This is a genomic window from Mesorhizobium sp. RCAM 06353 (assembly GCF_059683585.1).
The window spans coordinates 3,878,189-3,992,199 of record NZ_CM185031.1 but is presented as its reverse complement, the minus strand read 5'-3'; the positions used below and the strand labels follow the sequence as shown (position 1 = coordinate 3,992,199).

General features: G+C 63.3%; 105 protein-coding genes, 1 other RNA gene and 5 pseudogenes (1 of these 111 cut by a window edge). 38 read left to right on the top strand and 73 right to left on the bottom strand.

What is annotated here, in order from left to right; translation table 11 throughout:
• Positions 1-61: 61 nt before the first annotated feature.
• Positions 62-466: a SpoIIAA family protein gene (locus AC56QX_RS19250; protein ID WP_497117809.1), complete on the top strand. Its 405-nt coding sequence runs from the start codon at positions 62-64 to the stop codon at positions 464-466.
• 19 nt (positions 467-485) lie between these two features.
• On the opposite strand, the gene AC56QX_RS19245 is transcribed toward AC56QX_RS19250, so the two are convergent.
• The 11 genes and pseudogenes from AC56QX_RS19245 to AC56QX_RS19195 all read right to left on the bottom strand — a co-directional run bounded on the left by AC56QX_RS19245 (position 486) and on the right by AC56QX_RS19195 (position 12,899).
• Positions 486-1,613, bottom strand: coding sequence for an ATP-dependent DNA helicase (locus AC56QX_RS19245; protein ID WP_477439550.1), 1,128 nt, complete (start codon positions 1,611-1,613; stop codon positions 486-488).
• Positions 1,614-1,765: 152 nt separating this feature from the next.
• Positions 1,766-2,695: an EamA family transporter gene (locus AC56QX_RS19240; protein WP_497110034.1), complete on the bottom strand. Its 930-nt coding sequence runs from the start codon at positions 2,693-2,695 to the stop codon at positions 1,766-1,768.
• Between the two features lie 100 nt (positions 2,696-2,795).
• Positions 2,796-3,158 carry a nitrile hydratase accessory protein gene (locus AC56QX_RS19235; RefSeq protein WP_497110033.1) on the bottom strand — a complete coding sequence of 121 codons (363 nt, stop codon included), beginning with the start codon at positions 3,156-3,158 and terminating at the stop codon, positions 2,796-2,798.
• Entirely contained in the window at positions 3,145-3,804 is a 660-nt protein-coding gene (gene nthB / locus AC56QX_RS19230; RefSeq protein ID WP_497110032.1) for a nitrile hydratase subunit beta, read from the bottom strand. The genes AC56QX_RS19235 and nthB overlap by 14 nt, the downstream gene beginning before the upstream one ends.
• Positions 3,801-4,424: a nitrile hydratase subunit alpha gene (gene nthA, locus AC56QX_RS19225; RefSeq protein WP_497110031.1), complete on the bottom strand. Its 624-nt coding sequence runs from the start codon at positions 4,422-4,424 to the stop codon at positions 3,801-3,803. The genes nthB and nthA overlap by 4 nt, the downstream gene beginning before the upstream one ends.
• A 79-nt stretch (positions 4,425-4,503) precedes the next feature.
• Positions 4,504-7,669, bottom strand: a pseudogene (locus tag AC56QX_RS19220) (efflux RND transporter permease subunit).
• Complete coding sequence (locus tag AC56QX_RS19215) at positions 7,666-8,937, bottom strand: efflux RND transporter periplasmic adaptor subunit (protein ID WP_497110030.1); 1,272 nt, start codon at positions 8,935-8,937, stop codon at positions 7,666-7,668. Before AC56QX_RS19215 ends, AC56QX_RS19220 begins: the two are co-directional and overlap by 4 nt.
• Before the next feature lie 218 nt (positions 8,938-9,155).
• Positions 9,156-9,626: a nucleoside deaminase gene (locus tag AC56QX_RS19210; RefSeq protein ID WP_497117807.1), complete on the bottom strand. Its 471-nt coding sequence runs from the start codon at positions 9,624-9,626 to the stop codon at positions 9,156-9,158.
• 119 nt (positions 9,627-9,745) lie between these two features.
• Positions 9,746-10,342, bottom strand: a complete 597-nt coding sequence (locus AC56QX_RS19205; RefSeq protein WP_497110028.1) for a LysE family translocator — start codon at positions 10,340-10,342, stop codon at positions 9,746-9,748.
• Positions 10,343-10,461: 119 nt separating this feature from the next.
• Positions 10,462-11,034 (bottom strand): acetolactate synthase small subunit, encoded by a 573-nt coding sequence (ilvN, locus tag AC56QX_RS19200; RefSeq protein WP_224663182.1) that lies wholly within the window; start codon positions 11,032-11,034, stop codon positions 10,462-10,464.
• An 83-nt stretch (positions 11,035-11,117) separates the two neighbouring features.
• A complete protein-coding gene (locus AC56QX_RS19195; protein WP_497110027.1) occupies positions 11,118-12,899 on the bottom strand; it encodes an acetolactate synthase 3 large subunit in 1,782 nt (593 codons plus the stop codon).
• A 510-nt stretch (positions 12,900-13,409) separates the two neighbouring features.
• Here AC56QX_RS19195 and AC56QX_RS19190 point away from each other — a divergent pair.
• Positions 13,410-15,212, top strand: coding sequence for an NAD(P)-binding domain-containing protein (locus AC56QX_RS19190; protein WP_497110026.1), 1,803 nt, complete (start codon positions 13,410-13,412; stop codon positions 15,210-15,212).
• A 277-nt stretch (positions 15,213-15,489) separates the two neighbouring features.
• On the opposite strand, the gene tmpB is transcribed toward AC56QX_RS19190, so the two are convergent.
• Positions 15,490-16,074 carry a (R)-1-hydroxy-2-trimethylaminoethylphosphonate oxygenase gene (gene tmpB / locus AC56QX_RS19185; protein ID WP_497110025.1) on the bottom strand — a complete coding sequence of 195 codons (585 nt, stop codon included), beginning with the start codon at positions 16,072-16,074 and terminating at the stop codon, positions 15,490-15,492.
• Positions 16,071-17,222 (bottom strand): 2-trimethylaminoethylphosphonate dioxygenase, encoded by a 1,152-nt coding sequence (gene tmpA / locus AC56QX_RS19180; protein WP_497110024.1) that lies wholly within the window; start codon positions 17,220-17,222, stop codon positions 16,071-16,073. The genes tmpB and tmpA overlap by 4 nt, the downstream gene beginning before the upstream one ends.
• Before the next feature lie 121 nt (positions 17,223-17,343).
• On the opposite strand from tmpA, the gene AC56QX_RS19175 reads away from it, so the two are divergent.
• On the top strand, positions 17,344-18,231 hold the full coding sequence (locus tag AC56QX_RS19175; protein WP_497110022.1) for a LysR substrate-binding domain-containing protein: 888 nt from the start codon (positions 17,344-17,346) through the stop codon (positions 18,229-18,231).
• Between the two features lie 10 nt (positions 18,232-18,241).
• Here the strand turns inward: AC56QX_RS19175 and AC56QX_RS19170 are convergent, their stop codons facing one another.
• The 3 genes from AC56QX_RS19170 to AC56QX_RS19160 are packed head-to-tail and all read right to left on the bottom strand — an operon-like array spanning position 18,242 to position 19,690.
• Positions 18,242-18,772, bottom strand: coding sequence for a GNAT family N-acetyltransferase (locus AC56QX_RS19170; protein WP_497110021.1), 531 nt, complete (start codon positions 18,770-18,772; stop codon positions 18,242-18,244).
• A gap of 41 nt (positions 18,773-18,813) precedes the next feature.
• Positions 18,814-19,122 carry a hypothetical protein gene (locus tag AC56QX_RS19165; RefSeq protein ID WP_095202239.1) on the bottom strand — a complete coding sequence of 103 codons (309 nt, stop codon included), beginning with the start codon at positions 19,120-19,122 and terminating at the stop codon, positions 18,814-18,816.
• Positions 19,123-19,126: 4 nt separating this feature from the next.
• Positions 19,127-19,690: a helix-turn-helix domain-containing protein gene (locus tag AC56QX_RS19160; RefSeq protein ID WP_497110020.1), complete on the bottom strand. Its 564-nt coding sequence runs from the start codon at positions 19,688-19,690 to the stop codon at positions 19,127-19,129.
• Positions 19,691-19,844: 154 nt separating this feature from the next.
• Here AC56QX_RS19160 and AC56QX_RS19155 point away from each other — a divergent pair, with 154 nt between their 5' ends.
• Positions 19,845-21,674, top strand: a complete 1,830-nt coding sequence (locus tag AC56QX_RS19155; protein WP_497110019.1) for an ATP-binding protein — start codon at positions 19,845-19,847, stop codon at positions 21,672-21,674.
• A 225-nt stretch (positions 21,675-21,899) separates the two neighbouring features.
• Here AC56QX_RS19155 and AC56QX_RS19150 read toward each other — a convergent pair whose 3' ends face one another.
• Together AC56QX_RS19150 and miaA are read right to left on the bottom strand one after the other, a co-directional pair.
• Complete coding sequence (locus AC56QX_RS19150; protein ID WP_258583011.1) at positions 21,900-22,691, bottom strand: GGDEF domain-containing protein; 792 nt, start codon at positions 22,689-22,691, stop codon at positions 21,900-21,902.
• A gap of 105 nt (positions 22,692-22,796) precedes the next feature.
• Entirely contained in the window at positions 22,797-23,762 is a 966-nt protein-coding gene (gene miaA / locus AC56QX_RS19145) for a tRNA (adenosine(37)-N6)-dimethylallyltransferase MiaA (RefSeq protein ID WP_497117806.1), read from the bottom strand.
• On the opposite strand from miaA, the gene serB reads away from it, so the two are divergent.
• Positions 23,752-24,639 (top strand): phosphoserine phosphatase SerB, encoded by an 888-nt coding sequence (gene serB / locus AC56QX_RS19140; RefSeq protein ID WP_497110018.1) that lies wholly within the window; start codon positions 23,752-23,754, stop codon positions 24,637-24,639. The two genes, miaA and serB, sit on opposite strands and share 11 nt — an antisense overlap.
• Complete coding sequence (locus AC56QX_RS19135; RefSeq protein WP_497110016.1) at positions 24,636-25,208, top strand: GNAT family N-acetyltransferase; 573 nt, start codon at positions 24,636-24,638, stop codon at positions 25,206-25,208. Before serB ends, AC56QX_RS19135 begins: the two co-directional genes overlap by 4 nt.
• 29 nt (positions 25,209-25,237) lie before the next feature.
• On the opposite strand, the gene AC56QX_RS19130 is transcribed toward AC56QX_RS19135, so the two are convergent.
• The 6 genes from AC56QX_RS19130 to AC56QX_RS19105 all read right to left on the bottom strand — a co-directional run bounded on the left by AC56QX_RS19130 (position 25,238) and on the right by AC56QX_RS19105 (position 30,888).
• Positions 25,238-26,752, bottom strand: coding sequence for a DegQ family serine endoprotease (locus AC56QX_RS19130; RefSeq protein WP_497110015.1), 1,515 nt, complete (start codon positions 26,750-26,752; stop codon positions 25,238-25,240).
• A 150-nt stretch (positions 26,753-26,902) separates the two neighbouring features.
• Positions 26,903-27,091: a DUF2065 domain-containing protein gene (locus AC56QX_RS19125; protein ID WP_497110014.1), complete on the bottom strand. Its 189-nt coding sequence runs from the start codon at positions 27,089-27,091 to the stop codon at positions 26,903-26,905.
• Between the two features lie 3 nt (positions 27,092-27,094).
• Entirely contained in the window at positions 27,095-28,066 is a 972-nt protein-coding gene (hflC, locus tag AC56QX_RS19120; protein WP_497110013.1) for a protease modulator HflC, read from the bottom strand.
• Positions 28,066-29,184, bottom strand: coding sequence for an FtsH protease activity modulator HflK (gene hflK, locus AC56QX_RS19115; protein ID WP_497110012.1), 1,119 nt, complete (start codon positions 29,182-29,184; stop codon positions 28,066-28,068). The genes hflC and hflK overlap by 1 nt, the downstream gene beginning before the upstream one ends.
• 169 nt (positions 29,185-29,353) lie before the next feature.
• Positions 29,354-29,872: a dihydrofolate reductase gene (locus AC56QX_RS19110; protein WP_497110011.1), complete on the bottom strand. Its 519-nt coding sequence runs from the start codon at positions 29,870-29,872 to the stop codon at positions 29,354-29,356.
• On the bottom strand, positions 29,872-30,888 hold the full coding sequence (locus tag AC56QX_RS19105) for a DUF4424 domain-containing protein (protein WP_497110010.1): 1,017 nt from the start codon (positions 30,886-30,888) through the stop codon (positions 29,872-29,874). The genes AC56QX_RS19110 and AC56QX_RS19105 overlap by 1 nt, the downstream gene beginning before the upstream one ends.
• Before the next feature lie 147 nt (positions 30,889-31,035).
• Here AC56QX_RS19105 and cobF point away from each other — a divergent pair, with 147 nt between their 5' ends.
• On the top strand, positions 31,036-31,812 hold the full coding sequence (gene cobF / locus AC56QX_RS19100) for a precorrin-6A synthase (deacetylating) (protein ID WP_497110009.1): 777 nt from the start codon (positions 31,036-31,038) through the stop codon (positions 31,810-31,812).
• Between the two features lie 162 nt (positions 31,813-31,974).
• Here the strand turns inward: cobF and AC56QX_RS19095 are convergent, their stop codons facing one another.
• The 4 genes from AC56QX_RS19095 to modA form a co-directional block, all read right to left on the bottom strand.
• Entirely contained in the window at positions 31,975-32,316 is a 342-nt protein-coding gene (locus tag AC56QX_RS19095) for a winged helix-turn-helix domain-containing protein (RefSeq protein WP_497110008.1), read from the bottom strand.
• 93 nt (positions 32,317-32,409) lie between these two features.
• Positions 32,410-33,522: a molybdenum ABC transporter ATP-binding protein gene (gene modC / locus AC56QX_RS19090; RefSeq protein ID WP_497110007.1), complete on the bottom strand. Its 1,113-nt coding sequence runs from the start codon at positions 33,520-33,522 to the stop codon at positions 32,410-32,412.
• On the bottom strand, positions 33,519-34,223 hold the full coding sequence (gene modB, locus AC56QX_RS19085) for a molybdate ABC transporter permease subunit (RefSeq protein ID WP_497110005.1): 705 nt from the start codon (positions 34,221-34,223) through the stop codon (positions 33,519-33,521). The genes modC and modB overlap by 4 nt, the downstream gene beginning before the upstream one ends.
• Positions 34,224-34,243: 20 nt before the next feature.
• Entirely contained in the window at positions 34,244-35,038 is a 795-nt protein-coding gene (gene modA, locus AC56QX_RS19080; RefSeq protein ID WP_497110004.1) for a molybdate ABC transporter substrate-binding protein, read from the bottom strand.
• Between the two features lie 171 nt (positions 35,039-35,209).
• On the opposite strand from modA, the gene AC56QX_RS19075 reads away from it, so the two are divergent.
• Positions 35,210-35,416 (top strand): TOBE domain-containing protein, encoded by a 207-nt coding sequence (locus tag AC56QX_RS19075; protein ID WP_477439602.1) that lies wholly within the window; start codon positions 35,210-35,212, stop codon positions 35,414-35,416.
• 10 nt (positions 35,417-35,426) lie between these two features.
• Here AC56QX_RS19075 and AC56QX_RS19070 read toward each other — a convergent pair whose 3' ends face one another.
• Together AC56QX_RS19070 and AC56QX_RS19065 are read right to left on the bottom strand one after the other, a co-directional pair.
• Positions 35,427-36,221 (bottom strand): thymidylate synthase, encoded by a 795-nt coding sequence (locus AC56QX_RS19070; RefSeq protein WP_497117805.1) that lies wholly within the window; start codon positions 36,219-36,221, stop codon positions 35,427-35,429.
• A 174-nt stretch (positions 36,222-36,395) separates the two neighbouring features.
• Positions 36,396-36,707, bottom strand: coding sequence for a DUF2853 family protein (locus tag AC56QX_RS19065; RefSeq protein WP_497110003.1), 312 nt, complete (start codon positions 36,705-36,707; stop codon positions 36,396-36,398).
• 168 nt (positions 36,708-36,875) lie between these two features.
• Here AC56QX_RS19065 and ssrA point away from each other — a divergent pair.
• Positions 36,876-37,235: a transfer-messenger RNA gene (ssrA, locus tag AC56QX_RS19060) on the top strand.
• A 166-nt stretch (positions 37,236-37,401) separates the two neighbouring features.
• On the opposite strand, the gene AC56QX_RS19055 is transcribed toward ssrA, so the two are convergent.
• Entirely contained in the window at positions 37,402-38,607 is a 1,206-nt protein-coding gene (locus AC56QX_RS19055) for a multidrug effflux MFS transporter (protein ID WP_497110002.1), read from the bottom strand.
• 187 nt (positions 38,608-38,794) lie between these two features.
• Here AC56QX_RS19055 and AC56QX_RS19050 point away from each other — a divergent pair, with 187 nt between their 5' ends.
• The 6 genes from AC56QX_RS19050 to AC56QX_RS19025 all read left to right on the top strand — a co-directional run bounded on the left by AC56QX_RS19050 (position 38,795) and on the right by AC56QX_RS19025 (position 41,993).
• Positions 38,795-39,484 (top strand): TetR/AcrR family transcriptional regulator, encoded by a 690-nt coding sequence (locus tag AC56QX_RS19050; protein WP_497110001.1) that lies wholly within the window; start codon positions 38,795-38,797, stop codon positions 39,482-39,484.
• 146 nt (positions 39,485-39,630) lie between these two features.
• Positions 39,631-40,167, top strand: a complete 537-nt coding sequence (locus AC56QX_RS19045) for an SspB family protein (protein ID WP_095202208.1) — start codon at positions 39,631-39,633, stop codon at positions 40,165-40,167.
• 17 nt (positions 40,168-40,184) lie between these two features.
• Positions 40,185-40,379, top strand: a complete 195-nt coding sequence (locus AC56QX_RS19040; RefSeq protein ID WP_497109999.1) for a DUF4169 family protein — start codon at positions 40,185-40,187, stop codon at positions 40,377-40,379.
• A gap of 38 nt (positions 40,380-40,417) precedes the next feature.
• Positions 40,418-40,642: a ribbon-helix-helix domain-containing protein gene (locus tag AC56QX_RS19035; protein WP_497109998.1), complete on the top strand. Its 225-nt coding sequence runs from the start codon at positions 40,418-40,420 to the stop codon at positions 40,640-40,642.
• Positions 40,643-40,766: 124 nt separating this feature from the next.
• Positions 40,767-41,072 carry a hypothetical protein gene (locus tag AC56QX_RS19030; RefSeq protein WP_497109997.1) on the top strand — a complete coding sequence of 102 codons (306 nt, stop codon included), beginning with the start codon at positions 40,767-40,769 and terminating at the stop codon, positions 41,070-41,072.
• A gap of 33 nt (positions 41,073-41,105) precedes the next feature.
• On the top strand, positions 41,106-41,993 hold the full coding sequence (locus tag AC56QX_RS19025) for a sigma-70 family RNA polymerase sigma factor (RefSeq protein ID WP_497109996.1): 888 nt from the start codon (positions 41,106-41,108) through the stop codon (positions 41,991-41,993).
• A 41-nt stretch (positions 41,994-42,034) separates the two neighbouring features.
• On the opposite strand, the gene AC56QX_RS19020 is transcribed toward AC56QX_RS19025, so the two are convergent.
• Positions 42,035-46,015, bottom strand: a complete 3,981-nt coding sequence (locus AC56QX_RS19020) for an AsmA family protein (RefSeq protein WP_497109995.1) — start codon at positions 46,013-46,015, stop codon at positions 42,035-42,037.
• 132 nt (positions 46,016-46,147) lie between these two features.
• On the opposite strand from AC56QX_RS19020, the gene AC56QX_RS19015 reads away from it, so the two are divergent.
• A complete protein-coding gene (locus tag AC56QX_RS19015; protein ID WP_497109994.1) occupies positions 46,148-47,110 on the top strand; it encodes a Dyp-type peroxidase in 963 nt (320 codons plus the stop codon).
• 40 nt (positions 47,111-47,150) lie between these two features.
• On the opposite strand, the gene AC56QX_RS19010 is transcribed toward AC56QX_RS19015, so the two are convergent.
• Together AC56QX_RS19010 and AC56QX_RS19005 are read right to left on the bottom strand one after the other, a co-directional pair.
• Positions 47,151-47,705 (bottom strand): hypothetical protein, encoded by a 555-nt coding sequence (locus tag AC56QX_RS19010; protein WP_497109993.1) that lies wholly within the window; start codon positions 47,703-47,705, stop codon positions 47,151-47,153.
• Complete coding sequence (locus AC56QX_RS19005; protein ID WP_497109992.1) at positions 47,706-49,124, bottom strand: FAD-binding oxidoreductase; 1,419 nt, start codon at positions 49,122-49,124, stop codon at positions 47,706-47,708.
• Positions 49,125-49,285: 161 nt separating this feature from the next.
• Here AC56QX_RS19005 and AC56QX_RS19000 point away from each other — a divergent pair, with 161 nt between their 5' ends.
• Both AC56QX_RS19000 and AC56QX_RS18995 read left to right on the top strand, forming a co-directional pair.
• Positions 49,286-49,765, top strand: a complete 480-nt coding sequence (locus AC56QX_RS19000) for a thioesterase family protein (RefSeq protein WP_497109991.1) — start codon at positions 49,286-49,288, stop codon at positions 49,763-49,765.
• A 222-nt stretch (positions 49,766-49,987) separates the two neighbouring features.
• Positions 49,988-50,185: a hypothetical protein gene (locus AC56QX_RS18995; protein ID WP_013894716.1), complete on the top strand. Its 198-nt coding sequence runs from the start codon at positions 49,988-49,990 to the stop codon at positions 50,183-50,185.
• Positions 50,186-50,229: 44 nt separating this feature from the next.
• Here the strand turns inward: AC56QX_RS18995 and AC56QX_RS18990 are convergent, their stop codons facing one another.
• A complete protein-coding gene (locus AC56QX_RS18990) occupies positions 50,230-50,709 on the bottom strand; it encodes an Lrp/AsnC family transcriptional regulator (RefSeq protein WP_497109989.1) in 480 nt (159 codons plus the stop codon).
• A gap of 88 nt (positions 50,710-50,797) precedes the next feature.
• Here AC56QX_RS18990 and AC56QX_RS18985 point away from each other — a divergent pair, with 88 nt between their 5' ends.
• The 3 genes from AC56QX_RS18985 (at position 50,798) to AC56QX_RS18975 (ending at position 53,460) form a co-directional block, all read left to right on the top strand.
• Positions 50,798-51,721, top strand: a complete 924-nt coding sequence (locus tag AC56QX_RS18985; protein WP_497109988.1) for an EamA family transporter — start codon at positions 50,798-50,800, stop codon at positions 51,719-51,721.
• Positions 51,722-51,865: 144 nt separating this feature from the next.
• Entirely contained in the window at positions 51,866-53,014 is a 1,149-nt protein-coding gene (locus AC56QX_RS18980) for a sensor histidine kinase (protein WP_497109987.1), read from the top strand.
• Positions 53,011-53,460 carry a response regulator gene (locus AC56QX_RS18975; protein WP_497109986.1) on the top strand — a complete coding sequence of 150 codons (450 nt, stop codon included), beginning with the start codon at positions 53,011-53,013 and terminating at the stop codon, positions 53,458-53,460. Before AC56QX_RS18980 ends, AC56QX_RS18975 begins: the two co-directional genes overlap by 4 nt.
• A 4-nt stretch (positions 53,461-53,464) precedes the next feature.
• Here AC56QX_RS18975 and AC56QX_RS18970 read toward each other — a convergent pair whose 3' ends face one another.
• Together AC56QX_RS18970 and AC56QX_RS18965 are read right to left on the bottom strand one after the other, a co-directional pair.
• Positions 53,465-54,352 (bottom strand): dienelactone hydrolase family protein, encoded by an 888-nt coding sequence (locus AC56QX_RS18970; protein ID WP_497109985.1) that lies wholly within the window; start codon positions 54,350-54,352, stop codon positions 53,465-53,467.
• Between the two features lie 91 nt (positions 54,353-54,443).
• Positions 54,444-55,349, bottom strand: coding sequence for a LysR family transcriptional regulator (locus AC56QX_RS18965; protein WP_497109984.1), 906 nt, complete (start codon positions 55,347-55,349; stop codon positions 54,444-54,446).
• Positions 55,350-55,370: 21 nt separating this feature from the next.
• Here AC56QX_RS18965 and AC56QX_RS18960 point away from each other — a divergent pair, with 21 nt between their 5' ends.
• The 4 genes from AC56QX_RS18960 to AC56QX_RS18945 are packed head-to-tail and all read left to right on the top strand — an operon-like array spanning position 55,371 to position 57,660.
• The gene (locus AC56QX_RS18960) at positions 55,371-55,832 is read left to right on the top strand and encodes a hypothetical protein (protein WP_497109983.1); all 462 of its coding nucleotides are present in this window, start codon (positions 55,371-55,373) and stop codon (positions 55,830-55,832) included.
• A 52-nt stretch (positions 55,833-55,884) separates the two neighbouring features.
• Complete coding sequence (locus AC56QX_RS18955; protein WP_497109981.1) at positions 55,885-57,024, top strand: zinc-dependent alcohol dehydrogenase family protein; 1,140 nt, start codon at positions 55,885-55,887, stop codon at positions 57,022-57,024.
• A gap of 33 nt (positions 57,025-57,057) precedes the next feature.
• Positions 57,058-57,213 carry a hypothetical protein gene (locus AC56QX_RS18950; RefSeq protein ID WP_497109979.1) on the top strand — a complete coding sequence of 52 codons (156 nt, stop codon included), beginning with the start codon at positions 57,058-57,060 and terminating at the stop codon, positions 57,211-57,213.
• 9 nt (positions 57,214-57,222) lie between these two features.
• Entirely contained in the window at positions 57,223-57,660 is a 438-nt protein-coding gene (locus tag AC56QX_RS18945) for a hypothetical protein (RefSeq protein WP_497109978.1), read from the top strand.
• 30 nt (positions 57,661-57,690) lie between these two features.
• Here AC56QX_RS18945 and AC56QX_RS18940 read toward each other — a convergent pair whose 3' ends face one another.
• Positions 57,691-60,006: a glucose/quinate/shikimate family membrane-bound PQQ-dependent dehydrogenase gene (locus AC56QX_RS18940; RefSeq protein WP_497109977.1), complete on the bottom strand. Its 2,316-nt coding sequence runs from the start codon at positions 60,004-60,006 to the stop codon at positions 57,691-57,693.
• Between the two features lie 194 nt (positions 60,007-60,200).
• Between AC56QX_RS18940 and AC56QX_RS18935 the strand changes: the two genes are divergently transcribed.
• From AC56QX_RS18935 to AC56QX_RS18925, 3 genes and pseudogenes are all read left to right on the top strand, one after another.
• A complete protein-coding gene (locus AC56QX_RS18935) occupies positions 60,201-61,037 on the top strand; it encodes a DUF2059 domain-containing protein (protein ID WP_497109975.1) in 837 nt (278 codons plus the stop codon).
• A gap of 81 nt (positions 61,038-61,118) precedes the next feature.
• Positions 61,119-61,962 (top strand): annotated as a pseudogene (locus AC56QX_RS18930) (ATP-dependent helicase); the annotation flags it as partial.
• A gap of 154 nt (positions 61,963-62,116) precedes the next feature.
• Positions 62,117-63,805: pseudogene (locus tag AC56QX_RS18925) on the top strand (ATP-dependent helicase); the annotation flags it as partial.
• Between the two features lie 2 nt (positions 63,806-63,807).
• On the opposite strand, the gene AC56QX_RS18920 reads toward AC56QX_RS18925, so the two are convergent.
• From AC56QX_RS18920 to AC56QX_RS18890, 7 genes are all read right to left on the bottom strand, one after another.
• Positions 63,808-64,452 (bottom strand): cold-shock protein, encoded by a 645-nt coding sequence (locus AC56QX_RS18920; RefSeq protein ID WP_497109973.1) that lies wholly within the window; start codon positions 64,450-64,452, stop codon positions 63,808-63,810.
• 28 nt (positions 64,453-64,480) lie between these two features.
• Positions 64,481-65,578, bottom strand: coding sequence for a P-loop ATPase, Sll1717 family (locus tag AC56QX_RS18915; RefSeq protein WP_497109972.1), 1,098 nt, complete (start codon positions 65,576-65,578; stop codon positions 64,481-64,483).
• A gap of 343 nt (positions 65,579-65,921) precedes the next feature.
• Positions 65,922-66,965: an ABC transporter permease gene (locus AC56QX_RS18910; protein WP_497109971.1), complete on the bottom strand. Its 1,044-nt coding sequence runs from the start codon at positions 66,963-66,965 to the stop codon at positions 65,922-65,924.
• Complete coding sequence (locus AC56QX_RS18905) at positions 66,962-67,759, bottom strand: ATP-binding cassette domain-containing protein (RefSeq protein ID WP_497117804.1); 798 nt, start codon at positions 67,757-67,759, stop codon at positions 66,962-66,964. The genes AC56QX_RS18910 and AC56QX_RS18905 overlap by 4 nt, the downstream gene beginning before the upstream one ends.
• A gap of 87 nt (positions 67,760-67,846) precedes the next feature.
• A complete protein-coding gene (locus tag AC56QX_RS18900; RefSeq protein ID WP_497109970.1) occupies positions 67,847-68,854 on the bottom strand; it encodes a substrate-binding domain-containing protein in 1,008 nt (335 codons plus the stop codon).
• Between the two features lie 115 nt (positions 68,855-68,969).
• The gene (locus tag AC56QX_RS18895) at positions 68,970-69,875 is read right to left on the bottom strand and encodes a sugar phosphate isomerase/epimerase family protein (protein WP_497109969.1); all 906 of its coding nucleotides are present in this window, start codon (positions 69,873-69,875) and stop codon (positions 68,970-68,972) included.
• A complete protein-coding gene (locus AC56QX_RS18890) occupies positions 69,875-70,909 on the bottom strand; it encodes a Gfo/Idh/MocA family protein (RefSeq protein ID WP_497109968.1) in 1,035 nt (344 codons plus the stop codon). Before AC56QX_RS18890 ends, AC56QX_RS18895 begins: the two co-directional genes overlap by 1 nt.
• Before the next feature lie 195 nt (positions 70,910-71,104).
• On the opposite strand from AC56QX_RS18890, the gene AC56QX_RS18885 reads away from it, so the two are divergent.
• A complete protein-coding gene (locus tag AC56QX_RS18885; protein ID WP_497109967.1) occupies positions 71,105-72,130 on the top strand; it encodes a LacI family DNA-binding transcriptional regulator in 1,026 nt (341 codons plus the stop codon).
• A 148-nt stretch (positions 72,131-72,278) separates the two neighbouring features.
• Here AC56QX_RS18885 and AC56QX_RS18880 read toward each other — a convergent pair whose 3' ends face one another.
• From AC56QX_RS18880 to AC56QX_RS18865, 4 genes are all read right to left on the bottom strand, one after another.
• The gene (locus tag AC56QX_RS18880; RefSeq protein WP_095087016.1) at positions 72,279-72,593 is read right to left on the bottom strand and encodes a ferritin family protein; all 315 of its coding nucleotides are present in this window, start codon (positions 72,591-72,593) and stop codon (positions 72,279-72,281) included.
• Positions 72,594-72,647: 54 nt separating this feature from the next.
• Positions 72,648-73,403: a bestrophin-like domain gene (locus AC56QX_RS18875; RefSeq protein ID WP_497109966.1), complete on the bottom strand. Its 756-nt coding sequence runs from the start codon at positions 73,401-73,403 to the stop codon at positions 72,648-72,650.
• A gap of 95 nt (positions 73,404-73,498) precedes the next feature.
• Positions 73,499-75,052, bottom strand: a complete 1,554-nt coding sequence (locus AC56QX_RS18870) for a trimethylamine methyltransferase family protein (RefSeq protein WP_497109964.1) — start codon at positions 75,050-75,052, stop codon at positions 73,499-73,501.
• A 12-nt stretch (positions 75,053-75,064) separates the two neighbouring features.
• Positions 75,065-77,476 (bottom strand): GcvT family protein, encoded by a 2,412-nt coding sequence (locus AC56QX_RS18865; RefSeq protein ID WP_497109963.1) that lies wholly within the window; start codon positions 77,474-77,476, stop codon positions 75,065-75,067.
• Positions 77,477-77,771: 295 nt separating this feature from the next.
• Between AC56QX_RS18865 and AC56QX_RS18860 the strand changes: the two genes are divergently transcribed.
• The gene (locus tag AC56QX_RS18860; RefSeq protein ID WP_497109961.1) at positions 77,772-79,235 is read left to right on the top strand and encodes an esterase-like activity of phytase family protein; all 1,464 of its coding nucleotides are present in this window, start codon (positions 77,772-77,774) and stop codon (positions 79,233-79,235) included.
• A gap of 55 nt (positions 79,236-79,290) precedes the next feature.
• On the opposite strand, the gene AC56QX_RS18855 is transcribed toward AC56QX_RS18860, so the two are convergent.
• Positions 79,291-80,082: a L,D-transpeptidase gene (locus AC56QX_RS18855; protein ID WP_497109960.1), complete on the bottom strand. Its 792-nt coding sequence runs from the start codon at positions 80,080-80,082 to the stop codon at positions 79,291-79,293.
• A 190-nt stretch (positions 80,083-80,272) separates the two neighbouring features.
• Here AC56QX_RS18855 and AC56QX_RS18850 point away from each other — a divergent pair.
• From AC56QX_RS18850 to AC56QX_RS18840, 3 genes and pseudogenes are all read left to right on the top strand, one after another.
• A pseudogene (locus tag AC56QX_RS18850) lies at positions 80,273-80,734 on the top strand (MATE family efflux transporter); the annotation flags it as partial.
• 67 nt (positions 80,735-80,801) lie between these two features.
• Positions 80,802-81,746, top strand: coding sequence for an MATE family efflux transporter (locus AC56QX_RS18845; protein WP_497109959.1), 945 nt, complete (start codon positions 80,802-80,804; stop codon positions 81,744-81,746).
• 166 nt (positions 81,747-81,912) lie between these two features.
• Complete coding sequence (locus tag AC56QX_RS18840) at positions 81,913-82,488, top strand: TMEM175 family protein (RefSeq protein ID WP_488477615.1); 576 nt, start codon at positions 81,913-81,915, stop codon at positions 82,486-82,488.
• 4 nt (positions 82,489-82,492) lie between these two features.
• Here AC56QX_RS18840 and AC56QX_RS18835 read toward each other — a convergent pair whose 3' ends face one another.
• Positions 82,493-82,774 (bottom strand): hypothetical protein, encoded by a 282-nt coding sequence (locus tag AC56QX_RS18835; protein ID WP_497109958.1) that lies wholly within the window; start codon positions 82,772-82,774, stop codon positions 82,493-82,495.
• A 170-nt stretch (positions 82,775-82,944) separates the two neighbouring features.
• Here AC56QX_RS18835 and AC56QX_RS18830 point away from each other — a divergent pair, with 170 nt between their 5' ends.
• On the top strand, positions 82,945-83,811 hold the full coding sequence (locus AC56QX_RS18830) for an SDR family NAD(P)-dependent oxidoreductase (protein WP_497109957.1): 867 nt from the start codon (positions 82,945-82,947) through the stop codon (positions 83,809-83,811).
• 11 nt (positions 83,812-83,822) lie between these two features.
• Here the strand turns inward: AC56QX_RS18830 and AC56QX_RS18825 are convergent, their stop codons facing one another.
• The 3 genes from AC56QX_RS18825 to AC56QX_RS18815 all read right to left on the bottom strand — a co-directional run bounded on the left by AC56QX_RS18825 (position 83,823) and on the right by AC56QX_RS18815 (position 85,828).
• On the bottom strand, positions 83,823-84,260 hold the full coding sequence (locus AC56QX_RS18825) for a low affinity iron permease family protein (RefSeq protein ID WP_497109955.1): 438 nt from the start codon (positions 84,258-84,260) through the stop codon (positions 83,823-83,825).
• Positions 84,261-84,578: 318 nt separating this feature from the next.
• On the bottom strand, positions 84,579-85,220 hold the full coding sequence (locus AC56QX_RS18820) for a transferase hexapeptide repeat family protein (protein WP_497109954.1): 642 nt from the start codon (positions 85,218-85,220) through the stop codon (positions 84,579-84,581).
• 89 nt (positions 85,221-85,309) lie between these two features.
• Positions 85,310-85,828: a CreA family protein gene (locus AC56QX_RS18815; protein ID WP_497109952.1), complete on the bottom strand. Its 519-nt coding sequence runs from the start codon at positions 85,826-85,828 to the stop codon at positions 85,310-85,312.
• A gap of 188 nt (positions 85,829-86,016) precedes the next feature.
• Between AC56QX_RS18815 and AC56QX_RS18810 the strand changes: the two genes are divergently transcribed.
• Positions 86,017-86,595 carry an SCO family protein gene (locus tag AC56QX_RS18810; RefSeq protein ID WP_027044777.1) on the top strand — a complete coding sequence of 193 codons (579 nt, stop codon included), beginning with the start codon at positions 86,017-86,019 and terminating at the stop codon, positions 86,593-86,595.
• A gap of 10 nt (positions 86,596-86,605) precedes the next feature.
• Positions 86,606-87,478 (top strand): 50S ribosomal protein L11 methyltransferase, encoded by an 873-nt coding sequence (locus AC56QX_RS18805; protein WP_497109951.1) that lies wholly within the window; start codon positions 86,606-86,608, stop codon positions 87,476-87,478.
• A gap of 69 nt (positions 87,479-87,547) precedes the next feature.
• Here AC56QX_RS18805 and AC56QX_RS18800 read toward each other — a convergent pair whose 3' ends face one another.
• Positions 87,548-90,583: an autotransporter outer membrane beta-barrel domain-containing protein gene (locus tag AC56QX_RS18800; protein ID WP_497109949.1), complete on the bottom strand. Its 3,036-nt coding sequence runs from the start codon at positions 90,581-90,583 to the stop codon at positions 87,548-87,550.
• Between AC56QX_RS18800 and AC56QX_RS18795 the strand changes: the two genes are divergently transcribed.
• Both AC56QX_RS18795 and AC56QX_RS18790 read left to right on the top strand, forming a co-directional pair.
• Entirely contained in the window at positions 90,575-90,919 is a 345-nt protein-coding gene (locus tag AC56QX_RS18795; protein ID WP_497109948.1) for a hypothetical protein, read from the top strand. The two genes, AC56QX_RS18800 and AC56QX_RS18795, sit on opposite strands and share 9 nt — an antisense overlap.
• Positions 90,920-91,225: 306 nt before the next feature.
• On the top strand, positions 91,226-93,070 hold the full coding sequence (locus AC56QX_RS18790; protein WP_497109947.1) for an aminopeptidase P family protein: 1,845 nt from the start codon (positions 91,226-91,228) through the stop codon (positions 93,068-93,070).
• A gap of 36 nt (positions 93,071-93,106) precedes the next feature.
• On the opposite strand, the gene AC56QX_RS18785 is transcribed toward AC56QX_RS18790, so the two are convergent.
• The 18 genes and pseudogenes from AC56QX_RS18785 to AC56QX_RS18700 form a co-directional block, all read right to left on the bottom strand.
• Positions 93,107-93,403 (bottom strand): AzlD family protein, encoded by a 297-nt coding sequence (locus AC56QX_RS18785; RefSeq protein WP_475450113.1) that lies wholly within the window; start codon positions 93,401-93,403, stop codon positions 93,107-93,109.
• On the bottom strand, positions 93,400-94,128 hold the full coding sequence (locus AC56QX_RS18780) for an AzlC family ABC transporter permease (protein WP_497109946.1): 729 nt from the start codon (positions 94,126-94,128) through the stop codon (positions 93,400-93,402). Before AC56QX_RS18780 ends, AC56QX_RS18785 begins: the two co-directional genes overlap by 4 nt.
• A 168-nt stretch (positions 94,129-94,296) precedes the next feature.
• Positions 94,297-94,986, bottom strand: a complete 690-nt coding sequence (locus AC56QX_RS18775; RefSeq protein ID WP_497109944.1) for a DUF2461 domain-containing protein — start codon at positions 94,984-94,986, stop codon at positions 94,297-94,299.
• Positions 94,983-97,186 (bottom strand): annotated as a pseudogene (gene ligA, locus AC56QX_RS18770) (NAD-dependent DNA ligase LigA). Before ligA ends, AC56QX_RS18775 begins: the two are co-directional and overlap by 4 nt.
• A gap of 129 nt (positions 97,187-97,315) precedes the next feature.
• A complete protein-coding gene (recN, locus tag AC56QX_RS18765; protein WP_497109942.1) occupies positions 97,316-98,989 on the bottom strand; it encodes a DNA repair protein RecN in 1,674 nt (557 codons plus the stop codon).
• A gap of 276 nt (positions 98,990-99,265) precedes the next feature.
• Positions 99,266-100,138, bottom strand: a complete 873-nt coding sequence (locus tag AC56QX_RS18760; RefSeq protein WP_497109940.1) for an outer membrane protein assembly factor BamD — start codon at positions 100,136-100,138, stop codon at positions 99,266-99,268.
• Between the two features lie 263 nt (positions 100,139-100,401).
• Positions 100,402-101,352, bottom strand: coding sequence for a UDP-3-O-acyl-N-acetylglucosamine deacetylase (gene lpxC / locus AC56QX_RS18755; protein WP_497109939.1), 951 nt, complete (start codon positions 101,350-101,352; stop codon positions 100,402-100,404).
• A 280-nt stretch (positions 101,353-101,632) separates the two neighbouring features.
• On the bottom strand, positions 101,633-103,321 hold the full coding sequence (ftsZ, locus tag AC56QX_RS18750; protein ID WP_497109938.1) for a cell division protein FtsZ: 1,689 nt from the start codon (positions 103,319-103,321) through the stop codon (positions 101,633-101,635).
• Between the two features lie 66 nt (positions 103,322-103,387).
• Positions 103,388-104,695, bottom strand: coding sequence for a cell division protein FtsA (gene ftsA / locus AC56QX_RS18745; protein ID WP_497109937.1), 1,308 nt, complete (start codon positions 104,693-104,695; stop codon positions 103,388-103,390).
• Positions 104,692-105,633 carry a cell division protein FtsQ/DivIB gene (locus AC56QX_RS18740; RefSeq protein WP_497109935.1) on the bottom strand — a complete coding sequence of 314 codons (942 nt, stop codon included), beginning with the start codon at positions 105,631-105,633 and terminating at the stop codon, positions 104,692-104,694. The genes ftsA and AC56QX_RS18740 overlap by 4 nt, the downstream gene beginning before the upstream one ends.
• Positions 105,621-106,547 carry a D-alanine--D-alanine ligase gene (locus AC56QX_RS18735; protein ID WP_027044763.1) on the bottom strand — a complete coding sequence of 309 codons (927 nt, stop codon included), beginning with the start codon at positions 106,545-106,547 and terminating at the stop codon, positions 105,621-105,623. The genes AC56QX_RS18740 and AC56QX_RS18735 overlap by 13 nt, the downstream gene beginning before the upstream one ends.
• A 302-nt stretch (positions 106,548-106,849) precedes the next feature.
• A complete protein-coding gene (gene murB, locus AC56QX_RS18730; RefSeq protein WP_497109934.1) occupies positions 106,850-107,815 on the bottom strand; it encodes a UDP-N-acetylmuramate dehydrogenase in 966 nt (321 codons plus the stop codon).
• Entirely contained in the window at positions 107,812-109,212 is a 1,401-nt protein-coding gene (gene murC, locus AC56QX_RS18725) for a UDP-N-acetylmuramate--L-alanine ligase (RefSeq protein WP_497109933.1), read from the bottom strand. The genes murB and murC overlap by 4 nt, the downstream gene beginning before the upstream one ends.
• Entirely contained in the window at positions 109,209-110,336 is a 1,128-nt protein-coding gene (murG, locus tag AC56QX_RS18720; protein ID WP_497109932.1) for an undecaprenyldiphospho-muramoylpentapeptide beta-N-acetylglucosaminyltransferase, read from the bottom strand. Before murG ends, murC begins: the two co-directional genes overlap by 4 nt.
• 1 nt (position 110,337) lies before the next feature.
• Positions 110,338-111,489 (bottom strand): putative lipid II flippase FtsW, encoded by a 1,152-nt coding sequence (ftsW, locus tag AC56QX_RS18715; RefSeq protein ID WP_027044759.1) that lies wholly within the window; start codon positions 111,487-111,489, stop codon positions 110,338-110,340.
• Positions 111,489-112,889, bottom strand: a complete 1,401-nt coding sequence (gene murD / locus AC56QX_RS18710; protein ID WP_497109931.1) for a UDP-N-acetylmuramoyl-L-alanine--D-glutamate ligase — start codon at positions 112,887-112,889, stop codon at positions 111,489-111,491. The genes ftsW and murD overlap by 1 nt, the downstream gene beginning before the upstream one ends.
• A 9-nt stretch (positions 112,890-112,898) precedes the next feature.
• Positions 112,899-113,981, bottom strand: a complete 1,083-nt coding sequence (mraY, locus tag AC56QX_RS18705; protein WP_027029717.1) for a phospho-N-acetylmuramoyl-pentapeptide-transferase — start codon at positions 113,979-113,981, stop codon at positions 112,899-112,901.
• A gap of 19 nt (positions 113,982-114,000) precedes the next feature.
• Positions 114,001-114,011, bottom strand: the 3' end of a protein-coding gene (locus tag AC56QX_RS18700; protein WP_497109928.1) for a UDP-N-acetylmuramoylalanyl-D-glutamyl-2,6-diaminopimelate--D-alanyl-D-alanine ligase. It continues 1,441 nt past the right edge of the window; only the last 11 of its 1,452 coding nucleotides appear in the window; its start codon lies beyond the right edge, outside the window; the stop codon is at positions 114,001-114,003.

Genomic DNA, 114,011 nt, shown 5'->3' with positions numbered 1-114,011 from the left:
CAGATAGAGGTTTCGGGTGTTCCAGAAGACCAACATCATTCCGCAAAAGGAGGCACCAACCGTGAATTTCCTGCAATCCGTGCCGGCGATCCGTCGCATCGACACCGGTCGCGACGACCTGTTCGCCATCGACGTGGTCGGTCATGTCTCGGCGGCCGATGCAGAAAACCTGTTCGGCCTGCTGGAGGCGGCCTACGCGCTCCACCAGCGAATCGACGTGGCCGTGCGCATGGTCGATCACGATGGCGTCGACTGGACCGACATCTCCGACGAAACCCTCAAACAGGGTGCCGTCCACGCACTGGAGCATATAGGCCGTTGCGCGGCGATCGGCACACCGGACTGGACGCCGGACGCACGGCACGCTTTGCCCAGGTCGTCGCCCATCGAGTTCAGGCATTTCAAGGCCGAGGATGAAGCAGAGGCCTGGAAATGGCTCGGTGTCCAGCCACTCAGCGCGCCATGACGGCTCTGGCCACCACGCCTTACCTGACGATGGTCAGCCGTTCAGCGGCCCGCGTGATCGCGGTATAGAGCCAGCGCTGGCGGGTTTCCTTGAAGGCCCAGCTTTCGTCGAACAGCACGATCTCGTTCCACTGCGAACCCTGCGCCTTGTGCACGGTCAGCGCATAGCCATAGTCGAAATCGTCAAAACGCTTCTTCTGCTGCCAGGGGATGTCGGCGTCCGGATCCTCGAACGCCGCCTTGAGCAGCTTGATCTTGGCGACACCGCGGTCCGGATCGTCCTCTTCCGGCGAGACCAGCAGGTTGATGCCCGGCTTGATCGTCTCGCGCGACGAGGTCATCACCTTCCACAGCGAACCGTTGAGCAGCCCCTTGGCGGGGTCGTTGCGCAGGCAGACCAGCTTGTCGCCTGCCTGTGGGTAGTCGGCGTTGAAGCCTTTGAGCTCGCGCAGGCGCTGATTGTAGCGGCGGCGCGTGCGGTTGGTGCCGACCAGCACCTGGTCGGCCTTCAGCACCAGCTCCTGGGTGACGTCTTCCTTGCCGATCACCTGCGCCGTGCCATAGTCGCCGCGCATGAATTCGCGGCCCTCGCGCACATCAAGCGCCAGCCGCAAGATCGGATTGTCACGTGCCTGCCGGTGGATTTCGGTGAGCAGGAAATCCGGTTCGTGATCGGTGAAGAAACCGCCGCCTGAAATCGGCGGCAACTGGCCGGGATCGCCCAGCACCAGGATCGGCGTGCCGAAGCTCATCAGGTCGCGGCCGAGCTGCTCGTCGACCATCGAGCATTCGTCGATGACCACCAGTTTCGCACGCGAGATCGGGCTTTGCCGGTTGAGCGAAAAGGTCGGCGACATCGAAGTCTTGCCGGTCACCTCGTTTTCAACCGATTCCTCGCCCTTGGGCCTGTAGATCAGCGAATGGATGGTGCGGGCATTGACCGCGCCCTTCGAGCGCAGCACCTGCGCCGCCTTGCCGGTGAACGCCGCAAACTGCACCTGGCCGTCGACATGCTCGGCAAAATAGCGCGCCAGCGTCGTCTTGCCGGTGCCGGCATAGCCGAACAGTCGGAACAGCTGCGGCTTGCCAACCTGCAGCCAGCGGGCGACCGCTTGCAGTGCCTCGTCCTGTTGGGGAGAGAATTCCATCAGTGCGACAGACCGGATTCGCAAGGGAAAGACAAGACAGTCGCCTATCGACTGCCGCCAGTGACGCACCGAGCGCCTCCGACGGTTCAGGCTATCAGGCACATACGAGAACGTAAAGAGAACAAACGCAGGCGCCGGGTTGATCCCTGCTGTCAGCCAAGCGCAATCAGGCCTGTGCCGGCGAAGGCGAACACTGCCCCGGCCCAGGCCGGTGCCGGCGGCCTGTAGCCACTGCGCAGCCACACCATCGGCAACACCAGCACTGGCGACAGTGACGACAATGTCGAGACGATGCCGACCTTTCCGCCGGCCAGCGCGGCCATGATGAGCGACATACCCATGCCGGTGCCGATCAGCGCACCGCAAATACCGATGCCCAGCGTTCGCGCCGACGGCCGGGGTCGCTTGGCAACGCTGCGCAGGGGAACAAGCAGCAGCAGCAGGAACAACACGGCCGACACCCCGGTCCGGATCGCCATCGCCGTGAACGGGTTGACGCCCGATGCCATGACGGGACGCGCCACCAGGGCGCCAGCCGCCTGCCCCAGCGCCGCGACCAGTCCAAAGGAAAGACCGACAGGCAAGGTCATCTGCTTTGCCGGCAGCACCACCGTCTCGATCGGCGGGGTCGGGAAAATGCCTTCCGGCTGAACCTTGCCCGGGCGCCCGAACAGGATGGCGAGCACAATGCCGGCGATGACCAGCGCCACTCCAGCCAGTTTGACCGGACCGACGGTCTCGCCCAGGAAAACATAGCCCATGATCAGCGCAAAGGGCGAGGTCAGCGAGAACACCAGCAACGCCAGACGCGGCCCGAGCGCGAATATCGACGAGATGTAGGCTGATGAGGCAATGAAGATCCCGAACACGCCGGAAGCGGCAAGGTAGCCCATCTGCCATGGCTGCAGCCCGGTCCAGCCGCCCAGCACCGTTGCCGCGATTGTAGTGGCGACAGTCACCGCAAGCGTCTGCAAGCGGGTCAGGGTCAAGGCATCGACGCGGCCAACCAGTTCACCAGCCAGCATGCCGCTCGTGGCGATGCACAGGGCCGCGCCGATCGAGAGAATTTCCGACAGGTACATTCATTCTCTCTTGTGTAGAGGGGCGGCTTTTCGGGGGAGATGGCTGCCATCGTTCTGGCGGGGTGTGAGGTTTTGGACGGTCCGAAAGATATCCGCCTGATCAGACGGATTGGAACTCCGGATCGTTCTCCAGCAGGATCGGCCGGCCGTGCGGCGTGGCGTGCGCGGCGCGTTCCCAGGCCCGCGCCACCGCATCGACAGCGGGCTTGGCGGCCAGCCCCTTGGAGGCAAGCAGACTTTCCAGTGCCGCCAGCCAATGCTCGTAATAGTCATGTCCGTCGGCTGCCGCATCCGGCTTCTTCACCTCTGCCGACAAGGCCTCCGCCCATTCGCCCCACGAGAACAGGCCCTTGTCGTGCAGCGCCACCGTCATGGCGAACGCCTCGGCCTGCCAGGGCTCGGCGAAAACCGGCGCATCGAGCCCCGCGGGCAAATCGGCGGCGGTCCCGTCAGGCCGGCTCAAGGTAGCTCTCCCAGGCATCGATCGAGACGGTCAATGTCGGATCAGCGCCCTCGCCCCAGATCTCGCTCCCGTCGAAGACCACGGTGTACACCCATTGCGGGTTTTCGCCCTTGCCATGCGCGTTGCTGTCGGGAAAGACAAAGCCGTCGCGCACCGCCCCGATCGTGCCGCGCTTGCCGCGCGCATAGCGCGGCAGCCTGGTGTGGCCGGTCGGGTTGACGTTTTTGGTTCGCACGGGGTCGCCGGCCTTGAAGCGCGGCGCTGTCTCGACCGGCCGGTCGCAAGGACCGCCCTTCGCCAGCACGGCCGGAACGTTTTCCGCCTTCAGCACGCGTTTCGGGGTCGCCGCCGCATCGATCGCCTCGCCCGCTTCGAGATCGCGTTCGCTGACGAAACCATGCCGCTTGAGCAGGGTCTCAAGCGCCTTGATCCAGATCTGGTAGTAGCTCGAGGCATAATAGTCGGCAGGGTGCAGCGATTCCCGTGCATGCCGGCTCTCATCGATGTTCCAGGCGCCCATGGCGCCGGCAGTGAGCGTCACGCCGAGCGCCCGCCTCTCCCAGGCAGCATGGAAATAGGGCTCGTCCTTTTCGGGCGCGACCGGTCCGAATCCCATCTGTCCGCCGAGATCATGGGGGCCGTTCATGCCGGCTCCCCCGTTTGTTGCGGTTGCCGGGCGAGTGCGGTGCCGATCATCGCGTCGCGGCTCACCAGTTCGGCCAGCCGCTCCTCGCTCCAGCCCTCGGTGCCATCCGGCCGCATCGGCACCACGAGATAGCGCAGCTCCGCCGTCGAATCCCAGACCCTGATCTTCTTGGTCACCGGAAGCGTCAGCCCGAATTCCTCGAGCACGCCGCGCGGGTCGATCACCGCCCGCGACCGATAGGGCGGCGCCTTGTACCAGACCGGCGGCAGGCCGAGCACCGACCATGGATAGCAGGAGCACAGCGTGCAGACGACGAGGTTGTGCGTCTCCCCGGTGTTGAACACCGCCTGCATGTGCTCGCCCTGCCGGCCGGTATAGCTCAGCGATTCTATCGCCGCCGTCGCATCGCGCTTGAGCCAGTCCGCATAGGCAGGATCGCTCCAGGCCTTGGCCACCACCCTGGCGCCGTTGCGCGGACCGATCTTGGTCTCGTAGGTGTCGACGATGACGTCGATCGCCGCAGGATCGATCAGCCCCTTGCGGGTCAGGATGGTTTCCAGCGCCCGCACGCGGGCGGCAAACGGATCGAGTTCGTTGTCGTGGTCATGATCATGGGACATGGCCACAAATTACGGCTCCGCTCTGCCGGCCGCAAGCACGACAGCTTGGGCCAGCTTCTATCCTTGCAGTCTCAGCCTGTCATTCGGCGGCGGTCTTTTGCGCGTCTGCCGGGATGTCGTCATTGGTGCCGAACAGCGAAGGCTGGTCGCCACTCTCTCTGACCATCTGCGGTTTGGCCTTGCCTCTCGACCACAGTCCGACCAGCCAGCCCGAGAAATTCTCCATGTAGACGTAGATCACCGGAGTCACGAACAGGGTCAGCGCCTGCGAGGCCAGCAGGCCGCCGACAACGGCAACGCCCAGCGGCTGGCGCAGTTCGGCGCTGGCGCCGGTGCCGAGCGCGATCGGGAACGTGCCCATCAGTGCGGCCAGCGTCGTCATCATGATCGGTCTGAACCGCATCAGGCAGGCCTTGTGGATGGACTCCTTGGCCGACATGCCCTCTCGTCGCAATTCGAGCGCGACGTCGACCATCATGATGCCGTTCTTCTTGACGATGCCGATCAGCATCAGGATGCCGATCACCGCGATGACGGACAAATCCATGCCGGCAAAGCGCAAGGCGACGACCGCACCCAGCACCGCCGACGGCAGGCCGGTGAGGATGGTGAGCGGGTGGATGAAGCTCTCATAGAGGATGCCGAGCACGATATAGATGGTCAAGATCGCGCCGCCGACCAGAAGCCCCTGGTTGGCCAGCGAGATCCTGGAAGGTCTTGGCCGTGCCGGCGAAGCTGGTCGAGATCGCCGTCGGCATGCCGATCTGCTCTTTGAGCGCGTTGATGCGCGTCACGCTGTCGCCCAGCGCGACGCCCTGCGGCAGATTGTAGGAGATGGTCACGGCCGGAAGCTGGCCGAGCTGGTTGACCGTCAGGGCGCCGGCCGTGCGGTCGACCCGGGCGAAGGCGCCGAGTGGAACCAGACTGCCGCTCGCCGTCCTCATCTGGATGGCGAGCATCCGCTCGGGCGACCACTCGATCTTCGGATCGAGCTCGGTGATGACTTCGTAGCTGTCGGCCGAACCGAAGATCGTCGAAACCTGGTCGGTGCCGAAGCCGCCATAGAGGGCGGAGCGCAGCGTGTCGGTATCGATGCCGAGCTGGGCGGCCTTATCGCGATCGATGACCAGTGATGCCTGCAGGGCATTGTTCTGCAGGTCGCTGGTGACGTCGGTGAAGGTCGTATGGTCGGCCACCATTGCGTCATTCAGTTTCTGCGCCCACTGGTCGGTCAGGCCGGTATCGAGGCCCTGAACCACGAGCTGGTAGGCGCTGGCCGACGAGCGCGAACCGAGCCGCAGGTTCTGCACCGGCTGCATGTAGGTCTCGATGCCCGCCACGCCTGCCAGCTGCTTGCGCAGGTCCGAAAGCACCTTCTCGATATCGGGCCGCTGGTCCTTGCCCTTGAGCTGGACGAAGAGCTGCCCCTGGTTGAGCGCATTGTTGCCGCTGCCCGCCGACCACGCCACGTGGTCGACATAGGGCGAATGCGAAAAGACGCTGGCCACTTGCCCTTGCAGCTTCGACATGGCGTCGAACGAGATGTCCTGGCGCGCGATGGTGGTCACCGAGATCTGGCCGATATCCTCTTGCGGGAAGAAGCCCTTCGGTGAGATCTCGATCAGCCACACCGATGCCGCCGCGGTGCCGACAAAGACGAGGAACACCAGGAAGGTGTGCCGCAGGCAGAATGTCAGAACCCGGTCGTAGCCGCGGGTGACGAGGTCCTGCTTATGGCCAGGACCATGCTTGTCGCGATCGGCCTTGGTCACCGACAGCAGCCGCGAACACAGCATCGGCGTTAGCGTCAGCGACACGAACATCGAGGCCAGGATGGCGACCGTCACCACGACGGCGAACTCGTTGAAAATGCGCCCGATGACGCCGCCCATCAGAAGCACGGGGATGAAAACGGCCACCAGCGAAATCGAGATCGAGATGATGGTGAAGCCGATTTCGCGCGCGCCCTTCAGCGATGCATCGAAGGCCGACAACCCATCTTCCTCCATATGACGGAAGATGTTTTCGAGCATGACAATGGCATCGTCGACGACGAGGCCAACGGCGAGCGTCAAGCCCATCAGCGATATGTTGTCGATGGAAAAGCCGAACAGGAACATGGCGCCAAGCGTGGCGATCAGCGAGATCGGCACCGCCACGGCCGGGATGATGGTCGCCGTCACCCGGCGCAGGAACACGAAGATCACCATGACCACCAGCGCGATGGTCAACAGCAGCGTGAACTGCACGTCGTCGACCGCCTGGCGGATAGAGCTCGAACGGTCGTTGAGGAGCTTGATCTGGGCGGCGGCCGGCATCTGGTCCTGGAAGGACGGCAACATCGCCTTGACCTTGTCGACGACGTCGACGGTGTTGGCGTCAGGCTGGCGCTGCACGGCCATGATGATGGCGCGGGTGCCATCGTACCAGCTCGCCGTCGTCGTCGTCTGCACCGAATCGACTACGCGTGTCACCTCGCCCAGCCGCACCGGGTGGCCGTTTTTGGTGGCAATGATGATGTTGGAGAAGCCGGCGGCGTTGGTCAGCTGCGTGTTGGCGGTGATGGTGAGCTGCTGCTTGTTGTTCTGCAGCACGCCGAGCGGCGTATTGCTGTTGGCCGATGCGACCGCCGCCTGCAGCTGATCGATCGAGATACCCCGCGCTGCAAGCGCTGTCGGATCGATCTGGATGCGCACGGCGTATTTCTGCTGGCCGTAAATCGAAACCTGCGCGACGCCGTCGATCGTCGACAGCGATGGCGAGATGACGTTTTCCGCGAAAGCATCGAGGTCGGTCAGCGGAACCGTATCGCTGACCAGCGACATCAAGAGGATCGGCGCATCGGCCGGATTGACCTTGCGATAGCTGGGCGGCGCCGTCATCTCCGGCGGCAGCGATTTTTGCGTGCGCGCGATCGCCGCCTGCACGTCCGCGGCCGCGGCGTCGATGTCGCGGTTGAGCACGAACTGGATGGCGATCGAGGTCTGGCCAAGCGAGTTCGTGGTCGAAATGGAATCGATGCCGGCGATGGTCGCGAACTGCTTGATCAGCGGCGTCGCCACGGATGTCGCCATCGTCTCCGGCGAGGCGCCCGGCAGCGAGGCCGAGACGTTGACCACCGGGAATTCGGCGCTGGGCAGTGCCGCCACCGGCAGGAACTTGTAGGCAAACAGTCCGCCCAGCACGAGGGCGAACGACATCAGAAGGGTGGCGACGGGCCTGCGAATGCAGAATTCGGAGATCATTGGGCCGCCCCGCTGGCGCTGCCCGCCTCGGCCACCTTGGGCGCCGCAGCATCCGCCGTGGCCTTGCCTTCATGCACGGCGGCGCCGTCCTTCAGCCTTGTCTGGCCTTCGGTGACGACCTTCTCGCCGCTTTTCAGCCCCTGGCTGATGGCGCTGTTCTCGCCTTCGGTCAGCGCCACCTGCACCGGCCGCATCTCGACGGTGTTGTCCGGCTTGACCACATAGACGAACGGTCCCTTCTGGCTGGGCTGGACCGCGACGGTCGGAACCGACGTCATCTGCGGCATGATGCCGGCGTCGAGGATGACATTCACATACTGGCCGGGCCACAGCGACAGATCGGCATTGGGAATGCTTGCCCGCGTCGCGATCGTACCCGACGCGGTGTCGACACTGGAATCGACGAAATCGAGCGTGCCCTTGCCGATCGGCGTCGGGTCGCCGTCCTTGGTCAATGTCACGGCCCCTTGCTGCGGATTGGCAAGCGCCTTGTGCAGCAGCGCAAGGTTGCTTTCCGGCAGATTGAAGTTGACCTGCAACGGGTCCATCTGGGTGATCGTCACCAGTGGCGTCGCCGTGCTGCTGTTGCCATTGCTGACGGTGACGAGATCGCCGACAGCGACGCTCACAGCGCCAAGCCTGCCGGCAATCGGCGCGGTGATGGTGGCGAAGCCAAGCTGGACATTGTCGGCGTCGATTGTCGCCTTGTCGGCATCGACGGTCGCCGCTGCCGCCTTCTGCGCGGCTACGGCCTGATCGTAGGTCTGCTGCGTGCCGGCTTGCTTGGCGACAAGGTCCTTGGCGCGCTGAAGATCGGAATTCGAACTGGCAAGCATCGCCTGGTCCTTGGCGAGCGTGGCCTGATCCTTGGCGAGTTGCGCCTTCAGCGCGCGGTCGTCGAGCGAGAACAGGGTGTCGCCGGCCTTCACCATCTGGCCGTCCTTGACGTCGATCGACACGATCTGGCTGGAGACCCGCGCGTTGATGTTGACCACTGCCGGAGAGGAGACGAAGCCGATGGCGTAGCGCCGGACAGGGAAGTCAGCTGTCGTTGCCGTCGCGGAAAGGATCGAGGCCGAGCGAGCGCCATTGCCGCCCCCTTGCTTGCCCCCTGCTGCCTGCTTGTCACCAGCCGGTTTGTCCGTCGCCGCGACCTGCTTCATGCCGACGAGCTGCTGAACCTTGCCCAGCGTCTCGGGCGAAAGGTAGAGCCAGGCGGCGCCCGCACAGGCGACGGCAAGCAATGAAAGAATGACTTTTCCACGCATCGACAAAGGCCTCTCCGTCCGACACGCCATAGAAAGGTGGTCGTATTCTAGCGCAACTCACGGCTGATTGCCGCGATTTCGCCGAATAGATAGGACGCGGGTTTGTTGGAAAAGGGCCAAAACACGGCATTACGAAGATTTAATGTGCACTGCACAATGGTTGTGCAGCCGGCTACGGTCGCGGGCCGAAGCCCGTCTTAGGCCCCAAAAGCTGGTCTCTAAGCCTTGCCCAGATGCTTCGGCCAGAATTCCTGATGGACTTCGGCGGCTTCGTCTTCGAGGTTCGGGCCAACCACGGTGACGATGCGTGCGCCGGTTTGCAGCACCGCCCGGCTCGGCACGTTCAAACCGATCCCGGCGATCTCGCCAAGCCGCGCTTCCGAGCACGCAAACACCATGCGCCCGATGCCCGACCAGTAAATCGCCCCGGAGCACATCGCGCACGGCTCCGTGCTGGTGTAGAGCGTGCAGTCGGCGAGAAAAGCAGTGTCGTAGTGTTGCGCCGCCAGTTTAACCAGGTTCATCTCGGCGTGGTTCGTCATATCGTGGCCGGTGAAGACGCTGTTTTCGGCGCGCAGGATGACTTCGCCGTCCTTCACCAGCACCGAGCCAAACGGTTCGTCGCCGTGTTCCACTGCGGATTTCGAGAGCGCAATCGCCTCGCGTAAAAACGGCTCGTGGTTTTCCATCGGACGCTCCCCAAGGCTAAGCGGGATGATCTTGTCTTGAAGCGCAGGGATTTCCAAGGGGCTGCAAATCAGATTCCAGTCGGCGATCTGCACCTCGCTCTAATTGATGAGTCCCGAGCCTAGCGCAGCATCGGCCAGAGCGTCGCCGCCAGCAGCACGCCCATGGCGATGTTGAACCATTTGAGCCGCACCGGATCCGACAGGAATCCACGCAGCGCCGTGCCGAATCCCGCCCATATCGAAACGCTGGGCAGGTTGACGACGGCGAAGGCGACCGAGATCAGCGCCACCGAGATGAAGGGGTGATCGGGATTCGTGTAGACGGCCATGGCAGTGATCGCCATCACCCAGGCCTTGGGATTGACCCACTGGAATGCCGCCGCGTCGATGAAGCGCATCGGCTGCGCTTCCGCCTCGCCTTTGCCGCTTAACGAGCGCGACATGGCGATCTTCCAGGCGAGATAGAGCAGATAGGCGGCGCCGGCGATCTTGAGGGCGTTGTGCAGCGCCGGAAATGCCGTCAGCACCGCGCCAAGCCCGAAGCCGACGGCGAGCAACAGGACGAGAAAGCCGATGCTGATGCCCAGCATGTGCGGCACGGTCCTGGCGATGCCGAAATTGACGCCGGAGGCCAGCAGCATGAGGTTGTTCGGCCCCGGCGTGATCGAGGTTACGAAGGCATAGACGAGCAGTGCGAGGAATGCGTCGAGTGACATGATATCCTCCCAGATACGTCAGCACTATTGTCTCTTTTCGGTTGACGCACAAAGGCCTGCGCCTGCCCGTGACCGAGCCAGGCTCTCATCCTTGCGGGGTGTCTGAGATGCGATGCGCGCTACATCGCCTGCGGGCCGCGGTTCAAAGCCGCCACGCCGGTGCGGCAGATTTCGATCAGGCCGAGCGGCTTCATGATGGCGATGAACTGGTCGATCTTGGTGCCCTTGCCGGTGATCTCGAAGATGAAATGCTCGGTGTTGGCGTCGATGACGCTGGCGCGGAACGCGTCGGCCAGCCGCAGCGCCTCGACGCGGGCTTCGCCGGTGCCGGCAACCTTGACCAGTGCCAGTTCCCGCTCCAGCGGCCGCTCCTGGCCGGATTCATGCGAGCGCACGGTCAAGTCGACCACGCGGTGCACCGGCACGATGCGCTCGAGCTGATGCTTGATCTGCTCCAGCACATGCGGCGTGCCGCGCGTCACGATGGTGATGCGCGACAGATGCTTTTCATGCTCGGTCTCGGAAACGGTCAGGCTCTCGATGTTGTAGCCGCGCCCGGAAAACAGGCCGATGACCCGGGCAAGCACGCCCGGCTCGTTGTCGACCAGCACGGAGAGCGTGTGGTTCTCCGGCTTCTCGGTTTCCTTGGCGATGAAATAGGCCGAACCGGTCGGTTGTAGCTGTGCGTTCATGACATGAATCTCGATTTCAAACTCTTGATCTAACTCTCTGTTCCCGCACGGCTTCTCGCGACAGCCCTGCCTCGGCCTGTCGGCTACACCAGTTCCCTGCCCTTGGCGTCGATGGCATTCGCCACCACCTCGTCGGTTGCCTCGTCCGGCAACAGCATCTCGTTATGCGCCTTGCCCGACGGGATCATCGGGAAGCAATTGGCGAGGTTCGCCACGCGGCAATCGAACAGCACCGGCTTCCTGACCGAGATCATCTCCTTGATGGCGTCGTCCAGCTCGTCCGGCTTCTCGCAGCGTATGCCATGGCCGCCATAGGCCTCGGCCAGCTTGACGAAGTCCGGCATCGCTTCGGTGTAGGAATGCGACAGCCGGTTGCCGTGCAGCAGCTGCTGCCACTGCCGCACCATGCCCATATACTGGTTGTTGAGGATGAAGATCTTGATCGGCGCATTGTGCTGCACCGCGGCACTCATCTCCTGCATCGTCATCTGGACCGAAGCGTCGCCGGCAATGTCGATGACGAGCGCGTCGGGATGCGCGATCTGCACGCCGAGCGCCGCCGGCAGGCCGTAGCCCATCGTGCCCAGCCCGCCCGATGTCATCCAGCGGTTCGGCTTCTCGAAATGATAGTGCTGCGCCGCCCACATCTGGTGCTGGCCGACCTCGGTGGTGATGTAGGTGTCCATGCCCTTGGTCAGTTCGTAGAGCCGCTGGATGGCGTATTGCGGCATGATCACGTCGTGGTTCATCTTGTAGGCGAGTGAATCGCGACCGCGCCACTTGGCGATCTGCTCCCACCAGGGGTAGAGCGCCTTCTTGTCGGCCTTGGCGGTTGCCCGCCACAGCCGCACCATATCCTCCAGCACACGGCCGACATCGCCGATGATCGGCACTTCGGTGTGCACGTTCTTGTTGATCGACGACGGATCGATATCGATGTGGATCTTGCGCGAGTTCGGCGAGAACGCCGTCAGCCGGCCGGTAATACGGTCGTCGAAGCGCGCGCCGATGCAGATCATCACGTCGCAATCATGCATGGCCATGTTGGCTTCGTAGGTGCCGTGCATGCCCAGCATGCCCATCCAGTTCTTGCCCGACGCCGGATAGGCGCCGAGACCCATCAGCGTCGAGGTGATCGGGAAACCGGTGAGGTCGACCAGTTCACGCAGCAGATGGCTCGCTTCCGGGCCCGAATTGATGACGCCGCCACCCGAATAGATGATCGGCTTCTTGGCGCCGGCCATCAGCTCTACGGCGGCCTTGATCTTCTCCAGGTCACCCTGGACCTTGGGCTGATAGCTGGTGCGCGGCGCGATCTGCGGCGGGACATAGAATCCCTTGGCAAACTGCACATCCTTGGGGATGTCGACAACCACCGGACCGGGACGGCCGGTCGTCGCGACATGGAAGGCTTCGTGAATGGTCGCGGCGAGCTCGTTGACGTCCTTCACCAGCCAGTTGTGCTTGGTGCAGGGGCGCGTAATGCCGACCGTGTCGCATTCCTGGAAGGCGTCGGAGCCGATCAGCGAGGTCGGCACCTGCCCGGTCAGGCAGACCAGCGGGATCGAATCCATCAATGCGTCCTGCAGCGGCGTCACCGCATTGGTGGCGCCGGGGCCGGAGGTCACCAACATGACGCCGGCCTTGCCGGTCGAGCGCGCATAGCCCTCGGCCGCGTGGCCCGCGCCCTGCTCGTGGCGCACCAGAATGTGCTCGACCTCGTCCTGCTGGAAGATCTCGTCATAGATCGGGAGGACGGCGCCGCCGGGATAGCCGAAGACATGCTTGACGCCATTGTCCTTCAGCGCCTGCACCACCATTTCGGCACCCGTCATTTCGCGCCGCTCACTCTGTCCGTTGCTCATCGGTCTGGTCCCGTACTGTCGCCCCTTGGGCGTTGCCATTTGGGTGTTGTTGGTCGTTTAGTCGTGTTTCAGGCAATAAAAAAGGCCCCCGAGGGAGCCTGTGTGTTGCGCATGGGAGGTTTTCGCCCGGCGGTCACACCGCCTTGCCCACGCGCCTTCCTACGAGAATGAGTGCCTTTTTCATGGTCGCGGACACTAAGGGCGGGCAAGGCAGCCTGTCAACGGCAAAAATCGCGTCGGCGATGAAGGTGTTTCGCAATTCGACAGATCGCCGTCACGATTTCGCGACCGACGCCCCATCGTGCCGCCATCACGCAAGCCGCAACGTCCCGTCCCTCGCCCTCAGCAAGGCGCTCCCGGACCAGTTCGGCAGCAGCGTTTTCCGGATAAGCCCTTGAAGCCACGCGAAACTATGGTGGGGCGTGACGAAGGCCGCTGTCTCTGCCGATACTTGATCGTCCGGCTCGGGAGGAGCCACCATGACGGCCAGGATTTCACGGAGGAAGACTTATGCTCGACAAGGCCCCAAACAAGAAACTGTCCGACCTGCTCGACCAATTCGGCGCCGCCCTGGCCGCCAATGACATCGACAAGGCCGTCGGTTGTTTCCAGGACGACTGCTACTGGCGCGACCTCGTCACCTTCACCTGGAACATCAAGACCATGGAGGGCAAGGACCAGATCCGCGACATGCTGCAAAGCCAGTTGGCGAAGACAAAGCCGTCGCATTGGACGCTCGCCAAGGGCGAGGACGCGACCGAGAGCGGCGGGCTGATCGAGGGCTGGATCAGTTTCGAGACCGAACTGGCGCGCGGCTTTGGCCATGTCAGGCTGAAGGACGGCAAGATATGGACGCTGCTGACCACCATGGCCGAATTGAAAGGCCATGAGGAGAAGGCCGGCTTCGCGCGGCCGATGGGCGCCAAGCATGGCTCGGGCAAGAACCGTCCGACATGGAAGGAAGAGCGCGAGAAGGAAGCCGCCGAACTCGGCTTCAAGACGCAGCCCGACACGCTCATCATCGGCGGCGGCCAGGGCGGCATCGCGCTCGGCGCAAGGCTGCGGCAGCTCGGTGTGCCGACCATCATCATCGAGAAGAACGAGCGGGCCGGCGACAGCTGGCGCAAGCGCTACAAGTCGCTCTGCCTGCACGATCCGGTCTGGTACGACCATCTCCCCTATATCGATTTCCCGAAGAACTGGCCGGTCTTCTCGCCCAAGGACAAGATCGGCGACTGGCTGGAAATGTACACCAAGGTGATGGAACTGAACTACTGGTCGTCGACGGAGGCCAAGAGCGCTTCCTATGACGACAAGAAGAAGGAGTGGACCGTCGTCGTCCACCGCGACGGCAAGGACATCACCCTGAAGCCCAAGCAATTGGTGCTGGCGACCGGACAGTCCGGCAAGGCCAATCTGCCGAAATTCAAGGGCATGGAAAACTTCAAGGGCGACCAGCATCACTCCTCGAAGCACCCAGGCCCCGACGCCTATGCGGGCAAAAAGGCCGTCGTCATCGGTTCCAACAATTCCGCCCACGACATCGCAGCCGCACTTTGGGAAGCCGGCGCCGACGTCACCATGGTGCAGCGCTCAAGCACCCACATCTCCAGATCCGACACGTTGATGGAAATCGGGCTGGGGTCGCTCTACTCGGAGCAGGCGCTGCAGAACGGCATCACCACGGCCAAGGCCGATCTCATCTTTGCGTCCCTGCCCTACAAGATCCTGCACGAGTTCCAGATCCCGGCCTATGCCGAGATGAAGAAACGCGACGCGGCGTTCTACAAGGGACTGGAAAAGGCCGGTTTCATGCTCGACTGGGGCGACGATGAGTCCGGCCTGTTCATGAAGTACCTCAGGCGCGGCTCCGGCTATTATATCGATGTCGGCGCCTCCCAGTTGATCATCGATGGTTCGATCAAGTTGAAGAGCGGCGTCGACGTCGAAGAGATCAAGCAGCATTCGGTTGTGCTCAGCGACGGATCGGAACTGCCCGCGGACCTCATCGTCTACGCCACCGGCTATGGCTCGATGAACGGCTGGGCCGCCGATCTGATATCTCGCGAAACCGCCGACAAGGTCGGCAAATGCTGGGGCCTCGGCTCGAACACCACCAAGGATCCCGGCCCCTGGGAAGGCGAGTTGCGCAACATGTGGAAGCCGACGCAGCAGGAAGCGCTGTGGTTCCATGGCGGCAATCTGCACCAGTCACGTCATTATTCGCAGTTCCTGGCGCTGCAATTGAAGGCCAGGCAGGCAGGCCTGCCGACGCCGGTCTACGGGCTGCAGAAGGTGCACCACAAGGGATAGCGGCCGGGTAGCCAGCATGGCCAGGCACCAAGAGGTGCGGCGAATGCCGCGCCTCCAGAATGCATCGCTACGCGCGGGAACGGCGCATAGCGTCGATCGGTTCGGACCTGCTGACCGCATCGAGACGACCCGGCTTGCCGGCAGAGGCGCTGAGATCCACCGGGGGAGCGCCTTCCGCACGTCCGCGCTCGCGACAGCTCTCCGGTCGGTATGCAGCCACCGCGCTTTCTCCGTCGAAGCAGAAACACATGGGCTGCCTCCTGGCTGATCGGTTGCGTCAGGCGTGGGCGCTGAAATCGCGAACGACGCGCTGCAGCAACGGCACGTAGTCGCGAAACGTCCGCGTCTTCATGTTGGCGATCTTGCCGGCTTCGTCCCACATGCGGACCCGCACCGCCTCCTCATGGAAAGGATTTTTGCGGAACTCGGCCACCTCCTCGGCACTCATCGGCCCGCCCTGCAGCGACAGCGTATGGACAGAGGCCTGCGAAAGCCTGCCGAAATAGGTCGGATCGGTGGCGCAGAGATAGCGCTTGGCCGCGACATGCAGCCTCACGCACTCGACGATGACCGGCGGAAAGAACGGCGCCAGCACCTCGCCGCCGGCCTCGTCATGATGCTTGTCCTCGACATCCTCGGGCGAATAGGTGCCGAACTCGCTGGTATAGTGGCCGATGTCATGCAGCAGTGCCGCTGCCACCAGCGCTTCCGGTGCGCCATCCTGCTCGGCAAACCAGGCGCCCTGCAGCATGTGCTCCGACATGGTGACAGGTTCGCCGAGATAGGATTCGGCACCCCGACGTTCAAAGATATCGGCGATGAACTCGACGATATTGTCCGCATTCAAATCCTGGCCGCTCATTCCGCGGCCTCCTTGAAGCTGTGCTCGATCGCGGCAAGCGTCGACAGCAGGCCGTCCTTGTCGGCGTAGCAGCCCTGCAGCCAGCGCTTGCCGGTGCCGGAAAACGCCTTGCGCGCGTGCATGACGCGTGTGTTGTCAACGATGAAGGCCTGGCCCGCTTCCAGCTTGAACGTCACTTCGAAGGAGGGATCCTCGATCAGCTCTGCGAACCGGCGATAGGCGGCATAGTAGGCGTCCATATCGGCGAACGGCACGTCGACGACTGGCGCCAGCGAGCGGTTGTTGAAGCGGATGCAGATCAGCTCGCCGTCCGGCCCGAGTTCGATCATCGGCCGCTTCGCCTGCAGCCGCACGCCCGACGAGCCGGCATATTCGAAACGCGCCGGACAGGAACTCAACAGCCGGAAGCCTTCAGGGTTTTCGGCCTGCAGCACGGCCGCAACGGCAAAGCCGTCGACGACGCTCGACTCGCCACCTTCCACCGTATTCTCGATGCAGGACAGGATCTGCAGCGTCGGCACCGGATCGCGATAGGGATTGTCGGTATGAGCCTGAAGACCGAGATTGGTGTAGGCGAGATTGTTCGGGTTGACCTCGGCGCGCACCTCGAACCAGCGGCCGTAATTGGTCTCCCTGATATAGCCGAACAGATCGGAGACCTTGCACAGCGAACCGGATTCGACCGGCAGGCCGTCCATCACCGAGAAGCCATAAGTCCTCACCGCCGAAAGCCATTCGCGCAGGACGCTGCGGCCGTGAACGGCAGCAGCGTAGCTGGCGCGCGGCACCGAATTCTGCATCGTCGCCTTGGTCCAGCGCTGGACAGCATCGCCCGTCCAGCCGGGCTGGCGGCGATAGTCACGATCGTAGGCATTGGCGATCAGCCATTGCGCGGGAAAACTGACGGTTTTTCCTTCCGGCACGAAGCTCACCTCCAGCGCGCCACCCTTGATCGCAGCCGCGCCAATCCTTGTCTCAGCCGGAATGTCGAGGATGGTGATCAGGCGCTGGCCGTTGCCGGCGCTGCGCGTCTTGTCGTCGAGCGCATTGTCGCGCAGCCACATGGCGTGAAAGCGGGTGCGCCTCCCACCCTGCCAGCCAAGTTCGATTGTTTTGCCTTCGTCGCCAACCAGCGCGTGGGTGAGCATGGAGATGCCGTTCCTGTCCGTTGCACCCGACGGCCCGATCCGCAGGGTTTCGATTGCATGTTGGCCGTGCGAAAGGCATAACTCAAATTATCATTTTTTGGCCAATGGCATCAAATAACTAATGGCTCAAAGAACCACCCTGGCCTTGCCTCCCCTCGACTGGCTGCGCAGTTTCGAGGCAGCCGCACGACTGTCGAATTTCACTGCGGCAGCAGCCGAACTCGGCCTGACACAGGCCGCCGTCAGCCAGCATATCCGGCTGCTCGAGGAGCGGCTGAGAACACGTCTGTTCTCGCGATTGGCGCGTGGCGTCGCGCTGTCGCCGGAGGGTGCTGCCTATCTGCCCCACATCCAGTCGGCCTTCGCCACCATCGGCAGCAGCACAACGGAACTGTTCGAGCCGCGCGCCGTCCAGACCGTCTCGATCCGGGTGCCGATCTCCTTCGCCCTGCTGGTGCTGGTCCCGGCGCTGCCCGATCTCGCCGAGGCGCTGCCGCGCATCCAGCTCGATCTGGTGACGATCCATCGACCGACCGACTACGACCTGCCGGGCTCGGCGCTCGACATCCGCTTCGGCAACGGCTCGTTTCCAGGACGCGAAGCCGACAGGCTGACCGCCGAGCGGCTTGTGCCGGTGGCGAGCCCGGCGCTCGCCGGTGCCGCCGATTGGACAGCCCTGCCGCTGCTTCTGGTCGCTGGCGCGCGCGAAATGTGGGCAGAATGGTTCGCGGCCGCCGGATTGGCCGGCCACCCCCAGCGGTCGCACCGCTTCGACAGTTTCGTCGCGGCGATGGAAGCGGCGCGCGCCGGTGCCGGCGTGCTCCTGGGTTCGCGCCCGCTCGTCGACGCAGCGCTCAACAGCGGGAGCCTGGTGTCGCTTTCCGATTTCGAGCTCTCAAGCACCTCGGGCCACTTCCTGACCAGGGCGTCGACCGCACGCCTGACCGGTGCCGAGCAGGATTTCCGCCAGTGGCTGCTGAGGCACCTCTCGGGAGAGGTCCCGGCCTGACCGGCGCGGGCTATCGCGATGTGGCGCCGATGCGCTTCCAGTAGATCAGCGTGCCGGTCAGCCCGCCATGCGGCTTGAGCGCAAAGTCCGGTATTTCGCCGGCCAGGGTGAAACCGTGTTTTTCGTAGAGGCCCGAAGCGCCCTCTTCCGTCGCTGTGTCCAGGACCAGCAGCGTGCGCCCGTTCTCGACGGCGAGACTCTCCGCAGCCTGCATCAGGCGTTTTCCGACACCCCTGCCCCGGTATTCGACCGATGTCATCAGCTTGGCGATCTCGGCCCGGTGCGGCTGGTTGGGTGGGAAGTCTAGCAACAGCGTGACGGTACCGATCAAGACCTTGCCCTCCCACGCGCCAAGCACCACGCGTTCCCCTCTGGCCGCCGCTTCCAACGACCTCTCCCAGAATGCGCTTGCCGCCTCCGGCGCCAGCGGATGCATGAAGCTGACCGAACCGCCGGCGGCAACCGTTTCGACCAGCAGATCCGCCAGCATCGCCAGCGTTTCCGCACTGGCGCTCAGGGCTCGGATGTCGATGGAATTCATAGCCAGTCCTCTGGAAACGATGAATGGGCTCGACGCCGGCGTCAGTCGAGATGGCGCACGCGCCGCCGCTTGCGCGCTGCCTTGATGGCGCTGATGCGTTCGGTGTCCTCTTCCCTGAGATGCCGTCCGCGCTCCAGGATCTCGAGCGTGTATTCCTCATAGGTCAGGCCCAACCGCTCGGCCTTGTCCATGCGCATCAGCATGACTTCGCGGCTCGGCGCCTTCCACGCCTTGGCGTGCGCGGCCTGCCAGGCCAGGAAGATGTAAGGGTCGCCCTTGCCCCAGGGCGGTCCCTTGTACTCGTCAAGAGGCGGTCCCCCATTGTGGGAGCGTTTTGGCCGTCTCGCCATGATCTCAGCCCCTGACCAGCGCGACGAGATAGTCGGCGCCCGCCTCCCGGGCATGAAAGGTGCAGTCCGACGGCGCGCCGAGCGCCAGGGAGTCGCCGGGTTCGAGCCGGTGCACCACATTGCCCTCGGTGAAGTCGAGCCGTCCGGAAATCAGCCAGATCTGCTGCTTGATGAAGGCATAGGAAGCCGCCGGGAAACTGACCCTCGCGCCCGCCGGGAGATGCACCTTGATCAGTTCGAGCGGCATGTCGCTGGCCGGTGACAAATGCCGCCTGACATAGCCTGTATCGGGATCGCGCCACACCGGCTGGTCGGCCGCGCGCAGCAACCCGCCGCCTTGCAATTCCGCTCGCGCGATGAGGGTCGACAGCGTCATGCCGAAGGCCGCAGCGATGCGCACCAGAAGGGCGGCCGTCGGGCTGGCCATGCCGCGCTCGATCGTGCTCAGCATCGCCTTGGAAACGCGGGACCGCTCGGCGAGATCGGCCAGAGACCAGTCCCGAATGGCCCTTTCGGCGTGGATCCGCCTGCCGATGGTCGAGGAAATATCGTTCGCTATATCATCCATTCGTCCATTATAGCGAACCACGTGCGTTGGAGAAGAGCCATTTAGCGACAATTTTCGCCAGGCGCTTAATCCTCTTTACACCATCCGACCTCATCCGCCCTTAACCCCATTCCGGTAGGGTCCGATCTCAAGGGAAATGGGGATTGGCCGGTCCATGTATGTCGAACGCGAAGCTTCCGTTGGAGAACCGACATCGCAGGAGCGCCGCAACGCAGAGCAGAACGATCGGCGCATCCTTGGCAATGTCGTGCAATGCGACGGCGCCCGCGCCACCATTGCCGCCTATGCCGACGACGTCGATGGCGCGGTCACCGGCCTGTGGACGGTCGGCAAGATGATCTCGATCAATCTGGGCACGACGCGAACCGTGGGTCTCGTTTACGCGATCGGCAAATCGAACCGCGCCTGGAGCAATGAGGGCCAGAACCCCATCGAGGTCAGCATCGAACTGATCGGCGAAGTGCGCGACGGCGCTGAGCCGGGCGCCAAGCCGATCTTCGACCGCGGCATCACCACCTATCCGCATATCGGTGCCGTTGCGCACCGCATTCGCACCCGCGACCTGCAGGCGGTCTATGATCTCGCCGGCCGCCATTCCATCACCATCGGCTCGCTGGCGCAGGACGAGTCGATTGCCGCCAACATCGCCATCGACGACACGCTGGCGCGCCATTTCGCCATTGTCGGCACCACCGGCGTCGGCAAATCCACGGCCGTTTCGCTGCTGCTGCGCAAGTCGATCGAGGCACGCCCCGATTTGCGCATCCTGATCCTCGACCCGCACAATGAATTTGCGAGCTCGTTGCCGGAATATTGCGTCAAGGTCGATTCCAAAACGCTCGACCTGCCGTTCTGGATGTTCAAGCTCGAGGAATTCGCCGAGGTGCTGTTTCGCGGTCGTGAGACCGATGCTGAAGAGATCGACGCTCTGCGCGATCTCATTCCGCTTGCCAAGAACCTCTACCGCAACCCGAATTCGGGCGCCTATCTCAGGCGCGGCAACGATGCGCTGACCGCCGATACGCCGGTGCCTTACCGCATCGCCGACCTGCTCAAGCAGATCGACGAGCGCATGGGCATGCTCGAAAGCAAGAACGAGCGCCCGACGCTCAAATCGCTGAAGACGCGCATCGAATCGGCTGCCGCCGATCCGCGCTATCGCTTCATGTTCAGTTCGCGCCTGATCGAGGACACCATCCACGAGACGATCGGCAACATTTTCCGCGTGCCGCATCACGGCCGGCCGGTGACCTGCTTCGAGATGGCCGGCATGCCCTCCGAAGTGGTCAATTCCGTCTGTTCGGTGCTGGCGCGCTTGGCCTTCGATCTCGCTCTGTGGAGCGAAGGCAAGCTGCAACTCCTGCTGCTGTGCGAGGAAGCGCATCGCTACATGCCGGCCGATCCGCGCCTCGGCTTCGCGCCGACCCGGCATGCGCTGTCGCGCATCGCCAAGGAAGGCCGCAAATATGGCTGCTATCTCGGCGTCGTCACCCAGCGTCCGGGCGAGCTTGACCCGACCATCCTGTCGCAATGCTCGACCTTCTTTGCCATGCGGCTCGCCAACGAGCAGGACCAGGCGATCATCCGCTCGGCCATTGCCGACTCGTCCGCCTCGACGCTTGCCTTCCTGTCGTCCATGGGCCAGCGCGAAGCCATTGCCTTCGGCGAAGGTGTCGCGACGACCATGCGGCTGAAGTTTGAAAAACTGCCCAGCCACCTGCTTCCCGGCACGTCCAAGCGCGAAGAGGCCATTTCGTCGAAAGGCGAAGATGTCGACCTGGTGGCGATCGTCGAGCGGCTTCGTAACGTGCCGAAACCGACGCCGCAGGCGATGGCCTTCGCTGAAGTGGTCGACTCCAGCCGGCAGGCCGGCGACCCCGACTACCGCAAGCCGCCGGCCACCCGCGCGCCATCGGACGACGATTTCGACATGCGCTACGGCCTGAAGCCCGCCACCTTCGGCCTGCGCCCCCAGAACGATTAGGCCGGGGCGTCACGTCCACTTGCCGACACTTCTGAGAACTCCGCACGAGCGGACTGTCCCTGTCTTCACTGGCCGGCCTGGATAAATCCCGTCAGGGAATTCGTCAGGCTGAGTCGGCTGGTGCCGTTTTCGAGAACCGGAGCGGAGCGGACATTGAGTCCGTGAGCACCGGAAGCGCAGAAAACGGCAGCAGACGGCCGGCCTCACGAATTCAATGATGGGATTTTAGGCGCAGACGCGGTTGCGGCCTTGCCGTTTGGCTTCGTAGAGTTGGCGGTCGGCGCGGCGATAGAATTCCTCGGCCGTCTCCTTGCGGTCCCACACGGCAAGGCCGACGCTGGTGGTGATCTTGAGCCGCACATTGCCCGAAAGGATCGACATGTTGGCGATTGCCTTGCGGATGCGTTCGGCGAACTTGGCCAGCAGTTCCGCCTCCATATTGGGCGTGACGACGGCAAACTCCTCGCCGCCCAGCCGCGCCACCACGTCGTGGAAGCGTGTCATGTCCTTGAGGCAGCTGGCGACGGCCTTGAGCACCTCGTCGCCGACATCATGGCCATGGGTGTCGTTGACCTGCTTGAAATGGTCGAGATCGAGGATCATCAGCCCGACAGGCTTTTCGATACGCCGGAACTCCTCGAGATATTCCTTCAGCGCATCATCGAAATAGCGCCGGTTCTGCATGCCGGTCAGGCCGTCGGTCAGCGCGGCGTGCTCGAGCGTTTCGGAGCGGGCGCTGAGCGAAACCGTCATGGCGCGCAGCTTGCCTTCTTCCGTCGCCTGTTTGCGGATCAGCGGATAGATGAAGAAGATGCCGAAAAACAGCGCGGTCGCAAGCAACACGCCCGTCGCGAACAACAGCTTGTTGAGGTAAATGACCTTGTCCAGGCCCGACTGCGTATGCAGTTCCGTAGCGAAGGATTGCAACAGTCCATAGGCGTGCAGCGTCACCAGGCCAGCAGCGAGGATCACGAAAATAAAAACGAAAAATGCGGATTCCGCCTTATGGAAACGCATCTGCTCCCCAATGCAAAAGTGCCCATCGACCTTATGGCACGGACCGCCTTACGGAGCGTTAATTCCGACAACTTCGACGGGAACCCTTCCCCCGAGGTCAACTTTTTAAGTTGCATTAGCAACAAGTGTTTGGATCGTGGTTTCGAGATCGTCACCGGGGCGCAATCTCTGCCATTCCGGCCCCAGCTGATGCCGAAACCAGGTCGCCTGCCGCTTGGCGTATTGCCGGGTCGCGATCTTGGCGCGCTCGATCGCCTCGGGAAAACTGGTTAGTCCGGCCATCGCGGCCTGCAGGTCGCGAACGCCGATCGCTTTCATCGCCGGCAGGTCTGGATCGAGGCCAAGAGCTGTGAGCTGCCTGACTTCCTCCAGCGCGCCCTTGTCGAGCATCTGGTCGAAGCGCCTTTCGATGCGGTCGACCAGCGCGGCCCGGTCCGGCTCGATGACCAGGAAACGCGCCGTCTGCCTGTCGATGAGCGGCCGGCCGCGCTCTGCCTGCCATTCCAGGATCGACCGGCCGGAGGCATCGAGTACTTCGAGCGCCCGCACGACGCGCTGACTGTCGGTTGGCTTGAGCTGGATGGCGGCTCTCGAATCCTCACGCAGCAGCAGGCTGTGCAGCTTGACCGCGCCTTGCTCCTTCAACTCGTAGCGCCAGCGGTCGCGGATGCGCGGCGGAATGTCGGGCATTTCCGAAATACCCTCGGCCAGCGCGCGAAAGTAGAGGCCGGTGCCACCGACGAAGACCGGCCGCCGCGACAGCATGCCATCGTCGATGAGCTTCATCACATCGCGCAGCCAGGCACCCGTCGAATAGGCGGTACCGGGATGGACGTGGCCGTAGAGAAAATGCGGCACGCGTGCGAGGTCGGCTGCTTCCGGCCGGGCGGTCAGCACGTCGAGAACGGAATAGCCTTGCATGGAATCGGTGTTGACGATGACGCCGCCCGCACGTTCGGCCAGGTCGAGCGCCAGTGCCGACTTGCCGCTGGCGGTCGGCCCGGCTATCAGGATCGCGTTCTTCACGCGGCCTTCGCCCGCATCCGTGCCGGAATTCTCCATGCCGCTCATTGCCACGCTTGTTTCCCGTCCCGCCGACCGCGCTCTGTCGCCGTCGCTTGCGAATATGGCCTCACGGTCGGTGGGCGCAAGCGCTGTCGTCTGGCTGGCCGAAGGCATTGCCTGCGATCTTGCCCTGCCGCAAGGGGCTGACGCGGCCGATTTCACCGCTGCCTTGCGCGCCGCACTTGCCGCGGAGCCTATCGATGTGATCGTCCAGCAGGCCGAAACGCGGCGCAAGAAGATCCTCATCGCCGACATGGATTCGACCATGATCGACCAGGAGTGCATCGACGAACTGGCCGACGAGATCGGCGTCAAGGATCGCGTTGCCACCATTACCGCGCGGGCGATGAACGGCGAGATCGCCTTCGAGCCGGCGCTGCGCGAACGCGTCGCGCTGCTGAAGGGGCTCGATGCCGCCGTCGTCGACCGTATCGTCGCCAATCGGCTGACATTGGCCTCGGGCGGTCGCGCGCTGGTCCAGACCATGCGCGCCAACGGCGCCTGGACGGCCCTGGTCTCGGGCGGCTTCGAGGTCTTCACCACGCGCATCGCGGCCTTGCTCGGCTTTCAGGAAAACCGCGCCAATCGCCTGCTCGAACAGGACGGGCGCTTCACCGGCCTAGTCGGCGAGCCGATCCTCGGCAGCGCCGCCAAGGCCGACGCGCTGCTCGAAATTTCCGCGCGCCTTGCACTGACGCCCGCCGATGCCATTGCCGTCGGTGATGGCGCCAACGACCTCGCCATGATCCGCCTCGCCGGCACCGGTGTTGCGCTGCATGCCAAACCGACCGTGGCGGCGCAGGCCAAGGTTCGCATCGACCATGCCGACCTCACCGCACTGCTCTACCTTCAGGGCTACCGGAGTGAGGAAATCGTCCAATGAAGCCCATGCGCACTGAGCGCCTCATCCTGCGCAACTGGGAAGACCGCGACCGCGAACTCTTCCATCGCATCAATTCCGATGAGCGCGTCATGGAATTCTTCCCGTTCCGTCGCGACCGTGCCGCCGCGGATACCAAGATGGACGAACTCCGCGCCTTGATCGACGAGGACGGCTACGGCTTCGCCGCGGCCGAGATTGCCGCGACCGGCGAATGCATCGGCTTCGTCGGCCTCCTCGCTACCGATGATGTACCATCGTTGCCGGCCGACACAATCGAGATCGGCTGGCGGCTGGCCCCAGAATTCTGGGGCAAGGGCTATGTAACCGAGGCCTCTGAGGCATGGCTGGCCTACGGTTTCGAGACATTGGCCGTCGACGAGATCGTTTCCTTCGCGGTCGCGGAAAACCACCGCTCGACCGCCGTCATGAAACGCCTCGGCATGACAGCCGATCCCTCAGCCGATTTCGATCACCCCCGCATTCCCGACAGCCATCCCGCGCTCAAGCGGCATGTGCTCTACCGGCTCTCGCGCGAGAATTGGCAGGCAAGAAAAAAGGCGGCTGTTTAGCCGCCTCTTTGAAATCGCCGATTGAAATCTCAATCCATCCGGATCGTAACGAAGCGCAACTCACCGGTCTTCGACGCCAGCATCAGCAGCGCATTCTTGCGGCCCTGCTCCTTCAGTGCGCCGATCCGGTCCATGACGTCCTTGGGCGTGGCGACCGATTCCTGCGCGATCTCGGTGATCACTTCGCCGGGCTGGATGCCGCGTTCGGCGGCGGCCGAATCCTTGGCCACATCGGTGATCACGACGCCGGAGACATCAGCGGCGATGCTGAACTTCTTACGCGTCTCGTCATTGAGTTCGCCGACGGTCATGCCGAGCACCGAAGCGGTCGAAACGGCCGGAGCCTTGTCACCCTTGTCCTGGTCGGTGTTGCCGTTCTCGCCATTGGCGAGCTTCTCGCCGTCCTCGAGCCGGCCGAGCGTCACCTTCACCGTCTGCTCGACGCCCTTGCGCACGATCAGCACGTCGACAGCCTTGCCGACGGGGCTTTCGGCGACGACGCGCGGCAGGTCGCGCATTTCATGGATGTCCTTGCCGTCGAACTTGATGATGACGTCGCCGGCCTGGATTGTGCCGTTGTCGACCGGTCCGCCCTTGATGACGCCGGCGACCAGCGCCCCCTTGGCGGTCGCCATGCCGAGGCTTTCGGCGATGTCGTCCGTCACCGGCTGGATACGCACGCCAAGCCAGCCGCGCCGCGTCTCGCCAAACTGGCGCAATTGGTCGACGACGCCCGAGGCAAGCTGCGAGGGAATCGAGAAACCGATGCCGATCGAGCCGCCGGACGGCGAGATGATCGCGGTGTTGATGCCGATAACCTCGCCGGCACTGTTGAACAGCGGTCCGCCCGAATTGCCACGGTTGATCGCGGCATCGGTCTGGATGAAATCGTCATAGGGGCCGGAATTGATGTCGCGGTTGCGGGCCGAGACGATGCCGACCGTGACCGTGCCGCCGAGGCCGAATGGATTGCCGACCGCCATCACCCAGTCGCCGACGCGCATCTTGGTGGAATCGCCGAACTTCACCGCCGTGAGCTTGTGGCCCTTGGGATCGACCTTGAGCACCGCGACATCGGTCTTGGTGTCGGTGCCAACCAGCGTCGCCTTCAAGGTGATGCCGTCGGAGAAATTGACCTCGATGTCGTCGGCGTCCGCAATCACGTGGTTGTTGGTGACGACGATGCCTTGCTCGGCGTCGATGACGAAGCCGGAGCCCAACGACTGCACCTTCTGCGAGCCGTTGTCCTTGTCGCCGCCGCGGTTCTTGAAGAAGTCGTCGAAGAAGTCCTGGAACGGCGAGCCTTCGGGAAGCTGTGGCATCGGCACCGCGCCCGGCCCTTCCGTGCCCTTCACCGTCTGCGAGGTCGAGATGTTGACGACGGCGCCGAGCACGCCTTGCGCCAGGTCGGCCACCGAAGCAGGTCCGTCTGCAGCGAAGGTCGGCGTCACGAAGGACGAGACGGCGACGGTGCCGACAAGAAGCGCTGCCGTGCCGGCGATGAACGTCCGCCGTGCCGCGCGCAAAAGGAGTGTGGATGTCATCGAGAAGCCTCCCGGTCTTTCTGAAAGAGAAAGCGCAACGGCGAAAACACCGTGTTGCGCCATGTTGGCAAAAAATACGGCACGTTTGCGGCTACGACTACCGGCAGAGGATAAATCCTCCGTTATGCCGAAGACGCAAACCGGTGGTTCTCATCCGCCCCGGACCAGCCAGACGATGCCGACACCAATGGCAATCGCGGCCAGCCCGGCAATCCGCAATGCATTCTCCGGCATCGACAGCACCTCGCCCGCGAGCTTCCTCGCCAAGCTGGGAAAGCCGCCATAGACCAGGCCCTCTATCACGAGGACCAGGCCTATCGCCGCAAAGAAGTCCTGCACCGGCTATTGCTGGCCGGTGCTGGGCTGTGTCGCCGGTGCGGCGGGAGCCGTCGCCGGTGCGGCGGGAGCCGTCGGCGTCGGCTTCGCCGGGCCTTCCTTGCCGTCCGGATCGCGGAAGAAGCGGAAGAACTCCGAATTCGGCGACAGCACCATGGTCGTCCCGGTGTTGTCCAGCGCCGTGCCATAGGCATTCATCGACCGGTAGAAATCGAAGAAGGCCGGATCGCGCTGATAGGCTCCGGCGAAGGTGGCACTGCGTTGGGCTTCGCCCTCGCCGCGCAGGATCTCGGACTCCTTCTGCGCTTCGGCGACGATCTCGACCACTTCACGATCGGCGCGTGCCGTGATGCGCTGTGCCGCTTCGTTGCCGCGTGCCCGCAGGCGAGCGGCCTCGGCCGGGCGTTCCGCCTTCATGCGATCGTAGGTCTGCTGTGAAACCTCGGCCGTGAGGTCGGTGCGGCGGATGCGGACATCCTCGATCTGCAGGCCGAGCGAGGTGGCGTCGGGCCGAAGCTGATCGCGCACTTCACGCATCATCACCGCACGCTCTTCCGAGAGCGCGGCCTCGAAGTCGCGCAGACCGTAGACGCGGCGCAAGGCAGCGTCGAGACGGGTCCGCAGCCGCGCTTCCGCCAGCTCGATCTGACCGGACACGGCGGCCCGGAAGACGCGCGGATCCGAGATGCGATAGGCGATGAAGGCATCGACCTCATAGAACTTGCCGCCCGACACCTGGACACGGATGTTGTCGAGGTCGAAGCGCAGCACCCTGTTTTCGATCAGTTGCACCGTATCGGCGTCGAAGAACGAGAACGGCGCCTTGAAGTAGATGCCGGGCTCGCTCTTGACGTCGACGATCTCGCCGAACCGCAGCACCAGCGCCTGCTGGCGTGCGTTGACCACGAAGACCGAGGAATAGATCAGGAACAGGATGACCGCCGCGACGACGACGAAGATTGGAAGACGGTTGGCCATCACTGGGTACCTCCCGTGTTCGCGGCAGGCGCGACCGGAGCCGGCGGTTTGGGCTGCAATGCCGGCAGCGGCAGATAAGGCACGACGCCTTGTCCGTTGCCTTGCTCGACGATGACCTTGCTCGAGTCCTTCAGAACCCTCTCCATGGTTTCCAGATAAAGCCGCTTGCGGGTGACATCGGGGGCTTTGACATATTCGTCATAGACCGAGATGAAGCGCTGGGCCTCACCTTCGGCTTCCTGCACCACACGGTTCTTGTAGGCGGCGGCGTCTTCGCGGACCTGTGCCGCCTCGCCGCGCGCCTGGCCGAGTTTCTGGTTGGAGTACTGGTTGGCCTGCTCGACGAACTTGTCCTCGTCCTGCTCGGCACGCTGCACTTCGTCGAATGCATCGGCCACTTCACGTGGCGGTGCCGCATCCTCGATGGAGACGGCGTTGATGTTGAGGCCGGCCTTGTAACCGTCCAGCGTCGTCTGGATGATCTCGCGCACCGAGGCCGCTATACCCTGGCGGTCATCGCGAAAAATGTCCTGTGCCGGCCGGCGGCCGACGGCTTCGCGCATGGCGCTTTCGGCGACCTGCCGCAGCATGCCGTCCGGGTCGGAGACATCGAACAGATAGGCGCGGGGATCGGAGACCTGATAGGCCACCGAAAACTGCACGTTGACGATGTTCTGGTCGCCCGACAGCATCAGGCCGTTGCCGCTGGTGTTGCCGCCGCCAATGTCGACGAGCTGCTCGGAAATCTTGGCCGTCTCGACGGTTTCAAGCGGCCACCAATGGAAATGCAGGCCGGGCTGGGAGAGTTCGGGCTTCGGCTTGCCGAAGCGCAGTTCGACCGCGACCTCGTCGGGCTGCACGGTATAGACCGCCTGGAACGCCCACAGAACGACCAGCACCGCGGCGATCAGCCCGAACACCGCCGGACTGGCGCCACCGCCGCCGGGCAGCGCGCGACGCAGCCTGTCCTGGCCGCGGCGGATGATGTCTTCGAGATCGGGAGGCGAGCCCTGTGGCCCGCTCGGTCCCTTTGGTCCCTGCCCCCAGGGCCCCTGATTGTTGCCGCCGCCGCCGCCCCATGGGCCGCCGCCACCGCCGCTCTTGTCGTTCCAGGGCATGAATGTCCTTTCGCTTGGAATTCCCTCAAGCGCCGGTGTTACGGCGCAAAATCCAGTGTTGTTCTTCTATAGGGATGTGGCAGCACGCTTTCAACGCGATGGCCCGCCGACATCATCCGTTTTGGGCCGGTCGCGACCCTTTGTCGTCTTTCAATACCTTTTTTGTCTTTCAATGTATCTCGCGCCGACGCTCGTAAACCGAATAGCGCGTTGCGTGGCTATCCTTTTCGCCGGCCGGCACCTCCTGCGAACTGACCAGGCGCCATGTCTGAGGGTCGATCGGCGGGAAATGCGCATCGCCGTCGACGGCGGCCAGCACATGGGTGACGTGCAGCCGGTCGGCCAGCGGCAGCGCCTGCGCATAGATTTCGCCGCCACCGATGACGCAGACCTCGTCCACGCCGGCCATGCAGCGCCCACGCACCGTTGCCAGCTGAATCGCGGTCTCAAGCGTATGCGCCACCTCGACGCCCTCGGCGCGCCAGGCCTTGTCGCGGGTGACGACGATGTTCAGCCTGCCCGGCAACGGGCGGCCAATGCCTTCATAGGTCTTGCGGCCCATGATCATGGGCTTGCCCATCGTGTCGGCCTTGAAACGCTTGAGGTCGGTGGAGAGCCGCCAGGGCAATCCGCCGTCTCGCCCGATCACACCGTTCTCGGCGATGGCGACATAGATCGCGACATGCATCAGTTCGCATCTCCGCCATTGCTGTCCGACGGTTCGAGCAGCAGGATGTCGATATCATGCTCGGGATAAAAATCGTTCGCGGTCATCTCGAAACTCGTCGGTCCGACCTTTTTGACGTTGTCGCCGCAGAACGATACCAGGGCTTTCGCATTGCCCTTGTCGACGGTCAGCTTGAACTTGCCGATGGTACCCGCCGCCCAGTTACCGCCGGTGGTCAGGATATAGGCGATGCGGCTTTCGTAATATTTCGGGTAACCGTCCGGATTGTCCTTCGCCGCCTTGCGCACCACGTTCTCGAACGTGTCGTCCATGCAGTAGCGGGTCTTGTATGTCGCATACTGCCCCTGGAACTGGCCATCGTAGAAGAAGCTGACCGAGGACGTGCCACCGACGCTCGGCTTGTAGCGGTGCGAAACATGGACGTCCCTGTTGGCCGGAAAGGTCGAGCGCCACCAATAGGTCGAGCGCAGCTGCCACCATGGCGCGTAGGTGGATTTCATGCCGCTGCCGTCATCGGCGGTGTCTTCGATGATGATGCCGCGGTTGACCCAGTCGTCGGCCACCGCCTTTGGCAGCTTCGCCAGCGCCGCCTTGGCCGCGTCGCCGAACGGGTTGAACGGCACATTCTGCGCCTTGAGGTCGGCGCTGATGTCGATGCCGAGCGCGAACACCTTCTGCTCGAGCTGCGGCTTTGCCGGCGCGCCGTCGATCGTCACCTCGAAGCCGAGGAAATTGTCACTCTGGTTTTCAGGGATCGCCGGCATCTCCTCGGGGTCGCCTGAAATGTCGGGCATCGGGAAGGCGACGATCGCGTCGACATCCGTGTCGGTGTTGTTGTGGAAGACGTAGTCGACCGTCACTTTCTCGGGCGAAATGAAGAGATCCTCACTCTGCATCGCCACGGCATCGTTACGCGACAGAATGAGGCCACCGGTGCCGAGTTCGGCAGTCGAGTCATTGGCCATTGCCGGCGCGGCCGAAAGCGCCAACGCCACAGTCAGAACATATCGCAACATCGAAGCCCCCTCGGCTGGAATGCCTGAATGACCCTAGCGGTTTCAATGTTGCGTTTCAAAGCCCTTCCGCTTGCACTGGCGTGCCACAGTGTCTGGACACGCGAGCGGTCTGGACTAACAGGTTCCGATCGGGCAGGAGTTCGCCCCATGCGCACGCTTCTCGTCATCGGCATCGGCGCCGGCAATCCCGACCACATGACGGTTCAGGCCATATCAGGCCTGAACCGCGCCGACGTGCTGTTCATCCCCGACAAGGGCGCCAAGAAGAATGACCTTGCCGAATTGCGGCGTGAAATCTGCGACCGCTTCGTCACCAACCCGAAATCGCGCCGCGTCGAATTCGACGTCCCGGTGCGTGCCGAGCCGGCGCCTTCCTACCGTTCGACCGTCGACGACTGGCACGAAGCCATCGCCGCCATCTACGAGAGCCTGATCCGCGACGAGCTTGCCGAAGATGGCTGCGGCGCCTTCCTGATCTGGGGCGACCCCTCGCTCTACGACAGCGCGCTGCGTATCCTCGAGCGGGTGCGCCTGAGAGACAATGTCGCCTTCGAGCTGGAGGTCATCCCCGGCATAACCGCCATCCAGGCGCTGGCCGCCAGCCATAAAATGGCGCTGAACCGCATCGGCGATTCCATCCTGGTCACCACCGGCCGCCGCCTCACCGAAGAGGGTCTGGCCAGCAATGCCGGCAGCACGGTCGTCATGCTGGACGGCAAATGCGCCTTCAACACACTGGCCGACCGGGATGTCACAATCCATTGGGGCGCCTATCTCGGCACACCGGACGAGATTCTTATCTCGGGCCGCCTCGGCGATGTCGGTGCCGAGATCGAAAAGGTCCGCGAGGAAGCCCGCCAGAAGAAGGGCTGGATCATGGACACGTATCTGCTGCGCAAGCCTGGCGAGCCGAAAGAGAATTAGTCCCTTTGTGGCGCCAACGCTGAGATCGGCTCGAAACTCGTCCCGATGAGGTGAATAGCGTGAATTTCGAGAACCGGAGCGGAGCGGACATTAAAGTCCGTGAGCACCGGAAGCGCAGAAAATCGCGCTAGTCGCCCGTCGGGGTAGAGTTTCCAGTCGATCTCACCCGGCATCAATCTCCGCCTGCAAGGCATCCATATGCGTCGCTGCCGCTGCGGCCGCGGCGCGCTCGATGGCACGAAAACGGCTGACCACGGCCAGGCCGATGGCCGTCAATTGCGCACCGCCGCCCTTGCGGCCGCCGGTCTGCGCCGCGACCAGCGGCTTGCCGAACACGCGGTTCATGTCCTCGACAAGGTCCCAGGCATGCTTGTAGGACATTTCCATGCCGCGCGCGGCGGCTGAGATCGAGCCGAAGGTAGCGATGTGCTCCAGAAGCTCGATCTTACCCGGACCGATCCGCCCGTCTGGATCCAGATTTATCCGCAAGCTCAGAGACGGCATTTTTGCTTCTCCGCGGTCATGTCCGCCTCCATGTTAGAGCTTCTTGCGCGATACCGCTATTCCAAAAAGATATAGCGTCGACTATCGAATGCATCAGCCGTCAACCTCGAGCGGCAGGCCGGCACCGGTGTTCGCCCGGTCGAAGCTCACTGTCTTGACCACCGCGAAAACCTTGCCGCCGAGCCGCAGTTTCAGCGCATGCCGCGACTGTTCGGTGATGCGGGCAAGCACGGTCGCGCCATTGCAGTCGATGCCAATCTCGACCGCCGGCCCCTCGCCCGGGCTGATCGCGACGATCGTGCCGGGCAGGATGTTGAGCGCGCTGAGACCCGTCGGTTTGTCCGTCGCGATCATCACATCACGGGCGCGGATGCGAATACGCACGCGAGCCCCGGTCTTCATCGCAAGGCGCGGCACGCGGATCTCGCCGGCGGCAGAGTCCAGCACGGTCATGCCGAACACCTCGTCGTGGCGCAGCACTTTCGTGTCCAGCACCGCGCCGCCCTCGCCGCGCTCTTCCGCCGGCAACAGGTCGAGCCTTTGCATCACCGCCTCGGTCGGACCGCTGGCGACGACCTTGCCTTGCGCCAGCATCACCACGTCGCTCGCCAGCCGCGCCACCTCGGCGATCGAATGGCTGACATAGACGATCGGGATCTTCGTCTCGTCGCGTAATCGTTCGATATAGGGCAGGATCTCGGCCTTGCGCGCCTCGTCCAGCGAGGCCAGCGGCTCGTCCATGAGCAGCAGTTTCGGGCTGGCCAGCAGCGCCCGGCCGATCGCCACGCGCTGCTTTTCGCCGCCCGACAGCCTTGCCGGCCGCCGCCCGAGCAGCGGGCCGATGCCGAGCAGGTCGACAACCGAATCCATCTCCGCGTAACGCTCCGCCGCCGGCGTGAACCAGCGGCCGTAACGCAGATTGCTGGCCACGCTCATATGCGGAAACAGGCGTGCATCCTGGAACACCATGCCGATGCGGCGTTTGTGCTTGGGCACGAAAATGCCGGCGCTTGTGTCGACCAGCACGCGGCCGTCGACCGCGATGCGGCCCTTGTCGGGCCGGATCAGCCCGGCGATCATGTTGATGAGCGAGGTCTTGCCGGAGCCTGACGGCCCGAACAGCGCTGTCAGCCTTCCGGCGCTTTCGAAGCGCGCCTCGACGGCGAAGTCGCCCAGACGATGGCTGATGTCGATGATGACGCTCATTCGATGTCCATCCGCCGGCCGACCCGCCGCGCCAGCACTTCCGAGGCGACCAGTGCGGCCATCGAGATGACGATCGAGATCAACGTCAGCCGCAGCGCGCCCTCATCGCCGCCGGGCACCTGCGTAAAAGTGTAGATCGCCGACGGCAACGTCTGCGTCTCGTTGGGGATGTTGGAGACGAAGGTGATCGTCGCACCAAATTCGCCCATCGCCTTGGCGAAGGCCAGGATGGCGCCGGCGATCAGCCCGGGCAGGATCAGCGGCAGCGTGATGGTGGCGAACACCCACAAAGGATTGGCGCCGAGCGTTCCCGCCGCCGCCTCCATTTTGCGATCGACCGCCTCGATCGACAGCCGGATCGCCCGCACCATCAGGGGAAAACCCATGACGCCGCAGGCAAGTGCCGCACCGGTCCAGCGAAACGAGAAGACAATGCCGAAATGCTCGGCCAGGAAGGCGCCGGCCGGGCCGCGCTTGCCGAAGGTCAGCAGCAGCAAATAACCGGTCACCACAGGCGGCAGGATCAGCGGCAGGTGAACCACGCCGTTAAGCAGCGTCTTGCCCCAGAATTGTCCACGGGCCAGCAGCAGCGCGATCAATATGCCGGGCGGAAGGCTGGCGAGCATCGCCACGGTCGCCACCTTGATGGACAGCCGGACCGCATTCCATTCGTCGGGAGTGAGGTCCAGCAGCCAGTTCATAGTGCGCTATCAGGCCCTTTTCAGTTGCTCGGCGTGAGCACGGTGAAACCCTGTTCCTTGAAGAGCGCGCCGGCCTTGGCGGACTGCAGGCATTTTAGGAAAGCCAGCGTATCCTTGTCCTTCGAATCGGCGGTCCGGGCAACCGGATAGATGATCGGCGGATGCGAATCCTCCGGGAAGGTGCCGACCACCTTGACGCCCCTTTCGGCATGCGCGTCGGTGGCATAGACGATGCCGAGAGCGGCCTCCCCTGTTGAAACCAGCTTGAGCGCCGCGCGGACATTCTCGGCCTGCGCCACCTTGCCCTCGACCGAGGACCAGACGCCGAGCGATTCCAGGGCCGCCTTGCCGTACTTGCCGGCCGGCACCGCCTTGAAGTCACCCATGGCGAGCTTGCCGTCACCGACCAGCTTGGCGAGGTCGAAACCCTTTTCGATCTTGGTTTCGACCGTCGAATCCTTCGGCGCTACCAGGACGATCTCGTTGCCGAGCAGCTTCACCTCAGTGTCGGGCTTGGTCAGCTTCTTGTCGGAGAGATATTTCATCCAGTCGAGGTCGGCCGAGATGAAGACGTCGGCCGGCGCCCCGCCCTCGATCTGCTTGGCCAGCGCAGAACTCGCGGCATAGGAAACGGTCGCGGCCTCGCCGACATCGGCCTCGCAGGCCTTGTTCACCGCATCGAGCGCGTCCTTTAGGCTGGCCGCTGCAAACACCACGACCTTGTCGTCCGCATGTGCGGCCGGCGCTACCGCCATCAACGTCGCCGCAAAACCGCCAATGGCGATCGCCCTCAACCCGAAACCTTTGCGCATCATCGAAAACTCTCCCTGGGTTTGAAATCCGACCGGCTCGAAGCCTGCCAACCGATATATCCGCATGAACATAACAAGGGAAGACTTTTTGCCGACGCCGGCATTGTGTCTGGATGTCATCGCGGCCTACGATGAACCAGGCTGGCTACAGCGAAAGATAAAAGGATACGTCCAATGAAGATCAGCGCCCGCAATATCCTGAAAGGCACCATCGTCGAAATCGTCAAGGGAGCCACCACCTCGCATGTCAGGATCGACATTGGCGGCGCCGTCGTCACCGCCTCGATCACCAACGAGGCCGTCGCTGATCTCAAGCTTGAAAAGGGCAAGCAAGCCTATGCCGTGGTCAAGGCTTCGGATGTGATGGTCGGCATCGACTGAAGCTTGCTGCTCAGACCGCGATCGGCGCCTTGATCGAGGCATCGGCGACGTAGTTTTCCAGCCGGAAATCGTCGAAGCGGAAAGAAAACAGATCCTTCACCTCCGGGTTGATCCACATCGTCGGCAGCGCCCTTGGCGTGCGCCGCAACTGCTCGCGCGCCTGTTCGAAATGGTTGGAGTAGAGATGCGCGTCGCCCAGCGTGTGGACGAAATCGCCCGGCTTCAGCCCAGTCACCTGCGCCACCATCAGCGTCAGCAGCGCGTAGGACGCGATGTTGAACGGCACACCAAGGAAGATGTCGGCCGAACGCTGGTAGAGCTGGCAGGACAGCCGGCCTTCCGACACGTAGAACTGGAACAGGCAGTGGCAGGGCGGCAGCGCCATGGCTTCCACCTCGGCCGGATTCCAGGCCGAAACGATCAGCCGCCGCGATTGAGGATTGCGGCGTATCTCCTTGAGAAGATTCGCGATCTGGTCGATCGAACCGCCATGGCCATCCGGCCAGGAGCGCCATTGCTTGCCATAGACCGGGCCGAGGTCGCCATTCTCGTCGGCCCACTCGTCCCAGATCGTGACGCCATGGTCGGTCAGGTACTTGATGTTGGTGTCGCCGGCCAGGAACCACAGGAGTTCATGGATGATCGACTTCAGATGCAGCTTCTTGGTGGTGGTCACGGGAAAGCCGCGCGCCAAGTCGAAACGCATCTGGTAGCCGAAGACGGAGCGCGTGCCGGTACCGGTGCGGTCGCCGCGATCGGCACCGTTGTCCAGCACATGCTGCAAGAGGTCGAGATACTGGCGCATCGGTTCCGGCTCGATTCGAGGTTTCACCAATCATAGCGCATGTACGCGCTGACGCCACGCCTGTCTGAAGTCTTCCCCACACGGATAGGGAGCGGGCCTCAGAACTCGCTCTGGCGGGCCGAAAGCGCATAAAACCGCGCTAATCGGCCGCCAGAGTAGAAACTATGAGGGGTCTCAGAGGGAACCGAGTTTGCCCAGATCCTTGGCCACCAGGTAATAGAAGGTCACGCGGCCCTTGGTGTTGTCCGCGTGCATCGCCTTGCAGGTCTTCTCGATCGCCGCATCGGCTTTCGCCCCGTCGCTGACGCCGAGCTTCTTGGCCACCCAGCTCTCCTTGACGCGCTCAAGCTCCTTCGGGTCGGTGCAGGACACCAGCGAGGAATCGCGGTTTCTGAGCGCAATGCCCAGATGCTTGACGATCTTTTCGACCACGTCGGCGCTGGCGCCCGCGTCGTATTTCTTCACGTCTGCAAGATAGTCGGCCATCAAAATTCCCCTCGTCGGCGCCACGGATCCGATCGATGAGGGCTGTGGCGCGCTTTGCAATCTGTGCGCTAGGTCGGTAACTCCTCACCGCTGGCAAAGCTTGAGTTGAGACCGCGCCCAAGTCAACCCTCGGCGTCGCAATTTGACACAGGGACAAAGCACCATTGCGGCCTTTCATTTCTCACGCCGGCCCCCTATATTCGTTTCGTCGGCTCGACCGACTATGGCGATAAATGGGCGATGTAATAAGCCGTTCGGACCCGGGGGCGGTACCCGGCGCCTCCACCAAAAGCCGCTTTGACGACAGAGCGGTTTTTGCTGGGGGCGAAATAGGATCGACGAAGGTGTAAAGATCGTACTTTTGCCCGGCATGGTACCACCGTCATCGGGCTAAACCTGTAGTTGCAAACGACAACTATGCGGAAGCACGTCTCGCTGCTTAATGCAGTGCGATAGCTTCAAATCAAGTCCTAGGGGTTCGCACTTCTAGGCGGGGTTCGGAGGTACCTGGCAACAGAAACCTCCACTTCTCCCCTCCTTCAATCTGCATCATACGCAACGGCAGGCTTTTGCCGCTGGCCAGACTACGCATGGTCTCCCATCGAGGCGCGGCTGCGCTTGGTGCTGGCCGAGGCCGGATTGAGATGACAAAGGCCGGGACGAACCCGGCCTACTTCTGTGTGTTTCGTGGTGCCTACTCGGCCGGTGCCTCGACCGCTTCGCGCGAGCGGCCGAGCGTGACCTTGGCCAGCGTGAAGGAAATCACCGCGCAGAGCGTGATGCCGGCGACCATCGGCAGTGGCGTGCCGTCGAAGAACACGCCGGCGACGCCCATGGCGAGCGCGCCGATGGCGAAGTGCAGCGTGCCCATCAGCGCCGACGCCGTGCCGGCGATCTCGCCATGCTCTTCCATGGCCAGCACCGAGGTGGTCGGAATGACCAGGCCGAGGAAGCCGTAGCCGACGAACAGCAACGCCGCCATCACGTCGAGCCGGTCGACGCCTGTCGCCATGATCGCGAGCAGCACCACCATCGTCGAGGCATATCCGGTCACCGCGACGCGCACCACGCGGCGCAGCCCAAAACGCTCGGCCAGCAGCCCGGTCAGCTGCGACATGCCGATGAAGGCCACCGCATTGATCGAGAAGAACACACTGTAGACCGAAGGCGACAGCCCGTAATGGTCGATCAGGATGAAGGACGAGCTCGACAGATAGACGAAGAAGCTCGCAATGCCGAAGCCGGCGATCGCCACCAGGCCGAGGAAATTGCGGTCCCCCATCAGCAAGCGGTAACCGGCAAGTGCGGTGCCGAAGGAGGAACCGACACGCTCTTCCGCCGGCCGCGTCTCCTTGAGCGAGGTTGCGAGCAGGATGGTGGCAAGGGCTGCCGCACCGGTCACCGTCCAGAACACGGCTCGCCAGCCGAAATTCTCGATGATCTGGCTGCCGGTCAGCGGCGCCAGGATCGGCGACACCGAAAACACCAGCATCAAGAGCGACATCAGCTTGGCCGCCTCATTGCCGGTGTGCAGGTCGCGCACGATGGCGCGCGGCACAGCCATGCCGGCACTGGCACCAAGACCCTGCAGGAAGCGGAAGGCGATCAGCCACTCGATGGTAGGCGCCATTGCCGAACCGATGCCGCCGACCATGAACAGTGCAAGGCCGCCATAGAGCGGCAGCTTGCGGCCGACCATGTCGGAGATCGGCCCGACGACGATCTGGCCAAAACCCATCGACAGGAAGAAGATCAACAGGCTCATCTGCACGGCAGCGGTGCCGGCGTGCAGATCCGCGCCGATCGACGGCAGAGCGGGAAGGTACATGTCGATGGCGAACGGGCCGATGGCGGACAACAGGCCGAGCACGACCGCGATGCGGAGGAATTTGGGACTCATGATATTGGCTTCTTTCGAAATCTGGTTGCCGCCGCCAGGCGACGTCTAACCCTAGGACGTTCCATCCCATGAGACACCGACACTCAGGAGCGAATTCTACTCGTCCCCCGTGCGAAATCTCTTTATCGTATGTCCACAAATTTAGACACTCTTGTCCAAATCGTCAATCGCCTCTATATAGATTTTCATGAGAGCGAGCGTTTCTCCTGACATTTTCCCGCCACGTGGCCACGAGGCCAAGCGCCTGTCGATCGTCGACGCCGCTGCCGGCGTGTTCTGCCGCGAAGGCTTTGCCGGCGCCAATATCGATCTGATCGCCGCGGAGGCAGGCGTCTCGCGCCAGACCGTCTACAACCACCATGGCGACAAGGAAAAGCTCTTCATGGCCGTGGTGCGCGACCTCACCGAGCGCTGCAATGCCGGCATTTTCGCCACCATCGCGACTTTCCCTGACCAGCCCGGCGATCTTGAAGCGGATCTGATCGGCTTTGCCGTGCGCCTGAATCAGAACTGCATTTGCAACCGCGACGGAAAATTCCTGCGCAAGCTGATCCAGACCGAAGGCGAGCGCTATCCCGAATTGTTTGCCGAATGGCGCGAACAAGGTCCGGGCAGGACATGGCCGGCAATCGCCGCCCGCTTCGCCCGCCTCGCCTATGGCGGCTACCTCACCATCGACGACCCCGACGTCGCGGCGCGCCAGTTCCTCGGCCTGGTCAATGCCGAACTGCAGACCACCTTCATGCTCGGCGGCTCGCCGCGCGAGGACGAGGTGGTGCAGTCGGCGACGAATGGCGTGCGCACCTTCCTGCGTGCTTTCGGCAAGCGCCCTGCCCCGGGCAGCGCCAAAAAACACACTGCGCTGGCTAACGCATAACATTTGCGCTTGCCGGCAAGCCGCCTTGCCGATCAAATCGTTGGCAATAGTCCTCGCTTCGACGCGGCGGTGGGCTATATCAGGTTTACGCCGCGCTCAAGCTTGATTACAGCTATGCGGACGATTCAACGGAACCCGACCACCACATGGCCGACGACCACATCCGCTACGACATTCTGGCCCAGGAGGCGTTGCGCGGCGTCATGCGCAAGGTCCTGGCCGAGGTCGCACGCACCGGCCTCCCCGGCAACCATCATTTCTTCATCACCTTCCTGACCGGCGCCCCCGGTGTGCGGGTGTCGTCGCGCCTGCGCGAGCGCTATCCCGAGCAGATGACCATCGTCATCCAGTTCCAGTATTGGGACCTGAAGGTGACCGACACCGGCTTCGAGGTCGGCCTGTCCTTCTCCGACGTGCCGGAGAAACTGGAAATCCCGTTCTCGGCCGTGCGCGGCTTCTACGATCCCTCGGTCAATTTCGAACTCGAGTTCGACGTCAAGACCGACGCTCAGCCCGAGGAGGAACCGGCCCAGCCGGCGCCCGAGCCGCTGACCATCGTCTCCGAGAAGAAGCCGAAGGCCGAGAAGAAGGCCGCCGCCGAAGCGGAGAAAAAGCCCGCCGCAGCCGAGGCCGGCACCAAGGGCGCCGAAGTGGTTTCGCTCGACGCCTTCCGCAAGAAATAGGCTGGGCGGTCCACGCCATGGCCGACATCGTCAACCTCCGCCAGGCGCGCAAGCAGAAGGCGCGGGACGAGAAGCTGCGCGTCGCGGAACAGAACCGGGCCCTGCACGGCCGTTCCAAGGCGGACAAGCATCGCGAGCGGCTGATCGCCGACAAAGCCGAGACATTTGTCGCCGGCCATCGCCTCGACCCGTCCGGCAAGGACCAGCAGTGAGTGTCCGGCAGTGAGTGTCCGGCAGTGAGTGTCCGGCCGTGAGCGCCGTCGAGAAGCGCTCGGTGACCATTCGCGGCCATCGCACCAGCTATTCCCTCGAAAAGCCCTTCTTTGACGACCTCGTCGCCATCGCAGCGGCCAGAAAGCTGACGCTCGCCGCACTCGTGGCCGAAGTCGACGAGACGCGGCCGCGCGACACCAACCTGTCCTCGGCGCTGAGGCTGCATGTCCTGGAATGGGCGAAGCGCGGAACGGGCGTTTGATCCCCGCCGCTCCAGACCGGCTCGTCCGACTTATTTCTGCCGGCTCAGATCCTTTGGCCTTTCCGAAACGTCCAGGGAGTGAACGCTTCGAAAGGCGCAAGGGCAATCAAGAGGAAGAGCAGAGATGAAACGTCACCTGATACGCTACAAGATGAAGCCGGAACGGACCGATGAGAACGAGCGATTGATAAAGGCCGTTTTCCAGGAACTGCGCGACAAATCGCCGGACGGCGTTCGCTATATGGCATTGCGCGCCAGCGACGGGACATTCGTCCATCTGGTCGAGACGGAGACCGATGCGCATGCCGACATCATCACCGGGCTGGCGGCATTCCAGGCATTTCAGGACGGTTTCAGGGAGCGCTGCAGCGAACCTCCGCAACGCGACGAGATAACGGTGGTGGGCAGCTACCGGATGCTGGATGAGTAATCGTGGCAGGCAACGGCACGGAACGGGAGCCCTATGACCATTCCCATTCGTGGTGAGCAGCATGGGCTCTTCGAGCGCCTGTTTGGGGAATTGCGCCCCAAGCTGCACCGCTACTGCGCCCGCATGGCGGGCTCGGTCATCGACGGCGAGGATGTGCTGCAGGAGGCGCTGGCCAAGGCGGTCGAGGCCTTGCACAACGCTGGCCCGATCGCCAATCCGGAAGGCTGGCTGTTTCGGATCGCGCACAATACGGCGCTCGACTTTCTGCGCCGCCGCGCCCGCGAAAAGACCTCTGGCGATGAGGATCCGGACATGATCGTCGACCCGGTGAATCCCACCATCGATCGTCAAGCCGCTTCTGCCGGGTTGCACAGCTTCATGCGTCTTCCCGTCGCGCAGCGAAGCAGCGTCATCATGATGGATGTTCTAGGCTACTCCCTGCGGGAGATCAGCGCCACGCTCGACACCAGCATCCCCGCGGTCAAGGCTGCACTGCATCGTGGCCGCGAGCGCCTGCGCCAGATTGCCGACGAACCCGACGACCGCCCTCTGCCCAGACTGAGCACCGCCGAGCGTCTGTTGCTCAATACCTACATAGATCGCTTCAATGCCCGTGATTTCGACGCAGTGCGTGACATGCTGGCGCAAGAAGTCCGGCTGGAACTGGTGGCCAGGACACGGCTCAACGGCCGCAAGCAAGTGGCCACCTATTTCGGCAACTATTCCCGCGTACAGGATTGGCATCTCGTGCCCGGCTTCGTCGAAAACCGGCCCGCTATTCTCGTCCGCGATCCCAACGATCCGACGACGCGGCCGACCTATTTCATCCTGCTGGCCTGGCAGGACGGCAAACTTGCCGCCATCCGCGATTTTCGCCACGCCCGCTACGTCGCCGACGGCGCCGAGCTGTTTGTTCTTTGAAACGAACCGGGGCGGAAAGGCCTCGCCCTACTGCCCTACCGCTACTGCAACGACTTCATCAGATTGTCGATCGTGAACGGATTGGCCTTCGGTTTAGCGGGCGGATTGTCGTTGGCCTCCGGCTGCGGCGCACGCTCGACCTTCGGCTCGGCGGCCTTGCGTTCAGCCTCTAGTCGCGCTTTTTCCTGCGAAGCGATACGCTTCGCCTCCTCGGCCTTCTGCCGCTGTTCTTCATCGGCCTGCGCCTTGGCTGCCTCGTCGGCGGCCTGCTGCTCGGCCGCCGCCTTTGCATCAGCATCAGCCTTGGCCTTCGCATCGGCATCAGCCTTGGCTTTGGCCTCAGCATCCGCCTTGGCTTTGGCGTCCGCGTCGGCCTGAGCTTTTGCGTCGGCTTCGGCCTTTGCCTGGGCGTCAGCCTCCGCTTTCGCCTTGGCGTCCGCCTCCGCCTTCAGCCGCGCCGCCTCCTCCTGTTGACGCAGTTCCTCGGCAGCCTTGTCGCGTGCATCCTGCAGCGCTGCGTAATAGCGCACCTCGCGCCGCAGCCGCTGCTTCTCCAGCAGCGCCGCCTGCATCGCCTCGACGCGCTGCTGTTCCTTTTCCAGCGCACGCTGGGTCAGGAACTGCGCCAAAGGCTCGCTGTCGAACTGACGCTTGACGGCACCAAACGGCCCTTCGGCAGTGAAATTCATGATCGGATCAGAGCCGACCAAAGCCTCGTCGCCGGGCTTGTACGTGATCGCGCCCTTGGCGGAAACCGTGCTGGTGTTGAGATCGGCGGTGATGTCGGCGGACAAGGTCGCCGCCGGGTTTTCGAGGCTGATCGGCGGCGCCCTGAGCGTGCCGCCGGCAATCGTGAAAGCGATGTCGGCATTCCCGGCGGCAAAGCTGCCATCGGCGGCGATGGCAGGTGCGAAGCCCGCGGTCTTGGCCGCGTCGATGTCGCGGCCGATCGCATCCGCCTTCGCCAGCAAAGTGCTGAACGCATCGGGGTTGACGCCGGCGACCTGCAAACCCCTGAGCGCCGCCGTGCCGGAACCCGATAGTGCAGCGATCATCGCATCGACCGACTTGCCGCTGGTCGACAGCGTCGTCGAGAAATCGCTGATGCCGCCAATGCCGGCGTCCGGCAACACGTTTGCCAGATCGGCACCCGCCAGTTTCATCTGGCCGGTGAAAAGCCCGGTGCCGTCATTGTTCTTCAACTCGAACATGCCGGTCAGCGCACCACCAAGAAACTTTGCCTTGAGATCCGAAACGCGGATACCCTCCTGGTCGAGTTTCAATGCAAAGGACGCATCATAGGCGGTGGCGAGCGGCCCGGCAGCCAGTGCCGCCGTCGTCAGGTCGAGGTCAGCGGTGAACGGCAGGCTGGATTTCTGGCTGAACGGTGCTGCCGGCCACGCGCCGCCCTTGTCGCTCGCGCCCTTGTCGGCCCCACTCTTATCGGCAAGGAAAGCGGAATCGCCAAACAGCGCCACGGCCATTGGATCGAGGTCGAGCTCGTCGAGCGCCAGCGCGCCCGCCAGATGCGGCACGCCGTCCTTGGCGTCGATGTTGACGTCGCCGGACACGGCCGCCTCGTTGATGGCACCGCTGACATTGTCCAGCACCAGCAGGCCGTTGCCATAGTCGCCCTGTGCCGACAACGAGGTCGACATGCCGGCCCCCATGCCCGGCAGGCCGATGCCTGATGTCATCAGCCAGGGTTCGATATCGGCGGCATCGAGGTTGATCTTGCCCTTGGCGGTAGGGCCTTGCGGCGTGTCGGCGATCGTGCCTTCGAAGCCGGCCTTGAAGTCATTGCCGGCAAGGCTGAAACTTGTCGTCAGGCCACCGCCAAATGTGCCCTTGGCCGAAATATCGGTCGTTGCCTCGCCCAGCATGCCGAGCGGCAGCGCCGGCAGGCCGTAAAGCGCAAGCAGCGCCGTGGCATCGGGGTTTTTGGCGTTGAAGGTCAGTGTCACCGGCGCGTCGAGAAGCTTGTCCGGCGCTCCCTTCCCCGAAAGCGAGGCGGAAAAGGCCGAGCCGCCAGCCTTGCCCTGTCCGCTCACCGCTAGGCCCGTCGTGCCGTCGCCATTGTCGGCGGCGCTCGCCACAAGGTCGACGCGTGCGTCCTGGAACAGGTCTGGATAGGCCGCTGCTCGGCTCGCCAGCCCTTTCAGCACGCCATTGTCTGGATAATGCTGTGCGGCAACGTCGATCAGCGGCTTCAGGTCGACGGCGACAATTGATGCATCGAGCTTGCCGGTGGGGCTCGCTGGAAAATCCTTGATCCGCCCCGTGGCGCTGATCGAGGCGCCGGCCAGCCCGCCAACCGAGAGCCGGTCGACTTCGAGCAAGCCGTCGCGCAACCTGAGCGCCGTGTCGATAGTATCGGCGGTGAGCCCGCCGGCGCTGACAGGCCCGGCCTTGATCTGGAAATCGAGGTCGCTGTTGGCAAAACGGTTGGCGCCCTTGTCGCTGACGAAGATCGAGGCGAAGGCCGCCAGCCCGTCGACATCGAGTTCGCCGCCCTCGAGCCGCATCAGCACCGAGGGCTTTGCATCGTCAGGCTGGCTGGAATCGATACGGCCGGAAAACTTCGCCTTGCCCAGGATCAATTCGAGATCACTGAAGGCCTGGTGGTTTTCCGAAAGGTCGACCTTGGCTTTGAAGCCGGCGGCGGGCAGACGGCGGATCGCCTCGTCGACATCCTTCGACAGCCACGCTGCGAAACCCGAAGGCTGCGCCACGGCCAACAGCAACGAGCCGGTAAAGCCGAAATGGCTCTGCACGTTGAGCACCAGCATGCCGCTTGCTTCCAGCGTGGTGCGGCCCGGCAGCGTCGCGGCGAGCGATTTCACCGACCAGCCACCGTCGACCGGCTCGGCCGAGAGATGCACGTCACGCACCGTGGTATCGCCGGCCACCACCGCCGGCAGCTTGACCTCGACGGTGCCGGGAATGGTCGGCTTCGGCAGATCGAGCAACGCCTGCTCCAGCCCCGCAATACGCTGATCCAGTGTCAGGCCGGCGCCGGCCGCCGCCCCCACCGCCTCGTCCAACTGCACCTGCGCGCCATTGGCTTCGATGGCGAAGTTCGGCTTCAGCCCGAGATCGACAGAGGCCTTGCCGTCGGCGGTGTAGGGATTGTCCAGCGGTCCGGTCTCGAAACGGAATTCGTCGACGCCAAGCTTCTGGTGGTCGAGCGAGAACTTGCCGTTCAGGCGGAAGCCCGGATCGGGTTTGCCGGCGCTGACCTTCACCGTCTCGCCGTCGGTGCCGCGCAGCTCGGCGCTGTTCTTGTCGGCGCCGGAAATCTTGAACTGGCCGGAATAGATGGCGGCACCGTTGACGATGCCGGCATTGCCGTCGGTCTCGATGACCAGCGGATAGGCATCGGGATCGGCCTTCAGCCGAAGCCGCATCTGGCCGTTGCCTTCGGCCTTGCCGGTCGACGCCGCGACCGTGGTGCGCAAACCGTCCAGTCGCAACGTGCCGTCCATGCGCCAGGGGCCGGCCAGCGACTTGGCCGAAATGGTCGAGTTGATCTCGGAAAAGATATGGCTGCGTCCGCCGGCGGCATGGCGCAGTTCGATCTGCCCTTCCGTCACCGTCAGCTTCTCGATCGAGATCTGGTTGAGGTCGAAGGGCGAGGATGGCCGCATCGCCCAGTCGACGGTTCCGTCATTGGCAATGTCGATCGTCGCCTTCGGCCGCACCAGCCGCATGTCGAAGATCAGCACTTCACCGCGCAGGAAGGGCGCGAGTTCCGCATCCATCGAAAACGTCTCGACGGTCATGGCCGGCTGGCCGTTGGGGCCACCGGCGACGGCAACGTTGGAAAAGGTCACGGAAGGAAACGGCAACAGCCTTGCCGTGGCATCGCCCTGCACCGTCACCTTGCGACCAAGGATGGCGCTCGCCTCGCGCTCGAATTCGGCGCGGTAGCCGGTCCAGTCGACAAAATACGGCACCACCAGCGCCGCGCACAGCACCAGCACAAACAGGCCACCAAAGATCACGAACAGGCGTGCGAGCATCAGCTCCGAACAGGTTGATTGAAATTCTGCCGCACTCTACCCGCATCCGCGTGTCGATAAAGAGGCAATTCATCCAGTATTGCCTCATCCCCGGCGATCTGAAACAAATCCGGCAAAAGCGGAGATTCTCGAATGTCGGGCAAGAACTGGGATCGCGTGCCGATCGACGCGCAGAGCGTCGATGCGCCGCTTTCACAATCGGCGATTTTCCTCGTCGTCACGGTCGCCGCGGAACAGGCGGCCCTGGCCAAGGTCTGCTCCGTGCTCGGCGAACTTGACGATCTGGTCAAGAATGTCGGGTTCCGCGACCTTGGCGGCCGCCTGTCTTGCATCGCCGGCATCGGCCGCGATCTCTGGGACCGTCTCAGCCCCGGCCGGCGGCCGCTGGAGCTGAAACCCTTCGCGCCGATCAAGGGAGCGGTCCATTCGGCGCCATCGACACCGGGCGACCTTCTCTTCCACATCCGGGCAGAACGGCCCGATATGTGCTTCGAGTTCGAACGTATCCTGCTCGACCGGCTCGGTCCCGGTGTAACCGTCGTCGACGAAGTGACGGGCTTTCGCTATTTCGATGCCCGTGACCTGCTCGGTTTTGTCGACGGCACCGCCAATCCGACCGGCCTCGACCTGCCGGCTTCAGCGCTCGTCGGCGACGAGGATGCCGACTTTGCCGGCGGCAGCTACGTCGTCGTCCAGAAATATCTGCACGATATGCAGGCCTGGGCGCGCATTCCGACGCCCGAGCAGGAGGCGATCATCGGCCGCACCAAGATCGACAACATCGAAATCGACGATGACGACGCGCCGCGCAAATCGCACAAGTCGCTGGCCACCATCGAGGATGCCGACGGCAACGAATACGACATTTTGCGCGACAACATGCCGTTCGGCAGGCCCGGGCAGAATGAGTTCGGCACCTACTTCATCGGCTATTCCAGGTATCTCTGGGTCACCGAAAAGATGCTGCAGCGCATGTATGTCGGCGACCCGCCGGGCGCCTACGACCGGCTGCTCGATGTCTCGACGCCGCAGACCGGCACGACATTCTTCGCGCCGACGCGTCCCATGCTGCAGGCCCTCGTCGAGGGCGCGTAGCAGCCTCCCGCCGGGCGGTAAGGCGGCAGGCTGAAAGTGATTAACGTCGCCAAAGTTTGTCGAGAAAGCGGTGCGGTTTGACTTGCTGCGTTGGGAGACTGTGTCCGACAGCCTCCATCAGCACGGTCAAAACCGCTCCCTTGTGAAGGCTTGTCGAGAAACTCTCGGCAATGAACTCCAACGTTGAATCGTGGAACGTCAGGATGAAATGCCGATAGTCTGAAAACAGTTCAGGCGTATGGGACGAGTGAACTCGATTTGCCTTTTCAAAAGACGCGATCCACGACGAGTTGCGGACTTCGAATGCGCCGTAAGGCCGCAAGCCCAGTGCATAAAGACGGTGGCCGCTGATGGCTTCGTCATTCGGCGGGCCGAATTGAAATGCCAGATAAGGGTCTGCCGTCAGGATGGCGATGGACTGGTTGCCTGTTTCCGGCGAAATCGAGCGCGGATTCGTGCCATCGAAGGACGGGTCAGGAGCATTGGCGACGTAGGCGACAAGCAACCTGCCTTCATCCGCAAACAGATGAGGCAGTGGCGCGCCAGCGGACGACGGCGGCACCTCGATCGGTACCAGAGTCTCGGCAGCCGACATCTAATGGCCCTCGCCCGGCAATATCTTGCCCGGGTTCATGATGTTTTGCGGGTCGAGCGCCTGCTTGATGGTGCGCATGATATCGACGCCGTGGCCGAGTTCGCTGCGCAGGAAGCCGACCTTGCCCTGGCCGATGCCGTGCTCGCCGGTGCAGGTGCCGTCCATGGCGATCGCCCGCATGTTGAGCCGCGCGACGAACTTCTCAGACAGCGCGATCTCCTTGGGATCATTGACATCCATCAGCACCAGCACGTGGAAATTGCCGTCGCCGGCATGGCCGACGATCGGCGCGATCAGTCCCATTTCGGCGATATCGGCCTCTGTTTCCATGACGCATTCGGCAAAGCGCGAGATCGGCACGCAGACATCGGTCGACAGGCCCTTGGCGCCGGGCCGCAGTGTCAGCGACGACCAATAGGCGTCGTGCCTGGCCTTCCACAGTTTGGTGCGCTCCTCGGCGACGCTGGTCCACAGGAACGGCCCGCCGCCATTTTCCTCGGCGATCATGCCAAAAGTCTCGGCCTGCTCGGCCACGCCCGCGTCGCTGCCGTGGAACTCGACGAACAGGCACGGGCTTTCGGGATAGTCGAGTTTGGAATAAGTCTTCATCGCCCGCATCTGCAGCGCGTTGACCAGTTCGATGCGCGCCACGGGAATGCCCATCTGGATCGTCGCGATGACGGCGTTGCAGGCCGCCTCGACACTCGGGAACGGACAGACGCCGCCGGAGATCGCCTGTGGAATGCCTTGCAGCTTCAGCGTCAGCGCGGTGATGATGCCGAGCGTGCCTTCCGAGCCGACCAGCAGCCGCGTCAAATCATAGCCGGCCGAGCTCTTCTTCGCCCGCTTGCCGGTCGTTACCGTCTCGCCATCGGCCATGACGGCGGTCAGCGACAGCACATTCTCGCGCATCGTGCCGTAGCGGACGGCGTTGGTGCCGGAGGCCCGCGTCGCCGCCATGCCGCCGAGCGAGGCATTGGCGCCGGGATCGATCGGAAAGAACAGGCCGGTGTCGCGCAGATGCCGGTTCAGATCCTCGCGGGTCACGCCTGGCTCGACCGTGCAGTCGAGATCCTGCGGATTGACCGCAAGGATACGGTTCATGCGCGAGGTGTCGACCGAGATGCCGCCGCCCGGTGCGTTGGTGTGCCCTTCCAGCGACGAGCCGACGCCAAAGGCGATCACCGGCACGCGATGCGCCGCACAGGCGCGCACGATCTCCTGCACCTCTTCAGTCGTTTCCGGGAAAGCCACGCCATCAGGCGCCTGCGTCGGAATGTAGGTGGTGGTATGCGCGTGCTGCGCGCGGATGGCCTGGCCGGTCTGGAAGCGTTCGCCGAGCTGTTGCTTGAGGATGCCGAGCACCGCGGCGATGCCTTCCTCGTTGCGTTCGACCGGATTGAGGTCGCTCAGAGCCATGGTTTCCTCCGCGAATGGACCAGCGCCCACGCTTGTTATGGGGCTATGGATGCCTAAAGCATTTCCGGGAAAAGTGTGAAGCGGTTTTCCCACAGGAATTGCGTCAGACCAAAAAGCCTTACCCACCACGCTCTGTCCAGCGCCAGAACAAGGAAGTTTCGATGTCCATCCCCGCCCCCTTCGTCTCCAAGCCCATGGACATCGAGAAGGACTGGATCGATTACAACGGCCATCTCAACATGGCCTATTACAACGTGCTGTTCGACCGCTGCTCGGACGAGGCCTTCGAGGCGATGGGCATGGGGCTGGACTATGTGAAGGGACGGCGCCTCACCATCTACACCGCCGAGGTCCATGTCTGCTACGTGCAGGAACTGCATCTTGACCATAAGGTCACGGTCTCCTTCCAGCTCATCGACCATGACGCGAAGCGGCTCAGGGCCTATCAGGAAATCCGCCATGTCGACGGCTGGCTCGCCGCCACCTCCGAGACGCTGTCACTGCATGTCGACATGTCGGGGCCGAAGGTCGCGCCCTTCCCCGCCGATGTGCTGGCCAAAATCGAGACCATGCGCGCGGCGCATTCGGTGCTGCCGATGCCGGAGCGTGCCGGTCGCTCGATCGGCATCAAACGCAAATAGAGCGGCGACCGAACCTCAAAGCCACACCGGCCATCCAAAATCGCAGAACCCTCAAATCGGCTGGCACCCGTTCTTGAAGCGGCCTGGCACCCACGTTAACCTTACCGAGGTTTTAACGGGAACAAGCCAATTGAGCCGTTGAACGACTCAGCGGAGCGGCAGAAAAGGTCCGCACAGGGTTGTTATACGGGCGGCAGGGCGAAGCCGGTTCGAGGAACGTGCATGAAAACCGACATCAAGGTCGAGGTGGACAGGCTGGCCGCTGATCCGCGCATCACTGATTATGATTTCTGGCGTTCTCTCAAGAACGTCGACAACGAGATCTTTCACATCGCCAACAACAACGAGCCGATCCCGTTCGACATGATCCGCTGGCGCAGCATTTTGAAGCGCGCCCGCCTGAAGCGCGGCCACGCCTGACGCTGGCTTGGGGAAATCGGGTAGACCAACCAAACCGCGCCGTTTCACGGCAATCGCTTTACCGCCGCCAGCGGCGAGCGTGCGACCACGGGTGACGACTGGATGATGGCCGTGTTGGTCATCGCATAAGGAATAATCCGGTCAATCACCCGTTCGAGCTCGGTCACCGACCCGACATGCACCAGCGCGATGAAGCAATCCTCGCCGGTCACCCTGTCGCATTGCGCGATTTCCGGCAGCTCGCGGATGATCTCGGCCACGACGGCCAGTTGCCCCGGCACTGGCCGAATGCGCAGCCACGCCGACAGCTTCAGGCCAAGTGCGGCGGGATTGATCCTGACAGAGTAGGCTTCGATGACGCCGTTCTCCTGCAGCCGCTTGATGCGCTCGGCGACGCTTGGCGCCGACAGACCGACCGAGCGCGCCAGCTCCGCCGTGCTGGTGCGTGCGTCCTTTTCCAGTAGGCGCAGGATCTTCATGTCGGCCGCGTCGAGATCGATATTTTCAGTTCGAAGGCGCTTCACTGAAAACTCCTTGCTTTAGGATAGAGATGATAAAAACAGCCGATCATCATCCATATATCCAGCAGAAACTGCCTGCGATACTGATCCGATGGACGATCAAACGCAACTTCCCGGAGCAGGCCCTGTCCTTGTTGTCCCCGCCTCCGCCGGCCCTGGCCTGGGCAAGCTGGCAACAAAATTGCCGCCGCATGTCTGGTTCGGCGTCAGCGCCATCTTCCACTATCTCGGGCCGGCTTTCGCCGTGCTGCTGTTCCCGCATGTCGGCGTGCTCGGCATGGCGTGGCTGCGCATCGCCACCGCCGCGCTGATCTTCGCGCCGCTGACCCGTCCGTGGCAAACCTTTGCCCGCGCTGATCGCTCGACCCGGCTCCTCCTCGTCGCTTTGGGCGCCTGCCTGGCGGTGATGAACTGTTCCTTCTATCTCGCGCTCGACCGCTTGCCGATCTCGCTGGTGGCGGCAATCGAGTTCGTCGGCACCATCGGCGTCGCGGTGATCGGGCTCCGGAGCCCGCGCAACCTCGCTGCCCTTGCCGTGGCTGTCGCCGGCACCTTGCTGCTGATCGACGTGAAATGGTCCAGCGATCCCGTCGGGCTATTCTGGGCCTTCCTCAATGGCGCGCTCTTTGTCGGCTACATCGTGCTCGGCCACCGCGTCGCCCGTGCCGGCGCCGGCGACGGCATCGCCGGCCTCGGTGCCGCCATGGCGGTCGCCTTCATCGTCGTGCTGCCGATCGGCTTCACTGATGCGCTGCCCGCCTTTTTCTCACCGCCACTGCTCGCCGCCGCCATCGGCGTCGGCATCTGCTCGTCGGTCATTCCGTATGTCTGCGACCAGCTTGCCATGTCGCGGCTGCCGCGCTCCAGTTTCGCGCTGATGCTGTCACTGCTGCCGGTCACCGCAACGCTGATCGGCGTCATCGTGCTGCGCCAGATTCCAAGCCTCAGTGATTGCCAGGGGATCGCGCTGGTGGTCGTCGGCGTTGCCTTCCACAAGCCGACGCCGAAAAGTTAGATGCCAGGAAAACCTTTATTATCAACTGGTTGCAGAAGAACCGAGTCGGTTCCCGATTCCGCCAGACTGCGACAACACGTCCAGGATTGAACCAATTCCTCACTTGAGCCGTTGACCCCCACGAAAACGGCTTGGAGTGACACAATGGACTGGAAACGGACCAGGGAGCCTGCCGACGCCTGGCACATGACGGACGACCTTCATGCCGAGCATGGCAAGGGCGACCCGTTCGCGGCGGCCATCCGCGCCACCCGCATGTCGATGATCATCACCGACCCCAGGCAGGCCGACAACCCGATCGTCTTTGCCAATGACGCCTTTCTGCGGCTGTCCGGCTATGAGCGCGACGAGGTCATGGGCAAGAACTGCCGCATTTTGCAGGGGCCGAAGACCGACAAGGCCGCCATTGCGGAGATACGCGCTGCGATCGAGGACAAAGCCGATGTCAGCGTCGACATTCTGAACTATCGCAAGGACGGTTCGACCTTCTGGAACGCGCTCTACATCAGCCCTGTCTCCAACGATAAAGGCGAGGTGCAGTTCTTTTTCGCCTCGCAACTCGATGTCTCCGACCGCAAGCGCTCGGAGCATCGCATCACCGCCGACAAGGACCGCTTCGAGAAGGCGGTGAAGGAGCGCACCGCGGAACTGGAAGCAGCGCTGGAGGCGCAGACCACCTTGCTGCACGAGGTCGATCATCGGGTGAAAAACAATCTGCAGATGATCTCGTCCCTGATCATCATGCAGCGCCGGACTATAAAGGATGAAGCGACCAGGCATTCGCTGACCACCATGCTGGAGCGCATCGAGGCGCTGAGCACCGTACATCGCCGTCTCTACCAGTCGAAGGATGTCAGCCGGTTCGACGTCTCGGATTTCGCCAAGGATCTGGTGACCGATCTGCTGACGGCGTCAGGGCGCTCCGGGATCAAGTCGAAACTCGAGCTCGAACCCATTGTGATTTCAGCGGAAAAGGCGACGCCTGTCGCGCTGATGGTCAATGAACTCGTCACCAATGCTTTGAAGCACGCTTTCAAGGAAGGACCGGACGGGACCACGGCCGGCCGCATCGGCATCAAGATGAGCCAGCCCGACGGGCACTTCAACATCGAGGTATCAGACGATGGTGTCGGCATGGCCGATGCAAGTGGCGATACGTCTTTCGGCATGCGGCTGATCAAGTCGCTCGCCCGCCAATTGCAAGCCGATATCGAATGGCGCGACGCCGGGCCCGGAACCAAGGTCGTGATCTCGATGCCGAACGAACCGCAGCAAAAAGGGAATGTGTCATGATTGAACCGCTCAAGGTCCTGATCGTCGAGGACGAAGCGCTGCTGGCCATGGAACTGGAAAGCCTTGTCGAAGAGGCCGGCCATAAGGTCGTCGGCTGGGCGACATCCTCGTCGGAAGCAAAGGGCATGGTTGAGTCCACGGATGCCGACATCGCCTTTGTCGACATCCACCTCACCGACGGCCCGACTGGTGTCGAGGTGGCCGAATATATCGGCCAGAAGAAGAACTCGATGGTGGTGTTCATGACCGCCAATCCGAAGCGCATTCCCGATCATTTCGCCGGCGCGATCGGCGTCATCGCCAAGCCCTACACGATGAACGGGCTGACGTCGGCGTTGCGATACCTGCAGGAGGGCGTGCGCCGCCCGCCGCCCGTTTCCACACGGCCGGCCGGCTTCACCTTGTCGCCGGCCTTCGAAACTGTCTGGGCGCCGTCAGTCGCCTGACGGACTATTTCAGCTTCTCCTTCAGGAACGCGATCGTCCTGCCCCAGGCGAGATCGGCGGCCTTCTTGTCGTAACGCGCCGCCGACGTATCATTGTTGAAGGCATGGTTGGCGCCTTCATAGACATAGACCGTGTACTCGACATGCGCGGCGTCGAGCTCCCTCTTGAAGGCGTCGATGCCGGCATTGGTGCGATCGTCGAGGCCGGCATAGTGCAGCAGCAGCGCGGCCTTGATCTTCGACGCGTCGGCGGCGTTCGGCTGCATGCCGTAATAGGCGACGCTGGCGGCGAGATCGGGCGCATTGACGGCCAGCATGTTGGCCGTGCTGCCACCCCAGCAGAAGCCGATGGCGCCGACCTTGCCGTTGCCGTCCTTGTCGGCCTTGAGGAAGGCGACGGTCGCAACGGCGTTGGCGACTGTCTGCGCCGCGTCGAGTTTGGTGAACATGTCGCGCGCCTTGTCCTCGTCGGCGGGCGTGCCGCCGAGCGGCGACAGGAAATCCGGCGCAAGCGCCACGAACCCCTCCAGCGCCACGCGCCTGGCGACATCGCGTATATGTGGGTTAAGCCCCCTGTTTTCATGGATGACGATGACGGTGCCGAGTTTGCTCGTCTGGTTCGCCGGTTTGACCAGATAGCCCTTCATCTCGCCGCCGCTACCGGGATAGCTGATGTCCTCGCCTTTCACGCGGGCATCGTTTTCGGCGACGATCGCCGCCTGGGCGGAATTCGCCGCCAGCATTGGCGCAATCGCCGCCGCCGCCGCACCCGATCCGGCAAGCCTGGTCAGCTGTTCCATGAAGCGGCGGCGGTCGAGCGTCAGATGCGTGTATTCGTCATAGGCATCGATCATCGCCTGGGTGATCGCAGGCTTGGTGTTGACGTCGGTCATGGCGCGCTCCTTCGGTCTCGGGATATGCGCAAGATAGGAGCGCGAGTCGCCCCGTCCAGTCACGAATGACTGAGACGTCGATCCGGTATTTTCATCGCGAGCGCATGAAACCGGTCGCCGCGTCGATGAACGCGCGCAGCTTCGGTTGCGCCTGGCTGCGGGTCGGGAAATACAGAAACAGGCCGGGTTTGGTCGGCAAATAGGGCTGGAGCACCGGCTCGAGCGCACCGGATGCCAGCTCGGCGGCGGCAACTCTATCGGCGGAGTAACAGAGGCCGACGCCTCTTGTGGCCAGTTCGATCATGCTGATGTGATCGTTGACCACAATGCCGCCGGGCGCATCGAGCGAGAATTCACGGCCGTCGCGCGCGAACTGCCAGCGGTAGATTGTTCGCGCGGTCGGAAACCGGTAGCGGATACATTCGTGGCGCATCAGGTCTTCGGGTGCTTGCGGCCGTCCACGCGTGGCGAAATAGGACGGCGCGCCAAGCACCGACCAGGCAAAGTCCGGTGTGATCCTGACGGCGATCATGTCTTGCTCGATGAATTCGCCAATGCGGATGCCGGCATCATAGCCGCCCGCCATCAGGTCGACCGAGGCATCGTCGACGTCGATGTCGATGGTAATGTCGGGAAAGGCGTGGCGAAAGCCGGGCAGCAGCCGATAGAGCACCAGGTCCAGCGCAATGCGCGGCACCGAGAGCTTGAGGTTTCCCATCGGGCGCTGGCTGAGAACCGACAGCGCGTCGAAGGCGTCGCCGATCTCGTCGGAGGCCGGCTTCAACCGCGCCAGAAAATCCCTCCCCGCTTCCGTCAGCGCCACGCGCCGTGTCGTGCGCTGGAACAGCGGCATGCCGGCGCGAACCTCGAGCGTACGGACCGCCTGGCTGACCGCCGCGGGCGTCACGCCAAGTTCGGCCGCCGCGGCCCGGAAGCTTGCATTCGCGGCAACCGCGAGGAACTCGGACAGGCCGGTGAAAACGTCGGTACGGGCCATGCTGCTCTCTAGATTATATAGATGATGTTTATTACCTATACCGATTTCACCAATTTTTCCAGCCAATTGATTCCGATAGCTTGCCTCCATCGACAGCGTTCGAAAAGGAGACGACCGATGAAGTTCATCGAGCAAATGGTGAGCCGCTATGTCGCCATGTGGCATGAAACCGACGCCGCCGTTCGGCGCCAAACGATCTCCGAGCTGTGGGCTCCGGAAGGCGCGAACTATCTGACGTCGGCCGCCTATCATGGTCATGCCGAAATCGAGGCGCGCGTGACCGCTTCACACGAGAAAAATGTCGTCCAGGGGCGCAACCGGTTTCGCGCAAGGCCGGGCGTTCAGGTCGTGCAGAACGGTGTCTTGCTGACCTGGGAAATGCTGCCGCGGGACTCCGATACGGTGCTTGCTGTCGGCCATGAGTTCTTCGTCCTGGACGATCAAGGCCGCATTCTTTCCGACCACCAGTTCATCGTGTCGTAGATCACACCGTCAACAGCCGGGCGGCTGCTCTAACTCCCGACAGGAAAACACCATGAAAACCTACCGTGCCAATCTCGGCGGCGGCATTGACGGCATCGTCATGCACGACGAGCCGATCCCCACGCCCGGCCCGCACCAGATACTGGTCGCCGTGCGCGCCGTCTCGCTCAACGCCCGCGAACTGTCGATCCTGCAGGGCTACTATCCGCTGCCGGTCAAGCCCGATCTCACCCCTGTTTCCGACGGTGCCGGCGAAGTCGTCGCCATCGGCGACGGCGTCACCCGCGTCAAGGTCGGCGACAGGGTTGCCGCCGCCATCTTCCCGCGCTGGATCGACGGGCCGTTCGGCTGGGATTTTGCCGCACAGCTCGGCGGGTCGCTCGACGGCATGCTGAACGAATACGCCCTGTTGCCCGAGGATGCCGCCGTGCACATACCGCCGCATCTGTCGTTCGAGGAGGCTGCCACCTTGCCTTGCGCGGCCGTCACAGCCTGGAACGCGATCTCGGGTGGCGCACCGTTATTGCCAGGTCAGACCGTGCTGACTCAAGGGTCGGGCGGCGTGTCGCTGTTTGCGCTGCAGCTGGCCAAGCTGTTCGGCGCCCGCGTCATCGCCACCACGTCCAGCGACAGCAAGGCAGAGCGCCTGCTGGACCTTGGCGCAGATGCGGTGGTCGACTACCGCAAGACCCCGGACTGGCGTGCCAAGGTGCGCGAACTGAACGGCGGCCGCGGTGTCGACGTGATTGTCGAGGTCGGCGGCGCCGTAACCATGGAGCAATCCTTGAAGGCCGTGGCGTTCAGCGGCCAGATCAGCCAGGTCGGCTGGCTGGACAAGAGCACCTCGTCGATCAGCATCGCCGCCCTCTCCGCCACCGTCACCACCGTCAGGCGCATTGCCGTCGGCAGCCGCGCCCAGTTTCTCGCCATGAACAATGCCATCGCCATGCACGGGCTCAAGCCGGTCATCGACAGCGTCTTCCCGTTCGAAGATGCGTTAGCGGCTTTCCGCCATTACGCGCGTGGCAATAGTTTCGGCAAGATCGTCATTCGCCACGATCGAGAGGCTAGCCGGAGCGTCATCACATTCTTGTCATCGACGACAAATCCTGGTGTCGCTGCCACAATAGTAGGGGAAACTGACCATCCGGTCGCCCCATGGCGCGGCCACGGTCCTGAAAGGCCGATCTGAGCCTGAACGGCCGATCTGAAAAGGAAAACGCCGATGATCATGCCTTCGCCGATCCTGGCAACCGCCTTCATGGTTGCCGCGGCCGCCATTCTGGCGATGCGCGCGACTGTTGTCGCGGCGAGCCGGAAGTCCATGGTCAAGGTCCGCAGCCGCCAGCGCCATCCGGTAGGCACGAAAACCCAAGGTTGAGGTGAGATCATGAACGTCCAGGATATCGTCAATACCGTCAGCCAAAAGGCGGGCCTCGACCAGGCGACGACGGAAAAGGTCGTCGGCACCATTTTCTCGGTTCTGGAGCATGAGGCCGAAGGCACCAGCGCCTCGTCGTTTTTCGCCAAGATTCCCGGCGCCGACGAGCTTGCGCACCAGTATGACGTCATGGCCGCAGCCCCGGCCGGTGGCGGTGGCGGCTTCCTGTCTTCGCTGCAGGGCGCGCTTGGCGGCGTTCTCGGCGAGAAGGCCGGCGCGCTGGTCAATGGCCTTGCCGCGCTCAAGGCATCCGGGCTCGACATTGCGCAGATTCAGAAGGCCGGCGAGGCTCTGGTCCAGCAGGCTGAAGCAGCCGCCGGTCCCGATTTGACCAATCAGGTGCTGGGATCGGTGCCCAGCCTGAAGAGCCATCTGGGCCTCGGCTAGCGCCGAAACTGTTTTCGGCGAGCGCGCCCCCTACTTCGGCAGCGCGTAGGCCATCACATAATCCCCAGGCTTGGTGCCAACCGAGCCGTGGCCGCCGGCGACGATGACCACGAACTGGCGTCCGTCGGCGACCGTATAGGTCATTGGTGTCGACTGCCCGCCGGCCGGCAAGCGTGCCCGCCAGAGCTGCTTGCCCGACGTTAGATCATAGGCGCGCAGATAGTCGTCGACCGCCGCGCCGAGGAAAGCGACGCCGCCGGCGGTGATCATCGGCCCGCCAATGCCGGGCACCCCGACCTTCAGCGGCAGCGGCAGCGGCGTCATGTCGTAGACGGTGCCGTTGCGGTGCTTGTAGGCGATCGCGCCGGTCCTGAGGTCGACGCCCGCGACATAACCCCAGGGCGGCGCTTGGCAGGGAATGCCGAGCGGCGACAGGAACGGTCCCATCACCACCGCATAGGGGGCGCCTTCATTGCGATTCAGCCCCTGTTCGCTGCCGCGCCCCTCATCCGGCGGCGGCACCTGGTCGCGCGGAATAAGCTGCGATTTGAACGCGAGATAGGTCGGCATGCCGAACATCACCTGCCGCACCGGATCGACAGCGACGCCGCCCCAGTTGAAGGTGCCGAAATTGCCGGGATAGATCAGCGAGCCCTGTACGGAAGGCGGCGTATAGCGGCCCTCGTAGCGCAGGCCCTGGAATTCGATCCGGCAGGCCAGCTGGTCGAACATGGTAATGCCCCACATGTCGGCGCCGGTGAGCGGCTTCGGCATGAAGGTAAGATCGGAGACCGGCTGCGTCGGCGACGCATGGTCGCCCTCGATGGCGCCGCCGGGCGCCGGCACTTCCTTAACGGCAATCACCGGCTCGCCGGTGCGCCGGTCAAGCACATAGAGGTCGCCCTGCTTGGTCGGCCCGACCAGCGCCGGCACGATCGAGCCGTCCGCCTTGGTGATGTCGATCAGGGTCGGCTGCGCCGGCACGTCCATGTCCCACAGATCGTGATGCACGGTCTGCCGCACCCATTTCAACTGCCCGGTGTTGAGGTCGAGAGCCGTGATCGAGGAGGAGAATTTCTCGACATTGGCGCTGCGGCCCATGCCGAGCTGGTCCGGCGTCTGGTTGCCGAGCGGCACGTAGAGCAGGCCAAGCTTCTCGTCGGCGCTCGGCGTCGACCACATGTTGGGCGAATTGGCGGTATAGGTCTGGCCGGCCGGCAGCGGCGTCGTCTGGTCCGGATTGCCGGAATCCCAGTTCCAGATCAGCTTGCCGGTGCTGGCATCATAGGCGCGAATGACGCCGGACGGCTCCTGCGTCGAATAATTGTCGTTGACCGCGCCGCCGACGATGATCTTGCCGCCTGATATCAGCGGCGCCGAGGTCGAGTAGTAATAGCCCGACTTCGGGTATGGCATGCCGGTCAAGAGGTTGAGCGTGCCTCCCTCGGCAAAGGCGGGACAGACCTGCCCGGTGGCGGCGTCGAGCGCGATCAGCCGCGCGTCAGAGGTCGGCAGGTAGACACGGCTTCCGCAGGGTTGGCCGGCAGCAATCGCGGCATCGGCATAATAGGACACGCCGCGGCAGGTCTGGTGCTGACGGTCCTTGTCGAGCTTGATCTTGGGATCGTAGCGCCACTTCTCCTTGCCCGTCGCCGCGTCTACCGCGATGGCGAAATTGTGCGGCGTGCAGATGTAGAGCGTGTCGCCGATTTTAAGCGGCGTCACCTGATAGGTGGTCTCGCCGACGTCGTCCGGCCCCTTCACGTCGCCGGTACGGTAGGTCCAGGCCGGCTGCAGATTGGCGACATTGTCAGGCGTGATCTGGTCGAGCGGCGAATAGCGCTGGCCGAACTGTGTGCGGCCATAGAAGTGCCATTCGCCCGCCGGCACATCATTGCCAAGGTTGGCGTTGGGGATCACCTTGTCGGTGTCGAGCGCGCCGCCAATGTCCTTCGGGTCCGTGGTCATCGAATAACCGGCAACCGCCAGCGACGCCAGCACGGCCAGGATCAGCGGCGCGCGCCCGTCAGGACCGGCAAGACCCCGCCTTGCCCACGGCGTCAAAAGCCACAGCGCCACCAGCACGATGATGCCGCCGCGCGGACCGAGTTCCCACCAGTCGAAGCCGGTTTCCCAGACCGCCCAGGCCAGCGTACCGATCACGATTGCCGCGTAGAGCCACAGCGCCGTGGAGCGGCGCCGGTAGAGCAGCCAGGCGGCGATCAGGAACGCCACGCCGACGATGATGTAGTACCAGCTGCCACCCAGCGAGGCCAACCAGATACCGCCGGCGCCGAGCGCCAGGCCGATGAGGAATAGGATGAGGGCGGTGATGGTGACAGCCAAGATGATACTCCTTCGACTGTTGCGCGCTCGCGCGGCCACGGGCAAACCGGCGCACCGTTCCTGCCCTCGGTACAGCTTTCTCCCGCCTGCCCCGCCTGTCAAGTTGGCCCACACGCCAAGGTGGCAATTCATCTTGCCTGCATGCAGGTTTTCCAGCAGTCTCTATTGATCGTCTCTTCCGTGGAGCAAGCAAAATGCTGTCATTCGTTCCGCCTCTGACGCGCATGGCGCTTGTGCTCTGCTGCCTCGTCGCGCTTGTTGCCGGCACCGTGGCCGCGCCAGCGCAGACAATCGGCGACATCAACAAGGTAAACGGCTTGCACGAGATGCTGATGGGCATCGGCCCGGGTTTCACCGCGGCCGTGAAATCGGCGCCGGGAACTCCGGTGCAAAAAGTCCAGGACGCCCTTGCCGCCGCCATGGAAGGTGCCTTTGACCCGAACAAGATGGAGACGGCTATCGAAGCGCGAATGGATGGCAAGCTGTCCGCCAAGGACCTGTCCGACCTCGCTGCTTTCTATGCCTCGCCCTTGGGCAAGCAGGTCACGTCGCTGGAGATCCAGGCTTCCGCACCGGAAGCAAAGGAGGCCAAGAAGATCGAGGGTGCCAAGATCCTCGGCGAGCTTCCATCCAGGGATCCGGCCCGGCTCGCATTGTACAGGAAGATGATGGACGATATCAGCGCCGTCGACACGGGCGAAGCCGTCGCCTTGAACATGGGCTATGCGATGCTCACCGAAATGCTGGGCGCGGCCGGAAAGCCCTTGCCCGACGACCAGGTAATGGCCCTGCTGCGCAAGCAAACCGAAGGGCTTCGCCGTGACATCGACAACGATGCCATGGAATCTTCAGCCTACGTCTACCGGGATATGTCCATGGCCGACCTCAGGCTTTATGAGGCCTTCCTGACCTCACCCGCCGGCGGCCGCTATTACGACCAGATGCAGGTCGCCCTGGGCGCGGTGATGACGGACGAGGCCCGCTCGTTCGGCCATCGATTTTTCGTCGCCCTCGGCTACCGCAAGGCCTGAACCGCGGTATCGGGCACTTTACCGGGAACAAAACGTAGACAGTTCTGGTCTTTCCCCACCGAATCACTACATTCGGGGGAGATGTCCGGCTTTTCGGAAGACATGCCCTTTTTCGACGAACCCAATGCGCGGCCCACGGCCCCGTCGGGCATTGCCGCGCGCGCCATGGCTGCCCGCAGCGGCCAGAACAGTGCACCCGACTATCTCAAGGGGCTCAACCCGGAACAAAGGCTGGCGGTGGAAACCACCGAAGGCCCGGTTCTGGTGCTGGCCGGCGCCGGCACCGGCAAGACCCGAGTCCTGACCACCCGCATCGCCCACATCCTTGCCACCGGCAAGGCCTTCCCGTCGCAGATCCTCGCCGTCACCTTCACCAACAAGGCCGCGCGCGAGATGAAGCAGCGCATCGGCATCCTGATCGGCGAAGGCAATGTCGAAGGCATGCCCTGGCTCGGCACCTTCCACTCGATCGGCGTGAAGCTGTTGCGCCGCCATGCCGAGCTTGCCGGCTTGCGCTCCGACTTCACCATCCTCGACACCGACGATGTCGTCAGGCTGATCAAGCAGCTGATCCAGGCCGAGGGGCTGGATGACAAGCGCTGGCCGGCCAAGCAGTTCGCGCAGATGATCGACGGCTGGAAGAACAAGGGGCAAGGTCCGGCCGATATCGCCGAGGGCGACGCCCGCGCCTTCGCCAACGGCAAGGGCCGCGAACTCTACAAGGCCTATCAGGAGCGGTTGAAGACACTCAACGCCTGCGATTTCGGCGACCTGCTCTGCCACCCGATCCGCATCTTCCGCGCCAATCCGGATGTGCTGAAGGACTACCACCGGCGCTTCAAATACATCCTCGTCGACGAATACCAGGACACCAACACCGCCCAATACATGTGGCTGCGGCTTTTGGCGCAACGGCCGCAATCCTCCCCCTTGAGGGGGAGGTGCCCGCGAAGCGGGCGGAGGGGGTCGCCGCAGAAGGCACCGCTGCAGCATCGCGCACTGCCGCGAGGACCCCACCCGACCGGGCTTCGCCCGGCCACCCTCCCCTCAAGGGGGAGGGAAATCCGCGCCCGGCCACCGTTAATATTTGCTGCGTCGGCGATGACGACCAGTCCATCTATGGCTGGCGCGGTGCCGAGGTCGACAACATCCTGCGCTTCGACAAGGATTTCCCGGGCGCCACCATCATCCGGCTGGAGCGCAACTACCGCTCCACCGCGCACATACTGGGCGCCGCCTCCCACCTGATCGCCCACAATGAGGGCCGCTTCGGCAAGACGCTGTTCACCGACCGCAACGAGCCGGAGGATGGCAAGGTCAACGTCCACGCCTCCTGGGATTCGGAGGAGGAGGCCCGCGCCATCGGCGAGACCATCGAGGCCTATCAGCGCGAGAAGCATAATCTCAACGACATGGCGATCCTTGTCCGCGCGTCCTTCCAGATGCGTGCCTTCGAGGACCGCTTCATCACGCTCGGCCTCAACTACCGCGTCATCGGCGGCCCGCGCTTCTACGAGCGCATGGAAATCCGCGACGCGCTGGCCTTCTTCCGCGTCGTTGCCAACGGCGGCGACGACCTCGCCTTCGAGCGCATCGTCAATGTGCCGAAGCGCGGGCTGGGTGAAGCCACCATCCGCCAGATCCACGACACGGCGCGCGCGCTGCGCATCCCGATGCTGGAGGCCGCCGCCAACCTCGCCGAAAGCGACGAGTTGAAGCCGAAGCCGCGCGCAGCACTGCGCGAAGTGGCCGCCAATTTCGAACGCTGGCAGAAGGCGCTGGAAACCAAGCCGCACACCGAGCTCGCCGAGACCATTCTCGAGGAGAGCGGCTACACCGACATGTGGAAGAACGACCGCTCGGCCGAAGCGCCGGGGCGGCTGGAGAACCTCAAGGAACTGATCCGATCGATGGAGGAGTACGAGTCGCTGCGCTCCTTCCTCGAACATGTGGCGCTGGTCATGGATGCCGAGCAGAATGCCGGGCAGGACGCCGTCTCGATCATGACGCTGCATTCGGCCAAAGGCCTCGAATTCGAGACGGTTTTTCTCCCCGGCTGGGAGGAAGGCCTGTTTCCGCACCAGCGCGCGCTTGACGAAGGCGGCCGCTCAGGGCTGGAGGAAGAGCGCCGCCTCGCCTATGTCGGCCTGACGCGGGCCAAGAAGAACCTGCATATCTGGTTCGTCTCCAACCGCCTCATCCATGGGCTGTGGCAATCGACCATCCCGTCGCGTTTCCTTGAGGAACTGCCGGAATCCCATGTCGAGATCGCTGAAAGCGGCAATTCCTATGGCGGCTATGGCAATTCCTATGGCGGCGGCTCATTCGCCTCCGGCCGTGGCGGCGGCCGGCAGAACCCCTATGGCGCCTCGCGCTTCGATAATGTCGGCGCCAGCACCGAAAAATCCGGCGCCTTCTCCAACACCTATTCGACGCCGGGCTGGCAGCGCGCGCAGGCCAACCGCACCGAGGCGACCGACCGCAACTGGGGCACGCGCTCCGGCCACCAGGTCGAGCGCATCGGCTACGGCGAAACCGACAGCGGCTACGGCGCCGGTCGCACCTCGGTCAAAGGCCGCACCATCGACGGCGAACTGGTCGCAAAATCCGTCTCCGACACGCCGTCCGCCTTCAGCGTCGGCGACCGCGTCTTCCACCAGAAATTCGGCAACGGCAACATCTCGGCCATCGAAGGCAACAAGCTGACCATCGACTTCGACAAAGCCGGCCAGAAACGCGTGCTGGACGGGTTTGTCGCGGCGGTGTGAGATTAGCGCTCCCGTTTGACTGCGGTTGCTCTCGGTTTTGCGTACTTGGTGCTAACTTCGAACGAAACCTTATCCGCCAGTCGCAATTGAGACTTTCCAGTGTGGTCCGCCATTTTAAAATAGTAATCTGCGTGGTTCTCACCACCCCGAATAAAGCCGAACCCCTTTTCAGGGTTGAGGCTTATAACGGTACCGATACTTCGAATCTTCTCTGTTTTCTCCACGTTTGATAGCGTCCTCTCCCTAAAACACCATCGTATAAAAGGTTCTGAATCCTGCCGATCATCTCCATCACGTTCTTTGTAACAAATAACGTTTTGATCGTAAAGAAACTGCAGAAAGACACCTTCGTTCTCAAAAAATTGAGGCAAAATCTTGCCGGACGCATCACACTCCGATATAAATTCATTAAAGGCAGCCAAATATTCCTCAAAAGTAAATTTTCTTTTCCCTTTTAAATACAGGAAGAATTGTAAAAAAACGTCATATTCATCTTGTGAATAATAAAACAATAGTTGATCTCTAATTTCTCCAAGCAAGTACTCTGCGTGAGCATCACGAAAGGAAGGGTCGTCAAAATCCTTTTCTGACACATACGCAGATACGTCCGGCTTCTTTTTTAAGATATCCTGAATAGTAGCAATCATACTGGTAATATCACGAGGTCTATAGTAACTAAAACGAAGGAAGGATAGAAATGAATTTGTCCCGCTCTCGCCGGAGACGGACCCGGATTTGACATTCTCTGCGAAAGAAAGGAAAGTAGTGATCCCAAGCTTGGCCCAACTTCAATATCGGATTGTCCTGCTGGGCAGATAAGAGGCGATCAGCAACTTTGAACAACAGAGAGTTTCGGTAATCCTTGTATGTAGTCATCCAGTTTAGAAAAACAGAATTGTCCCTGAGTTTTGTATTTATATTGTGAAGACCTGTTCTCAGAAAAATATCTGGCCTTACCAGCAATACTACCTTTATTCGTCCTTTGCTATCCTTTATATTCGCGAGAAAATCGTTGTTGATAGACCATACCGCCTCGACCAAGCCCCTAACGCAATCAAAATAGTCGGGATAGGCAATGTCCGATGGCCTAACGTCGATGCCATCAATAAATATTATCATGTTTTCATCTAGCTTTACGCCACTTAGCGCGGCTTCGAACGCCTTGCGTATCTTTAGTAGGTTTGTCTGAAAAATAGAATTCGAATCACCAGCCTGAAAGCCGCTTTTTGCTGAAATACCCGACTCAATACCAGAGTATTTTGCCAGCAACGACGACGCGACCTCTCCAGACTCTACGAAAGTAAGCATTTTGACAATTTCAGGTGCAAATGCGTTCTGGTAGAAATCGTCTATAACTTTCTTCAAAGCACCTAACTTCGTAAAGCGTCTGAGAAATTCAGGAGTTCCGGACTGTGAAATTACACTAGACGCGCTCGCCATTAAGAGCAGAGTACGCCAGACTTCAACATACTGGCTCAAAGGCAAGTGGCCTTGACGCTTTAGCTCTATAAATTTTTGATACTCTGTTTGACGAACATCGAATGTTGACACTCTATTATTCTTATAGACATTGTTGGCCAAGTACGTAGCGTAGGCAGTTTTGCCAGTCCCTTTTTCTCCAACAACATAGTATATATTCGGATCAATAATCCGATCTAAAAACTGATCGCCAACAAAATATTTTGACAACAACGCTTTGTTCTCTCGGCGTCGATAGTTCTCAGCATTGCTAAATCCAACATTCAGATTCACAAATGGCTTGTATATGGGCATGATTCCGCCTCGCCGGTTTTGGGGAACGTGTCAGATGTTTGCCTGACTGTCAAAATGGCCACTCTGCAGTGACGCCCGGCGAGTGTGTTGTGCTACTAGCCCACCATTGCAAACAGACGAAGCGGTAGGACCGCACCGCGAAAAGTCGTGGCTGCGTGCAGCCAAGCGCCGTGGAAGCGAGCACTCTTTTTCAGTAGTCTCAGCCTCTTTGGCGTGACAGAGCCTGGACGAAACCGCTCAATTCGCCTCTTTTTCGCCCGCCCCCAGGCCTTGACGCTGTCATCCGTTGTGAAGAGGATTTTCCTTCAGTTACCCCCGCTAAGCCTTCTTCTGGATGGCCCCCTCACCGATACCTTGCCTGGTTCCACTTATGGCCGAGCAGCGACAGGATGATGATCAGCCCGTTGAAGAACTGCACGTAGAAGCCGCTCAGGCCTGCTGCCACGACGCCGGTCTGGATGAACGACACAGTGACCGCGCCGATGGCGCCGCCGGCAACCGTGCCGATGCCGCCCCAGGTTGGGGTGCCACCGACGAACACCGAGGCCAGCACCGGCAGGAGATAGCCGTCGCCCGCGGTCGGCCACCAGGTGAAGTTGATCATCACCGAGAAGGTGCCGGCGATCGCAGCACCTATGCCGACGAAGACGAACACTTTCACCCGCACGCGCTTGACGTCGATGCCCATCTGCTGGGCGCTGTCGGGGTTGTCGCCGACCACCTTCACCTGCGCGCCGAAACGGTGCCTGTTGTAGAGCATCGCCGACAGCACGACGAAGGCGATGGCCCAGAAGATCTGCACCGGGATGCCATAAGCCTGGCTGGAGAAGATCTTGTAGGCCGGGCTGTCGGCAAGGCCGGTCAGCGCCATCGACTTGCCCTCGTTGATGATCTGGATCAGGCCGCGCAGCAGAAAATTCATGCCGAGCGTGGCGATCAGCGACGACAGGCCGCCATAGACGACCAGCGACCCGACGAGGAAGCCGAGCAGCATGCCGGTGACCAGTGCTGCGGCAATGCCGAGGAACGGATCGTAGCCGGCCTGCACCACCAGGGCGAAGACCCAGGAGGCAAAACCCATCGTCGCCGGAAATGACAGGTCGATCTCGCCGCAGGTGACGACGAAGACCAACGGCACGACCACGAACAGCGCAACTGGGAGCGTCGTCAGCACCGAACTGTAGAGATACCAGGTGGTGAACACGGTCGGGTTGGCGATCATGAACACCGCCATCATGACGATGAACACGGCGAGCGTGCCGAGCGAGGCACGGTTGTCGAGGACGAAGCCGCGCAGCCAGTGATCGGATGGATGTTTCCACTCTTTGCGGGCGGCTCCATGCGCGCCGAGAGGCGTTTCGAGATCGGGTTCCATGGTCTTGCTCATCGCGCTCGCTGCTCCGCTTCGCCGGCCTCGTGCAACCCAGGCAATCCGCCGGGGTGCGCGACGTCTTCCATGAAATTGATCAGCTCCTCCGCCGACTTGACCTGGCTCCGGTCGGCGGTCAGCGCCACCTTGCCGCGATCGAGCACCACGAAGCGGTCGGCGATGTCGAAGACATGATGGATGTTGTGGCCGATGAACAGGATCGAGCGGCCGCCGGCTCGCACCTGACGCACGAAATGGAAGACTTTTGCCGTCTCTGTCAGCGACAGCGCCGTCGTCGGCTCGTCGAGGATGATCAGCTCCGCCTGCTTGTAGATGGCGCGGGCTATCGCCACGCCCTGGCGTTCGCCGCCGGAGAGCTGGCCGACGATCGAATGCGGCGTGAACACTTTCGAGGTGAAGCCGATCTCGCGCATGAGCCGGCTTGCCTCCTCGATCTCCTTGTTGACCTTCAGGAAGCCCATGAAGCCGGTGAGCTCGCGGCCCATGAAGATGTTGCGCACGATGGTCTGCTGCACCGCCAGCGCCCGGTCCTGGAACACCGTCTCGATACCGGCGTCGCGCGAGCGCGCTGCGCTCCAGCCGCTCACCGGCTTGTCGCGCACAAGAATCTCGCCGCTGGTCGGCCTGACGACGCCGGACAGGATCTTAATCAGCGTCGACTTGCCGGCGCCATTGTCGCCGATCAGGCCGACCACCTCGCCGCGGTCGACGCTGAGATTGACGCCGCCAAGCGCATAGACCTGACCGTAGGATTTCTTGATATCGCGCAGTTCGATGATGCGTTCGGCCATCGGATCCTCGCTTGTCATTGTCGCTTGCCGGCCTTCTTAACCGGCGGTCCTGCCGGCCGGGTCAACCCGGCCGGCAGCCTTGGGAGGTCAGCGCAGCGCCTGCTTGGCGAGCTCTGAGACGATCTCATAATTCTGCGGCGTGACGAAGCCCGCACCCGTGTCGACATTCATCGGCGCGAGACCCAGCACCACCTGCTGGCAAAGGCTGAGGATCGGCAGATAGCCCTGCAGGAATGGCTGCTGATCGGCGGTCAGTTGCACCCAGCCGCCCTTGAATCCCTCGACGATCTGCGGGCTGGTGTCGAAGCCGAAGTTGAAGACATCGCCGGGCTTCCTTCCCGCGGCCTGCATGTATGTCGGCACGTTGCCGAGCATCTGCCCGCCGGGGTAGCCGACCGCCTTGACGCTGGGATTGTTGAGCAACGCCGCGGTGATCACCGGGATGGCGAGATTCGGATCGGCTGCCCACTCGGGCACAGAATTGATCTGAACGACATCGACGCCGGCCTCTTTCAATGCGGCGACTGTCCCACGCTCGCGCGCGCCCCGGCTCTCATTGTCGAACGGGCCGATCATGATCGCCTTGTCACCGGATTTCAGCCCGGCCAGCTTGAACGCCTCGGCGCCGAGCGCGCGGCCCTGCTGTTCCTGCTGCGCGCCGACATAGCCGCCGCCGAACGCCGCCGTCACCTTCGGCACCGGCACGTTCTGGTACATCATCTTGATGCCGTCCTTATGCGCCTGCTCGGCCAGCGGCATGATCGCGTCGTCGCCGGGATGGCCCATCATGGCGATGCCGCCCGGCTTGACCGCAACCGCCTCACGCAATTGCTGCACCATCTTCTCGACGTCCCAGCCGGAGAAGATATAGTCGACCTTCGGCCCAAGATCGGCCGCCGCTTGCTTGGCGCCGTTATAGACGATGGTGCCGAAAGCGTCGCCCTCGGCGCCGCCGACGAAGAAGCGGATATGGACATCCTTGCACCATTGGGCGTCGAGCGCCTGTGCCGGCAAGGTCGAGATGGCGGCGCACAGCGCCGTGGCGGCGGCCACGACGGTCGTGCGCAGAAGTGTCGTTCTGATCGCGATGCTCATGCACTTGTCCTCCCATTGTTTCCCTCGTCAGCCGAGGGGCTTTTGACGATTGCTACGGCAGTACGACTTACCGGCCGGCTCCTCCCGCCGCCCAATTCTCACATCAAATTTGGTCTCACGTCGGGTTTGGCAGGTAGCTCGCACCTCCCCGGCATTGCTTGAGATACTCCAGCGCCCGTGCCTGCCCGGTGATTTCGAGGTCGCCGCGATAGACCGGGTCGTGCCAGCCCTCGATATCGATGGCGCCCTTGTAGCCGGCCAGCCGCAATTCGCTTATCACCCGCGTCCAGTCGCTGTCGCCGAAGCCCGGCGTGCGCATCTGCACGAAGGGCAGCCGGCCGAACACGCCGTGTTCGCGGATCACATCCCAGCGCACCGTGGCGTCCTTGCCATGGACATGGAAGATGCGCGGCGCCCATTTGCGGATCTGCGGCATCGGGTCGATCAGATAGACGAGCTGATGGCAGGGCTCCCATTCGAGCCCCAGATTGTCGTCGGGCACTTCATTGAACATCAGCTCCCAGGCGTCCGGATTATGGGCGATGTTCCAGTCGCCAGAGGCCCAGTTGCCGTCCATGGCGCAATTCTCGAAGGCGATGCGCACACCCTTGTCGGCGGCGCGTTTGGCCAGCGGACCCCACACTTCGCGGAAGCGCGGCAGGCTGTCGGTCAGCTTCTTGCCGCGCAGGCGCCCGGTGAAGCCGCTGACCATCGAAGTGCCGAACAGATGCGCGTTGTCGATGGCCGTTTCCCAAGCCGCAAGCACACCGCGATCGACCTCGCCACCCTCCAGCGGATTGCCGAACACGCCTAGGGAAGACACGATGACATCGGCATCACCGATCGCCTCGCGGATCTGGCCGGCAAGTCGTGGAAGGTCCTTGCCGCCCAACGTCTGCCAGAAGAACGGCTGGATGCTCTCGAAACCGAGCGGCAGGATCTGCCTGACATAGGCTGCCGGGTCGTCGAGATTGGCCCGCACCATGGTGCCGATCCGGATGTCGAGAAGCGGGTTTGGCATTATTTTTCTTCCTGTGCGGTGATCGCCACGCGGCGTCCGGTCTCGGCGCTCTCGATGGCACCGAAAACCATGGCCAGGCTCTTGATGTTATCGGCGCCGCGCGTCTCCGGCTCGGTGCCGGTCTCGATCGCGTGCATGAAATCTTTGATGATGCCGAGATGACCGCCGACGCGGTCGGCGGGATCGAGCGGCGGCACCTCGATCGGCTGGGTCTTGTCGATCAGGCCATCGCGGCCCGGCGCCACCACTTCCGCCTTCAGGCCGTCGTTGCCGTCCCAAATGAGGCTGCCGCGCTCGGCGACGATGCGCCAGCTGCCTTCCCAGCTGGTGCGAAAACCGTCGGCGCACCAGGAGCCGGCATAGGTGAAGACTTTGCCGCCGCCAAGATCGAAGACGGCGCTCGCCGATGAACCCTGCCGGTACCAGGAATTGGCCGGTTCCCATTCCTGGCAGTAGACGCTGGCCGGCTCGCCGCCGACCATGTAGCGGGCGGCGTCGAAAGTGTGGATCGCCATGTCGAGCAGCAGCACATGCGCCATCTCCTCGCGAAAGCCGCCGAAATGCGGCGCGACGAAGAAGTCGGCATGGATCGAAGTAGCCGCGCCAATGGCGCCGGAGTCGAGAAACCGCCGAATGCGCCTGACATTGGCGACATAGCGCCGGTTCTGCACGACGGCATGGACACGCCCTGCCCGGCGTGCCGCCTCGACGATGGCACGGGCATTCTCCGGACTGTCGGCCAGCGGCTTTTCGGTCAAGAGATGGCAATTGTGGGCAAAGGCAGAGAAGGCCACGTCGCGGCGGGCGGCGGGAACCACGACATCGAACACCGCGTCGGGCCTGGTTTGATCGAGTACCGCGTCGAGACTGGTGCCGATGACGGCACTGGTGAGATCGTATTCGCGCGCCCTCGCCTTCGCCCGCTCGGCGTCGAGATCGACAAGGCCGACAATGGCAAGCCCGTCGATCTGCCTGGCGGCATCGAGCCACTGCCTGCTCATCGCGCCGCAGCCGACGAGGACGACATTCATCATCCGGCATTCCTCCCGTCCGGTCCCTCCAGACCGAATGTCACGGCATTCACGGCATCACCGTAAACGTTTTTCCGTAAACGTTTACGAGAACACACCCGATAGCGTAGAATGTCAATCGGCTGCCTGCGAAAATCATCCCGAAGCCTTGGCCTGAGCGGCAGCCGGTGCTAGCCAAGGGTCGGGGGAGAACTGTCCTTGGCGTCCAGCATCCACGACCTTGCGCGTCACCTGAACATTTCGATCGGCACCGTGTCGCGGGCGCTGAACGGCCGCGCCGATGTCAACGCCGACACCCGCCAGCGCGTGCTCGAGGCGGCCAAAAAGCTCAACTATTCGCCGAACCAATCCGGCCGCAGCCTGCGCCAGGGCGCCACCCGTTCGATCGCCTTCATGCTGCAGCCGCATCCCGGCGACCAGCAATATGGCGAACCGTTCTTCATCCCGTTCCTGACCGGTCTGCAGGCGCGGCTCGCCGACTATGACCTGGATCTGATGGTCGTCATGGGTGAGCCCGGCCAATATCAGCAGGAGAGGCTGCGCCGTGTGGTTGAGACGCGCCGAGCCGACGCGGTCGTGTTGGCCAACACACGGCGGGAAGACGATCGGATCGATTATCTCAGCAAGGCCGGCTTTCCTTTTGCAACGCTTGGCCGAAGTCAATCCGGCGGCGACACCTATCCTTCGCTCGATATCGATTTCGAGAGGGCGGGTGATGAAGCCGTCGACCGGCTGGTCGCGCGCGGCCATCGCCGCATCGCTGCCATCCGCCCTTCGCATGATCTCAACTTCGGCTACCTGTTCCTGGACGGCTATCGCAAAGCGCTGGAGCGGCACGGCATTGAAGTCGACCCCGGCCTGATCGCCGACGGCTTCATCAACGAGGCCGGCGGCTATCAGGTGACGGCGGACGTAATGCTCTCCAAGGATCGGCCCACCGCCATCATCTTCAACAATGACGCCATGGCGCTCGGCGGCTGCAAGGCGCTGGCCGAGATGGGCATCCGGCCCGGCCATGATATTGCAGTGATCGTCATCGTCGACACGCCGCTTTGCCGCTATTTTTCCCCGGCGCTGACCGCTTTCCGCCCGGCGCTGGAGCCGATGGGCCGGCGGCTGGCCGAAATGCTGCTGGCCTCGCTACCGGCCTTCGCCGGCCCCGAAGGCCCGCGCATCATCCGCGAAGTCTGGCCGCTGGAGCTAATCGCGCGCGACAGCGATTGATGAGAGAGCCGGCTAGAGCGTTTCACCGTTTCATGGAAACGGCGAACCGCTCTAACTCTTTGTTTTGACGCAATTCCCAAGGGCAAAGCGCTATGCGCTTTGCCCCGAGAAAACCGCTCACACTTTTCCTGGAATTGCTCTAAGGCGCTCAATCCACCTTCTTCTCGCCCCGCTCGCCGGCCTTGACGATGTCGCCCGTGGTGAACAGGATTTCCTTCAGTTCCGCACGCCAGTCCTTCTTCTGGCGCAGCAGGAATTCCAGATCCATGCCGAAATGCTTGAACTCCTCGCCTTGCGCGTTCTTCATGATCGCGCGGGCCTGAGGATCCTTCTCCACCGAGATGCGCTGTTCGTACCAGCCGATCGCTTCCGCCTCCTCGATCAGCGAGGTGATCATGCGGGCGAAGGTCCGCACCTTCTGCGACAGTTCTTCAGGCGGTTCGTGATACTGGTCGAAACCCATGTCGTCCTCCGTGAGCCATTCCCATGAATGCCCGGAGCAGCCGCCGGTTCCGCATCATCGCTGCAATTCCGCCAAGGCTCGCTCCAGCGGCGCCGGCGAAATCTGGATCGGACCGGCGAACGGCACATCCATATCGAGGATCAAATAGAGCGCCCCGGCGATCAGCGCGGCGGAAATCACCAAGGTCGCTAGCGTGATCGCATTCTTCGGCGCCCTGAACCCGAAACTGGCAAAGATCAGTGCCAGCCACGTCACCAGCATCGCGATCAGCGGCCAGGGGATAGCACCCTCCGACTGCTCGACGAGGATCCAGCGCAATTCCAGCACTTTCTGCAGGCGCTGGCGTCCATCCTGCAGGAGCGAACCACGTACAGCGTCGGCCGGCGTCAGCGCATTCAGCCGTGAACCGATCTCCGTCAGCAGATGTTCGGACAGCTGGTTGGCGGCGATGGTCGTTTCGCTGTTCTGTGACGAGGTGGTCACCACCCTCTGGACATAGGCGACCAGCGGCTGGCGCACCGCGTCGGTTTCCGGGCCATACAGGCGCAATGTCCTATCGAGCAGGATCAGCTCCGTCGCATAGGCGTGCACGTTGTGATCGATCGATTCGAAGGTGTTCTTGGCCGAATTGATCATCAGGCCGAGCATCAGCGAGGTCATGACCCCGAACAGATTGGCCGCGTGCCGCACCACAGTGTTCGTGTCGTCATCACGATGTCTGGCCGGCAATCTCGGCCAGATCGCCATGCTGGCGAACGCCGACGCCGCCAGGCACAGGAAGATCACCGTTGCGATGAACGCCTCGAGCATCGCTCATCTCTGCACGGGACGCGCCAATTGCCAATGGCAGGGCACCGGTCACACAGCGAAAGTTGCGCCGGCGCCAGCCGTTTCCCGCCCCTGTCTCACGACACCGGTGCCGCTCCGCCCTCTTCGGTGCGCCGCGCGATGAATTCGTCGAGCACGCCCGACGTGGCGACAGCCGATGCCGGCGGCTCGAAATCGGCAACCGCACGCCGCCAGACACCGGTGGCGCGTTCGCTCGCCGTCTTCGATCCGCTTTGCGTCCAGTTGCCGAAGTTCGACCAGTCGGCGACCAGCGGTTCGTAGAAGGCGGTGCGGTAGCGCGACATGGTGTGGCCGGCCGAGAAGAAATGGCCACCCGGCTGCACTTCGGCGATCGCCTCGAAGCCGATCGAATCGTCGTCGCCGGGCGTCGCGGCACAGAGTTCCGCGACCGTCTGCAGCGCCTCGATGTCGGTGATCATCTTCTCGAAGGAGACGCTCAAGCCGCCTTCCAGCCAGCCGGCGGCATGGATGCACATCGTCGCGCCGGCCAGCACCGAGCCCCACAGCGCGAATTGCGTTTCGTGCGCTGCCTGCGCGTCCGAGATGTTGGCCGCGCTGCCGCCGCCGGACCGCCAGGGCAGTCCGGTGAAGCGCGCCAGCTGGCCGGCGCCCAATGTCGCCTTGACATGCTCCGGCGTGCCGAAGGCCGGCGCCCCCGATTTCATGTCGACATTGGAGGAGAAAGAGCCGTAGACGACCGGTGCGCCGGGCCGCACGAGCTGCGCCAGCGTCAGCCCCGCCAGCGCCTCGGCATGCTGCAGCGCCAGCGCGCCGGCGACCGTGATCGGCGCCATCGCGCCCGCTAGACAGAACGGCGTGATGACGGAGACCTGCCCCGCTCTGGCGAAATCGATGATGCCTTGCGCCATCGGAATGTCGAGCTGGCGTGGCGAGTTGGTGTTGATGACGGTGTAGCAATGCGCGTTCGCCAGGAATTCGTCCTGCGACAGGCCGCGGGCCAGCCGGATCATCTCAAAACCGTCCTCGACCTGCGGCGTGCCGCGCGCGAAGACGAACGGAAACTTGTCGGACAGCGTCAGCTGCGCGCGGTTGACGGCATAGTGGCGAAGGCGGTTGTCGACATCTTGCGGCTCGATGCAGGGGCCAAGCATATGCAGCACGTCGAAATGCTGCACCAGCCGCAGCAGGTCCTCGAAATCGGCCAGCGTGCCGGGCCGCCGTCCGCGTTCGAGATCGGTGACATTCGGTGCGCCACATCCAGCCAGGAAAGTCATCGACCCGAGTTCCAGCGTCAGGTCGCGGGACCGGTCGCCGGCTTGCGCATGGATCGACTTCGGCGCCGAGGCCAACGCCGCCACCACCATGTCGCGGCCGATGCGCACCATGTCGGTGTCCGGGTCCACAAGCGCACCGGCGCGGGCAAAAATCTCCCGCGCCTGCGGCAGCAGCACCTTGATGCCGAGCTCCTCCAGCACGCGCAGCGCCGTGTCGTGGATAGAAGCCACCTGGTCGTCCGAAAAGATCGGCTGCGGCAGGAACGGGTTCTTCAGCGACCGGTAATTGGGCCGGCGACTGCTTTCGCTGCCCGCCTCGCCCGTGCGTCCGCGCCGGCGTTCGCGCCTGCTGTCTCGTGCCGCGTCATCGACCATCGAAAATCCTCCTCATTGCCGCATCGCCTTGCCCGAGGGATCGTAGGGCGAGGCCGCGATGATCCGTGCCGGCCGCTCGACGCCGACAATGTGCACCGAAAGCACCGTCCCCTCCTCGGCAAAATCGTCGTCCACCAACGCCAGCGCGACGCTCTTGCCGATCGTGTAGCCAAAACCGCCCGAGGTGACGAAGCCGACGCGGCGGCCGTCGTGCCAGACCGGCTCGAAGCCGCTGGCATCGGCGTCGAGCGCATCGATCTCCAATGTCACCATCCGCTGCGCGGTGCCGGCGTTGCGCTCCTTCAGCGCCGCCTCGCGGCCGACGAAATCGCCCTTGTCGAAGGCGATGAAGCGGTCGAGGCCGGTCTGGCGGGGCGTGTAGCCCTGCGTGAATTCGCGCGACCAGATGCCGAAGCTCTTCTCCAGCCTGAGCGCATTGAGCGCGTAGTAGCCGATCTCGGCGAGACCAAGATCCTCGCCGGCGGCAAGCAGCGTGTCGCGCAGTGTGGCGTGCATGGCCACCGGGCAACTGATCTCGAAGCCGAGCTCACCGGCGATGGACAGCCGTGCCACACGGGCCTGCACCATTCCGATATCGAACGCGCTGCAAGCCATGAACGGCAGCGCCGCGGCGGAGACGTCCTGATGCGTTGTGCCTTCGAGGATCTTGCGCGCGTTCGGCCCGGTCAGCAGGAAGCCGCTCATCGCATCGGAAATGTCAGTGACGGCAACACCTTCCGCCGCGTGGCTCTCGAACCAGCGCATGTGGAATTCCCTGAGATAGTAGGAGCCCATCAGCCAATAGTCACTGCTGCCCCAGTTGATCACGGTGAGGTCGCCCTTCAACCGCCCATCCGGCCCGAGCATCGGCGCAAGCCGCGCCTGCCCGGCTTTCGGCAGCCTGCAGGCGAGTAGCCAGTCGAGCCATGCCTGGGCGCTTGGCCCCGACACCGCATAGCGCGCATAGGCCGAGATATCGACGAGGCCGGCAGCATGACGGGCCTGCAACGCCTCGTCGCCGACGATATCGAAGGCGTTGGAGCGCTTGAGCGTGGTGTTCTCACGAAACCCCATCGGCGCGAAATAGGCCGGGATTTCCAGCCCCCACGACGCAGTCCATTCGCAGCCCGCCGCACTCATGCCATCATAGGCGCCGGGGCGTTTCAAAGGCCGGCCAGCCGGCAGCCGCTCATTGGGAAAGGTCATGACGAAACGGCGCGAGTAGAACTGGCGCGTCGTCTGTTTGAGGTATTCCCGGTTGGCGGCGAAGACGCCATAGCGGGCAATGTCCATGCCGAAGATGTCGGCTTGCGGCTCGCCGTAAATCATCCATTCGGCCAGCGATTTGCCGACGCCGCCGCCTTGGCTGAAGCCGGCCATGACGCCGCAGGCGACCCAGTAGTTTTTCAGGCCGCGCACCGGTCCGACGATCGGATTGCCGTCGGGGGTAAAGGTGAAGGCACCGTTGACCCATTTGCGGATGCCGGCCGTCGCCAGGCACGGAAAGCGCTCATGCGCCTTGGCGAGTTCCGGGCTGATGCGGTCGATGTCTTCCGGGATCAGCTCGATGCCGTAGTCCCATGGCGCGCCATCCATGTTCCAATGCTTGGGGTTCTGCTCGTAGACGCCGAGCAGCACGCCCTTGCGCTCTTGCCGCAGGTAGGAAAAACCGTCGAGATCGACGGCGATGCCGATCTCCCGATCCAGCGCCGCGATCTCCGGAATGTCCTCGGTGATGAAATAGTGGTGCTCCATCGGCGTCACCGGCAGGTCGACGCCGGCCATGCGGCCGAGCTGCTTTGCCCACAAGCCGCCGGCATTGACGACATGCTCGGCAACGATGGTGCCCTGCTCGGTGACGACGTCCCAGTGGCCGTCGGCGCGCGCCTTCAGCTCGACGACACGATTGCGCAGGATGATGTCGGCGCCGCGCTTCTTCGCGGCGCCCGCATAGGCATGCGTGGTGCCGTAGGGGTCGAGATGGCCTTCGTTGGAATCGTGCAGGCCGCCCAGCACACCCGTGACGTCGACGATCGGGCAGATCGCCTTGATCTCGTCGGGCGTCACCAGCCGCGCTGTCTCGATGCCGACCGACTGGAACACCGCCCAGGCCGATTTCAGCCACTCCCAGCGTTGGGGGTCGCTGGCGATGTTGACGCCGCCGGTCATGTGCAGGCCGATATTCTGGCCGGATTCGGCCTCGATCTCGCGGTATAGATTGATGGTGTAGTCCTGCAGCGCCGCGACATTGGGATCGGCGTTGAGCGCATGGAATCCGGCCGCCGCATGCCAGGTCGAACCGGCGGTCAGTTCGGCGCGCTCGATCAGCGCCACGTCAGACCAGCCGAACCGCGTCAGGTGGTAGAGCACCGAGGCGCCGACCACCCCACCCCCGATAACCACTGCGCGGTAGTGCGACTTCAAGGCTTCCCTCCCGGTCTGTCAGAAGCCGCACCATATACGTACTGGACATAAGTGTCTAGTGCGGGGTTTGGACACCCAAACGCATGCGCGAGGGACCATCAATTCTTTCGCCCCAGTGCGCGTTTTCATCGGCCTGCGAACAGGCCGGCGAGCACGCATACCGCGCTGTCACGCAAGCATCATGTTCGCGCCGTAGACCGCTTTTTGGGGGCGGCGCGCGGCATCATCGATGTGCCGCCTCTTTCAGCTTTTCGTTCTTCGGCCGCTCCGGCACATCCGTCACAAGAGGATATCCATGAAACAGCTTTACCGAACCGCTTCGCTCGGCGTCGCGCTGGCCCTGTTCACCGCCTTGACGCCGGCGCTCGCCGACAGCACCGCGACCGTCCTCATCAACAAGGGCCTGGTCGGCGTCGGCCGCATCCCGGCCGCCCAGCGCGACAAGTTCGGCGAGACGTTCGGCTCGGGTTCCGGCATGGCGATCGATACAGCTGCCTGGACGCATGATGCGGGCACCTACAAGGGGTCGCTCTGGCTGCTGCCGGATCGCGGCTACAATGTCGCCGGCACCACCGATTACCGGCCGCGCCTCAACACCATCGGCATCGAATTCACCCCGGCGGCACCAGGCGCCGCTGGCCAGGAGCAGACTGCAGTCAAGGCGACGCTTGCCGACACCATGCTTTTGACCGACGACAAGGGCACTGATGCCACCGGCCTCGATCCGCTGTCGGATGTGCGCGCCGCCGCCGGCGACATGCCGATGCTGCCCGCCGCGACCAATGGCAAGCTCGCCCTCGACAACGAGGCGATCGTGCGGCTGCCCGACGGCTCGATGTTCATCTCCGACGAATATGGCCCCAACATCTACCGGTTCTCGGCACAAGGTCGCCTGCTGTCGGCGACCCAGCCGCCGGCGGCCCTCGTGCCGACACGCAAGGGCGTGCCGAATTTCTCCTCGGACAATCCCGGTCCAGGTGCTGCCGAGCCCGATCCGAAGGATCCCGATACCGGCCGCCAGAACAACCAGGGCCTCGAAGGCATGGCGATGACGCCGGACGGCAAGTTCCTGATCGCCGTGCTGCAGTCGGCGACCCGGCAGGATGGCGGCGATTCGGGCTCGACCCGGCAGAACACACGCGCCCTGGTATACGACGCCTCCGACCTCGCCCATCTCAAGCTGGCGCATGAATATGTCGTGCCGCTGCCGGTGTTCAAGGATGCCAAGGGCAAGACCAAGATCGCCGCGCAAAGCGAGATCGTGGCGCTGTCGGACACGTCCTTCCTGATGCTGGCGCGCGACAGCGGCAACGGCCAGGGGGTGAAGGGCGACACCTCGCTTCTGCGCCAGATCTTCGTCGTCGACGTTTCGACCGCCACCGACATTGCCGGCGGCGCCTTCGATGCCGCCGACAAGCCGGTCGCCCCCAAGGGCGTGCTCGATCCGTCGGTGACGCCGGCCAAGCTGACACCCTTCATCGACATCAACGACAATGCGCAGCTTAATCGCTTCGGCCTGCACAATGGCGCGCCGAACGATCACAACAACCTGTCCGAGAAATGGGAAGCGATGTCGCTGGCCAGCGTGCTCGACCCGAAGCTGCCCGACGACTACTTCCTGTTCGTCGCCAATGACAACGACTTCCTCGCCCAGGACGGTTTCCAGGTCGGTGCGCCCTACAAGGCCGACGACGGCGCCAATGTCGACACCATGTTCCTGGTCTATCAGGTCACGCTGCCGGGCCTGGCCAAGAAGTAGTCACCCCTATCCAGGCGGGCGCGCTTGACGCGTCCGCCTGCGCAGGTCGTACAGACTACTTCAAGAACTCCGCATCCTTCGGCACGCCCGCATCGATCGGTTCCGCCGTCCTGCTCGACACGGCCATGATCTTGCCGGCAGCCGACAAATTGGGACGCACGAAAACCTGGGCGGGGCCGTTGACGCGGCTGTAGAGGTCGATGATGTCCTGGTTCATGAAACGCACGCAGCCCGACGATGCGTTCTTGCCGATGGAATCCCACTCCGGCGTGCCGTGCAGCCGGTACATCGTGTCCTTGCCATCGCGGAAGAGATAGAGCGCGCGGGCGCCCAGCGGGCTCTGCGGACCGGGCGGCATGCCGTCCTTGAATTTCGCCAGTTCCGGCCGGCGCTTGATCATTTCCGGCGGCGGCGTCCACACCGGCCACTTCTTCCGCGCCTGGATCACGGCGCTGCCGGTCCAGCCGAAGCCGGCCTTGCCGAGGCTGACGCCGTAACGGATGGCCTTGCCGCCATCGCGCACCAGATAGAGGAAGTGCTCGGAGACATCGACGACGATCGTGCCTGGTTTTTCACCGGTCGGGTCGGCCACGATCTGGCGCACGAACTTCGGATCGAGCTTGGCCACCGGGATGGCCGGCAGTTGAAAGCCCTCATCGGTGCGTGCGGTATACATTGTTGCGGCATCACCGAGCGCAGGCTCGGGCGGCGCCGCGGCCACCGGCGGCGGCGTCACCACCTCCGTCGTGGTGCAGGCTGAAAGAGCTGCGGAGGCCGCACCCAAGGCGGACGCACCGAGAAACGCGCGCCGGTTCAGGCGCTCGGAAAACAGCGTAATATCGGACATAATCCCCCCGGCTTATCCATCAGATCTAGTAGGAATGCGGCCCCACGCGGCGACGATCAATACCCCATTCCGGGAGCTTTGAGAACATGATTAGATCAACACACGCCAGCCGGAATTTTCCGACGCCGCATCGACCTGTCTCGTTGAATCGGCAATCATCACGGGCCGGACTCGAGATAAGCCTTCAGCCATGACCGAAAAAATGCCCACGCGCCGACGCACCGGCGACCTGACCAGCGGCCCGATCCCGCGCACGCTGCTGCTGTTTGCCTTGCCGGTGCTCGGCTCCAACGTGCTGCAGTCGCTCAACGGGTCGATCAATGCCGTCTGGGTCGGCCGCTTTCTCGGCGAATCGGCGCTGACCGCCACCTCCAACGCCAACCTCGTGCTGTTCCTGATCCTGGGCACGGTGTTTGGCATCGGCATGGCGGCGACCATCCTGGTGGCGCAGTCGGTCGGCGCCCGCGATATGCCCGAGGCGCGCCGCATCGTCGGCACCAGCGCCACCTTCTTCTTCCTCATCTCAGTGATCTTCGCCGTCTGCGGCTGGATCTGGGTCGACGCCATCCTCAACACGCTCGGCACACCGGCGGACGCCTTGCCGCTGGCGCGCTCCTATCTGCGCATCATCTTCGTCGCCGTACCGATGATGAACCTTCTGTCCTTCGTCATGACCGTGCTGCGCGGCGCCGGCGATTCTGCGCACGCCCTTCTTCTTCATGGCGCTGGCGGTCGTGCTCGATATCGTGCTCAACCCGCTGCTCATCCGCGGCATCGGCCCCTTCCCCGAACTCGGCATCGCCGGCTCCGCCACCTCGACGCTGATCGGCCAGACGGTCAGTGTCATCGCCATCCTCGTCGTGCTCTACGCGCGCAAACATCCGCTGCGGCTGGCCGGCGCCAATCTCGTTCTGCTGCGCCCCGATCCGGCTTTGCTGCGCATAATCGTCTTCAAGGGCGTGCCGATGGGCCTGCAGATGATCGTCATCTCGGCAGCCGCCCTGACGGTCATGGGCATCGTCAATTCCTACGGTTCGCAGGTCGCTGCCGCCTACGGCATCGCCGCACAGCTGTGGACCTACATCCAGATGCCGGCACTCGCCATCGGTGCGGCGGTCTCCTCGATGGCAGCGCAAAATGTCGGTGCCGGCCGCTGGGACCGGATCGGCCGCATCGCCGCCTCCGGCGTCGGCTTCAACCTGGTCCTGACCGGCGCCCTCGTCGCCTTGCTGTGGCTCTTCGACCGCTCGATCCTCAGCCTGTTCCTGAGCAGCGACAGCACGGCGATCGACATCGCCGCCCACATCAACAAGGTCGCCTCCTGGTCGTTCATCCTGTTCGGCATCACCATCGTGCTGTTCGGCACCGTGCGCGCCACCGGTGCGGTGATGCCGCCGCTGATCATCCTGGTGATCTCGGTGCTGATCGTGCGCACCGGCTTCGCTTATTTCCTCAGGAGCGTGATCGGCGAGGAAGCGTTGTGGTGGAGCTTCCCGGCCGGCTCGATCACCTCACTGGTGCTGGCCGCGGCCTATTACCGTTTCGGCCGCTGGCGCACCATGCACATGATCGAGGACAGGCCGGCCGCCGGCGAACCGCCTGACACCGGGCTTGGCGTGCCGCGCCAGCGCGCGCATATGATGCCCGAGACACCAAACGGCTGAATGATCTGGCGCCAGCGGGCGTTCGTCGACTGCCGGTCAGGCGATACTCAGTGTCTTTCATGGTTCGCCTGCGCAGTGCAGGCCATCTTCCGGTCGCCCAGCCACGTGGCGGGTAGCCGCACATCCCGCCATCGCGTAGATTTCGCCCGACATTCGGGGGAGTTCCATGGGCAAAGGCAGGGTCGAGGCGTTCACCGACGGAGTGGTGGCCATCATCATCACCATCATGGTGCTTGAACTGAAGGTGCCGCATGGCGAGGATTTTTCGGCCCTGGTGCCGTTGTGGCCGATCTTCTTCTGTTACGTGCTGTCCTTCATCAATGTCGGCGTCTACTGGAACAATCTGCACAACATGTTCCACACCGTGCAGCGCGTCGACGGCCGCGTGCTGTGGGCGAACCTCAATCTGCTGTTCTGGCTGTCGCTGATGCCGGCAACGACGGCCTTTATGGGCGAGAACCATTTCGCGCCGGTGCCGGTCGCCGTCTACGGCGCCGACCTCGCGCTATGCGCTATCGCGTTTAACATCCTGACCATCACTCTGCACCGGCTTCACGGCAGCGAGAGCGCCTTTGTCAGGGCCGTGGGCAGCGACCGCAAAGGCAAGATCTCGCTCGCCTTCTACCTCGCGGCCATACCGCTGACCTTCCTCAACCAGTGGATCGGTGTGGCGATCTACGTTGCCATCACCATGGTTTGGCTGGTGCCGGACACGCGTTTCGCGCGGGTGATCGAAAAATAGATCCCTACTTGCGCATCGCCTTCAGCTTTTCCGCCACCGAAGCGGCAAGATCGGCATAGCGCTCTTCCAGCCGGTCGGCTGCCTTGATGATCGAGAAATCATGGCCGAACTTCTCCAGCGCCATGCGCAGTTTCTCGACGAACTCCGCCTGTTTTTCCAGCGCGGCGAACAGTGTCTTGACCTGGGCTTCGCTGATATCGGGGTTGGCCAGCATCTGCGGCACCTCGCGCCCCATCTGGTCGCCGGTGGCGGTCTGCTCCTTCAGAATTGCAACCCAGTCCGTCAATCGAAGATCTCCATTTTGCCCAGGCAAAAGGCTCCTTTTGCCCCGGCAGTGCCCAAGCAACATGCGCAGCCTCGACCGGAGTGGTCAACCCGAACACGTGTTGACGGAGGCTTGCGCAAGCCCGTTCGAGCGCTAAGTTCGGCGCCATCGAGAAAAGGACACCATTGCTCATGATCACCGACGCCGAAATCCAGACCGCCCTGCCCGCGCTTGGCAAAGGCAACACCGCCGTCATCACCGGCGCCGCCAGCGGCATCGGTCTGGCAGCCGCCAAGCGGCTTGCGCTCATGGGCATGAAGATCGTGCTCGCCGACATTGGCGGCACCCGCCTTGACGATGCCTCCCGCGCCATCTCGGCCATTGCCGACGACGACGCCGTGCTTGCCGTTGCATCGGATGTGTCGAAGGCCGACGAGGTCGACCGTCTCGCCGAGCGGGCATTCGGCGCCTTCGGCGAGGTCTCGCTGCTGATGAACAATGCCGGCATCGGCGACAATCCCGGCAAACCCTGGGAGAACCGCGATGCCTGGAAACGTCTGCTCGACATCAATTTCTGGGGCGTCGTGCATGGCGTCGAGGCCTTCACGCCGCGCATGCTGGCGTCGGCCAAGCCGGGCCTGATCATCAACACCGGTTCCAAGCAAGGCATCACCACGCCGCCCGGCAACCTCGCCTACAATGTCTCCAAGGCCGGCGTGAAGACTTTCACCGAGGGCCTGGCGCATGCACTGCGCAACGAACCGGGCGCTCGCCTCTCTGCGCATCTGCTGATCCCCGGCTTCACCTATACCGGCCTCACCGAAGGTGCGACGGAAAAACCGGCTGGCGCCTGGACCGGCGAGCAGGTCGTTGATTTCATGCTGGAATCCCTGGTCGGGGGCGACTTCTATATCCTGTGCCCGGACAATGATGTGGCGCGGCCTCTGGACGAGAAACGCATGGCATGGGCGATCGGCGACATCATCGAAAACCGCCCTGCTCTGTCGCGCTGGCATCCGGACCACAAGGATGCTTTCGCGGCCTTCATCAAGGGCTGATCTGCAAGCCCTCAAGCCGCGCGCTTTTTCGGAGCCCGTTTTTGCGTCACGGCCTTCTTTGCGGCCATGGTGGCGATCTTCTCATCATGCCGCTGGTCATGCCGCTTCGCTGCCCGCTCGCACTTGTCGCGGATCTCCTCGACCTCGGATTCGGTCAGGTGCTCGATGCCGATGAAATGGTTGTGGCCCTCGCTGACCCGGATCAACTCATCGAGCTTGGCCTGGATCGCGGCGCCGTCGCGGTTCTGGGTGTTCTGGATCAGGAACACCATCAGGAAGGTGATGATGGTCGTGCCGGTGTTGATCACCAATTGCCAGGTGTCCGAGAAACCGAAGAACGGCCCGCTCACCGCCCAGACGACGATGATCAGGCAGCAACCGACGAATGTCAGCGGCAGGCCGGTTATGTGGGCGACCCAGTTGGCGATCTTGGTGAAAAGCTTTTCCATCTGTCGAGATCCGTCAGTGACTGTCGCGAGGAGAAACATCCGGCGACCGTCTCAGGTTCCCGCTGGCGACAAATACGTCAGGCACAATTGAATACACGCTAAGCGGGCACGCGACGGAAAACACACCTTATCGGTTCAATGTCATAGTAATCGTGCAGGCAAGAGAGCCTGTTCCTTCCGCTTCACAGCGGTTTACCTCCATCCCCTTCCGCTGCGCCACCCCCGCATGGCGGAAGGGGTTTCAGTCTGGTGAGGGCGGAGCACGAGTTCCCGAAAGCGCCGACTGGTCCAAGACAGCACACTTTTCCTGGAATTGCTCTAACCGGCGTCATTTTCCCAGCGATCGAGGAAGGCCCCGATCGGCATGGACTGGATGTCGGGAACCGCCCTGGCGAGTTTATCGACCTGCCAATCCCACCAGGCGAGCGCTTCGATCCGCGCCGCGATGTCAGGGGCAAAGCGCGGCCGCAGCGGCTTTGCTGGCACGCCGGCGACGATCATGTAGGACGGCACGTCTTGCGTCACCACCGCGTTGGCGCCGATGACGGCGCCATTGCCGATGGTGACGCCAGGCATGATCACCGCGCCGTGGCCGACCCAGACGTCATGGCCGATGCTCACCGCTTTCGACTGCCGCCGCTCGCGGAACGCGGCATCGACACCCAGCCAGCGGAAATACTCGTTCGGCCGATAACTGACCTTGTGCTGGGTCAGCCTTTCGATCGGATGCTCAAGCGCATTGATGCGGCTGTTGGCGGCTATCGAGCAGAATTTGCCGATGGTTGTGTAGATGGCTTCCGAATGGCGCTCGAAATAGGAGAAGTCGCCGACGCTCACCTCGCGCAGCACCACCCGCTCGCCGATCGAGGCGTAGCGGCCGAGCTTGCAAGCCTTCAGCTCCGCGGTCGGATGGATGCGCGGCTCTGGATCTTTCAGGACGAGGTTTTCGGAACGGTCCATCCGGGCGGCTTTACGTCAGAGCAATTGCTCCTGCAAGGCGGGGGCAATTGTCCGTGGGGCCAATCAGCACAAAAGACGCCGACCACGGCCTATTTCGGCTTGCCGTTGGTCCACACCACGCTCTGGCCGTACAGCGGCACTGTCGTGACCGACATCTTCGCCGAGCCGTTCTGCACCTGGCGCGAATGCGAGAGATAGATCAACGTCTCGTTGGCCTTGTCGTAGATGCGGTTCACCACCTGCTTCTTCCAGATCAGGCTGATGCCTTGCTTGAACACCTCCTCGCCGCCCTCACTCATGTCGATATCGCCGATGGTAATCGGGCCGGTCTGACGGCAGGAGATCGACGAATCGCTGGGATCCTCGAACCAGTTGCCCTTGTGCAGGCGATCAATGATGCTGCGGTCGAAATAGGAGACATGGCAGGTCACGCCCTCCACCTTCGGGTCCTTGATCGCTTCGACGATGATGTCGTTGCCGACCCAGTCGACGCCGACCTTGCCGACTTCCTCGGCGACGGCGCTGCCGGCGCCCAGCACGACGCACGCGGCCACGGCGCCGCCGATCAGTTTTCGCCCAATCCGTTCGCGCCCAATCAGTTCGAGCAAAGGAGCCTCCTGCGGTTCGAGTTGCCGGTCTCAGGTGGGACGCGTTGTGCCGCTTTGCAAGCACAAGCGTCAACACCGCCGCGGTTGCGGCATCGCGGCACTTTGCCTGCACAGGCCCGAACGGCTAAGACTGTCGCACCGGCGCGGCATCGAGCCGGCGCGATGATTTCTGCAGACGGACTTTTCTGATGATGCGTTCTATCCTGGTCGGCATTCTCGTCCTGATGGCGGCCGGCATCGGCTGGCTGACCTTCGACTGGTATCGCGGCCATTATGGCGGTGAGCCGTTCGGCGCCCCCTTCACTTTAGTCGACCAGAAAGGCGCGCCGATCACCGAAGCCGCCTTCCGGGGGCAGCCCAGCGTCGTCTTCTTCGGCTTTACCCATTGCCCCGAAGTCTGCCCGACCACGCTGTTCGAACTCTCCGGCTGGCTGAAGACGCTCGGCGACGACGGCAAGACCTTGCATGCCTATTTCGTCTCGGTCGACCCGGAGCGTGACACGCCCGCGGTGATGAACGCCTATGTCAGCAACTTCTCCGACCGCATCACCGGCATCACCGGCGACCCGGACAAGGTCCATGCCATGGCCAAGTCGTTCGGCATCTACTGGAAGAAGGTCGACACCGGCGACGGCGACTACACGATGGACCACACGGCCTCGGTGCTGCTGCTCAACGCCAAGGGCGACTTTGCCGGCACGATCGCCTATGGCGAAAGCGCCAGCACCGCAGTCGAAAAGCTGAAGCGCCTCGCGGCCAAGGGTTGATACTGACTCGATGACCCAGACGCGGCTCCATTTCACCACCGGAAAGATCGAGGCGGAGCGCGTCTTCGCGGCGCTCGAAATGGCCTTCGAGGATGAAGGCCTGCCGATCGCCGTGATCGAGGTCGACGAGGACCAGGATATCCACGAAGTCTCGCTTTATACCGATGGCGACGTCGATGCTGTCGAGGCGCGGATGAAGGACGTTCTCGCCGGCCTCGCTCTGTCGAAGCCGATCGGGCGCGAGGCGCTGCCCGATATCGACTGGGTCGTCCACTCTCTGGAAGGTCTGAAGCCGGTGCGCGCCGGCCGTTTCTTCGTCCACGGCGGGCATGATCGCACGAAGCGCCACAGCGGCGAACTCGCCATCGAGATCGAGGCCGGCCTTGCCTTCGGCACCGGCCATCACGGCACCACCGCCGGCTGCCTCGAAATGCTGGAGAAAGTGGTGCGGCGCGAACAGCCGCGCAATGCGCTCGATCTCGGCACCGGCAGCGCCGTGCTGGCGATCGCCGTCGCCAAGCTGGCGCATATTCCGGTGCTGGCCACCGACATCGATCCGGTGGCGGTGAAGGTCGCCGCCGCCAATGCACGGCTCAACCACGTCAAGGGGCTAATCGAAACAGTGACCGCGCCGGGCTTTCACCACCCGATCTTCGGCAAGCGCGGCCCCTTCGATCTCATCGTCGCCAACATATTGGCGCGGCCGCTGATGCGGCTGGCGCCGCAAATGGCCGGACACATCACGCTTGGCGGCTCGATCGTGCTGTCAGGCATCCTCGAGCGCCAGCGCGACGCCGTCATCTCGGCCTATGTCGGCCAGAATTTTCGCCACGTGCGCACGCTGCACCGCGAAGGCTGGGTGACGATCCACCTCAAGCATTGAGGCCGGCAAGGCACCGCCGGTCTTTCCCCGCCATTGCCAAGGTGTTGAGATTGAGGTCAGGCCAACTGGCTAGAAGCTGATGCCCAGATTGGCCTTGAACCCATTGTCGAAGGCATCCGCCCCGAACTGTCCGGCATAGGACAGGCCAAGCGTGGCGTTGTGCGCCAATTGCACGTCGAAGCCGGCTTCGACCAGCACCGCATCCCTGGCGATCGGCACACCGGCAATGGTGAAGCTGTCACCACCCGCGAAGGCAACGGTCGATAGTGGCGTGACGTCACCGAAGGCGTGGCGCCAGCCGAGCATGCCGCGCGCGGTCGCGGCAACGCCGCCAAGGGTAACGTCGGTCGACGCCCTGACGCCGAGCGTGGTGAAGGTCGCATCTGCGGTCGAACTGCTGCTTGTCAGCGCCGCGGTGCCACCCGTTTCCGCAAAGCCATCCGTGTGCAGGTTCACATAAGCAAGATTGGCGAAGGGCTCGAAGGCAAACGGCCCGGCGTCGGTCTTGTAGGCCAGTTCGCCGAAGGCCTGCGCGGTCGCGGCGTCGTAGTCGGCCGACAGGCTGTCGGTGAAGCCCTGGAAAGCGACGGAGCGCGATGTCGAGATCCGGTGCCAGGTGTAGGCGGCACCGGTGCGCAAGGCGACAGCGCCCCAATTGGTGCCGCCGTAGAGGCCGAGATGGTAATTGTCGCTGTCGCCGGACGAGTTCCTGTCGTCGGCATTGAAACTGGTGCGGCTGTAGCCGCCGACCACGCCGATGCGCCAGTCGCCGGCCAGGCCGTCGGCGCCGACCAGCAGGCCGCCCGTCGAACGATCGAAGGCAGCCGCATTGCCGTCGCTATCGGCACCGCCCCAGGAGCCAAATCCCTGCGACCAGATGGCGAAGCGATCTGTGTCGGCGGCAACGGGCTGCACGCCGTCCTCGCCATAGGCCATGACCGGCAGCGAGGCGGTCTTGCCGCTGTCGCCGAAGGCAGCGCGCAGGCGCGCCGTCACCGCGTCCTGCAGGAAGTGGCTGTCCTGCACCAGCATACCCTTGGCCGAAGCATGGATTTCGCCGGAAAGCTGGTCGAAAGCGGCCTGCGCGGCTGCATCGCTCGGCAAGTCAAGCACCGCGCTGACCAAGGCACTGCTGGCCGCGCTGTCCAGCCCGTCACCGGTGGCGATCTGGTTCGGCGTCACGCCGGCCGAACCGAAGGTCTGCGTCTGGATGACGTCGACATAGGCCTGCGTCGTGATCGAGTGGGTGCTCAGACGGACGAAGGCGGAGACCTGCGGATCGCCCACCAGGGTGAAGGTTCCGGCCACGCTGGCGGCTTGAAGCACGACGTAGTGGGCGCCCGCCACCAAATCGTCCAGCCCAATATTGGTCACGCTCAAGCCGGCGCCTGGGGCTATGCTTGCCGTGCCTACGGCAATGATCCGATCGGTAGCGCCGGCGGCATTCAGTTCCACCGCATAGGTCGAGCCGGATGCGAAGCTGGCGTCGCCATAGACCGCCAGCGTGCCGATGCCATTCTTGCCGGGCGCAACCGTGCCGGAAACAGAGATCGAGCCAACCGGACCGCCGCCGGCGAGCGTGGCGCCGCTGTCGACTGTAATGGCCGAACCGATCAGGGAACCCGAAACCAGCAAGGTACCGGCCTTCACCTCGGTCGTACCCGACAACGCGTTCGTACCCGACAGCTCGAAAGTTCCCGTGCCGTCCTTGATCAACCCGTTGGTACCTGTGATGACGCCCGAGAACACCGTCGAGCCATTATTGCCTCCGGTCGTCAGCTTGCCTGTCCCGGCATTAACCGCTCCGGCGCCGGCCAGCGAACCGATCGCCTGGTCGAAATTGTTGAGATCGAGCGTTGCACCGCTTTCGATCGTATAGGCGCTGTTAGCGCTGAAAATGTTGGTGGCGAACAGGCCCGCCTTGAGCGTGCCTTGGGCGACATCGGTGGCCGTGGCATAGTTGTTGTTGCCGTCAAAACCTTCCACGGTCAGCGTGCCGGCGCCTGTCTTGGTGAATGTCCCGCTCGGCGTGCTGTCGTCTCCCATGCTGGCGGAGGTGCTGACGTCGAAGCCGTTCGTGTCGATGGTGCCGCCAGCGGCGCCGAACAGGATCGAAACATTCGGAAGGGTGAGGTTCGCACCTGCCTGCAGCGTGCCGCCATCCAGCGTGATCGGCCCCAAACCCAAAGCATGATCGGCCGTGACCCGGATCGTTCCCTCCTCGATCCGGGCGCCGGAGCCGAAACTGTTGTTGTTGGTCAGCACGAGCGTGCCGGCACCGGTCTTGACGACCGCGGATGGATCGCTGAGGTCCGAAATCTGGCCGGCATAGGTTCCGGTTGCCCCGGATCCGACATTGATGGTCTGGCTGAGATCGATGGTCAGGTCGTTGTTGATCGTGACGCCATCCTGGATATCGATCACCGTTCCACTGAAGGCGGAAAGCAGGCCGGTTCCCAGCGCGTTGTTGTTGCCGAGGCTGAGCGTGCCGCCATAGAGGTTGGTGCCGCCAGTGTAGGTGTTTGCGCCATTCAAGGTCAGCAAGCCGTCACCGCTTTTGGTGAGGCTTGCACCCGAGATCACTCCATCCGCCGTAAAATGAGCACCGGCATCGACCGTGACGACAGTGTCGGAGACGAGATTGAAACTGGCGCCGGCGTCCAGGTCGGGAATGAAATTGTTCGTCTGCACGTTGATCGCGGCCTGCCCGGAGGCCTGGAAATTCAAAACGCCGTTTGAAAACCGGTAACCGCCGGAGGTGCTCGTGGCATTCAAGTTCAGTGTGCCGACCGTATAGGGTCCGCCAGTCAGAAAAACGGTATAGCCGAGCCCCTGGTCCGGCGCATCATGGTTGAAGTTCGCGACCGCATCGACGCCGTTGGGAATCGTTTCCGGAGTCCAGTTCGCAGCTATGCCCCAATCGCCGCTGTTGTGAGTGAAATCCTCGGCCGAGGCGGCACCGGAGATGATCGGCGTTACAGCGGCCGCAATCAGCCCGGCAATCAGCAGAGCCGGAAGCGACGTGGACGACAGAAGCGAGCCCGCAAGCCGCGCATTCACCTCGCCATCGCCTTTGGCACGCACTGTAGAAACGGAATGTCTCATGAAAATCCCCCGACCAACCATCCATTGGCTGAATCGACCCTTGAAGCCCATGGCGACGCTACGAAACCCGCTGCCGAGAGACAAGCGAATGTAAGCCGTAAAGATTACCGGAACCAAGCAACACAGAGCCCAGACAAGAAATCAGAGCAAATCCGTTGCGAATTTGCATCAATCAATAGTTGGCCACAACAGATGCCGGACTGCGAACAAGCACGGTTTTTGCCGGCTGACTGGCTCTGGATATCGTCCTCATTTTCAACATCGACCCTGCAAGCGGCGCATGGCATCATGGCTTTCAACAGCGTGCCGGAACAGGTTCCCCGACACCAACCCTGACCGGAAGGCCCTACCCCCGGCGGTCAAGACAAGAAAACCCGAACCAGATAACTTGCCGTGCGAAGTGACGCACGCTCAAAAAGCAGCCTTTGCTGACTTTTTCTGGTTGCAATTCCCCGGTGCTGGCGGCAGCGCGGCAATGCCGCGTCGTGTCGGGGATGAGGAACGACAATCCAGCTTTCGTGCTGCTGGACCAGCCCCATTCGGTTGTCAGCCAGACGGCGCTGTAGCAGTTTGCGCCGGCCGGAAATCGATTCCGATTTCCGGGCCTATAGGCTACGGTCAGGCCAGCTCAGGAGGCCCATCATGTTCCAGACCTTCGATTCCGCGGGCGACCCTTCCGTCGGCAAGCCGCGCGTGGCGCTGCTGCGCCAGTGGCTGGCCGCGAATGGCCTCGATGGTTTCATCGTTCCGCGCGCCGACGAGCATCAGGGCGAATATGTCGCCGATCGCTCGGCACGACTGAAATGGCTGACCGGCTTCAGCGGCTCGGCCGGCGTCGCCATCGTTTTGCGCGACCGCGCCTTCGTCTTTGTCGACGGGCGCTATACGCTGCAGGTGCGCAGTGAGGTCGATCTCGACATCTTTTCGATCCAAAGCCTGGTCGACAACCCACCCGCCGTCTGGCTCAAGGACAATATCGGCAAGGGCGCGCGGCTGGGCTTCGATCCATGGCTGCACACGATCAGCGAGGTCAAGGCGCTGCAGGCCTCGGCCGACAAGACCGGCGCCGTTCTGGTGCCGCTCGACAGGAACCCGATCGACATCATCTGGAAGGATCAGCCCGAAGCACCGGTGGCCCCGGTCGAGCTGCACCCGATCGGCTTTGCCGGCGAACTCGCCAAGGACAAGCTGGCGCGGCTGGCGGCAGCGATCGGCAAGGACGGCGCCACCCATGCGGTGCTGACCGACCCCTCCTCCATCGCCTGGGCCTTCAACATCCGTGGCGGCGACGTGCCGCACACGCCGCTGGCGCTCGGCTTCGCCATCCTCGCCGCCGACGGATCGCACCAGCTGTTCATGGACAAGCGCAAATTCCCGCGCCAGGTCGCGGCCTATCTCACCCAACTCGCCGATCTGCATGAGCCCGGCGAATTCGAAGCGGCGATCGCAGCACTTGCCAAGGGCGGCGCGAAGATCGCGCTCGACCCGGTGCTGGCGGCCGACCGGCTGCGCATGCTGGTCGAGGACAATAGCGGCACGGTGGTTGCCGCGCCAGATCCTGCCCGCATCCCGCGCGCCACCAAGAACCAGGCCGAGATCAACGGCTCGCGCGCCGCGCATCGCCGTGACGGCGCGGCGGTGGCAAAGCTCCTGTGCTGGCTGGAGCGCCAGAAACCCGGCTCGCTCGACGAAATCGCGGTCGTCACCCGGCTGGAGGAGAGCCGCCGGCAGACCGGCGAGGAAACGCAGATGCCGCTGCGCGACGTCTCCTTCGACACCATTTCCGGCGCCGGACCGAACGGCGCCATCATGCATTACCGCGTGTCTCGCGCCACCAGCCGCAAATTGCAGGCCGGCGAGCTGTTCCTGCTCGATTCCGGCGCGCAGTATCAGGACGGCACCACCGACATCACCCGCACCGTGCCGATCGGCCAGCCGACCGAGGAGATGCGCGAACGCTTCACACTGGTGTTGAAAGGCATGATCGGCATTTCCACGTTGCGCTTCCCCACCGGCACACGCGGCTCGGAGATCGACGCTGTCGCCCGCATGGCGCTGTGGAAGCATGGCTGCGACTTCGCCCATGGCACCGGCCATGGCGTCGGCTCGTATCTCGCCGTGCATGAGGGGCCGCAGCGCATTGCCCGCACCGGCACCGAAAGGCTGCTCGAAGGCATGATGCTGTCCAACGAGCCCGGCTACTACAAGGAAGGCGTCTACGGCATCCGCATCGAGAATCTCATCCTGGTGACGCCAGCCGAACAGATCGAAGGCGGCGACATCGCCATGCACGGCTTCGAGACGCTGACGCTCGCCCCGATCGACAAGCGGTTGGTGCGGTCAGAGCTGCTGACGCGCGAGGAACTGCATTGGCTCGACGCCTACCATGCCCGCGTGCTGGCCGAGATCGGACCGATGCTCGACGGCGAAACGCTGGCCTGGCTGGAAAAGGCAACAGCGCCGCTGCCGCACGACGCGAAGATTTGAGCGGGCTGACATTCAGCTTGGAAGGCTGACGCTGCCCTATCCCACAAATTGCCGCGCTAGGATCAGCACCGCTGCCCCCGCCAGGAACATCGACATCAGCCCGCCGCGCAGCGAAACCACGGCGGTGACGGCCAATGCCGCCCATTCGGCCGGTCCGGCATTCAACAGCTCCGGCGCCACCAGCGTCGTCAGCACCGCCGCCGGCACGGCGTTGAGGCCGGCCTCGACGCGCGGATGGATGTTGTCGAAGCGGGAGATGACCAGATGCCCGCCGATGCGCGTCAGATAGGTGGCGATCGCGCCGGCGATGATGATCCAGAAGGTCGTGCTCATGGCCGCTCTCCCACGCCGCTATGATGTGGCGGCAGGATGACGGCGAGCAGCACGCCGGCGATGGCGCCGATCGAGACGTGCCAGGGCGAGCCCACCGTCTTATAGGCGATGATCGAGGCGCAGGCACTGGCGACCACCACCGGCAGCCATAGCGGCCGCTTGCGGAAGCCCATCACCAGGCCGAGAAAATAGATCGGCAGCAGGAAATCGATGCCCAGCGCATGCGTGTCGGGGATCAGCCTGCCGAACACCGCGCCGAGCGCGCTTTCGACCACCCAGAACACATAGACCGGCAGGCCAAGCCCCAGATACCAGGCGAAGCCGACGGTATGGCCGGATTGCGCCCTCGCCTCAGCCACCGCGTATTGCGGATCGGTGAGGATGAAATAGCCGAGCGCCTGCTGGATGACCGGCCAGTGCGCGATGCGCCGGCCGATCCCGGCGGAGTAAAGCACATGGCGGAAGTTGACGGCGAAGATCGACAGCACGATCAGCCACGGCGCGACATGCTGGCCGAACAGCTGGATGCCGACCATCTGGCTGGCGCCGCCGAACACCAGCGCGCTCATCAGGAAGGCCTCGAACACCGAGAAGCCGTTGTCGACGGCGAGCGCCCCGAACAGCACCGCGAACGGCGCCGACGCCACCACAACAGGCATGGAGAGCCGCACGCCCTGCCAGAAGTCGCTTCTGCCGCCGCTCTCTGAGATCACGTCCGTCGCCATAGGCCGCTCCTGATGCAGGTCGCCCAAAAAGTGCGTGGGATTTGGGATAACGACATGCACAACAACAAGGGAGTGGCGGTATGTAGGTGGCATACCCCGCCTTGTCACACGAATTCGCTTGAGCCAAACGATCAGCGGAAATGATCGTCGCCGCGCTTAAGTTGGGGCTTAGTCCTTCGCGATTTTGCCCTCGATCGCCCTGCCCCAGTCGAGCAGCGGCTTGGCGCGCAAGGTGAAATCGACGAGTTCCTCGACCAGTTCCGGCCCGTGAATGCCGGCCGGATCGATCGCATGCCGAACGGCAAAATGCCGGTTGCGGATAGCAGCGACAAGGTCCTCGTCCGTGACATGCTCGAAGCCGCGCGGCGTGCGCTTCATGCGGTCTTCGGCATCGAGTTCAAGGCCGTTCTTCTTCAACGCCTTCACCATGGCGCGAAACCTGTCGGGCCACGTCTCGATGGCGCGCCGCATCGCCAGCAGCAACGCGGCCTCCGGCTGCCACCAGGCGACGCCGGCAAAGCATCCCTCAAGCCCGATATGAACGTAGAACACACCCTGCACCGCCTTGCTGCCATCGGGCGACAGGATCGCCGAGACATGTCGGTTGTAGGGCCGCTTGTCCTTGGCAAAGCGCACGTCGCGATTGATGCGGAACAGCGACTTCTTGCGGTCGCCGCGCAGACCAAGCCCCGCCTCTGCAAAGCGCAGCGTCAGCGTGTCGACGAGATCGCCAAGGGGATCGCGCAATTCCTGTTCGAACAGGTCGCGGTTCTCCAAAAACCACTCTCGGCTCTGGTGGAAATCCAGCGCCTTCAGGAACGGAATGGCCTTTTGGCCGAAGCCTTTGAACGCCGTCACGACTTACCGACCCGTTGCAGCCAGGTGTCCTCGTCAATGACTTCGACACCGAGTTCGCTGGCAAGCTTGAGCTTGGAGCCGGCCCCCGGTCCTGCCACCAGCAGGTCGGTCTTGGCCGAAACCGAGCCGGCGACCTTGGCGCCAAGACGCTCGGCCATCGCCTTGGCTTCGAGCGCGTCATCTTCTCCAGCGAGCCGGTGAAGACGATGGTCTTGCCGGCGACCTCGCTGTCGGCCGAGACCGTGACGATATACGGCTTCGGCTTGACCTCTCCGAGCAGCTTGTCCAGCACGTCGTCATTGCGCTCATTGCCGAAGAAATCGCGCAGCGCATCGATCACCGTGTCGCCGATGCCGTTGACCGACGGGAAGACGGTGTGCGGATCCTCCGCCGCCGCTGTCTCCTTGCCGACGCGGATCAGCTCCTCGATGGTGGAAAAGGTCTTGGCAAGCACTGCCGCCGTCGTCTCGCCTATATGGCGGATGCCGAGCGCGAAGATAAAGCGGTCGAGTTCTGGCTCCCGGCGCGAATCGATGGCAGCAAACAGCTTGTCGAGGCCCTCATAGTTGCGATCCTCGACACTGCGCACATTCTTGCGCGTCTTGCCGGATGCCGCCTCGCGCTGCCTGGCCTGCTCCTCGCGCCGCTCGGCAAGCGCCTTGGTGACCGCGGGACGGCGATCCCTGAGCGTGAAAATATCGGCGGCCGTCTTGATCAGCCCGGCATTGAAGAACGTGTCGATGTTTTCGGCGCCCAAGCCCTCGATATCGAGCGCCCCGCGCGACACGAAATGGCGCAACCGTTCCACGGCCTGCGCGGCGCAGATCAGCTCGCCGGTGCAGCGCCGGCGGGAATCTTCCTTGCCGGTCTTCTCGTTGATCTCGCGCGTCGCCGGCGAACCGCAAACCGGACAGGTATGCGGGAAATCGTAAGGCACGGCATCGGCGGGACGCTTGTCTACGACGACGCTGACGATTTGCGGGATGACATCGCCTGCCCGCTGGATCACCACCGTGTCGCCGATGCGCACATCGATGCCGTCGCGGATCGGCAGGCCGTTGCTGTCGAAACCCTTGATGTAGTCCTCATTGTGCAGCGTGACGTTCTCGACCACCACGCCGCCGACGGTGACGGGCGCAAGCCGCGCGACCGGCGCCAGCGTGCCGGTGCGGCCGACCTGGATGTCGATCTTCTGCACGGTCGTCATTGCCTGTTCGGCCGGGAATTTATGCGCAACCGCCCAGCGCGGCTCGCCGGTGACAAACCCCCAGCGGCGCTGCAGCTCCAGCTGGTCGACCTTGTAGACGACGCCGTCTATGTCATAGCCCAGCGAAGAGCGCTGCTCCTCGATCAGATGGTAATGCGCAACCAGTTCCTCGGCCGACTTCGCCCGCACCATCAAAGGGCTGATCTTGAAGCCCCAGTCGGCGAATTTTTGCACCGATTCGTACTGCGTTGGTGCTGGATCTGCTGTCGTGAAGCCCCAGGCATAGGCGAAGAATTTGAGGTTGCGGCTGGCAGTGACGGACGCATCCTTCTGCCGCAGCGATCCGGCAGCCGTATTGCGCGGATTGACGTAATCCTGGCCACCGGCCGCGGCCGAGCGCTGCTTCAGCGCGTCGAATTCCGCATAGGTCATGTAGACCTCGCCACGTATCTCGATGGTGTCGGGCCAGCCCGAGCCTTTCAGCCGCGCGGGGATGTCGGCGATGGTTCTGAGATTGGCGGTGATGTCTTCGCCAACCGCGCCGTCGCCGCGCGTCGCACCCTGCACGAACACGCCTTTTTCATAGCGCAGCGATGCCGACAGCCCGTCGATCTTCGGTTCCGCGGTGAAGGCGATGTCGAGATCCTTGTCGCGGTCGAAGAACCGCCGGCCGCGCTCGATGAAATCGGTGACGTCCTCGTCGGTATAGGCCTTGGCGAGGCTAAGCATGGGCACCGCGTGACGTACCTTGGTGAAGCCTTCCGCCGGTGCGGCACCCACCCTGAGCGTGGGCGAATCTTCGCGCACCAGGCCGGGAAAGCGCTCCTCTATGGCAAGGTTGCGCCGCCGCAGCGCATCATAGTCCGCATCCGTAATCGTCGGCGCGTCCTCGGCATGGTAGCGCCGGTCGTGCCCGGCGATCTCCTCAGCCAGCCGCTGGAGTTCGGCTTCAGCCTCGCTTTCGCTGAGCGAATCGACAGGTTTTTCAGCCATGCTTTTCTCCCCCGAACGGTGGCGCGTCACAATAGATCAGGATTTTGGGAAAATCATTCCCGAACAGCAGGATGGAGCCATATCCTGACTCGGTCCCATATCCTAAATCGGCCATGACGCCGGATGTTCTTACGCCGCGTTTGTATTTTCACGCAGCAGCCGCTCGGCGGCCGCGCGCGCCTCGTCGGTGATGGTGGCGCCGGCCAGCATGCGGGCGATCTCTTCCTGCCGCGCCGTCCTGTCCATCTCGGCAATGCCGGTCGCCACGCGGTCGGTGCTGCCCGATTTGGAGATCAGGAAATGCGTCGCCGCCCGCGCCGCCACCTGCGGCGCATGGGTGACCGACAGCACCTGCACGCGCTTCGACAGCCGCGCCAGCCTCTGGCCGATGGCATCCGCCACGGCGCCACCCACACCAGTGTCGATTTCGTCGAAAACCAGCGTCGGCGCTGAGCCGCGATCGGCCAACGCCACCTTCAGCGCCAGCAGGAAGCGTGACAGCTCGCCGCCGGATGCAACCTTCATCATTGGGCCTGGCCGCGTGCCGGGGTTGGTGCGCACCCAGAACTCGATCTGGTCGATGCCCTCTTCCATGCGGGTCTCGGCCTCGCTCTTCATCTCGACGATGAAGGCGGCGCGTTCGAGCTTCAGCGCCGGCAATTCGGCCATCACGGCTTTGGTCAGGCCGACCGCCGCCGCATGGCGAAGCGAGGAAAGCTGCGCGGCGCCGATGTCATAGGCCTCGCGCGCAGCAGTGGCCTGCTTTTCCAGCCCGTGCAGGCGTTCCTCTCCGGCGTCGAGATCGGCGAGATCGGCAACCATCGTGTCGCGCAATTGCGCCAGATCATCGACGGCAACGCTGTGCTTGCGTGACGCGGCGCGCAGCGAAAACAGCCGCTCCTCCGCCTTCTCCAGCCGCTGCGGATCATATTCGGTGGCGCGAAGTGCCGCCTCGACACCGGATTGCGCCGCGTCGAGCGACAACATCGCCTCGTCCAGCGACTTGACCACATCCTCGAGCAGGCCGGGCGCCTCCGTCGCCTTGCGCTGCAGCCGTCGCAGCAGACTGGCCAGTTGCGGCAAGGGCGAGGACGGGCCGGACAGCACATCCTGCGCATCATGGATTTCGGAAGCGATCTTTTCGGCGCGCATCATGTGGGCGCGCAGTTCCGCCAGTTCCGTTTCCTCGCCGGGCTGCGGATCGAGCTTGGTCAGTTCCGCCACCGCGGCGCGCAGATAGTCGGCCTCGCGCGCGGCGGCCGCCACTTTGGCGCGATGGCGGGTAAGCTCCTGCTCGCAGCCGCGCCAGTGCCGCCAGGCCTCGCCGGTCGAGCGAACGGCGCCGAGATGGCCACCAAAGGCGTCGAGCACGTCGCGGTGGGCGCCGGGATCGACCAGGGCGCGCTCATCGTGCTGGCCGTGTATTTCGACCAGCGCGCGGCCGACATCGCGCATCAGGGTGACGCTGGACGGCTGGTCGTTGACGAAGACGCGGGTGCGGCCGTCCGCCGTCTGCACGCGGCGCAGGATGATGTCGCCGTCATCCTCGATGGCATTTTCAACAAGCAGCGCGCGAACCGGATGGTTGCGCGGCACATCGAACACGGCAATGACCTGGCCCTGTGCCGCGCCATGGCGCACCAAAGAGGCGTCACCGCGCGCGCCGAGCGCCAGCGACAGGGCATCGAGCAGGATGGATTTGCCGGCGCCGGTTTCGCCGGTCAGCACGGAAAGGCCAGGCTGGAAGTCGATATCCAGCTTCTCGATCAGGACGATATCGCGGATCGACAGTCTGGAAAGCATCAGAACCCGGACCTCAAGCAATTCCAGGAAAAGTGCGTAACGATTTTCCCACAGGAATTGCGTAGAACAAAAAGCCAGAGCAATTCCAGGAAAAGTGTGAACGGTTTTCCCACAGGAATTGCGTCAACAAGAGATAGAACGGTTCAGCGCTTCAATCAAACCACTGAACCGCTGTGGAGCGGCACGCGACCAATCGGAGTCGCAGCGCCGCACTATCTTTTTGTTTCAGCATCGGATCAATCCGAAAAAGCGCGTCGCTGCGACGCGCTTTGGGGATCAGGCGCCGGTGATCAGCTTCCCGGCCTTGGATATCCACGATCCGGCATTCTCACGCGGCGAAAGCCCGTTGCTCTGCAAGAGCTTGTAAGAATCCTTGTACCACGGGCTGTCAGGATAGTTGGTGCCGAGCACCGCGGCGGCCGTCTGGGCCTCCGAGGTCAGCCCCAGCGCGTAATAGCTTTCGGTGAGGCGGGCCAGAGCTTCCTCGACATGGCGCGTGTTGGAATAGTTCTCCACCACGTTGCGGAAACGCTTGACGGCGGCGATGTACTCGCGGCGCTCCAGATAATAGCGGCCGATCTGCATTTCCTTGCCGGCGAGCTGGTCGTTGGCGAAGCGGATCTTCTCCTTGGCGTCGTCGACATATTCCGACGTCGGCCAGCGCGTCACCAGATCCTGCATCGTCTGCACGGTCTGGCGTGCTTCCTTCTGATCCTGCGTCACATCCTTGATCTGGCGATAGTAGCTCAGGCCGATGATGTACTGCGCGTAGGGCGCGTCATCGGTGGACGGGTAAAGCGCCAGATAGCGCTTGGCCGACGAGATCGCATCGTCGTAGCTGCCCTTTCGATAGTCGGCGAACGCGCCCATCACCATCGACTTGCGGGCCCATTCCGAATAGGGATGCTGGCGGTCGACGGCGTCGAACTTCTTGCTCGCCTCGTCCAGGCGGCCGGCATTCAGATTGGCGAGGCCCTCATTGTAGAGAACGTCGGCCGGCTCGGTCTGGTCGACATATTTCGACAGGTCGATGTCTTTCTCCGGCGACGACATGCAAGCCGACAGAAAGAGCGATGGAACAACCAGCGAAAGCGCCAGGATAACAGACCGCTGGGGCGCCTTCGATTGACCGGCTCGCGTGAAGAACATGATTGGATTGCGCCCTTTCGGCGTTATTTTAATGCCTCTTGCATGCTGTTGTCCCAAAACTGGTCCCCACTTTTGAGCGACATGCACTAATCGACGGCAGCAGCCATAAACCATAACCACCTTGCCCGGCAACGCTATGTCTAGCCAATCGCACATTTTTGTGGCGGTCGGACAGAGCCGGAGAATCCATGCAATTTCGCTGGACGGTGGTGCATTGATGCCACACCTGCCATCCCGCATGGAATCCGAAAAACGTTAAGGAATCAGAGCATCCAGGGCGCGTAGAGCGGCGCATTGATGGCGCTCATCTCGGCGGCGCGGCCACGCTCGCGGCGTGTCGTCTCGACGATTTCGAACGCCGTGCGGTCCGACAGCAGGCGCCGCAACGCCGCGGCGTTCATCCTGTGGCCACCGCGATAGGAGCGGAAGCAGCCGATGAAGCGGGCTCCGGCCAGCGCCAGGTCGCCCATGGCGTCCAGCGTCTTGTGGCGCACGAATTCGTTGGGATAACGCAGGCCGCCCATATTGATGACGCGGTTGTCGTCACCGATCACCAGCGAATTTTCGAGCGAGGATCCAAGCGCATAGCCGGCGGCCCACAGCCGCTCGACATCCTTCATGAAGCCGAAGGTGCGCGCCCGCGCGATGTCACGGCGGAAAATATCGGCATTGAGGTCGGACGCAAACAGTTGGCGGCCGATCGCCGGGCTTTCGAAATCGATCTCGACCTCGAAACGCGTACCGTCATAAGGCCTGAACTCCGCCCACGAGGCGCCGTTCTCGATACGGACCGGCTTGATGACCCTGATGTAGCGGCGCTTAACCGACAGCGTCTCGATGCCCGCCTGATCGATGGCCTCCACGAACGCCATGGCGCTGCCATCGAAGATCGGAACTTCGGAACCGTCGATCTCGATAAGGACATTGTCGATGCCAAGCCCAAACAGCGCGGCCATGATGTGCTCGACCGTGGCGATGTGTTCGCCCGCTGGATCGCCAAGCATGGTGCACAAATCGGTGGCGCCGACCTCGGCGACCAGGGCGCGGAACTCGCGGCCCTGCTCTGCTCCGTTGGCAAGCTGGAACACGATGCCGGTATCGGCATCCGCCGGCAGGAAACTGATGGAAACTTCTTTGCCGCTGTGAACGCCGGTGCCCGTAAGCGACGCGCGCGCCTTCACTGTCGTCTGGTAGTCGTGCAAGACAATCCCCATAAGCCCGATATGCCTAGGTCCGCTTCTCCAGCCCGAGGGCGCGGCTCTTGTTAAATCGGCAGGCAGGGTCACTTCCCCCGAAATCCCGGCACACCGACTATGGTAGGCAGCGAAGATAGTGTCCCGGCAGGGAGACTCCAAATCACGGTTTCTTACCCTCTGTAACCGCAAGCCGGAGCGAGCTCGATATTATAACCCTTTGATTTTGCACCACTTAAAACGTTAACAGGCAAGCAATTCCTTGCCTGCCTGTTAACAAATGTTACAGTCCGTTAACCGCTCAGTTGGCCTGGCGGCGCAGGAACGCCGGAATCTCCAGCTGATCGTCGTCCTGAGTCGCCCGGGTCTGCGGCGTCAGGCGGCCCTGGTCATCCAACTGGCCGCGGCGCGGCGCGTAGAGCTGGGCGTCCTGGCTGGCGAGACGGCGTACTTCGGGGGCGGCCTGGCGCAGCTTGGGCTCGCGCGGCTGCGCTGGCTGCAAACGTGCAGGCTCCTCTTCGCGGCGGGTCAGGCCGTTGGTCAGGCGCTTCAAGAGGCCCATCGGTCCGCTGTTGTTCTCATGGTCGACCGGACGGCTCTTGGCATCCACCTCGGCCTTCACCACCGGCGGAAAGTCCTCGACGCGCGGCATGCGCTGCGGCGCCATCGCCACCGGCTGCTGAACCTCACGCAGCATTTCGCGCGGCTGCGGGGCCGGCTGCATCATCTGCTGGACGACCGGCTGCGGCATTGGCTGCGGCTGTGCCGGGGGCGCCTGGAAGATCTTGCTCTGCGGGCGGAAATCGTCGGCATGGGCGATCGGAGCCGGACGAGCCTGCGCCATGGCCGCGGCGTTTGCCTCGGCCAACTGGATGGCTTCGGCGACCGGGTCGGCGGCGCGCGGCTCATAGACAGGCTGCATGACCGGTGCCGGGCGGCTTTCCACGGCGGCCACGGCCGGCCGGCTGGCCGGCTTCGGCGGAGCGGTACGGATCGAGATCGGTGCGGCGGCGATTTCAGCCGCCGACTTGTCGATGCCGGTTGCAACCACCGAGACGCGGATGACGCCTTCGAGCTCCTCGTCGAAGGTGGCGCCAAGGATGATGTTGGCGTCCTGGTCGACTTCCTCGCGGATGCGGGTCGCCGCTTCGTCGACTTCGAACAGGGTCAGGTCGCGGCCGCCGGTGATCGAGATCAGCAGGCCCTTGGCGCCCTTCATCGAGGTCTCGTCGAGCAGCGGGTTGGCGATCGCTGCCTCGGCGGCGGCCATCGCACGGCCCTCGCCCGACGCTTCACCGGTGCCCATCATCGCCTTGCCCATCTCGCGCATCACCGAACGCACGTCGGCGAAGTCGAGGTTGATCAGGCCTTCCTTGACCATCAGGTCGGTGATGCAGGCAACACCGGAATAAAGCACCTGGTCGGCCATGGCGAAGGCATCGGCGAAGGTGGTCTTGTCATTGGCCAGCCGGAACAGGTTCTGGTTGGGGATGACGATCAGGGTGTCGACGCATTTCTGCAGTTCCTCGATGCCCAGGTCGGCCGTCTTCATGCGGCGCTGGCCTTCGAAGTGGAACGGCTTGGTGACGACGCCGACGGTGAGGATGCCCTTTTCGCGGGCAGCGCGGGCAACGACCGGAGCAGCACCCGTGCCGGTGCCTCCGCCCATGCCGGCGGTGACGAAGCACATATGGGTGTTGGTGAGATGATCGAGGATCTCATCGATGCACTCTTCAGCCGCCGCGCGGCCGACTTCCGGCTGCGATCCCGCACCGAGCCCCTCGGTGACATGCGCGCCGAGCTGGATCAGCCGGGCGGCCTTCGACATGGTCAGCGCCTGCGCGTCGGTGTTGGCCACCACGAACTCGACACCGCGCAAACCGGCGGTGATCATGTTGTTCACGGCATTGCCGCCGCCGCCGCCGACACCGAACACGGTGATGCGCGGCTTAAGCTCGGTGATGTCCGGCTTCTGCAGATTGATGGTCATTGTCTCCGTCCTTTGCCTTTCACGCCGCTTCGCCGCCGCGGCCGCCTATGGGGCTGTCCCCGTCAATTAGAAACTGTCTCTCAACCACTGACTCATGCGATGCAGTTTTCCACCCGTTCCGGTCATCCTGAGACCGGAAATGCCTTTCGCCGGATGGCTCTCGAAGCTCGCCATCTGCGGATAGATCAGAAGCCCTACGGCGGCCGAGAAGGCCGGTCCCTTCGCCGCTTCGGGCAGGCCGGCCACGCCAAGCGGGCGGCCGATGCGCACATTGCGTCCCAGGATGCGGCGTGCCGCTTCCGGCAGGCCGGCCAGTTGGCTGGCGCCGCCGGTGAGCACGACGCGCTTGCCGACCGCATTGCCGTAGCCGGACTTGTTCAGCCGGTCGCGCAAGAGTTCGAGCGTTTCGTCGATGCGGGCGCGCACGATGCGCGTCATCACCGAACGCGGGATCTGCAGCGGCACGTCGCCATCGTCGCCGATCGGCTGGATCGAGACCAGGTCGCGGTCATCGGCGCTGCCCGGCAGCGCCGAGCCATGCATCACCTTGAGCCGCTCGGCGGCGTCGAGCGAGGTCGAAAGCCCCTTGGCCATATCGAGCGTGACATGGTTGCCGCCGATGGCGATGGCGTCGCCGTGAACGAACTTGCCTTCCGAAAACACCGAAATGGTCGTCGTGCCGCCGCCCATATCGATGCAGGCAGCACCCAGCTCCAGCTCATCGTCGACAAGCGCCGCCAGCCCGCTGGCGTAGGGCGTCGCCACCATGCGCTCGACCGAGAGATGCGAGCGGTTGATGGAGAGTTCCAGATTGCGCATGGGCGCTGCGTCACCGGTCAGCACATGCATGTCGACACCAAGCGCGTCGCCGACCATGCCGCGCGGATCGCGCACGCCGCGTTCGGCATCGAGCGAGAAGCCGACGGGCAGCGAATGGATCACCTCGCGCTCGGCCCTGAGCGCCTGCTTGGCGCCGGCGCCGAGCACCCGCTTGATGTCGGCCTCGTCGGCCTCGTGGCCGCCAAGATTGATGGTCGCCGAGAAGCTTTCGCTCTTCAGCCGGCCGGCGGTCATGTTGACGATCAGCGAATCGACCGTCAGCCCCGCCATGCGCTCGGCGGCGTCGACAGACAGGCGGATGGCATGCTCGGCGCGGTCGAGATCGACGACCACGCCCGACTTCACGCCTTGCGATTTCTGATGGCCGATGCCGATCACCTGGATCCGGTGCGAGCGGCCGCGCAAGAGCTTGCCGTCATCGTTCGGCTTGAGCTTGGCCACCATGCAGCAGACCTTGTTCGAGCCAACATCCAGCACCGTCAGAGTGCCGGACCGGCGCGACGAGGCATCGCCTGAACCGCCAAGCCAGCTCATATCTTCGTCTCCGACTTGCGCTTGAGGGTCTTCGGCTTCTCGTTGAGCGCGGCCTCGCGCTGCGTCGCCGCTTCGGGCGTCAACTCCACGACCAGCCGGTCAGTGAGGCGCATGTCGACAGCAGCGATGTCGCGCGACAGAAGCCCTTTGTCCTTGTCCATCTTGACGAGTTCGGCGAGTGCCTGGTCCTCATCGTCCTCAGGCAGCTTGACGGTGATGCCGTTGTCCAGCTTCAGGTCCCAGCGCCGATCGCCAACGCGGATATAGCCTTTGACCCGGCTCGCCAGATCGGGATATTTTTCGATCTTGGCCAGGAAGTCCGGCGCCTTGGCCGGCGCACCGTCGCCGATCAGCAGCGGCAACAGCACCTGCTTGCCGCCCGAGAAAGGCGCGATGATGGCGCCATCCTTTTCGATGACCGAGAGATCATTGCCCTGCTGCCAGAGCGCGAAGGCATCGCGCTCCTCGACACGCACTTCCAGCGTGTGCGGATAGACCTTGCGCACCGCCGCGACCTCGATCCAGGGCAGGCTGGAAATGCGCTCACGCGCGGCCTCGGCATCGAAGCCGATCAACGAGGTCCAGCCGTCAAGCTCGAGCCTGTCGAGAATATCGATCTCGGAGGTCTGGCGGTTGCCGACCACCTTGACCTGATCGACGGCAAAGCCGGTCCGGGCCGTGATGCTCTGGATGATGCCGTCGGCATGGCCGCCGAGATAGGCGCCATAGGCGCCGCTCGAAGCGAGCAGCACGGCCGACATGATCGTGACGGAGAAGCGTGGCGCCTCGAAGTCGCCATCGCCCAGGCGCGCCAGGATGCGCACCGGGCGACGAAGCACGCGCGGCAGCACGAAATGGTCAAACGACAATGGCAGGCCGAACAGCGACGGCACGGCCGCGCCCTTCCCCTTGCCCTGTCCCCATTTCAACGCAGACACGAAGCGTCCTCCACCATCCAACTCAACAATTCACCAAACGAATGCCCCGCCTGGGCAGCGATTTCAGGCACCAAAGACGTCGGCGTCATACCCGGCTGAGTGTTGACCTCGAGCCATACAACCTCGCCATTTTCGGAGTGACGATCGTCATAACGGAAGTCCGACCGGGAAACGCCCCGACAGCCGACAGCTTGGTGAGCCTTGAGCGCCAGTGTCTGTATTTTTTGGTAAATATTCGGTGAAACTTTTGCGGGGCATTCGTGTTTTGATCCGCCCGCGACATATTTTGAATCGTAATCGTAGAAGGAATGGCCCGTCGGGATGATCTCGCAGACGCCGAGCGCCACATCGCCCATGACGGCGCAGGTCAGCTCGCGCCCGTGGATGTAGCGCTCGACCATGACGGTATCGCCATATTTCCACTCCGACGACCCAACGACCTGGGGCGGATGCGACTGCCCCTCCGACACGATGACGACACCAAAGCTGGACCCCTCATTGACCGGCTTGACCACATAGGGCGGCTTCATCGGGTGCTTGTTCTGGATGGCGAAGCGATTGGTGACCTTCGATTCGGCGACGGGAACACCGACCGATTTGACGATCTTCTTCGCCTGCTCCTTGTTCATGGCGAGCGCCGAGGCGAGCACGCCGGAATGGGTGTAGGGAATGCCGAGATATTCGAGGATACCCTGAATGGTGCCGTCCTCGCCAAAGGGGCCGTGCAGCGCATTGAAGGCAACATCAGGCTTGAGCTCGGCAAGCACGGAGCCGACATCGCGGCCAACATCGACGCGAGTGACCTGGTAGCCTTCCTGCTCGAGCGCATCGGCGCAAGCCTTTCCAGAAGACAGGGACACGGGCCGCTCGGACGAAAAACCTCCCAGCAGGACGGCCACATGCTTGCTTTTCATTCCCCGTCATCCCCTCTCACGGCGGACCAAAAAACCAAGATTTCCGCAACATTGAGTCCGAGTCTCCCGGCAGGTTGCCCCCCAGACGGAAAACGCGGGTAACGCGTCGAACGACTCAAATCAGGAAACGCTTTGGAGCAGAGAATCAGAGAGTTGATTCACTGGCAAGTGCTTATGATTCCGAGAGATTCACTTTGTGAGAAAATGGCTACGAAAACCGCCTCGCTGAGTCTTTGCAGCAACGGTTTTGCGCGTTTTGGCAGCGTGTTGAAGTTCATGCATCACATGAACTTCTACCAGGATCAGAGAAGCTGGCCCAGAAACTCCTGCACGGCATGGCCGGGCCGGAAATTGCCGATGCGCTTGATCTCCCAATGGAGGCGGATGCCCGAATGCTCCAGCACGCGCGCGCGCACCGTCTCGCCGAGATATTCGAGGTCGTAGCCGGTCGCGGTGCCGGTGTTGATCATGAAATTGCAGTGCATCGGCGACATCTGCGCGCCACCGATCATCAGGCCGCGGCAGCCTGCCTTGTCGATCTCCTTCCAGGCCGACGTGCCCTCGGGATTCTTGAAGGTCGAGCCGCCGGTCTTCTCGCGGATCGGCTGCACGGTCTCACGGTGGTTCTGCACGGCATCCATCGCCGCCTTGATTGTGGCTTTGTCTTCGGCAAAGCCTTCGAACACGGCTGACGTGAAGATCAGGCCGGACGGTGCCGCCGAATGGCGATAGGCATAGCCCATCTCGGCATTGCTCAACGTCTGGACATTGCCCTTGCGGTCGAGCGCCCGCACCTCGACGACGCGCTCGCGTGTCTCGACACCGTTGGCGCCGGCATTCATCCTGAGCGCACCGCCAATGGCTCCCGGAATGCCATGGTAGAAATGGAAGCCGCCAATGCCTGCTTCCAGCGCCAGGGCCGCCACGCGCTTGTCGGGCGTCGCGGCGCCGGCCTTGATCCTGATCGGCGAAACGATTTCGGCCTCGCCAAAGCCTTTGGCCGAAAGCCGGATGACGAAGCCCAGAATGCCGCCGTCGCGAACCAGCAGGTTCGAGCCGACGCCGACGATCGTCAGCGGAATCTCTTCGGGAACCGCGCGCAGGAAGGCTGCAAGGTCCTCCTCGTCCGCCGGCTGGAACAGCGCCTCGGCCAGGCCACCGGCGCGGAACCAGGTGATCTTGTCCATCTCGGCATTCGGCGTGAGCCGGCCGCGCAGGCCGGCAAGCCGATCGCCGAGTTTGTCGATCAGGGCCTGGCCGTGCATCATGAGGCGGCAAGCTCCTTGGGCAGAGCATAGGCCCATTGGGTGATATTGCCGGCGCCAAGGAAGACGACGAAGTCGCCCGGCTTGGCCAGGTCGCGAATAACAGGCGCAATCGCCGCCGGGCCCTCTATATAGCGGGCGTCGCGGTGGCCGCCGGCACGGATGCGCGACACCAGTTCGTCTGACGTAACGCCGTCGATCGGATCTTCGCCGGCAGCGTAGACCGGCGCGACCATCACCGTGTCGGCATCGTTGAAGCAGGCGGAGAACTCGTTGAACAGATCGTGCAGCCGGGTGAAGCGGTGGGGTTGGGCAATGGCGATGACGCGGCCCTTGGTGGCGCTGCGCGCCGCCTTCAGCACTGCCGATATCTCGACCGGATGGTGGCCATAATCGTCGAACACATCGACGCCGTTCCACGACCCGGTATGGGTGAAGCGGCGCTTGACGCCGGCGAAGGACGACAGGCCCTTCTTGATCGCCTCGGCGGACAGGCCAAGCTCATGCGCGACGGCGATCGCCGCCGTTGCGTTGGAGACATTGTGACGGCCAGGCATCGGCAGGCGCAGGTCCGAAATCGTCTTTTGGCTGCCGGTCTTGCGGTCGCGGATCACCACGTCGAACTCGGACGTGGCGCCGGCCATGCGGTGATTGGTGAAGCGCACATCGGCCTGCGCGTTCTCACCATAGGTGATGACGCGACGGTCCTCGATGCGGCCGACCAGCGCCTGCACCTCGGGGTGGTCGGTGCACATCACGCCAAAACCGTAGAACGGCACGTTCTCGACGAACTGGCGGAACGCCTCGCGCACCTTGTCGAAGCTGCCATAGTGATCGAGATGCTCGGGATCGATGTTGGTGACGACCGCGATCTCTGCGGGCAGCTTGAGGAAGGTGCCGTCGCTCTCGTCGGCCTCGACCACCATCCACTCGCCGTCGCCCATGCGCGCATTGGTGCCATAGGCGTTGATGATGCCGCCATTGATGACGGTCGGGTCGAGCCCGCCGGCTTCCAACAAGGTCGCCACCATCGAGGTCGTCGTCGTCTTGCCATGCGTGCCGCCGATGGCGACGGCCTGGCGGAAGCGCATCAATTCGGCCAGCATCTCGGCACGGCGCACTATCGGCAGCAGTTTTTCGCGCGCGGCCTTCAACTCCGGATTGGTCTTCTTGATCGCCGTCGAGACGACCACCACCTCGGCATCGCCAAGGTTTTCGGCCTTGTGGCCGACGAAGCATTCGATGCCTTTGTCGCGCAACCGCTGCACATTGGCGCTGTCGGCCTGGTCGGACCCTTGCACCTTGTAGCCGAGATTGTGCAGCACTTCGGCGATGCCGCTCATGCCGATGCCGCCAATGCCGATGAAATGCACAAGGCCGATGGTCTGCGGCATCTTCATGGGTGCGTCCCCTTCCTGAAATCCGTAACGGTTTTTCTGGACGCAATAGCCTCTGTGAGATCGGCGAGCAACCGTGCCGCGTCCGGCCTGCCGGCCGATTTAGCGCCCGCCGCCATCGCCGCCAGCCGCTCGGGATTGTCCATCAGCCCGCCAATGAGGGCTGCGATGCGCTCGGGCGACAGCGTCGATTGCGGGTGCACCTCGCCGCCACCGGCAGCGGCAAGGGCTGCCGCATTCGCCGCCTGGTCGTGATCAAGCGCATAGGGATAGGGCACCAGCAGCGCCGGCCGGCCGATGACGGCGATCTCTGACACGGTCGAGGCGCCGGAGCGCGAGATCACCAGATGCGCCGCGGCGATGCGCGCCGCCATGTCGGTAAAGAAGGGCGAGACCTCGACGGCGACACCAAGGGCGGCATAGGCCGCCTTCACTCGCGCCACGTCATCCGCGCGAGCTTGTTGGGTAATGACCAGCCGCTTGCGCTGCGCATCGGAAAGCAGCCCGATGGCCCCCGGCATGGCATCGGAAAAGAACTGGGCGCCCTGGCTGCCACCGAACACCAACAGGCGGAAAGGCTGCTCCCCGGTCGAGGCCGCGTAAGGCGTCTTGGCCGCCTCCAGCACCGCCGGCCGGACCGGATTGCCTGTCGTCACCGTCTTTTCACCGATGGCACTCGTATCCTGCGGCAGGAAGCCGCCGGCGATGGCATCCACACGGCCGGCCAGCGCCCGGTTGGCGCGCCCCATCACCGCGTTCTGCTCATGGATCAGCGTCGGCACCTTGCGCCGTGTCGCCGCATAGAGCGGCGGCAGGGTCGGGTAGCCACCAAAGCCGACCACCGCATCCGGCTTGATCCGGCCGATAATGGCCGAGGCCTGGCGCACGCCGCGCCAGATTTTCCAGAAGGCGCCAAGCACGGCGATGGGATTTTTCGAACCCATCGTCGCCGACTGGATCGGATGGATGGCGGCAGCCGGGAAGTGGCCGGCAAACCGCTCGGCGCGGTCGTCGGTTGCCAGTTGCACCGACCAGCCGCGCTCGATCAGCTCATGCGCCAGCGCCTCGGCCGGAAACAGATGTCCGCCGGTTCCGCCCGCCGCGAGAAGGATGACACCCCTCGCCATGTCACTCCGCCGGCATGGCGCGCTGCGGCAGGGTAAAGCCCATCTGCTTGCGCTTTTCCGGGCGCTTGCGTGTCAGCGCCAGCACCATGCCCATCGAAATGGCGATGGCGATCTGCGAGGAGCCGCCATAGGAGATGAAGGGCAGCGTCATGCCCTTGGCCGGCACCAGTTGCAGGTTGACGCACATGTTGATGACCGCCTGCAGGCCGAACACGGTGACGAGGCCGCCGACCGCATAGCGGGTGAAGTCGTCATGTTCCTTGAGCGCCGTGTTGAGGCCGCGCAGCACGATGAAGGCGAAGATCGACATGATGAAGAAGCACATGATCAGCCCGAACTCCTCGCCCGCGACCGAGAAGACGAAGTCGGCATGGCTGTCGGGGATGACCCGCTTGACGGTCCCTTCGCCCGGTCCGACGCCGAACCAGCCGCCATTGATCAGCGCGTCGCGTCCCATGTCGACCTGGAACGTGTCGCCTTCGCCGGTGAGGAATTTGTCGATGCGCAAGGCCACGTGCGGAAACACCGTATAGGCGGCAAAGACGCCGCCGACGCCGGCGGCACCCAGCACGATGATCCACAGCCAGGGCAGCCCGGCCATGAAGAACATGATGCCCCAGGTGCCGGTCGTCAGCATGGTCTGGCCGAGGTCCGGCTGCGCCACCAGCAGCGACACGACCAGCACCAGCAGCAGCATGGCGAACAGATTGCCTGGAATGTCGGGCTGGCGCTTGTGCTCGGCGAACAGCCAGGCGCACATGATGACGAAGGCAGGCTTCAGAAACTCGGACGGCTGGATCGACAGGCCGGCGAGCGAGACCCAGCGCCGCGCGCCCTTTACCTCGACGCCGATGTAGAGCACCGCCACCATCAGCACCAGCATCAGGCACAGCATGATCAGCGACATCCGCCGGATCTGCCTGGAATCGAGAAAGGACACGGCCAGCATCACGCCGAGCGCCGGTACGGTGAAGATGATCTGCCTTGTCGCGAAGTGGAAACTGTCGAGGCCGATGCGTTCGGCCACCGCCGGGCTGGCGGCGAAGGACAGCACGATGCCGAGGCCCATCAGCGACAGGAACGCCGCCAGGAACCAGCGATCGATCGTCCACCACCAGGTTGCGACAGGACTTTTATCGAGACGGCTCTGCATTATCGTGCCCCTCCGATGGGTTTGACGCCATCTATAGCGCTCGCAGCTTGCCTGAAGGCTTCGCCGCGAACTTCGAAATTCTTGAACTGGTCGAAACTGGCGCAGGCCGGGGACAACAGCACCACCACCTCGCCGCTGTCGTCCTTGGCCGCATCATGCGCGGCATGCTCGACCGCAGCGGCCAGCGTGCCCGATATCTCGTAAGGCACCGCCTCGCCCAGCGTCGCCGAAAAGGCAGGCGCCGCCTCGCCGATCAGATAGGCCTTGGCGATGCGCGGGAAGAAGCCGCGCAACGGCTCGATGCCGCCTTCCTTGGGCAGGCCGCCGGCGATCCAGTAGATACGCGGAAAGCTCGACAAAGCGGGCGCTGCCGCATCGGCATTGGTCGCCTTGGAATCGTTGACGAACAGCACATGGTCCTTGCGGCCGACCTGTTCCATGCGGTGGGCGAGACCCGGGAAGCTTTCGAGCCCGGACTGGATTTCGCCGAGGTCGAGCCCGACTTTCAGGCAAGCGGCGACCGCGGCAAGCGCGTTCTGCGCATTGTGCTGGCCGCGCAGCGAGCCGATGCCTTCAAGGAAGGCGACCTTGCTGTAGCGGCCATGCACGGCCTCCATCAGGTTGGTGCCGTCGGCGAAATAGCCGTCGGTCAGCGGTAGGCGCTTGGAAATGCGGATAACCTGCCGCCCTGCCCGCTCCAGCCGCTCGGCGATCTGCGCACACCAGGAATCGTCGATGCCGATGATCGCCGTCTCGCTGCCCGCCACCAGCCGCTCCTTGATCGAAGCGTAGTGCTGCATGGTGCCGTGGCGGTCGAGATGATCCGGCGTCAGATTGAGCAGGATGCCGGCCGTCGGGTTGATTGAGGGCGCTAGGTCGATCTGATAGGACGAGCATTCGACGACATAGTGCCGGTCGGGCTTCGGCGGATCGAGCGTCATCACCGCACGGCCGATATTGCCGCCCATCTGGGTGTCGCGGCCAGAAGCCTTAAGGATATGCGCCGTCAGCGCGGTCGTCGTCGACTTGCCGTTGGTGCCAGTGATGGCGATGAAAGGCGCCGTCGGCGCCTGCAAAATCCGTTCGCGGCAGAACAGCTCGATATCGCCGATCACCTCGACGCCTGCGCCCTTCGCCAGTTCCACCGTCCAGTGCGGCTTGGGATGCGTCAGCGGCACACCAGGCGACAGCACGAAGGCCGAGAATTTCGCCCAGTCGGCGCCGCGCAGATCGGCTGTGGCGATGCCGGTGGCGGCAGCCTTGGCGACGCTGTCGGGATTATCGTCCCAGGCCAACACGTCCGCCCCACCCTCGATCAACGCCCGCGCGGTCGCGATCCCCGAGCCACCGAGCCCGAAGAGCGAAACGTACTTGCCTGCGAAGGATGCGGCGGGGATCAAGGAGGTTTCCTATCTGAGCTTCAGGGTGGACAGGCCGACCAGCGCCAGGATGACAGCGATGATCCAGAAACGGATCACCACCTGGCTTTCGGTCCAGCCGAGCTTTTCGAAATGATGGTGGATCGGTGCCATCAGGAACACGCGCTTGCCGGTCATCTTGAAGTAGCCGACCTGGATGATGACCGAGAGGATTTCGACCACGAACAATCCGCCGACGATGACCAGCACGATCTCGTGCTTGGTGGCGACCGCGACCGTGCCGATCAGGCCGCCCATGGCCAGCGAACCGGTGTCGCCCATGAAGATGGCCGCCGGCGGTGCATTGAACCAGAGGAAGCCGAGGCCCGCGCCGATGACCGAGCCCAGCACGACAGCCAGTTCGCCGGTGCCGGGAACGAAATGGATCTGCAGATATTCGGCAAACACCGCGTTGCCGGAGAGGTAGGCGATGACGCCGAAGGAGGCCGCCGCGATCATGATCGGCACGATTGCCAGCCCGTCGAGGCCGTCCGTCAGGTTGACGGCATTGCCGGCGCCGACGATGACGAAGCAGGAGAACGGAATAAAGAACCAGCCGAGATTGATGATGAATTCCTTGGCGAAGGGGAACGTCAGCGACGACGAGAACGGCGCCTGGCCGTTGTGCATGATCGCCCAGGCGGCGATGCCGGCGATGACGAATTCAAGCGCCAACCGCGCCTTGCCGGAGAAGCCGAGATGCGACTGCTTGGTCACCTTCAGATAGTCGTCATAGAAGCCGATCGAGCCGAAACCCAGCGTCACCAGCAGCACCACCCAGACATAGATGCTCGACAGGTTCGCCCATAGAAGAGATGAGCCGATGATGCCCGACAGGATCATCAGTCCGCCCATGGTCGGCGTGCCGGCCTTCTTGAAATGCGTCTGCGGTCCGTCGGCGCGGATCGGCTGGCCTTTGCCTTGCCGCAGCCGAAGCGAATTGATGATGGTCGGCCCGAAAATGAAGACGATCAGCGCCGAGGTGATCAGCGCCCCGCCGGTGCGGAACGTGATGTAGCGGAAGACATTGAAGACAGAGATCTTGTCCGCGAAATCGACCAGCAGTGTGAACATGCGCTTTCGTCCCCCGACGTTAGGTCTGAC

Coding starts and splice junctions, on each gene's coding strand:
- AC56QX_RS19245 (WP_477439550.1), bottom strand. CDS start 1,613: ATGGAATTCTCTCCCCAACAGGACGAGGCACTGCAAGCGGTCGCCCGC.
- AC56QX_RS19240 (WP_497110034.1), bottom strand. CDS start 2,695: ATGTACCTGTCGGAAATTCTCTCGATCGGCGCGGCCCTGTGCATCGCC.
- nthB (WP_497110032.1), bottom strand. CDS start 3,804: ATGAACGGCCCCCATGATCTCGGCGGACAGATGGGATTCGGACCGGTC.
- nthA (WP_497110031.1), bottom strand. CDS start 4,424: ATGTCCCATGATCATGACCACGACAACGAACTCGATCCGTTTGCCGCC.
- AC56QX_RS19215 (WP_497110030.1), bottom strand. CDS start 8,937: ATGCGTGGAAAAGTCATTCTTTCATTGCTTGCCGTCGCCTGTGCGGGC.
- AC56QX_RS19210 (WP_497117807.1), bottom strand. CDS start 9,626: ATGGAAAACCACGAGCCGTTTTTACGCGAGGCGATTGCGCTCTCGAAA.
- AC56QX_RS19205 (WP_497110028.1), bottom strand. CDS start 10,342: ATGTCACTCGACGCATTCCTCGCACTGCTCGTCTATGCCTTCGTAACC.
- ilvN (WP_224663182.1), bottom strand. CDS start 11,034: ATGAACGCACAGCTACAACCGACCGGTTCGGCCTATTTCATCGCCAAG.
- AC56QX_RS19195 (WP_497110027.1), bottom strand. CDS start 12,899: ATGAGCAACGGACAGAGTGAGCGGCGCGAAATGACGGGTGCCGAAATG.
- AC56QX_RS19190 (WP_497110026.1), top strand. CDS start 13,410: ATGCTCGACAAGGCCCCAAACAAGAAACTGTCCGACCTGCTCGACCAA.
- tmpB (WP_497110025.1), bottom strand. CDS start 16,074: ATGAGCGGCCAGGATTTGAATGCGGACAATATCGTCGAGTTCATCGCC.
- tmpA (WP_497110024.1), bottom strand. CDS start 17,222: ATGCTCACCCACGCGCTGGTTGGCGACGAAGGCAAAACAATCGAACTT.
- AC56QX_RS19175 (WP_497110022.1), top strand. CDS start 17,344: ATGGCTCAAAGAACCACCCTGGCCTTGCCTCCCCTCGACTGGCTGCGC.
- AC56QX_RS19170 (WP_497110021.1), bottom strand. CDS start 18,772: ATGAATTCCATCGACATCCGAGCCCTGAGCGCCAGTGCGGAAACGCTG.
- AC56QX_RS19165 (WP_095202239.1), bottom strand. CDS start 19,122: ATGGCGAGACGGCCAAAACGCTCCCACAATGGGGGACCGCCTCTTGAC.
- AC56QX_RS19160 (WP_497110020.1), bottom strand. CDS start 19,690: ATGGATGATATAGCGAACGATATTTCCTCGACCATCGGCAGGCGGATC.
- AC56QX_RS19155 (WP_497110019.1), top strand. CDS start 19,845: ATGTATGTCGAACGCGAAGCTTCCGTTGGAGAACCGACATCGCAGGAG.
- AC56QX_RS19150 (WP_258583011.1), bottom strand. CDS start 22,691: ATGCGTTTCCATAAGGCGGAATCCGCATTTTTCGTTTTTATTTTCGTG.
- serB (WP_497110018.1), top strand. CDS start 23,752: ATGCCGCTCATTGCCACGCTTGTTTCCCGTCCCGCCGACCGCGCTCTG.
- miaA (WP_497117806.1), bottom strand. CDS start 23,762: ATGAGCGGCATGGAGAATTCCGGCACGGATGCGGGCGAAGGCCGCGTG.
- AC56QX_RS19135 (WP_497110016.1), top strand. CDS start 24,636: ATGAAGCCCATGCGCACTGAGCGCCTCATCCTGCGCAACTGGGAAGAC.
- AC56QX_RS19130 (WP_497110015.1), bottom strand. CDS start 26,752: ATGACATCCACACTCCTTTTGCGCGCGGCACGGCGGACGTTCATCGCC.
- hflC (WP_497110013.1), bottom strand. CDS start 28,066: ATGGCCAACCGTCTTCCAATCTTCGTCGTCGTCGCGGCGGTCATCCTG.
- hflK (WP_497110012.1), bottom strand. CDS start 29,184: ATGCCCTGGAACGACAAGAGCGGCGGTGGCGGCGGCCCATGGGGCGGC.
- AC56QX_RS19110 (WP_497110011.1), bottom strand. CDS start 29,872: ATGCATGTCGCGATCTATGTCGCCATCGCCGAGAACGGTGTGATCGGG.
- AC56QX_RS19105 (WP_497110010.1), bottom strand. CDS start 30,888: ATGTTGCGATATGTTCTGACTGTGGCGTTGGCGCTTTCGGCCGCGCCG.
- cobF (WP_497110009.1), top strand. CDS start 31,036: ATGCGCACGCTTCTCGTCATCGGCATCGGCGCCGGCAATCCCGACCAC.
- AC56QX_RS19095 (WP_497110008.1), bottom strand. CDS start 32,316: ATGCCGTCTCTGAGCTTGCGGATAAATCTGGATCCAGACGGGCGGATC.
- modC (WP_497110007.1), bottom strand. CDS start 33,522: ATGAGCGTCATCATCGACATCAGCCATCGTCTGGGCGACTTCGCCGTC.
- modB (WP_497110005.1), bottom strand. CDS start 34,223: ATGAACTGGCTGCTGGACCTCACTCCCGACGAATGGAATGCGGTCCGG.
- modA (WP_497110004.1), bottom strand. CDS start 35,038: ATGATGCGCAAAGGTTTCGGGTTGAGGGCGATCGCCATTGGCGGTTTT.
- AC56QX_RS19075 (WP_477439602.1), top strand. CDS start 35,210: ATGAAGATCAGCGCCCGCAATATCCTGAAAGGCACCATCGTCGAAATC.
- AC56QX_RS19070 (WP_497117805.1), bottom strand. CDS start 36,221: ATGCGCCAGTATCTCGACCTCTTGCAGCATGTGCTGGACAACGGTGCC.
- AC56QX_RS19065 (WP_497110003.1), bottom strand. CDS start 36,707: ATGGCCGACTATCTTGCAGACGTGAAGAAATACGACGCGGGCGCCAGC.
- AC56QX_RS19055 (WP_497110002.1), bottom strand. CDS start 38,607: ATGAGTCCCAAATTCCTCCGCATCGCGGTCGTGCTCGGCCTGTTGTCC.
- AC56QX_RS19050 (WP_497110001.1), top strand. CDS start 38,795: ATGAGAGCGAGCGTTTCTCCTGACATTTTCCCGCCACGTGGCCACGAG.
- AC56QX_RS19045 (WP_095202208.1), top strand. CDS start 39,631: ATGGCCGACGACCACATCCGCTACGACATTCTGGCCCAGGAGGCGTTG.
- AC56QX_RS19040 (WP_497109999.1), top strand. CDS start 40,185: ATGGCCGACATCGTCAACCTCCGCCAGGCGCGCAAGCAGAAGGCGCGG.
- AC56QX_RS19030 (WP_497109997.1), top strand. CDS start 40,767: ATGAAACGTCACCTGATACGCTACAAGATGAAGCCGGAACGGACCGAT.
- AC56QX_RS19025 (WP_497109996.1), top strand. CDS start 41,106: ATGACCATTCCCATTCGTGGTGAGCAGCATGGGCTCTTCGAGCGCCTG.
- AC56QX_RS19020 (WP_497109995.1), bottom strand. CDS start 46,015: ATGCTCGCACGCCTGTTCGTGATCTTTGGTGGCCTGTTTGTGCTGGTG.
- AC56QX_RS19015 (WP_497109994.1), top strand. CDS start 46,148: ATGTCGGGCAAGAACTGGGATCGCGTGCCGATCGACGCGCAGAGCGTC.
- AC56QX_RS19010 (WP_497109993.1), bottom strand. CDS start 47,705: ATGTCGGCTGCCGAGACTCTGGTACCGATCGAGGTGCCGCCGTCGTCC.
- AC56QX_RS19005 (WP_497109992.1), bottom strand. CDS start 49,124: ATGGCTCTGAGCGACCTCAATCCGGTCGAACGCAACGAGGAAGGCATC.
- AC56QX_RS19000 (WP_497109991.1), top strand. CDS start 49,286: ATGTCCATCCCCGCCCCCTTCGTCTCCAAGCCCATGGACATCGAGAAG.
- AC56QX_RS18995 (WP_013894716.1), top strand. CDS start 49,988: ATGAAAACCGACATCAAGGTCGAGGTGGACAGGCTGGCCGCTGATCCG.
- AC56QX_RS18985 (WP_497109988.1), top strand. CDS start 50,798: ATGGACGATCAAACGCAACTTCCCGGAGCAGGCCCTGTCCTTGTTGTC.
- AC56QX_RS18980 (WP_497109987.1), top strand. CDS start 51,866: ATGGACTGGAAACGGACCAGGGAGCCTGCCGACGCCTGGCACATGACG.
- AC56QX_RS18975 (WP_497109986.1), top strand. CDS start 53,011: ATGATTGAACCGCTCAAGGTCCTGATCGTCGAGGACGAAGCGCTGCTG.
- AC56QX_RS18970 (WP_497109985.1), bottom strand. CDS start 54,352: ATGACCGACGTCAACACCAAGCCTGCGATCACCCAGGCGATGATCGAT.
- AC56QX_RS18965 (WP_497109984.1), bottom strand. CDS start 55,349: ATGGCCCGTACCGACGTTTTCACCGGCCTGTCCGAGTTCCTCGCGGTT.
- AC56QX_RS18960 (WP_497109983.1), top strand. CDS start 55,371: ATGATGTTTATTACCTATACCGATTTCACCAATTTTTCCAGCCAATTG.
- AC56QX_RS18955 (WP_497109981.1), top strand. CDS start 55,885: ATGAAAACCTACCGTGCCAATCTCGGCGGCGGCATTGACGGCATCGTC.
- AC56QX_RS18950 (WP_497109979.1), top strand. CDS start 57,058: ATGATCATGCCTTCGCCGATCCTGGCAACCGCCTTCATGGTTGCCGCG.
- AC56QX_RS18945 (WP_497109978.1), top strand. CDS start 57,223: ATGAACGTCCAGGATATCGTCAATACCGTCAGCCAAAAGGCGGGCCTC.
- AC56QX_RS18935 (WP_497109975.1), top strand. CDS start 60,201: ATGCTGTCATTCGTTCCGCCTCTGACGCGCATGGCGCTTGTGCTCTGC.
- AC56QX_RS18920 (WP_497109973.1), bottom strand. CDS start 64,452: ATGATTGCTACTATTCAGGATATCTTAAAAAAGAAGCCGGACGTATCT.
- AC56QX_RS18915 (WP_497109972.1), bottom strand. CDS start 65,578: ATGCCCATATACAAGCCATTTGTGAATCTGAATGTTGGATTTAGCAAT.
- AC56QX_RS18910 (WP_497109971.1), bottom strand. CDS start 66,965: ATGAGCAAGACCATGGAACCCGATCTCGAAACGCCTCTCGGCGCGCAT.
- AC56QX_RS18905 (WP_497117804.1), bottom strand. CDS start 67,759: ATGGCCGAACGCATCATCGAACTGCGCGATATCAAGAAATCCTACGGT.
- AC56QX_RS18900 (WP_497109970.1), bottom strand. CDS start 68,854: ATGAGCATCGCGATCAGAACGACACTTCTGCGCACGACCGTCGTGGCC.
- AC56QX_RS18895 (WP_497109969.1), bottom strand. CDS start 69,875: ATGCCAAACCCGCTTCTCGACATCCGGATCGGCACCATGGTGCGGGCC.
- AC56QX_RS18890 (WP_497109968.1), bottom strand. CDS start 70,909: ATGATGAATGTCGTCCTCGTCGGCTGCGGCGCGATGAGCAGGCAGTGG.
- AC56QX_RS18880 (WP_095087016.1), bottom strand. CDS start 72,593: ATGGGTTTCGACCAGTATCACGAACCGCCTGAAGAACTGTCGCAGAAG.
- AC56QX_RS18875 (WP_497109966.1), bottom strand. CDS start 73,403: ATGCTCGAGGCGTTCATCGCAACGGTGATCTTCCTGTGCCTGGCGGCG.
- AC56QX_RS18870 (WP_497109964.1), bottom strand. CDS start 75,052: ATGGTCGATGACGCGGCACGAGACAGCAGGCGCGAACGCCGGCGCGGA.
- AC56QX_RS18860 (WP_497109961.1), top strand. CDS start 77,772: ATGAAACAGCTTTACCGAACCGCTTCGCTCGGCGTCGCGCTGGCCCTG.
- AC56QX_RS18855 (WP_497109960.1), bottom strand. CDS start 80,082: ATGTCCGATATTACGCTGTTTTCCGAGCGCCTGAACCGGCGCGCGTTT.
- AC56QX_RS18845 (WP_497109959.1), top strand. CDS start 80,802: ATGGCGCTGGCGGTCGTGCTCGATATCGTGCTCAACCCGCTGCTCATC.
- AC56QX_RS18840 (WP_488477615.1), top strand. CDS start 81,913: ATGGGCAAAGGCAGGGTCGAGGCGTTCACCGACGGAGTGGTGGCCATC.
- AC56QX_RS18830 (WP_497109957.1), top strand. CDS start 82,945: ATGATCACCGACGCCGAAATCCAGACCGCCCTGCCCGCGCTTGGCAAA.
- AC56QX_RS18825 (WP_497109955.1), bottom strand. CDS start 84,260: ATGGAAAAGCTTTTCACCAAGATCGCCAACTGGGTCGCCCACATAACC.
- AC56QX_RS18820 (WP_497109954.1), bottom strand. CDS start 85,220: ATGGACCGTTCCGAAAACCTCGTCCTGAAAGATCCAGAGCCGCGCATC.
- AC56QX_RS18810 (WP_027044777.1), top strand. CDS start 86,017: ATGATGCGTTCTATCCTGGTCGGCATTCTCGTCCTGATGGCGGCCGGC.
- AC56QX_RS18805 (WP_497109951.1), top strand. CDS start 86,606: ATGACCCAGACGCGGCTCCATTTCACCACCGGAAAGATCGAGGCGGAG.
- AC56QX_RS18795 (WP_497109948.1), top strand. CDS start 90,575: ATGTCTCATGAAAATCCCCCGACCAACCATCCATTGGCTGAATCGACC.
- AC56QX_RS18800 (WP_497109949.1), bottom strand. CDS start 90,583: ATGAGACATTCCGTTTCTACAGTGCGTGCCAAAGGCGATGGCGAGGTG.
- AC56QX_RS18790 (WP_497109947.1), top strand. CDS start 91,226: ATGTTCCAGACCTTCGATTCCGCGGGCGACCCTTCCGTCGGCAAGCCG.
- AC56QX_RS18785 (WP_475450113.1), bottom strand. CDS start 93,403: ATGAGCACGACCTTCTGGATCATCATCGCCGGCGCGATCGCCACCTAT.
- AC56QX_RS18780 (WP_497109946.1), bottom strand. CDS start 94,128: ATGGCGACGGACGTGATCTCAGAGAGCGGCGGCAGAAGCGACTTCTGG.
- recN (WP_497109942.1), bottom strand. CDS start 98,989: ATGCTTTCCAGACTGTCGATCCGCGATATCGTCCTGATCGAGAAGCTG.
- AC56QX_RS18760 (WP_497109940.1), bottom strand. CDS start 100,138: ATGTTCTTCACGCGAGCCGGTCAATCGAAGGCGCCCCAGCGGTCTGTT.
- lpxC (WP_497109939.1), bottom strand. CDS start 101,352: ATGGGGATTGTCTTGCACGACTACCAGACGACAGTGAAGGCGCGCGCG.
- ftsZ (WP_497109938.1), bottom strand. CDS start 103,321: ATGACCATCAATCTGCAGAAGCCGGACATCACCGAGCTTAAGCCGCGC.
- ftsA (WP_497109937.1), bottom strand. CDS start 104,695: ATGAGCTGGCTTGGCGGTTCAGGCGATGCCTCGTCGCGCCGGTCCGGC.
- AC56QX_RS18735 (WP_027044763.1), bottom strand. CDS start 106,547: ATGAAAAGCAAGCATGTGGCCGTCCTGCTGGGAGGTTTTTCGTCCGAG.
- murB (WP_497109934.1), bottom strand. CDS start 107,815: ATGATGCACGGCCAGGCCCTGATCGACAAACTCGGCGATCGGCTTGCC.
- murC (WP_497109933.1), bottom strand. CDS start 109,212: ATGAAGATGCCGCAGACCATCGGCCTTGTGCATTTCATCGGCATTGGC.
- murG (WP_497109932.1), bottom strand. CDS start 110,336: ATGGCGAGGGGTGTCATCCTTCTCGCGGCGGGCGGAACCGGCGGACAT.
- ftsW (WP_027044759.1), bottom strand. CDS start 111,489: ATGCAGAGCCGTCTCGATAAAAGTCCTGTCGCAACCTGGTGGTGGACG.
- mraY (WP_027029717.1), bottom strand. CDS start 113,981: ATGTTCACACTGCTGGTCGATTTCGCGGACAAGATCTCTGTCTTCAAT.